We start from the raw sequence: 115,343 nt of genomic DNA, 5'->3' as shown, positions 1-115,343 counted from the left end.
TTTACTCAAAAAGAGCGAATCTTATTTTTACCAGATCAACATTTGGGAAGAAATACGGCCTTTGATTTAGGGGTACCATTAGATCAAATGGCAATATGGAATCCAATAACTGACTCACTAGAATATGAAGGTGATGAAAAGGATATAAAAGTGATCCTTTGGAAAGGACACTGTTCTGTACATGAAAATTTCACAGTTAAAAATATTGAAAATGTCCGTAAAAATCATACGGATATGCAAATCATTGTTCATCCAGAATGTTCAAGAGAAGTAGTTGCTGCAAGTGATGATAACGGTTCAACAAAATATATAATTGATCAAATTGAAGCAGCACCTCCTGGAAGTAAGTGGGCAATAGGAACAGAAATGAATCTTGTTCAGCGAATTATTAAAAATCATCCTGATAAAGAAATTATTTCATTAAATCCTTACATGTGTCCTTGTTTAACAATGAATCGAATTGATTTACCACATTTATTATGGTCACTTGAAAATATAGAAAAAGGAACCATTGATAACATTATTAAGGTTGAAAAATCAATTGCTATTGATGCAATAAAAGCACTTGATAAAATGTTATTACTTGCATAGGAAAATACTGACAGTGTTTTAAAAGTTAGAAGATACTTTTGAAACACTGTTTTCTTTTTTGTCCCGCATTAACGGGCAGTAAGAACTTCACTTCAAGATTGATAGAGAGACGAAGAAGATAGGGGGGATAACTGCCCGTAAAAGCCCGATTGGGCGGGCTAATCATCAATGGGGATAAAGAAAAACCCCACTGATAGAAGTTTCACTTTATTTGCTAATTCTTAAAAGATTGTAGTTTTTTTAAAGGTTATGTTAAAGCACGCTTCAAGTAAAGCAGAAGTTAGTTGGAACGGAAGGTGCGAGACTCCTGGAGGAGCGACGAGGAGGCTCACCGCCCGCCCCACGGAAAGCGAGCATCCTGGAGTGGAAACTAACTAACACATTCTTAAATAGAAACGATGTTAACGATCAGAGCTTTTTTATATTTACTTTCTACTTGAATAATCATATTTAGTGTATGACAAACATACATTATGTTGAGGTACCATTGTACATTTTGACAATGAAGCAATTGGCTAGGAGGGGAAAAAGTGAGAATTCATATTGTGCAAAAGGGAGACACCCTTTGGAAAATTGCTCAAAAATATAATATTAATTTTGATGAATTAGTAAAATTGAATGCCCAATTGAGTAATCCAGAAGCAATACATCCTGGAATGAAAATTAAAGTACCTGAACATGGTGAAAAAGAAAAACAAAAATTTGTTGTAGGATCAAAAAAAGAAGTTCAGTTAACAAAAGAACCAAAACCGAGTATTCATTTAGAAGAAGAACAACCGGCAGCTGTTGCTGAAACACCACAGACAAATATTAATATCAATGTAGAAGTTAAACCTACAAAAGAAACTCAAATTAAGGAGATCCCAAAACCTCCTACAAAGCCACAAGTTTCGCCAGCAGCAATAAAACCAACAAAAGAGGTAGTATCACCAGTAGTAACGAAACCAACAAAAGAGGTAGTATCACCGGTAGTAACAAAACCAACAAAAGGGGCAGTGTCACCGGCAATAACGAAACCAACAAAAGGGGCAGTATCACCAGTAGCAACAAAAGCGAATCAACAAGTATCACCAGCAGCAACAAAAGCTAATCAGCAAGTGTCACCAATAGCAACAAAGCCAAATCAACAAATCGTATCGCCAATAGCAAACATACCTAACGCACAAGTGGTATCACCAATTGCAAATATACCTAATATTCAACCGCAGATGGTTTCTCCAGTTGCAAGTAAATCAAACATGCAACCTTTGCCTATGATGACACCAAGTCCGATGAATATCACCAAAGGGGGGCAAATAATGTCTGAACATCCAAGTTACTTCCCAGGTTCGATCGTCTCTCCTGTACAAACTGGGATGCCGAATCAACAAGTATCTCCATACCAATATCAGCCAAATGTAAATCAACAAGTATCTCCATACCAATATCAGCCGAATGTAAATCAACAAGTATCTCCATATCAATATCAGCCAAATGTAAATCAACAGGTTTCACCAGCAACTATGGCAGGAAAACCGAACGCTCAAGTATCGCCAGCAGCAATGGCAGGAAAACCGAACACCCAAGTATCACCAGCAGCTATGGCAGGAAAACCCAATGCTCAAGTATCGCCAGCAGCTATGGCAGGAAAACCGAACGCTCAAGTATCGCCAGCAGCAATGGCAGGAAAACCGAACGCTCAAGTATCGCCAGCAGCAATGGCAGGAAAACCGAACACTCAAGTATCGCCAGCAGGTATGGCAGGAAAACCGAACGCTCAAGTATCGCCAGCAGCAATGGCAGGAAAACCGAACGCTCAAGTATCGCCAGCAGCAATGGCAGGAAAACCGAACGCTCAAGTATCGCCAGCAGCTACAGCAGGAAAACCGAACGCTCAAGTATCACCAGCTTATTCTCCATATCATCAAATGTTACCAATAGCAAATAATGCACCAGTATCACCAACATTTATGCCGAATGCACCATTTACGCCAAGTGCACAAGTATCACCAGCATATATGCCATATCAACAAGTGTCACCATCATATGCACCAAGTGCACAAGTGTCACCATCATATGCACCAAGTGCACAAGTGTCACCAGCATACATGCCAAATCAACAAGTATCACCAGCATATATGCCAAATCAGCAAGTATCACCAGCGTATATGTCAAATCAACAAGTATCACCAGCGTATATGCCAAATCAACAAGTATCACCAGCGTATATGCCAAATCAACAAGTATCACCAGCGTATATGCCAAATCAGCAAGTATCGCCAGCGTATATGCCAAATCAACAAGTATCACCAGCATATATGCCAAGTCAACAAGTATCCCCAGCCTATATGCCGAATACAGCGGTATCACCAGTGTATTCACCAAATGCAGCGGTATCCCCAGCCTATATGCCAAGTCAAGCTATGTCGCATTATCCAGGTAGTTATCCAGGTTATTATGGTGGTTATGAAAATGCACCATTTGTCCATCCAACTGGTTATCCAGGCGTGTCACCATACTATGATCATGCTCCAATGTATGATAACATGTATCATCCATATCCTGGTGTCTCACCGTACAGTTATGGTCCAAATGCTCCGCTATATAGAGATGATACTTTCCAATATACTGGATATGAAGATTTTTCAACAAACGCACAAGATACATTCATTAATACATCATTCGAATCTTCCACTTTAAATTATCCAAAATTCGATGGGTATACTACAACGGATTATTCTAATGAACAAAATCCTGAAGGATCAAATCATCCATATTTTGATCCGAATACACAGTTATACAAACCTACCAATGAAGTATCAACTCGAAATGAACCGGGTTCATACGGGGTGCCTTACTTTGAGGAAGATGAACAATAATCTAATAAAAAAAGTGGGAAGAGACGATAATCTTATGGATCGTCTTTTTCTACTTTTTACAAAAAATGGATATCATTCTGTAAAAGTTAACAGAATTGCAAAATACGTTTATTCAATTATGCAAAGTGAAGAAAATGTATTTATTGTTAAAGTGTACAAAAATTATTATGAAGCGAAACGAGTAAGTCTAATATACAAGAAACTTTCTACACAAATGTTTCAATACACAATTTATCCGATAACTCTTTCTAATCATGAAGAAATAGTGAATTTGACCAATTACTATGCTATAATTTTTCCTTTTTTTTGCAATGGGAATGTTCCGAACTTTTCGAAGGAATCCTCCCTTAAGATCGCCACAAAAACAGTATTTTTACTTCATAGTGCATTATTGAAATTGCCTTATTTGAGAAGACTTGCATATCCAATCAATATTGAACGAAAATGGAGTAAAAGGATCTCACTATTTTGGAAAATGAGAGAATGTATTCGGTATTATATTGGGAAAGATGTTTATGACGAAATCTTAACTCTTTCAATTTTTATCCTCAATTTAAAACTAGATCAATCAAATGAATGTAATGATTTACTTCATGGTGACTTGGTTCCTCATAATTTTCTTCAGATAGATACAAGGTGCTTTATTATTGATTTGGATAATTTATCTCAAGGTCCAATATCTTATGAGTATTCAGTTCTAGGCCAGCATATACTAAACGAAAATAAGTGGGATAGTAAAGTTTTGTTTAATCTAGAACCCTTTACTCAGCTTAAAAACGACAAATTCTTTTGGTATTGTATGCTTTTTCCCAATGATTTACTTAGAGAATGGGAACATTTTTGGAGAGGGAATAAAGCAACTAATACAGATGCAGTTGAGAAATTAATCAATTACACGATTCAATCATTAAAAGAACGTCATGAATTTGTTGAATATGGAAAAAATATGGTAATATAAGCATTAGTCAATTTAGTCTATTTATTGAAAGGAACGAGATAGATGGAAGAAAAAATTAATAAACTTGTCGAATGGTTAAGAGAACAAGTGAAAAATTCTGGATTAAATGGATTAATTGTTGGGATTAGCGGTGGAATCGATTCTGCTGTTGTTTCGCATTTAATTAAACGTGCTTTTCCTGAAAACTCAATTGGAGTTATTATGCCATGTAAAAGCAACCCAAAAGACCGTGAAGATGCTTTAGCGGTTGCGGAAAGTGCTGGACTAAAACAAATTACAGTCGATTTAACGAATACTCATAATGTCCTTTTTACAGAAATTGAGAACCAATTAAAAGGAATTGGAGAATGGAAAGAGGAAGCTTCAAAATTAGGCGATGCCAATACAAGAGCTAGACTTCGAATGACTACTTTATATACAGTTGCAAATAATTATGGCTATTTAGTTGTAGGAACAGATAATGCTGCTGAATGGCATACAGGCTATTTCACAAAGTATGGAGACGGTGGGGTTGATTTAGTACCTCTTGTTCACTTTACAAAAGGCGAGGTTCGTGAATTAGCGATTACGTTAGGTGTACCAGATCAAGTAGTTAATAAAGCACCAAGTGCAGGCCTATGGGAAGGTCAAACAGATGAAAATGAAATGGGAACAACTTATAATATGATTGATAAATTTTTAAAAGGTGAAGAAATTCCAGAGAAAGATCGTCAAATTATCGATCGACTTCATGAACGTTCTCATCACAAACGTTCGTTAGCAGCTGCACCTCCAAAATTTTAAGTGTATACCATCAATTAACAAACTAAAAACCTCCATCTAGGGTCAAGCTAATGTTGTAATACAATTCGTGTTACAACATAGCTTCTACCTTAAGGGAGGTTTTTGTTTTGAACAAAAAAAGTTTAATTATTACATCTTCTTTAATTGCGGCTTTATCTTTAACTGCATGTAATATGAACACTACAAAAAAACCTGGGGTAACAAATACAAGTTATAAAAATGTTGGATATCAAAACAATCCTGCAAACCCATATCCAAGTAATGTAAGTTATACTGGCAATAATAGGGTTAATTATAGTAACGGGAATGACCGTATTAACGAAGGATTAAGTAGTGAATATATAAATGATGGAATGGTTCGAGATGCTAAAGCAGGAAAAGGGTACGGAAGGTATTATACAAACAATACTTTAAATACTCAAAATGTAACATATCGAACTGCACCTAATACCAACGTAGTTCCAACTGCACCTAATACTAACACTGTTCCAATTGTTCCTTATACAAATATTAGTACAAATCCTAATGCAAATTATGATGGTAAATTATCGAACTTAATCTCAACTAAAGTAAAACAATTGAATAATGTTGCTGATGCAAATACACTAGCTGTTGGAAACCAAATATTAATTGCAGTAGATTTAAAAAATCACAATGTGAATGAAAATGTTGCGAGAGATCAAATTAAGCATCATATTGCACCAAATACTGTTGGAAAAAAAGTATATGTTACATTTGATCCAGATGTCCGTAATAAAGTAAAAGATTTTACAAATCGAGTAAAAAACAATAATGTAGTACCTAACGCAACACAAGATATAAACAACATGATCAATAATGTTAGTAATAAAGCAAAAAACATCGTAAGGTAACTAAATTCACTATTCATTAATAAGGGGAAGCTAAATGCTTCTTCTTATTTTTTGAATTTCTTTTTATTTTTGGCTCTTTTCTAAAAGATTGTTGTTTTTAAAAGGTCTGAAGCGGAAACTCACGTCCTACTTTAAATAAAACAATATCTACGAAAACTGCTTAATTTTTTATATTAAAGTTGAAAAGATAAAAAAGGTATGTTAAATTAAGTATATCAAATTGACCAAAATTCATTTTTGGTCAATTAGTCAAAAGGAGCGTAATACGTTGAGTACTAGTAAAAAGAGAGGAATTTTAGAGGCAGCGACAAGATCCTTTGGAACATTTGGTTATAAAGCTACAACAATGAGTCAAATTGCAAAGCAAGCAAATGTTGGAAAAGGAACCATTTATACTTTTTTCAAAAATAAAGAGGAATTATTTGACGAAATTATCAATAATTTAATTTTAGATATGAAAAATGTAGCAGAAAACTCCATTTGTGATTCAGATTCTTTTATTACGAAAGTTCATAAAGGAATCGAAGCAATAATGGAATTTCAAACAGAACATGATTTAACGATTAAACTTCTTCAAGAACAACGCGAAATTGGAACAATTGCTGTCCATGATGCAATTAAGAGACTTAACAGCGCGGTTATTCAATATCTAAAACGTAAGATTGAAGAAGCAATTGATCGAAATGAAATCGTTCAATGTGATGCAGAAATCACTGCTGTCGTCTTATATAGGTTGTATACAACACTAACGATTGAATGGAGCAGAGATCACGAACCTCTAGATAAACAACGTATTACAGAACTATTTAATTTCTATATTTTAAATGGATTGTCAAAATGATAATCCATTTTTAAATAAATAAATTTGACCAAATGGGTAATTTGGTCAGTTATTCAATATAAGAAGGAGAGAGATAAGTGTTTTCACAATTTGGAAAAGAATTTAGCCATATAGTAAGAGACAAAAAGCTTTTAATTCCAATAATTGCTGTATTGCTTGTACCATTAATGTACAGTGGAATGTTTTTATGGGCTTTTTGGAATCCGTACGATAAGTTAAACGATTTGCCAGTAGCAGTTGTAAATTTAGATGAAGGTGCAACAGTTGATGGAAAGTCGGTAAATGTAGGGAAAGAACTAGTTGATAACCTAAAAAAAGATGACAATTTCAAATGGAAATTTGTTAGTAATGAGAAAGCCATGAAAGGCTTGAAAAAACAAGACTATTACATGGCTGTTCGTATTCCAAAAGACTTTTCAGAAAATGTTACAACTGTTACTGATAAAAGTCCTAAACATTTAACAATGGAGTATATTCCAAACGAAGGATATAACTTTATATCATCTCAAATAGGGAATTCGGCATCTGAAAAAATTAAAGAAGAAGTTGCTCAAAATATTACACGAAACTATGTTAAAACGATCTATGAAAACATCGGTAAAATGACTGATGGAATCGGAAAAGCTAGCGATGGTTCAACTGCAATTGATAATGGTGTAGGTGATGCTAAAGATGGATCACAAAAGCTTACAGATGGACTTAAAACATTAGCTAGTAAGTCAATTGAATTAAAAGAAGGTGTGAGCAAACTAGATGAAGGCTCACAAAAAGAAAAAGATGGTTTAGTAGCATACACAAATGGTGTTGGTCAATTATCTAACGGGATTAATCAACTTTATAGTGGAGTAGGTCCACTTTCAAAAGGGATAAGTGACTTGAATTCCGGAGCATCTCAGTTAAATACTGGTATGAATACTCTATCAAATGGTTTAGGTCAATTATATACAGCTAATGGCCAATTAGTTGATGGATCTAAGCAAGTATTAGGAGGATTGAATTCTTTAAATGGAAACCTTCCTCAATTAAAAGCTGGTACCGTGCAGTTAGCTGATGGAGCAAATAAATTATCAACAAATCTAAATGAATGGCAAAAGAAAGCAAATGATGCCAAAACAGGAGCAGAACAAGTTGCAAATGGATTATCAGAATTTGAAAAAGCAGTAGCTCCTTTACTTTCTTCTTTACCGAAAGATCAACAGGCTGCATATAAAGCTAAGCTTGATGCACTTGTTTCAGGTAGTCAACAAGTCGCATCTGGAGTCGATGGGTTATCATCTGCAGCTGGTCAACTAAGCCAAGGTGGTAATCAAGTCGCAACTGGTGCAACTACTTTAAATGAAAAAAGTGATGAACTTGCAGCAGGAGTAAATAAATTAGTTGATGGGCAAACGAAAGTAACAAATGGATTAACACAATTTGGCCAAAAACTAGGTGAAGCAAATACTGGTGGAAAACAACTAGCTGAAGGTAGCACGGCTTTAGCTAATGGAACGAAAAAACTTTATGATAACACACCAGCATTAGTGTCTGGCATTAATCAACTTAATAGTGGTGCAAATCAATTAAGTAGTAATTCATCAAAATTAGTAGATGGAATGAATCAGCTTTCTGGTGGAGTAGGTCAGTTAAATGCGAATACACCTGCTTTAACAAATGGTGTAGACCAATTAGCAAATGGTTCTACTCAACTGAATGATGGATTAGGCAAAATTAAAGATGGAACACATAAATTAGCAACAAATATGAAAGAAGCAAAAGATGAAACAAAAGATGCAAAAGCAAACAATAAACAACTGGATATGTATTCAAAACCAGTAAACTTGAAAAAGGAAAGTGTAAACAAAGTTCCAAACTATGGAACAGGATTTACGCCATACTTCCTTTCAATGGCATTGTATCTAGGGGGTCTTCTACTTTCAAATGTTTACCCATTCCGTGATCCTTTATCACGTCCTAAAAATGCTTTTAGCTGGTTTGCAAGTAAAACAGGAATATTAATAGGAGTCGGAATAATTCAAGCAGTTTTAGCAAGTATTTTATTATTATTTGCATTTGATTTAGAAGTAAAATCATTACCGTATTACTTTTTAATTAGTTTTGTTTCAGTTCTTACATTTATGGCGCTAGTTCAGTTTTTAGCAACTGTATTTGGGGATGCTGGAAAACTATTAGCTGTTATTGTTTTAGTTCTACAATTGACAACAAGTGCAGGTACGTACCCACTTGAAACACTTCCAACATTCTTACAATATTTTTATGGTAAACTACCAATGACCTATACAATTCAAGCATTTAAAGCAGTAATTTCATCAGGAGATTACAGCTTTATGTGGCAAAATGTGTATATACTATTAGGCTTTTTCGTATTCTTTAGCCTTTTAACATTAGGATATTTTACAATGATTTTCAAAAAGAAATACGGAAGTGGAATGGATCAAAATACTCCAGCGAGTGTAGAAGCATAATTATTAAAACGGCATGTAGCATAAAACGCTATATGTCGTTTTTTTGTTCTAAAGTCAGACGAAATATTAAGGTTACTCCCACTTTTTGTTTGATTTTTTTCAAAGGCTCTGTTTAAGCATATTATTGATTTTCTTATTCAACTAAAGGGCAGTATAGTTTAATAAGTAAAGGAATATTTGAATGACTTATGGAATAAATAGTAAGAGTTTAAATTCATATTATTTTACTTTTTAGGTGGTGAATAAAATGATATTAATACTTTTAATACTTATAATGGCATTTTTAATGTTTCTTATAAATTTTTTGTCTAGCAGTAAAACTTTAAGGAGAGTTTTTATATCCATTTCTTCAATACACTTAATTATTTTATTGTACAGCATTTTTGGTGTGGGTCGTTGGAAAGGACTGGCGATAGGGATTATCACTGTGATATCTTATTCTGTTATTGTTATTGGATTTGTACTAATCGCATTACTTGAAAAAAAAGATATCTTCTCTAAATGAATATAATTTTCATATTTCAAAAGTTATTCAACTAACGCATGCATTAATTACATAAGGTCTAAAGGCTGTCTAATTAGGCAGTCTTTTTTTTAGTTCAAAAATCAACATTTTAATTTAGCAGAGCCTTTTCAAAAAATATGGCTCTTTTCTAAAAGATTGTTGCTTTTAGATTTAACTTTAAAGACAGAAGTTGATTCGGGCGGAAGGTGCGAGACTCCTGTGGGAATAGCGGGAAGGCTGAGACCCCGCAGGAGCGATAGCGACAAGGAGGCTCAGCTCACGCCCCACGGAAAGGGAGCAACCTGGAGTTGTAATCAACTAAAACATTCTAAAATAGTCAAAAAGATTTGTTGTTTTTAAAAAGGTTTAGTTAAAACAAACTAAACTCACTGTTAAACAGTATAAGAAAGCAGCTTAATTTTTATAAAAATGGATAATTGGGTTTTGAATGGTCAGAATAGTACTAGTAAACAACTATTCTCCTTTTGAGGTGATGAGTATGTATATTCGCATAGCGTCTATATTGAGTGTTTTATTAGTACTCTTTTTTGCTAATGATGGAAAAGTTTTTTCTACTACTAAACATACAAAGAATAATGAACAATATTCAGTGTCTACGATACAGAAATTGACAGTAATTCTTCATCGGGTCTATGTTAATGGTGAAGTTTTAGAAGAAATTTATTTAAATCAACATAAAACAAATGCAGATGTAAAAAAACAATTTTCTGATTGGCAAGTTGTTGAAGAAAATAAGAATGAAATTGTATTATTAAAAAAATTTGATGATCTTTCACCAAGTCTAAAATCGCATGGATATATAGGGATTTCAAATGACGGAATGTTAAATTTGTACATTGGATTTCCAAAATCAAATAATATAATTGATTCGTTCTTTCAAATTGATACAACTAAATTAGAGGTTTACAGGCAAAATCAATTAAAGAGAGGAATTCGTGTCAAAACAAAAAAACATTATGAAAAAATTTTACATGACTTAAAACAATATGCTTTAAAAAACTAGAGGACATGTATTTACACGTCCTCTTTCATTTGCCATTCTTCTTTTAAGATTGATAAAACAAAAGTATCATGTGCAGTGTTTCCTTGGACGATATATTTTCTCAATATTCCTTCCTTAGAAAACCCTAAATTTGTTAATAGTGAAATAGATGCGATATTTTCAGGGTAAACAATTGCACCAATACGATTTAAATTAAGCTTTTCAAAACCATAAGTGATAATTGTTGAAATAGCTTCTTTTACATAACCTTTTCGCCAATAATCCGGATGTAGTTCGTAACCAATTTCAGTACGGTTATTTTTAGGGGCGAAGACATTAAATCCACATGTTCCAATTAATTTGCCATTTTCTTTTAAAGCAATTCCCCACCTGAATCCTCTTTGTGCTTGGAAATTTTCCTTAAACAAATTAATTAAATCAAGAACCTGGCTTGAGTTTGTCAAAGCGTCCATTCCATAATATCGAGTCACATCTTCTCGAGACAAAAATTCAAATAAACTATTTAAGTCTGTTGCTGTGATTTCACGTAGAATCAAACGCTCTGTTTCTAAAGTTGGAAATATGTACATAGTAGTTTCTCCTTAATGGATATATTTAGTTGAGAAATTAATGTTTTCGATATGAAGCAGTTTTTTTCCTTCTTATAGTTATGGTAAAATGGTATCTACGGAAAAAGGGGAGAGCGCTGTGTACGAATATATTATTGGACAAGTTGATTGGGTTGGCCCTGAGTATGTTGTTATAAATCATAATGGATTGGGCTATCAAATTTACACCCCAAATCCTTTTGTATTTAGACCATCTCAAGAACAAGTAAAAGTATATACGCATTTGTATGTGCGTGAAGATATAATGATGTTATATGGATTTAAAACGTTTGATGAAAGACTGCTTTTTCAGAAACTACTGAATGTGTCTGGAATTGGTCCAAAAGGTGCTTTAGCAATCGTTGCGACAGGAGAACCAAATAAGGTTGTACGTGCGATTGAAGAAGAAGATGAAGTATTTTTAACCAAATTCCCTGGAGTAGGAAAAAAAACAGCAAGGCAAATGATTTTAGATTTAAAAGGAAAGCTAGAGAAAGTATTTGGAGCTGTGCAAGTTGATTTATTTACAGATCTGGATGCATTAGAACAAAAAGATACATCAAAAGCGTCTTTAGAAGATGCGCTTGAGGCACTGCAAGCACTAGGATATGCAGAGAAAGAAGTAAAGAAAATTATTCCTACTCTACAGGCAGAGCAATTATCTACAGATGAGTATATTAAAAAAGCTCTTCAATTACTTTTGCAGGCTAAGAGGTGAGTAGAATGGATGACCGAATTCTTTCAAGTGAGAGTCATGGGGAAGAATTTGATAGTGAACTATCCCTGCGACCACAATCATTAAGAGAATATATTGGGCAAGATAAAGTTAAAAAGAACTTGCAAGTATTTATTGAAGCTGCAAAAATGCGAAATGAATCATTAGATCATGTTCTTCTTTATGGGCCTCCAGGTTTAGGGAAAACAACTCTTGCTGCGATCATAGCAAATGAGTTAGGGGTTGGCTTTAAAACAACTTCTGGTCCTGCTATTGAAAGACCAGGAGATTTAGCTGCCATCTTAACATCTCTTCAACCGGGTGATGTGCTATTTATTGATGAAATTCATCGTCTTCCAAGAACAATCGAGGAAGTTTTATATCCAGCAATGGAAGATTTCTTTTTTGATATTGTAATTGGAAAAGATGCAACTGCTCGTTCAGTTCGTATTGACCTACCTCCATTTACATTAATCGGAGCTACAACGAGAGCAGGGCTATTATCTGCACCGTTAAGGGATCGTTTTGGAGTATTGAATCGATTAGAGTTTTATACGGTAGAACAGTTAGCTCTAATTGTCACTCGAACAGCTGAACTGTTTGAGATGGGAATTGAAAAGTCAGCAGCATTAGAAATAGCAAGGCGTTCAAGAGGAACACCTCGTATAGCAAACCGCTTACTTCGCCGAGTAAGAGATTTTGCACAAGTTAATGGAAACGGATTTATTGATTTTGAAATTGCACAAAGCTCATTAATTGCAATGCAAGTAGATGAAGTTGGATTAGACCACATAGATCATAAACTTTTATTAGCAATCATTGAACGCTTTCGTGGAGGTCCTGTTGGGATTGATACAATTGCAGCTTCAATTGGGGAAGAATCACAAACAATTGAGGATGTATATGAGCCATATTTATTACAAATAGGGTTTATCCAACGAACACCAAGAGGACGTATTGTAACAGATTTAACATATAAACATTTTAAACTAGAAGTACCAAACACATGATGGATCTTTCTAAGATCCTCATCACATTAGGTGCTATTTTACTTATAATCGGTATTCTATTAAAATTAATAGGAAAATTACCTGGGGACATCCTGATCAAAAAAGGAAACTTCACTTTCTACTTCCCAATCGTAACATGCATCATTATTAGCATTATCCTATCGTTACTATTTTCGTTTTTTGGAAGAGGAAAATAGAAAAGCGGAAACGACTTGCTTGTTGTGAAATGACCGAGGGGATATTCGTTGGAGCTAGACAGTAAAAAAGTAAACTACTTAAAAAAGGCTATTTTCTAAAAGCTCTTTTTAAAAGAATAGTTGCTTTTAGGTATTGTAACTTTTAAGACAGAAGTTGATTGGAATGGAAGGTTGCTCGACTCCTGTGGGAAATGCGGGAAGGCTGAGACCCCACAGGAGCGTATGCGACGAGGAGGCTCAGCTCACGCCCCTAGGAAAGCGAGCATCCTGGAATGGAAATCAACTTACACATACTAAAATAGCAACAATATGTACGAAAACAGCCAAAACAAAAATTGTAAACACAGAAATAGGTGAACAATGTGGATTTAAATTTATTTGATTTTCATTTACCAGAAGAATTGATAGCACAAACACCTCTACTAGACCGTGAAGCATCAAGACTTATGGTATTAAATAAAAAAACTGGAGAAGTAGAGCATAAGCACTTTCCAGACATTCTTGACTACTTACAACCTGGTGATTGTTTAGTTTTAAATGAAACAAAGGTTATGCCAGCGCGTCTTTTTGGAGAAAAAGAAGATACAGGAGCACAAATCGAAGTACTTCTACTGAAACAAGAAGAAAAAGATGAGTGGGAAACGCTTGTTAAACCTGCTAAAAGAGTGAAGATTGGCTCAGTCATCTCTTTTGGAGATGGTCGATTAAAGGCTGAGTGTGTTGGAATTGGCGAACAGGGAGGCAGAAAGCTAAAGTTTCATTATGATGGGATTTTTTATGAAATTCTTGATCAACTTGGTGAAATGCCTTTACCTCCTTATATTAAAGAGAAGCTGGATGATAAGGATCGTTACCAAACTGTCTTTGCGAAAGAAATTGGTTCAGCAGCAGCACCTACAGCAGGCCTTCATTTTACTGAAAAACTATTAGAGAAAGTGAAGCAAAAAGGTGTAAAGCTAGCGTTTATTACATTACATGTTGGACTAGGTACATTCCGTCCAGTAAGTGTAGATAAAATTGAAGAACATGATATGCACTCTGAATATTACTATATGTCTGATGAGACAGCACAGCTGTTAAATACTGTAAAGGCAGCTGGAGGACGTATAATAACAGTTGGGACAACATCTACACGTACGGTGGAAACAATTGCTTCAGCAAATGATGGTAAATTCATAGGGAGCAGTGGTTGGACGTCTATCTTCATCTATCCTGGGTATGAATTTAAAGGGATTGATGGGATGATTACTAACTTCCATTTACCTAAATCAACATTGATCATGTTAATTAGTTCGCTTGCTGGTAGAGAAAATGTTTTAAAAGCATACGAAGAAGCTGTAACAGAAAGATATCGTTTCTTTAGTTTTGGAGATGCGATGCTACTAATTTAGTGAAATGAAAGGACTAAAAGAATGACAGCAATACGCTACGAACACATAAAAACTTGTAAACAAACAGGAGCTCGTTTAGGAATTGTTCATACGCCACACGGCTCATTTGAAACACCTACGTTTATGCCAGTCGGAACACTAGCAACGGTAAAAACGATGTCACCTGAAGACTTAAAAGCAATGGGTGCAGGAATCATTTTAAGTAATACGTATCATTTATGGTTACGTCCTGGTCATGAGATTGTCAAAAAAGCTGGTGGCTTACACAAATTTATGAATTGGGATCGTGCAATCTTAACGGACTCTGGAGGCTTCCAAGTATTTAGTTTAAGTGAATTCCGCAAAATTGAGGAAGAGGGAGTTCATTTCCGAAATCACTTAAATGGAGATAAACTATTCCTTTCACCTGAAAAAGCAATGGAGATTCAAAATGCTCTAGGTTCTGATATTATGATGGCATTTGATGAATGTCCTCCATATCCAGCAGAATACGATTATATGAAACGTTCGGTTGAGCGTACAAGTCGTTGGGCTGAACGTTGTCTAAAAGCTCATCAGCGTCCTGAAGACCAAGGTTTATTTGGGATTGTGCAAGGTGGAGAATATGAGGAGTTACGTAAACAAAGTGCACGTGATTTAGTATCTATGGATTTCCCAGGTTATGCAATTGGGGGATTATCTGTTGGTGAACCAAAAGATGTTATGAACCGAGTACTAGAATTTACAACACCTTTTTTACCAGCTGATAAGCCTCGTTATTTAATGGGTGTTGGTTCGCCGGATTCATTAATTGACGGAGCAATTCGTGGAGTAGATATGTTTGACTGTGTATTACCATCACGTATCGCACGAAATGGTACATGTATGACAAGTGAAGGACGTTTAGTTGTTAAAAATGCAAAATATGCAGATGATTATACTCCGCTTGATCCAAATTGTGATTGCTATACATGTAAAAACTATACTCGAGCATATATACGTCACTTAATTCGTTGTGATGAAACATTCGGAATTCGTTTAACTACTTACCATAACTTGCATTTTCTGTTAAAATTAATGGAAGGTGTTCGTCAAGCAATTCGTGAAGATCGATTAGGTGATTTCCGCGAAGAGTTCTTTGAACAATATGGTTTTAACAAACCGAACGCTAAAAATTTCTAATTTGGAAGGATGTATAAGAAATGTCAGGATTGATGAATTTATTACCATTAGTATTAATGGTTGTGATTTTCTACTTTTTATTAATACGCCCACAACAAAAACGTCAAAAAGCGACTGCATCAATGCAATCTTCGCTTAAAAAGGGTGATCAAGTTGTTACAATTGGTGGTTTCCATGGAATCATTGATTCAGTAAACGAAGAACAAGGAACATTTACTTTAAAATCAACTGATGGTTCAAAACTTGTTTTTGATCGTAATGCAATTCGTGAATCAAAAACAAAAAATGAAGCAGAAGCAAAATAATCGTTTAATTTAATTCATTTTGAATGAAATTAACCTGGATTGTAGACAAGCTTAGCAAGTCTATGATCCAGGTTATTTTGTTTTCTGCATTTTCGATATTATTTAAAAATAGAAAAAATTACCTACTTAATGATTTTTAAATAGTCCGATATAAGGGATGATTAAAAATAATTCTGAAGGTGATTTGGTGCGTAATCAAAAGAAATCAAGCTTATCTGTCAAAATTGTTTTATTTTCTTCACTAATTATGATACTGCTAACAGTCATATCCATCGTTTTTTTGTACGATAACATTTCAAAGTCTAGTCAAGAAACGATGAAAGAAATAAATGTTCAAACAGCTAAAAGAATTGCGTCAAAAATTGATAAAAGCCTGTATCAAAGCTTTTTACAAAATAAAACGGAAAGTGAAGTTTATTGGCAAATTAGAAAACAGCTAAATGACTATCGAATAAAAAATGGTGCCTTATATGTTTACACGATGCAAGGTAGTGACTCAATAAAACCGTCCATATTAATTGATGGACAACCAAAAAATGCAGAGGCATCTCCAATTGGGGAGCTTACAGCTACGCCTATAAACTATATTAAAGATGTTCAAAGTGGGAAATCAGTTAGTTCGGATATTATTCATGATAAAAAGTACGGAGATTATCTTTCATCTTTTGTTCCGATTAAGGATACTGAAGGGAATGTTATTGGCATATTAGGTGTTGATGCAGATGCGAAATATGTAAATGGAGTTTCACATGTTGTTGAGATGAAGACAGGTCCGACACTAATCATAATTTTAATACTTAGTATGTTATGTGGAATTATTGCTCTTTCAATATACATAAGATATAGACTAAAACCATTAAAAATTTTAACCGAAAAGGCTGAATTAATAGCTTCAGGGAATATTAGTCTGGCCGAAGAAAGCCTTAGAACGAATTCAATTAAATCTTCTGATGAAATTGGAATCTTATTCATTCAATTTAAACAAATGGTTTCTACTATGCAAGAAATTTTAGGGAAAGTATCAGAAACGACAAATCTAGTCGTTTCATCATCAGAGAAATTGGCTAATAATGCAGATGAAACAGCTAAAAAGAATTATGAGATAACACAGGCTATTCAGGAAGTAGCAAGCGGATCAGACCAACAAGTCAACTCAGTAGAAAACAGTGCAAGCGCATTAGAGGAAAATACAACTGGAATTGTTAGAGTAGCCGAAACCTCGAACTTAATTGCTGAATTAGCGAATCATACAATCGATAAGGCAAAAGATGGTGGACAGTCAATTGAAAAAACAGTAAGACAAATTAATAAAATTGAAGAAGTAGTAAATACGACCGATGATACTATAAAAAATTTGATTCAACACTCTAAAGGAATAGATAATTTCTTAATATTAATTAAAGAAATATCTGAGCAAACAAACCTGTTATCGTTAAATGCTGCAATTGAAGCTGCGAGAGCAGGAGAACAGGGTAAAGGATTTGCTGTTGTAGCAGGTGAAGTGAGAAAATTAGCCGATCAATCGAAACATGCAGCGGACCAAATTGGAGAATTAGTAAAGGCAATGCAAGTAGAAACTGATTCTTCAGTTAGATCAATCAATCTTGTAAAATCTGAGGTAAAAGAAGGGGTACAAGATGTTCTGAAAACGAGAGAACATTTTGTTGAAATTTTACATGATATGGAAAGAGTTACAGAGCAAATTCATGAAATGTCAGCGACTGCTGAAGAAATGTCTGCTGGTTCTGAAGAAGTAACTGCATCTGTAGCTGAAATAGCAGAGATAGCGAAATTATCAGCAAAAAATACGTATCAAGTAAATGCAGCTATTCAAGAACAATTAGTCTCAATGGAAGAAATTCATGTTTTAACAAACCATTTAGTAGGAATAGCAGACGAACTACAATCACTTATGGGGAAATTTAAATAAGACCCGGTATAGTTGTTATAAATACAAAAAAGGTATTGAGAGCTTAGAATTCTCAATACCTTTTTAATTTAGTTAATGGATCTTTTCTAAAGGCTCTTTTTTAAAAGATTGTTGCTTTAGTTTTTGCAAACTTTATGACAGAAGTTTATTGGAACGGAAGGATGCCCATGCTCCTGTGGGAGATGCGGGAAGGCTGAGACCCCACAGGAGCGTATGCGACGAGGAGGCTCAGCTCACGCCCCAAGGAAAGCGAGCGTCCCTACGTTCCAATCAACTTACACATTCTGTAATAGCAACAATGTAAATGAAAACAGCCTTTCTAAAAGATTGGTTTTAAGGTTTTGTTAAAGCAGGATACTAAGAAAGAAGTTAGTTGGAGACGGAATAATAAGGATTATTTCAATTTATTTTTGTGAGCTAGCGTTAACTCCGAAAATAGAGCCAATAACACAAACTCCAAGGAATATCAGATGATAAAACATTTGATGATTGCTAAATGGTTTAGAATAACCAAGGTACTGAACTAAGAAAACGACAAAGCTATAGAGAACGCTTGTTAACAGTCCTAGTAACCAACCCTTTGTTTTACCTTTTGCACCAGTTATAAATCCACCAATAAACATAACGATAAACGATAAAATTAGTGCAATTAAATCTACACTAGATTCAGTTAGAGATGTTACTTTTAAAAGAAAAGATAGAATGAGACTAAGTGATAAGATTAATAATAATATGGTTAAAACACCATATGAAACTGCAATGGCTGTTTTTTTCATTATGCTCTCCCCCCCTTGTACACTACTAATACAAGCATATTCATTAGAAAAAAATTTAGAATAGTTTATTAGTAAATACAGATACTATTGTTATGTGAATTGAACGATTGGGGGAAGATGAATGGATTATATACATATGACCATTCGAACTGTTACTGTATACATTTCTATTGCTATTTTCTTTCGAATAATGGGAAAAAGGGAAATTGGAGAACTTAGTCTGTTAGATTTAGTTGTTTTTATTTTGTTAACTGAAATTGCTGCGATTGGTATTGAAAATCACAAAATTCCAATACATGAAGTAACTTATCCAATGATCGTGATAGTTTTAATTCAAATTTTATTTTCATTTATATCATTAAAAAGTGTTAGATTTCGAAAAATTTTAGACGGGAAGCCTGTTTTTCTAATTCATAATGGGAAAGTTCTAGATAAAGAAATGAAAAAACAGCGCTACACATTTGATGACTTACTATTACAACTACATGAAAATAATATTGGAGATGTAAGAGATGTCCAATATGCGATATTAGAAACAAATGGTAAGTTATCAATTTTTCAGAAACCTTCACAAAATCAAAATGAACAATCGGACTTAACTTTTCCTTTAATATTAGATGGCATTATTCAAAATGATAATTTAAAGCAATATCAGAAAGATGAAGAATGGTTATTAGCAGAATTGAAAAAACATGGGTATCATGATTCAAAACACATTGCTTATTGTAGTATTAGAAAAGGAAAAATGTTTATAGATGAAAAAGATCAATAAAGAGAGGCATCCAAAAGATTTAATCTTGGATGCCTTTTACGTTTTTGGGAGGCCCTGATTTATATAATTGTTGTTCCTTAGATTGTTTGATTAATGAGAATTTATGACACTCCTATGGGAAAACGGGTTTGACAGTTCGTCCGCCGAAAAAGAACGGACTCTATTGATTATCACCGATTTAGTTTAAAAGCGCTTTTTAAATAAATGCTTTTTTTAAGCCCTGTTAAAGTATAATGTTGATTTTCTTATTAAACTAACTGGCAGTATAGTTCAATAAGCAAAGGACTTATTGGAATTAAATGGAATATAATAAAGGTAATAAAAGGAACATTAGGGGCATTCTTTGTCATTGATATCATAAGGGGTGAGGAAAATGACCAAGAAAAATAATTTTATACAGAACATAATATTTCTTCTTTGTATCATAGTAATTATTGGTACAATATATTATTTTCGCCCTTTAAGTGCAAATAACGTATTTCCTGAATTGGAAAATGTAGAAAAGATAGCTTTCATTGTGCGGTTTGATGAAAAGAAAGATGCTGAGATTAAAAATATTGAAATTAAAGAAAAAGAAGTGGATTATTTCATAAATTTGTTAGAGATGACCAAGTATCAAAGAGTTTTTGGTGAGACGAATATACAAAGTCAAACAAACGCGTTTGATATTGTAATAGTTCATAATTCGAGCAATTATTCAATTGTTATTAATAATAAAGGATATGTAGTCGTAGATGAAATGAATAGTAAGAAAAAATATAAAATTTTAAGTTCCAAAAACGACACTTTGATAAAGTTAATTGATGAGATGCTAAATAGCAAATAGCGATTATAGAAATCTTATGCAACTAACGCATGCGATAGTCGAACAAAAATATGCTGCTTTTGGGAGCCTTTTTTATTGCACTATTAGGCAGTTTGGAGAAATAAGAAAATTCAAAAAATGAATAGTTAGATAAGTCAACATTAATGGTATAATTTATCTGAAAAACTCTGTAAAGATGAACATTATAATAATTTATGGCGTAAGGCTTTATATTATACCAAGAAAGAAGGGGTAATAAAATGATACAATCTGTTGTACATATTGCTTTGGTTGTTAAAGATTATGATGAAGCCATTGAGTTTTACACAAAAAAACTTCATTTTACGTTAATTGAAGATACATATCAACCAGATCAAGATAAACGCTGGGTAGTAATATCACCACCTAACTCGTCTGGAACTACAATATTACTTGCAAGGTCTTCAAAACCAGAACAAATATCTTTTATTGGAAATCAAGCAGGAGGAAGAGTTTTTCTATTCCTTGGTACAGATGACTTTTGGAGAGACTATAATGATATGATAGCAAAAGGAATTGAATTCGTTAGAGAACCAGAAGAACAATCATATGGTATTGTTGCTGTATTCAAAGATTTATATGGAAACTTATGGGATTTACTTCAATTTAAAGAAAGTCATCCGATGTTTCAACGAGTAAAATAGTCAAAATCTATAAAAAACTTACTAAAGTAGGGATAGTTCATTAAACAATGAGTATATGTTACTAAAACAAAAGTTAGTCACTGATGAAGAGATTTCTGCATTTAAGAAAGTGCAAAATGAAACTATAGAAACTGTTATTTATAGAATAATGGAAATGTTCGATGGCTATGGTGATTTGTCATTTGATGTTGAATTAATAAATAAGAATACCAATGAATCTGTAAAAAGTAATATCGAATTACATGATCAATTTATGAATTACATTTACGACCAAGAAAATCAAAAATGAATGTTCCTTATGTAACTAACGCATGCAATAGTTGAATAAGTCTTTGGAGCCGTCATAGGCTCCTGTTTTTCTTTCTAACAGTATAATTAAAACGGAAATGATATAATTTACTCGAAAGACCCAACAGATAGGAGAAATTAAAATTGATAGTTAAAATTGAATTTACTTACGAAGAAGATACAGTTTATATTAGATGTCCTGCAAAAGTTGGAAGAAACATTCGACAATTACAAAGAGATTTTGATACATGGTTATATGATAGAAAAAACAATCACCCTTACTGGACTTCTTTTGGTGTAGAAGAAGACGGTACAGAATGCTGGGGTGTTAGTTTTAATGAAGAAGCATTTATCTATTGGCTTAATAATGTAAGATTTAACAAAGGAAAGAACGTTGCATCTCTAATAAAAGATTCGAAGGTTTTACCAAAAAAGACGATAAATTTTTAATTACATGTTCAACTAACGCATGCGTTAGTTTAACAAGGTTGGGCTACTTTTTTATCCATATTTTATATATGATTTTTCCATTTATTTTTTCTTCACTTAAACAAATACTACCATTCGTTTTATTGTAATTTATCCATTCGGGTAAAAGTTCGGCTAAACATTTTATTACCTTTTCATCAGGTGTAGCGTATCCTACATTTGTATTAGAATATAAATATAGTCCAAAATCAGGATATAATGCATCCGCCCACATTTCTGCTTGTCGATATGTTTCGAAAATATAATTATCTTCTTTGTAGCTACCGTTAATCCATATTATATTTTCCATAGGATCACTCGCCTTCAAAGTTATTAATTCATGTTTATGATTAGATTTATTTATATAGTTCAACTATCGCATGCGATAGTTGAATTGAAGATCGCTTTTTCTTATTCAACATAAGGGCGGGATAGTGAAATAAGAAAAGTTGAACCAGTTACTGTTCAGCCTTAATAATACCAGAGTAATTTAGTTTCCATTTTCTTACCTTTCTTTTGTTTTTTATCTATTACTGCCCATATACCATTTTCTTTCTCAATAATATATACCACATTTGTACCATCGCCTTTTTTAAATAGGATATATCCTTTGCTTCCCTTTAAAAAAGTAATTGGGGCAACCACATTTTTAAAAGGGTGTGTCTTTCTTGCATCTGGTGCAAGTATTGTTTTTTCAATGTTTGTTACAATTTGATTTAGCTGAATATATTCTAAATCTTTAAGTTCGTTAGGGTTATAGTGTGTGTAATCTGTTAATTGTAAATTGAATGATTGTTGTATATCTGAAAGGGTTTCATTGTAAAATGCTTCAATTTCTTTAAAGGTATCATCCCCCTCAATTTTAAAGTTAGTTATTTTGTATTCGGAGTATTGGAAATCCAATGTAATTGTTATTTTGAAATAGGGTGGATTGTGTGCGTGTTCAAATGTACTAATTTCAATTTCTGTTTCATAAGTAAATGGCTCATTAGGATTCTGATTCTTTATACTTAGAATTTCTGTGTCCATTGCACCAAAACTCATACCATAAGTTCCGTATGTTTTAAAATCTTTAAGATATTCACTAATCTTTTCTTTTATATGAGGTAAGAGAGTGATGACCAAAGCACTCCTAATAAGTTGTTCCTCGCTTAGTTTATTTTCTTTTGCTTGTGGATTATCAGGGGATAGGCTAATAAAGAAAACAGATAAAATAAAAATAAAAAAATATTTTCGCACTAAATAATCCTCCTTTATACGTTTATGGATTATTTTTGCCTAACATAAAATTATTATGATTTTTACTAACTGGGATGTTAGTTAAACAGAGATGGACTGATGGGTAGTCATTTATTGTACTAACTGGCAGGATAGTTGAATAAGTATTTTAAAGGAATATTCATAATAGAGAAGAATAATATATTAAGATGAATCTAACTCTGGAGTGACTACTAAATAGGACATGGATGGAGTTCTAATATAAAATTGGAACAATTTATTCCTAAAATGCAAATGACGTATGCGTTAGTTTATTAGAAGTAATAATTAAACAACCAGAGCTATTGTTATCTCCATTAAAAGAGGGTGAAATTGTTGAAAAAATTCTTTATTGCACTATTTTTTTTATTACTACTAACTGGTTGTACCTTAAATTTTGATTTAAAAAGTAATGAGAATGAGACTAAAATGTATGAAACTAAGTTAAATAATGGAAAAATTTCTATTTACCTTAACAAGGAAACAAGAGGATTCAATCTTTCATACTTCAAAAAAAGTGGTAATAAGTGGAAAATAGCTAGTAGTGTTGAGATTGGACCAGCTACATTAAATAAAAATTGGGCAATTTCTTCAGATACTAAACCATACTTATACTTTGGTACAGTTAGTGATCCTCAAGAGAAAATAATTGTTGGCAGTAATGATGCTACACAAGTTAAAGTAAATAATATAAACTTCTGGTATTATGTGGATTTTAAAGCAACTAAAAATCTAAGTATCTACCAAGTAATAAATGGTAAGAAAATATTGATTCAGCCATAAAGTATATCATTTATTTAAATTAATCTACTCATTAATAAAAAAATCAATTTAGAGGATAATCGTTATTCGATCATCCTCAAGTCTTGTTGAACTATCGCATGCGTTAATTGAATAAGGATTTTAAAGAAAAGGTTCTTCTCTGTGAAGTGAACCCAAAAAGTTAGACAAATAGTTTTTATGCAGCTAAAGAGGATTGGACTCTGTATTGAACAGGGGACAATCCTTTTAGTTTTATCTTAATACGCTCATGATTGTAATAGTGAATATATTCATGTAATTTCTCAATAAACTGATCCATACTGCTAAATTCCTCATTATATAGTAATTCAGACTTTAATAAGCCAAAGAAGTTTTCGATGACTGCGTTATCTAAACAATTCCCTTTACGAGACATACTTTGTTTAATGTTATTTTGTTTTAGTATCTCTCGATACTGTCTCATTTGATAGTGCCAGCCTTGATCCGAATGAAGAATTGGCTTATCTCCATCATTTAAGCAGCTCAATCCCTGTTTTAACATTTTGTAAACTAATTGAAAAACAGGACGCTTGTTAATGCTATAAGCTATAATTTCTCCGTTATATAGGTCTAATATCGGAGAAAGATATAGCTTTTCCCCATACATTTGGAATTCTGTAATATCAGTTACCCACTTCTCATTTGGATTGGAAGCTGTAAAATTTCTTTCAAGAATATTAGGTGCAATTTTCCCTACTTTCCCTTGATACGAACGATATTTCTTTGCTCGTACAGTAGCTTTCAAGCCAAGTTCATTCATCAATCGAAGTACTGCTTTATGATTTATTTGATAACCTCTTTTATGTAATTCCAAGGTAATACGACGGTAACCATAACGTCGTTTATGTAAACGATATATCTTAGTAATCATTTCTTTTATTTGACTATATTTGTCTGGTTGTTTCATATTTTTAACCCAGTAGTAGTAAGTAGCACGAGGAATATCAGTTACTTCAAGTAGAACTGATAAACTAAAATTAGACCTTAATTCACTTATGATTTGTGCTTTGATTTGGTTTGTGATTTTTCTTTTTCTTGAATTAAGGCGTGTAACTTTTTTAAATAAGCATTCTCCGCACGTAAACGCTCATTCTCTGCTTGTAATGCCTCTTGAGATCCAGGAATATATGTATTCTTTTTTTGTTTCTTCATTGGTGGACGCCCCTTTTTCTTTGGATAAAGGGCATCTATACCATGTTCTTCAAATTTTTTTCTCCACATTTCAATTGAACTTGGAGATGAAATTCTAAACTTTACAGCTGTTTCTAGAACAGAGGCCCCTGTGTCGTTCATATATTTTAATACGTCCATTTTAAGCTCTATCGGGTACTTTGTATACGTAGAAATTAATCCATCTACGCCATATTCATTATAGAAAGCTACCCAAGTTTGTACGATTTTCTTTCGAACACCAATAGATTTTCCGATTAAAGAATATGAACCTTGGCCATCAAGATATTTTTGAATGGCCGTTAATTTTTGATTCAAAGAAATTTTGGTCACAAAAAATGCACCTCCAATTGTTAGTTGTGTCTAACAATTGGGGTGCATTTCACTGGAAGAACCTTTTTTATGGCAGAAAAACGTATTTATGTATCCTAACAGGACACCTTATAGTAAAAGGCGGTGTCTGAATGAGAAATCGATTGTTCATTGTTCTTATCATTTTTTTCACAGCTTTCTCATGGTCTCATAGGAATGTTCACGCAGTTGAACGTGTGGTCCTTAATAGTATTCAGACTGATAGATGGTATGAGAATGTCTATTTGATGGCGGATAAAATCGATTGGATGACATTTCGAAATTTTACTGTTCAGATTGGTGACAAAGGTGAATTATTATATCATTTTCCGAAATGGGAAAGTGGAAAATATGATACTCATCTTTTCAGAGATGATTTAGACGGTAATAAATTCATGGATGTCATCATTGTATTAGATAACTTTAAAGATCCAATTCATGTCCTGCAGCATGAATTGGACCCATATCAAGTTTATAAAGAGGTACCTGTTGAACCAGTGAATGACGCGATCAAGCGACTTGTGAGGATGGAGAAAAAAGGGGATATTGTGACCATTACCACGAAACAAAAAAAGGTTAAAATTAACGTCAAATCGTTTCACTATACTACCGTAAAACCTTCTTCTACTGAGGTTTTTATAGGTATCGATCAAGTCAATTATTCTGTGTTGAAGCATAAAATCATTGCAGATGCTCCCATTTTAATCACCATTGGAGGTTTAATTGGCAGTTTGAAACTTACTTACGATTGGAATGGCAATGGATATGATGTGAAGTCAGTGAGTTTTAAACGATATGTTCCACATCAATATGATTAATGTAAGAGATTAATAATTTCGATTTATATGAACCTTTATGCAACTAACGCATGCGATAGTTGAATAAACAGCAAAAGGATCTTCCGTAGAGATCCTTTTTTAATGTCTTTAGAATTCCTTATGTAACTTAAAATACTTAACCACTAATACTATTATTTTACTACTTCTTTATGCTCATATTTTAATAACTTCGTTTTTGTAAGACCTTTAGGAAGATTAGTCATGTTTACCCTTGATGGTTCAACAGCTAAAAATAATGTGTCCAAACCACGGATGTTTCCATCTTGATCCACTGGTCGTATTGTAATTTTTAATACATAACTAAATTTGTCTTCTAAACTTTTTAAATTTCTTGTTGCTCGTATAGAAACATACTTTTCATCTTCTGGAGCAGCATAGCCTTGGACTTTTTCATTTTTGTTTTTATAATAATTTTCGATATGGTTCATTATTTCTTTACGATAAAGATCTAGTACAAAGTTTCCGTATAATTGATTATTTACTTTTTCTAACGATGAAAATTCCAGCGATGAAACATCCATTTTTTGACTATTACTTGCGTTTGTTACACCCCAAAAGGCAGATATACTGATGAAAATTGTTAAGATTGAAACTAGAAATATTTTTTTCATTCCTACACCTCCATTAATAACATATGTGAACAAGGAGTTTTTATACAAAAGCATAGTCTTTGAGAGAGTTCTTATTGAACTAACGCATGCGTTAGTTCAATAACACCTGGGAGCCGATCATCGGCACCTATTTAACTATTTGGCTGGTTTGTTGAATAAGCCAATAAAACAATTAATAGTTTATAATAGGATTATTTTGGAATTCGTTTACAGCTGAAGAATTGGGGGGAGTATACTGATGTTTGAAAAATTTAATTTAGTTGACCTAATTTATCGGGAACGGGATAATTTAACCCCTTTAGTAGTAATGATGTGTGGTGTAGCAGGTTCGGGAAAAACTACATTTGCACAACAATTAGAAAAAGAAGGCTTTGTACGTCTTTCAATTGATGAAGAAATTTGGGCTACTAATGGTCGTTTTGGTATTGATTTTCCAGTTGAAAAGTATGAGGAATACAAGCAAGATGCAGAAAGAAAATTGCGGAATCAACTGGTAAAGTTAATTCAGAATAAACAACAGGTGGTTGTTGACTTCAGTTTTTGGCAACGTTCAAGAAGGGAGAAATATAAACAGCTTATTGAAGAGGCTGGTGGTAAGTGGAAACTTATTTATTTGAAAGTTCATACTAATGATTTACGTAAACGACTTGAGATACGAAGTCAACGATTTGATGCAAATGCTGCTTTCACTATAACAGAAGAAATTTTAACATCCTACCTTAATGGTTTTGAAGCACCAACTGGTGAAGGAGAAATTGTTATTGAACATTAGAGAAAATTTCTTTTTAATAAAGCTAAAATGGACCTACTTCAATTGAGGAAAAGCATTGTTTCTAATACAACTAACGCATCCGTTAGTTCAATTAGAAAAAAACAATTTTTTGTATTTTGTTATTTGACTATAAATTAATGATGAATATAAAAAGGATCTCACATTTTTTGAACATGTGAAATCCTTTATTATTAATACTTATATATTCTTATTTTTCTTTTTGTCTTCTAAAATATTTTTTATGGATTTAAGATCTTTCATATTAGCTTTTTTCATCATCAAAGACATGAACGGAGTAATAAATTTGGAAAAACCAGTTGGATTTCCTTTGTTCTCAAGAGTCATAAGTGTAGAATTATTTTGAATAGATTCCCATGTATAAGTGGTTTCCATTGGGAAAGGTCCATTTGCTGTTTTCATGACTAATTTTTGTTTAGGTATTAATTCAACAATTTCGTATACATATCGAAGTTCTTTCCCTAAAAACTTTGCTTTGAATTCAATTTGAGAACCGATTTTTAATGGTTTTTCAGTTTGCCATATTGCTGAATCTATATTTACATACCATTCAGGAGCATTGTCAGGATTAGCTGCATATTCAGCAACAAGCTCTTTCGGACAATCTATTATTATTTCAGTTAAAACGTCTATCATTTGATAACTAAGCCTTGTGCCATACTTCTGGATTTTTACCTTCTACATATTGTTTTAGAATATACATTAGTGAACCCCATGTTGTATTAATCATTGCATAAGGACCTTCCATTGAAGCGAATCCAGAATGATTGAAATTTAAAACGGTTGCCCCGTTTTCATTAACACTTAAATCGAATTGAATTGTTGTTCCTTTCCATGCAGGCATATCATGGAGAGCTAACCATTCTACTAATTTCCCCGGTTCAAACTGAGTTACTTTTAATTGAAAGATAGCCTGACGATTATAAAAAGCAACTTCTGTCGTACTACCTAAATGTGGTTCAGCCTTTGCATCAGTTGACCACCAACCTTTGATTCCTTCTGTAGTTGTAATAGCTTCAAAAACTTTTTGAGGTGTTGCATTAATTGTAATTTGGTGTGGCATATTTGTCATTATTATTTCCTCTTTTCTTTTATTGTTTTATATTGTTGTTTTAATAAATTTAGTGGAAAAAACTTGTCAATTTTTCTTTTAAGAAACTTGTCCAACCATTTGAATGATTTTTAGCCTCTTCTTCATTTGGTAAGTCTTTATGAGTGACAATTACTTCTGTATTGCCATCGTGCTCAATGAATTCTACTGTTACATTTGTAAGTGGAAACTCAGTTTGCTGCTCCCATTGCCAAGTAAATACTAATTTTTCATTCGGTATGATTTCTACATAATGTCCGTAAACTATATGCTCAACGCCATTTGCAGAACGCATATTAAATTTGTAACTTCCGTTTACTTCTAAATTCATCTCAACGATTTTAGTTGTATAACCTTGTGGTCCCCACCATTTTTCTAATAGGTCTGGTTTAGTCCATGCAGCAAAAACTTTTTCACTTTTAACTGGATAAACATGATTTAGTTTTAGAGTAAAATTTTGTGGATTATTCATTGTGATCACTTTTGTTACCTCCATCATCTTCAGATAATAAAAATTTCTCCAAACTCGATAACTGATGCTCCCATAATGACTTTAAGTCATTTAGCCAAATTGTTGCTTCTGATAATGCATTTGAATGTAGATAATAATACTTAAATCTTCCGACTTTCCTAAAAGAAACTAATTCAGCTTTTTCTAAAACCTTTAAGTGCTTTGTAAAAGCAGGTAAAGACATATCAAAAGGTTCTGCTAACCTTTTTACAGTTTTCTCTCCTTTCGATAACTCTTGAATGATGGCTCTACGAGTTGGATCTGATAATACTGAAAATACTTGATCAAGATTATTCTTATTATAGTTAACCATGTGGTTAACTATAAAGTAAAAAAATATAAAAAGCAAGTTCTAATGAATAAGGATTTTTAGTTTACTTAGATAATATCCGTAAATTAATCTCTCCAAATCATAGTTTAAATATGTAAAACAATTATCTATTTTTGAATACTTATCTATTTTTAAACTGTATAGTTCTTAAATTATTCTTGTTCAACAAACGCATGCGATACTTCATTAGAAGATCGCTTTTTCTTATTCAACAAATGGCAGGATAGTTCAACTAGAAAGGATTATTAACCTTTTTAATTGAATAGCTATAAGTAGACAAGTTGTGCTGAATATAAGGATTTTAAATTGAGGGGAGTTATTAAATGAATAAATGGTTAACCTTGACTGTACTTTTTCTCTTTATTAATCTTACGAGTTGTTCTTCAAATGATGGTATGAAAGGGGATAAGCCTCCGAAAACTATGATTCAGATCGGTGGGCAAACTTATGAAACGAAGCTTGGGACTTATTGTTGGAGTTCAAAAGGTAAAGGGGAATGCGTTGATACTGCTGGACCAGTAGAACTATTAAAAGGAAAAAAACCTATTGAAGTAAAACCTGGAGAAGATATAACTGTAATGATGAATTATAATCCTAAACCAAATGAGATCCATTTAACTCAAATTAACAATAATAAGGAAATTAAAGTCGCAATAGAAAAGAATCATTTTAAAGCACCTTCAAATAAAGGGTTATATTATTATGCATATTCAGTACGGTGGATGGATAAAAAGAAAGAACATACTTCAAACGGAGACGCCTTTTATGCCTTTGCCTTAGAGGTAAAATAGCATAAGAAATAATATTTTCTTATTCCAACTCACCTATAAACCAAATCTCACCTTGGTAACTATAATCCTCATCAATAATAATTTCTTTATATCCTTTAACCATTAATCCAGTTGGTAATTCAAGTTTCCATTCCTCAATAATATCTCTATTAATATCTAATGGAATCCATTTTTGACCTACAGTATTTCTGTCAAAAAAACCTTCAAAAAACTTATTATCGGGTATTAAAACAAGTTGAGAATCAAATAAATTAGGAAGATATATTACACTATAAATTCTGAAATCTGATTGATCTTTGGTTTTCAGTTGTATTAAAACGTTAACTCTATCAATTAATAATTGAATTACTTTTCTTCTTATCCAGTTTTGGGTTTTAATAGAGGCTATATATTCCTGTGAAAAAGGTAAGTGTAGATGCCAATATCCAAGAGAATTTCCATTAGGATCGGGCATGGTATTTGTAAGTCATACGATATCTTTCTCAAGAGTATTAAACCTTCTTCTAAGACCTCTTAATTTCTTTTTTGAACCACTATCAAACTTCCATCTATTCATCTTTTTTCTCCATAATAAATGTCTGATGTTGAACTAATGCATGAGTTAGTTACATAAAAAATTCTTAAATGGTAGGAAAATTTTTTCCTTCACCAAGAAGAAATACTTTAAATTTAACTTCATGATCTATTCCATATTCAGTATGTGTAAGGTCTTCAGCTATTTTATATATACACTCAGATATTTGTAAAAAATCATTAAACCCCTCATCAAGCAATTTGTTAAAATCTGTCCATATTAATGCAACTTTTTCCGATGATATCTCTGAAAGACCTCCCCATAAAGAATCATTAAATGCATCGTAATGAACATTTCTTCTTAAAGGTGGTTTAGGGAGTAACAAAAAAACCAAATTTTCTTGATTTTAATAGTAATGGCATAACCCTTTTAGTTCGAGTTAAGCTCTAAAAGCTACTAGTTCTAAAAAGGGTTATTAATGTATGGCCCCTTTATCGCAAGGCGCATTACCTGTGTTGCCATATATTTTGGCGTGTACGGCGTGTCCTCCTCTAACCACCATACAATCACCCCCAGAAAAGCAGCAGCAAAGTACCTCACAGCGATCTCCCGTGGTACGGTAAGCATCTGATCATCCGGCTGCACACTATTCATTCCTTTCGAAATAAAATCAATGATGACATCCATTAAACAGGAAGTGAAGTGGGGCATGTTTTTTTCGGTCAGAAAAACTTTATATAATCTACTATTTTGCGAAATTTGTTCAAAAAGATGAATAAAAACCCCATGCGGTTTATCGCCTGAAAAGTCAAATTCTTCTTTTCCATCAAAAGATGAGTTAATACTCTCGGTTAAGTCATTTAATATTTCTTCTGAACTTTGATATAGAAGGTCAAGTTTGTCACGATAATGTAGGTAGAAGGTGGCGCGATTTAAAGTTGCGTGACTTGTAATATCTTGAACTGTAATTTTCTCATATCCTCGCTCGTGAATTAATTCAACCAGTGCGTCTCTTAACATTTGACGAGTTCGTACAACTCGTGGGTCCATTTTTTTCGACATTTTCAATCTCCTTGTATTACTTTTTCTAATTTATCAACACTTCTTAACCAACTGTCAATTAAACAACTGATCTACGAACCATGTTTATTGTTATTTTTTAGATGACTGTTATAATTATTTTATCAACACAATGTTGATAAAACAACTAGTTGCTTATTTGTTCACGATTACGTAATCATTTCAAATGTTTTTATTAAATTAAATATTTATAGAGAATAGATTTTGGATAGATAACCGGTAAAGTAGCGATTATTACAGATGGGGTATCTGGAAGGATCCATTATAAATAATTCATCGTTAATAGTTGGTAGATGAGAAACGAATGGTTAATCTACACCAAGAGGTGCGGAACGAATTTTTACAAATACGTCCGCTGAATATGAGGGGGAATAAAACATGGAACTAACAAATAAAGTTGCAGTTATTACTGGAGCAGGAAGTGGAATTGGACGAGCTAGCAGCATTAAATTGGCATCTATGGGGGCAAAAGTCGTTTTGGTTGATTTCAATAAAGAAACAGGAGAAGAAACATTAAAACTTGTTATAGAACAAGGTGGAGAAGGAATTTTCATTCAAGCAGATGTATCGAAGAGTGAAGATGTTCAAAACTATGTAAATAAAGCTGTTGAAGCGTATGGACGTATCGACGTATTTTTTAACAATGCGGGTATAATCCAAAAGTTCGCTCCTTTCACCTCGATTGAAGAATCAGAATTTGACCGTATTATGTCCGTTAATGTGAAAGGAATATTCCTTGGATTGAAATATGTATTGAAAGTGATGGACGAACAAGGATTTGGTTCCGTTATAAACACTGCTTCTACTGCAGGAATTCGCGCAGAACATAGCGTAGCTGTATACTCTGCAAGCAAACATGCAGTTATAGGTTTAACCAAGGGTGTTGCATTGGAATATGCAAAAAAAGGTATTCGAATTAACGCACTATGTCCAGGGGGAGTGCAAACCGCATTAACAGCTAGTGTTACTGAGCAGTTTGAAAAAGGTGGTTACATCCCGGAAGAGTTACCGAATATGCGAATTGGCCGTTATGCTGCTCCTGAAGAACTTGCGGAAATGGTCGCTTATTTAGCATCAGAAAAAGCGAGTTATATGAATGGTTCAATTGTTGTTGTCGATGGGGGCTTAACTTTATAAATAATTGTTTACTCAAAGATTTAGAGATAGTTTATATAAATCAGTGTTCATTTATTCTTTTGAAAAAAATTAGAGTAAGTTCCAATACAGTAAGCACAAGAAGCCTGAGTACTAAACTTGTATTTTTTCTGAATTGATAAGGTAAATAGGTATACGGATGAAGTACGCTCCATGAGGTTTATGCCATTATACCTTTGTGGTATTGGCCGTAAAACTAAGGATTGGAAGAAATGTTAAATTTTTATTTAATTCAAAAATGAAAGGGTGTTCATATATGGGACGTTTAAACGGGAAAGTGGCGATCATTACTGGAGCTGCGATGGGAATGGGTGCTTCCGAAGCAAAACTATTCGCAAAAGAAGGAGCTAAAGTGATTGCGACAGATGTTCAATTAGAAGCCTTGAATCAAGTCGTCAAGGACATTAAAGAAAATGGCGGCGAGGCTGTAGCGATTAAACATAATGTTACATCTGAAGAGGAATGGAAATCTGTTATTGAAGAAGCAGTGAAATTATATGGAAAAGTCGATGTCCTTGTTAATAATGCAGGCGTTTCATCACCAAAAACTATTGCAAACATGGAAATGGATGAATGGAATAAAATTTTGGATATTGACTTAAATGGATGTGTAATCGGAATGAAATATGTTATCCCTGAAATGAAAAAAGCAGGCGGAGGTTCAATCATCAATATTTCTTCAATCGGTGGCCTTGTCGGTATGGCTGGTACAAGCCCATATACAGCAGCAAAAGGCGCACTGCGTGTCTTATCAAAATCAGCAGCTGTTGAATATGGAAAGGATAAAATCCGCGTCAATTCTTTACACCCAGGTATCGTAGTCACACCGATGACAGAACCAACGATGAAAGATGCGCTACCTTACTATAAAACATATACACAGCTTCCATACTTCGGTGAACCAGAAGATATTGCCTATGGTGCAATTTTCTTGGCCTCTGATGAATCTCGATTTATGACAGGATCTGAATTAGTCATTGACGGCGGCTGGACTGCTCTTTAATCCCTATTCGAGGGTCATGGTATTATTCGGAAACCCTGAAGTTAATTTCAATGAGTAAGAAAGAAGTATCTGTTGAAAAAGGAATTATGAATGACAAAAACCACTTATAATCTCTTAATGCACCACTATTGTTAGACTCGGCTAACAATGAAGGTGCATTTTTTATTACAAAATTTACTACCGAGATTAATTTAGCGGTAAGCGATAGTTCAATACTTTTGGATCTTCATTAAAATGTAAAGTACAAATAAAGTTGGAATCAAACTAGTTACGTGTTATTTGGATGTTCGGCAACGTTTACTTACTGACTTGGAAGAAATGGAATATTTAGAGTTTAAGCAACAGCCAGTTGATGAATATTTCATATTTGAAATGTTTGGTACAGATTGGAAAACACATAATTTTTGTAGTATTAAACTCAAAGCAAAAAGTTTTAAATTGGAATGGAATAAATTCCCTGACGATGCATGGTATGTTTGATCTTTATGTAACTAAGCTTTAGTTGAACATCACGAACGACTATTTAGTCGGTTTTTTTTATGCACTAAATGGCAGGTTGGTTAAAGAAGGAATTTGTTTATATTTCTTGAATTTCTAATTTAATAGAAAAATTAATGAAAATAGAGAAGTGAGGGAGATAATTATTATGATAAAAGGTTTCGGAGGAATATTTTGGAGGACTAAAAATCTAGATGCTATAAAAAAATGGTACAGTGAAGTGTTGAAGATTGAAATAGAAAATTGGAATGGGACTATTATCAAATCCCAATCAGGAAATGAAACTATCTTTTCTTTCTTTACTGAAGATGACAACTATTTCCCAACAGAACAGCAAGTGATGTTAAATTTCCAAGTTTATAATCTAAACGAGACTATTAAACATCTTGAACAAATTGGTGTACCTCTTGTAAAGGAAAAAGAGATTAGTGAATATGGTAAGTTTATTTGGATTGAAGATCCTGAAGGTAGACTAGTTGAGCTTTGGGAGAAATAACGGGTTGTAATTAGTCAAATTTTGTTGAATAAACGGATGCTTGAGCGAAACAAGGAGTTGTAGTTGCAGCTCCTTTTTCTTGTTCCACTAACTGGCAGGATAGTGTAAATATTCACAAGCTCGATTGTATATTTAAACTCGAACAATCAAATTACATGAAGACGTTTTTCAATAAACGGGCCATTTTGTTATAGAACAAAGAAGTTTATCTAATTTTGTAATTGAATACAGGGATACTATATATGTGGATTTCCTAGTTAAAACGATCTTCAAGTCGAAGTTCGTTTTAACAAAAAAAACTTTAATATTATGCCGAAATTTAGTACACCTACAAGTGCACCTTTTTATAATATTAAAAAGGAGTTCGATGACAAAATGGAAATCATCTCCGTTTATTTAATTATCGGGATATTGATTAGTTCATCAATTTATGCGGTGGCAGATTTTCGACCTTGGTATATTTTTTTTACATTGTGCATTGCCTGGTTACCTCTAATATTCATTGGAGTGATTATAACTTTATTTATGGGTTTAGAAGAAATCTCCAATAAGCTAAACAGATAAAAGCACAAACCCAAGAAATAAATCCAAAAAAAGTGACAATTGTATTTTCGGACCACCCATATTTTAAACGAAAGTGATAGTGAATCGGTGTCATTCTGAAAATACGCTTATGAAATAGTTTAAATGACAAAACTTGTAAAATAACCGAAAGTACTTCAGCAAAATAGATAAAGAACAAAATGGGAATTAAAATTTCAACTTTCTCAAGAACAGCAAGAAATGATAGCGATCCCCCTATAGCTAATGATCCCGTATCCCCCATAAATGCTTTGGCAGGATAGACATTATAAATAAGAAAGCCGAGTAAACATCCAATCATAATTAAACAAAAAATTTGCACCTCTGATCTGTCTGATATCATAAAAAAGAAAAAGTATGTAGGGATAGCAACAACTCCTAAAAGACCGTCTAATCCATCCGTAAAGTTAATGGCATTTGCAGAACCTACGACAAACAATGTGATGACAAAAACATATAATACCATTGGAAGCTCTAAGGAAATATTTTTATAAATAGTAATGCTGGTGTCTATGCCTAATTCGTTGATCACGTAAAAAAGCAAAGAACCTGTAAAAATAAATTGAAAAATAAGTTTTGTCTTACCCGATACCCCTCCTGGATCTTGACGAGAAGCTTTCCAAAAATCGTCCAAAAACCCAACAAAACTAAAAAGAATGTAGGTAATAGACAAGAAATACATTAATGGAGTAGGAGAAAAAAGAATTGATACTATAATTCCTACAAAAAGAATAATTCCAAACATTAACGGAGTGCCTTTTTTTAACTGATGATCTGAAGGAAGTTCTTTTCTTATCGGTTGAATGAGCCTAAGTTGTCTCAAAACAGCAATTAATAGTGGAGATAAAATTGAAACGACTACAAAAGAAATTAACGCTGGGATTATATGGTTAATCACTTTTCATTTACTCCTTTTCCCTTTACTATTTACCCAATCAACTTACACATACTGAAATAGCAACAAAGTTTACGAAAACAGCCTTTAAAATATACGCTTATTAAAAGAAGCGATCCGTTTAATTTCCTCTTTTTTAATAAGATTAAATAATAAAAGTAATAAACAATAAAGAAGGCTTACAATCGAAACACAAGAAAAAGTTTGAATTAATAAAGACTTTGAAAAGAATACTGTATTTTTCATAAACGCTCCGACATAAACACATCCAATGATGATTAACAAGCAGTAAAGATAATCTTTTAAGTAAATCGTAAATTGGATAGCTTTTAAAACAGTAACATAATGTAAAATCGTGATGGTAACAACACTTATGCAAATTCCTAATGCTACTCCAGTAATACCGAATTTAGGGTTAGTAGCAAGAAGTAAAATGCAGCCAATTTTTACGACTGTACCAACAAAGCTATTAATCATTGCTGAATTTGCTAAGTTTAGTGCTTGTAGTACTGCTTGTAATGGACCTTGGAAATAATAAAAAATAAAACAAGGAGCCAGTAATAAAATAAATGGGGTAGCTTGGTCACTTTTATACATTAATTGGAGAATTGGCGAAGCAAATACGTATAAAATAACGACTGACCATCCACCTGCAATCATTGAAAACCGTAATGATTGTTGAAGTCTTCTTTCAACGGTTTTCTTGTCTTTTACTGCCATTGCCTCACTTATTGCGGGAACTAGAGAAGTTGATAAGGCGTAAGTAATAAAAGCTGGTAGGAGAAGTAATGGAAGTGCATATCCTGAAAGTAAACCGTACTGCTTCGTCGCAACTGATGTAGTTAAACCAGCGATAGCTAAACTTTGAGATACGACAATTGGTTCTAAAAACATTGAAATTGATCCAATCAGTTTACTACCAGTTGTTGGTAAAGCGATTTGTAACAAGCTGTTTAACGTTTTTCTTCCACCACTGATGTTCTGTTTAAAACCTTTTATAAATCCTGCCTTTGTTTCTTTTTTGAACATATAGATTACAATTAAGAGTGACGCTAACTCACCAATAACTGATGAAAGAATAGCTCCACTTGCGGCATATTCTACTCCATAAGGAAGAAATGCTTTCGTACATACTGCTACTAATACAATTCGTACAATTTGTTCGATCACTTGTGAATATGAGGATGGACGCATATTCTGTATGCCTTGGAAATACCCACGTAAAACAGATGAAACAGCAATGATTGGTACAATAGGAGCGATTGCTAATAATGGATACATCGTACGTGCATCAGTAAGAAGATGTTTTGCGATAAATGGTGATAAAAACATCATAGCTGCTGTGAAAATAATACTAAGTATGCCTGTAATTGACATGGAAATCGCTAATATTTTTCTTATTTGATCACGACGATTTTGAGCAATTGCTTCTGCCACAAGTTTTGAGATTGCAATCGGTAAGCCCAGCTGAGTTAACGTCATGACTAAAAATAACGTAGGCACAGCCATCATATATAGTCCAACGCCCTCTTCTCCCATTATACGAGCTACAACAATTCGATTAATAAATCCTAATATACGTGTAATAAACCCTGCAACTAACAGGAAAAAAGTCCCGCGCAAAAAGGTTTGCTTAGACATGACGTTACCACCTTCTCAAATAGCTTAGAATGATTTACAATTATATATATGCTAGTCAAGTGGCCAAGCATGACAAGTTCAATAAATAGTTATCTAATCGTTCAAGTTTAGTTTTCTAAAAATACAGAAATTTAAGGAGGGTTAGAAATGTCTATAACCAATCATCATGTAGAGAAATTTCGACCACAATTACAAGTTGTGTTGGTAAGTAAGTTAGAGGAATTTGAATTGTTAGGTTATGATACAGTTTCTATGGATGATTTATGGGATTGTTTAAAAAACTCTATATGGAGAAAAATGGATGATGAACCTAAACTTTTTCAGTTAGTAGAAGACATTTTATCCTTGACGATTAACGATTACATGAACTATGTCAGAATTGAGGCATTTAAATCTCCTAATTGGCAGTTTGGTGATTCAATTTAACATAAATTGACAATAAAAAATCAGCGTTAGTATAATAAAAGAATGATTAAAAATCATTCTGTTCAACTGAGCTGAAGGATTTAGAGGAGGAAACCAACAACATGGTAAAAAGAAACAGAATTGTTGCCTTCTTTTTAATTGTTGCCGTATTAGCAGCAGTGATTGGGACAACTGTAATGAGCACAGCCAAAAGCATTAAGCTTGGCCTTGATTTACAAGGTGGTTTTGAAGTGCTTTATAAGGTTAAGCCGATCGAAAAAGGAGACAAAATTGATCAAAGTGTTTTACTTAGTACCGCAACAGCCCTTGAAAAGCGTGTTAACGTTCTTGGGGTTAGTGAACCAAATATTCAGGTCGAAGGGAAAGATCGAATCCGTGTTCAATTAGCTGGGGTAAAAGATCAAGCAAAAGCTAGAAGTATTTTATCAACAGAAGCTAATTTAACAATTCGTGATGTAAATGATCACGTCCTGATGAGTGGGAAGGATTTAAAACCGGGCGGAGCAAAGTCGTCGTTTGATGAAAATGGTCATCCGGATGTTGTGATTACGTTCAAAGATGCAAGTAAAGTTAAACAAGTGACTCAAAAAGTCTTAAATATGGGTCCTCCTAACAATATGATGGTTATTTGGCTTGATTTCCAAGAAGGAAAAGATTCATTTAAAAAAGAATCAGCTAAGCCACATCCGAAATATTTATCAGCTGCTTCAGTAAACCAAGTATTTACACAGGACTCACTTTCAATTGTTGGCCCAAGCTTTACTGTGAAAAACGCAAAAGAATTAGCAGATTTACTTGATGCAGGTGCATTACCGGTTAATTTAGAAGAAATGTATTCTACATCTATTGGCGCTAAATTCGGACAAGATGCACTTCATGAAACAATTTTTGCAGGCGCAATTGGTATAGCTGTCATCTATTTATTCATGTTGTTCTTTTACAGACTGCCTGGTCTTATTGCATGTATTATGCTTTCAGCTTATCTATATTTAACGTTATTAGTGTTTGATTGGATGAATGCAGTTCTAACCTTACCGGGTATAGCGGCATTAATTTTAGGGGTAGGGATAGCAGTAGATAACAATATTATTACATACGAACGAATAAAAGATGAATTGAAGTTAGGAAAATCAGTCGCAGCAGCATATCGAGCAGGGAACCATCGTTCTTTTGGTACGATTTTTGATGCGAACATCACTACTTTATTAGCTGCAGTAGTATTATTTGCATTTGGTACAAGCTCTGTAAAAGGGTTTGCAACAAGTTTAATGGTTAGTATTTTTGTAAGTTTCGTAACGGCAGTATTCGGTTCTAGACTATTATTATCTTTACTAGTACAAAGCCGATATTTAAATAAGAAAAAATCATGGTTCTCAGTTAAAGAAAGCGAAATTTTAGGTTTAAATCATAATCTAGCTCATCCACCAACAAAATATGACAAAATCGATTTTGTTAGTGTTGGACGAAAGTTTTTATATTTATCAATCGTAACGTTAATTGTCGGAGTGATTATCCTATCAATTTTCAAACTAAATTTAGGAATTGACTTTGCAAGTGGAACACGGGTTACGTTTGAATCAAATACAACGATAACAAAACAAGTTGTTCAACAAGAAATAACAACATTAAAACTTAAGCAGCCTGAAGAAATTTCAATTTCACAAAATGGTGCTAAATCAGGTTCTTTAACGTTTAAAGGTGTTTTATCAAAAGATCAAATTGCACAAGTTAAATCTGATTTTAGTAAAAAATTTGGAAGTGAACCAAACATAAGTACAGTTGATCCAATCGTAGGTAAAGAGCTTGCGATGAATGCACTCAAAGCATTATGTATTGCATCCCTTGGAATTATTTTATACGTTTCGATACGATTCCAATTCTCATATGCAATATCGGCAATTCTTGCGCTTTTACATGATGCATTCTTTATCGTTGTGTTCTTTAGTATCTTTAGATTAGAAGTTGATGTAACATTTATTGCAGCAGTACTGACAATCGTTGGTTACTCAATTAATGACTCGATCGTTACATTTGACCGAGTTCGTGAAAATATGAAGTTAAAGAAGAAAATCCGTACAGTGGACGAATTAAAAGAAGTAGTGAACGAATCAATTCGTCAAACGCTTGGCCGTTCAGTTAAAACTGTATTGACAGTAATCGTTGCCGTATTAGCATTGTTAATATTTGGTAGCTCATCTATAACAAACTTTTCAATTGCCTTATTAGTAGGGTTAGTTGTAGGTACGTATTCTTCTATTTTCGTTGCTTCTCAAATTTGGTTGATGATTAAAACACGTGAATTAAATAAAAATAAAGTGATTGAAACTGTTGAAGAAGCAAAATAAGTTGTAAAGAGCGTAGGTTCATACTTACGCTCTTTTTTTTGTCTTGTCTCTTTTCTAAAGGTTATTTTCATAAACTTAGTTGCTATTTAAGATTGTGATAAGTTGATTTCCATTCCAATAAGACAATTAACTCTTTCATCCAATAGATCAGCTTTAGTATAATAAGACAGTTAGGGGTGATAAAGTTGTTAAAAGCAAAAGCTAGATGGAAACAGAAAGAAGAAAATCTAGAAGTAGAAGAATTATTCAGTAATAAATTAAATATATCCCCTCTTTTAGCTAAATTACTCGTTAATCGAGGTATTACAAAAATTGATGAAGCAGAAAAATTTTTATATGAAGAAAATATGAGCTTTCATGACCCATTTCTACTTGAAGGAATGGATATTGCAGTTGAACGCGTTAGAAAAGCGATTGACCAAAAAGAAAAGATCTTGATTTTTGGTGATTACGATGCAGATGGAGTTAGTAGTACAACAGTTTTATTGCTAACGTTGAAAAAATTAGAAGCAGATGTAGATTTTTATATACCTAACCGTTTTACGGAAGGATATGGACCGAATAAAAAAGCATTTCAGTGGGCAAGTGATCAAGGGTATAAGTTAATTATAACGGTCGATACTGGAATAGCTGCCGTAAGCGAAGTAAATTTTGCAAATGAGTTAGGAATGGACGTCATCATTACTGACCACCATGAAGCACAAGAGGTATTACCTAATACAATTGCTACGATTCATCCAAAGTTAAGTCCGAATTACCCTTTTAAAGAGTTAGCGGGTGTAGGTGTTGTATTTAAATTTGCAACAGCTTTACTAAATCGAATTCCTGAGGAGTTTTTTGAAATCGTATCGATTGGTACCGTTGCTGATTTAGTTCCGTTAGTTGATGAAAACAGATTGATCGTAAAAAAAGGTGTTCGTCAGCTCCGTCAAACAAAATTCGTTGGTCTTCAAGCATTATTAGAAATAAGTGGGATCACTTCTGATTCAATAACAGAAGAAACAATTGGTTTTGCATTAGGACCTCGTATTAATGCAGTTGGCCGTTTAGGAGATGCTAAGCCTGCTGTTGATTTATTGCTTGAGCAAGATAAAAACCAAGCGAAATTACAAGCCCAGCAAATCGATGGATTAAATAGAGAAAGACAAGAATTAGTTAATATGATGACGGAAGAAGCCATTGAACAAGTTAATCAACTTGATGATTCTTGTTCGAATAAAGTGTTCGTCTTAGCTAAAGAAGGATGGAATGCAGGCGTTGTTGGAATTGTTGCATCTAGGTTAGTTGATCGATATTATAAACCAGTCATTGTACTAAGTATTGATCACGAAAAAGGAATCGCTAAAGGTTCTGCAAGAAGTATTGAAGGCTTTTCTCTTTTTGATAATTTGTCTAAATGCAAAGAAATTCTTCCTCATTTTGGTGGACATACACTTGCAGCGGGTATGACACTTGCAATTGATGATGTTGAAGAACTACGTCAAAGACTTAATCAGTATGCAGATGAATTACTAACAGAAGAAGATTTTACACCACTGAAAGAAGTAGACATTAAGTGTACTGTTGAAGACGTCACTATTTCACTTATAAATGAAATAAATTTATTAGCACCATTTGGAATGCATAATCCGAAACCTTTTATTGAAATTAAAGATGTAAACATTGCTGGTTTACGCCAAATTGGTAGTGATGGAAATCACTTGAAATGCCAATTGAAAGATAATGAAGCAATGTTAGATGTTGTTGGTTTTAGTTTTGGACAAGTAGTTAGTGAGATTTCACCGACAGCAAAAGTATCAGTATTAGGAATGTTATCCATTAATGAGTGGAATGGATTACGAAAGCCACAAATGATGTTACAGGATATAAAAGTTGATGACTGGCAATTATTTGATTATAGAGGACAAGATGTTAGTAAAATAAATTTTTCTGTAGAGGAAGATCAGTTAATATTTGTTTCTCATAATGAATATAAGACTGAACAATTGTCTAGAAAATATCCTTTAGCTCATTTTATTTCTTATGACCAAGTTCAAAATGGAATCGATCTATCAAATGCTTATTTAGTACTCTTAAGTCTTCCAAATAATGAAGATGAAATGAAAAGTCTATTTCAAGACAGTTTTCCTAAACGGATTTATCTTATCTTTGAGCAAGAAGATTCACATTTATTTACTCCTATTCCAAGTAGAGAAAACTTTAAAAAATACTATGGAATCCTTGCAAATACGAATCCTTTCGACATAAAGAAATATGAAGAAGCTCTTTGTAAAAAAATGGTTTGGAAAAAAAGTCAGCTAGATTTTATGACACAGGTGTTTTTTGATTTAGAATTTGTTACAATAGAAGATGGGAAAATTCGTTTATTGCCACAAAGTGATAAAAAAGATTTAACTCAATCAAGAACATATGAACAAAAACTTTTAAATATCGAATTAGAACGAATATTTTTATACTCAACATGTGATGAATTAAAGTCGTTTTTCTTAAAACTTCAAATTTCTCATATATAAATCAGGAGGAAGTTAGTTAATGAATTTTAAAGATTATATTACAATTGTCCCAAATTGGCCAAAAGAAGGGGTTCAATTTAAAGATATTTCATCATTAATGATTGATGGAAAAGCGTATAAAGCTGCTACAGATGAAATCGTAAAATATGCGAAAGAAAAAGACATCGATTTAGTCGTTGGTCCTGAAGCTCGCGGATTTATTGTAGGATGTCCAATCTCTTACGCATTAGAAGTTGGATTTGCTCCAGTTCGTAAACCAGGTAAATTACCACGCGAAGTAATTTCATATGATTATGATTTAGAATATGGTAAGAATACACTTACAATGCATAAAGATGCGATTAAACCAGGTCAAAGAGTTTTAATTACAGATGACTTATTAGCAACTGGTGGAACGATTGAAGCAACAATTAAACTTGTTGAAGAATTAGGTGGAATCGTTGTAGGAATCGCATTCCTAATTGAACTATCTTATTTAGATGGTCGTAAAAAATTAGATGGTTATGATGTATTCACTTTAATGACATATTAATAATAAGGGATACGATCTCTATGAGCACTCTATGGAGTGCTCTTTTTTTCTTAAGAAATATATATGGAATAGTGTGGGTTAATTTATAAAATAATGGAATTTATGTTTTGCTTCAGTTGCTAATGACCAAAGCTCACATCTAGTAAAACATAGTTTCCTCATTTGATCCGATCGTGCAAAAAAAGTTGAAATAAGATGAATGATGCTTTACAAATGTAGAATTATTAAAGATAATAAAAGAAATTACTAGATGTAAGGTGAGTTTATGGCGAATGAGCAGGTGTTAACAGCTGAACAAGTTTTTGAACAAGCGTCACACTATTTAAAACAAGAAGATGTGGCGTTTATTAAACGTGCATATGAATATGCAAGAGATGCACATATTGACCAATTCCGTAAATCAGGAGAACCATATATTATCCATCCAGTTCAAGTGGCTGGAATTTTAGTTAGTCTAGAATTAGATGCAACTACAATAAGTGCTGGTTTTCTTCATGATGTTGTAGAAGATACAGATGTAACAAAAGAAGATTTAGAACAACAGTTTGGAAAAGAAGTTTCTATGTTAGTTGATGGTGTGACCAAACTAGGAAAAATTAAATATAAATCAAAAGAAGAGCAGCAAGCAGAAAATCATCGGAAAATGTTCATTGCAATGGCGCAAGATTTGCGTGTTATTTTAATTAAACTAGCCGACCGCCTACACAACATGAGAACGTTAAAACATTTACCTCAAGAAAAAAGAATTCGTATCGCAAACGAAACATTAGAAATTTTCGCTCCACTTGCTCACAGATTAGGGATTAGTAAAGTGAAATGGGAGTTAGAAGATACAGCTTTACGCTATTTAAATCCTCAACAGTATTACCGCATTGTTAATTTAATGAAAAGAAAACGTGCCGAACGTGAGCAATATTTAGAAGAAGTTATATCGGAAATTAAGAATCACTTGAATGAAGTTGATATTGAACCAGAAATTTCGGGTCGTCCAAAGCATATTTATAGCATTTATCATAAAATGTCTAAGCAAAATAAACAATTTAATGAAATTTACGATTTGCTTGCAATTCGTGTAATTGTAAATAGTATAAAAGATTGTTATGCAGTGCTTGGTGTAATCCATACTTGCTGGAAACCGATGCCGGGCCGTTTTAAAGATTATATAGCAATGCCAAAAGCTAATTTATATCAATCTCTTCATACAACCGTTATTGGACCAAAAGGTGATCCATTAGAAGTCCAAATTCGAACAAAAGAAATGCATCAAATTGCAGAATATGGAGTTGCAGCTCACTGGGCTTACAAAGAAGATAAATCAGTAACTTCAAATCAAAAATCACTTGAAAATCGTTTAAGTTGGTTTAGAGAAATTATTGAATGGCAAGATAATTCGTCCAATGCTGAAGAATTCATGGAATCAGTTAAAATGGATTTATTCTCTGATATGGTATTCGTGTTTACACCAAAAGGAGATGTATATGAACTTCCATTAGGTTCCGTACCGATCGATTTTGCCTACCGAATTCATTCGGAAATCGGTAATAAAACAATTGGTGCAAAAGTTAATGGGAAAATGGTGCCACTTGATTACACATTAAAAACAGGTGACATCGTTGAAATTATGACATCAAAACATTCATATGGTCCAAGTCAAGATTGGTTGAAATTAGCTCAATCTTCTCATGCGAAAAATAAAATCCGTCAATATTTTAAAAAGCAAAGACGCGAAGAAAATGTTGAAAAAGGAAAAGAGCTAGTTGAAAAAGAGATAAGAGGATTGGAATGTGATGTAAAGGAAGTTTGTACGAGTGATAATTTAAAACGTGTAGCTGAAAAGTACAACTTCTCTAATGCTGAAGACATGTTTGCTGCTGTTGGATATAACGGAATTACAGCAGCTCAAGTTGCTCATCGTTTAACAGATAAGTTCCGTAAAAAACCAGAGGTGGAACTAACTGAGCGATTAAAGGAACTTTCATCAGACTTTAAAAAATCACCTACTCGAAGAAAAGATGCGGGTATTCGAGTAAAAGGTGTAGATAATCTTCTTATTCGATTATCAAAATGCTGTAGTCCTGTTCCAGGTGATGATATAGTTGGATACATTACAAAAGGTAGAGGCGTATCTGTCCATCGCCGCGATTGTGGAAACATGCTGACTGATAGTGATGAAAATCGATTTGTAGAAGTTGAATGGGCAGAAAGTCCAACATTTGAACGGGAATATAATGTTGATATTGAAATTTTCGGTTTTGACCGCAGAGGCTTATTGAATGAAGTTTTATCAGTTGTTAATGAAACGAAAACAAATATTTCTGCTGTAACAGGTCGTAATGATCGAAACAAAATGGCAACCATTACAATGAGCCTAAGTATACGAAATATTAATCATTTACAAAAAGTAGTAGATAAAGTAAAACAAATTCCAGACATCTATTCGGTTAGACGTATTTTTCACTAGGAGGTCCCTATGCGTGTACTTTTACAACGTACGAAAGAAGCAAAAGTAGTAGTAGATGATAATGTTGTCGGGCAAATTCCAAAAGGATTGCTTCTTCTAGTAGGTATTACCCATAATGACACAATAGAAGATGTAAAATATTGCGCTGAAAAGGCAGCAAATCTTCGAATATTTGAAGATGAACAAGGCAAGATGAATCTATCATTAAAAGATATTGATGGAAAGATTCTGTCCGTTTCACAATTCACATTATATGGTGATGTCAAAAAAGGTAGACGCCCAAGCTTTAGTGAAGCAGCAAAACCAGATATTGCGAATGAATTATATGAACAATTCAATGCAATGCTTCGAGAAATGGGTTTTGAAGTTCAGACTGGAATTTTTGGAGCAGACATGGATGTAACCTTTACAAACTGGGGACCAGTAACCTTATTAATTGAAAGCTAAGAAGAATAGAACACTTTTTCTCGTAACGAGAAGGGTGTTCTTTTTTGTGGATTAATTTTGGAAACAGAAACAGTAGAGTAGAATAAACTATTCTAAAAGAATCGAGGTGGGGTGCTGTATGATACAAATCTTCTTTCTACTGTTAATTGCCATCTTACTTTTTTCACTTGTAAAAAAAACATTAAAATTCGTGTTATTTATTGTTTTAATGCTAATCATATTATTAGGAATAAAATACTATGTTGTAGAAACAATCATAGGATTAAAGCTCATGTCAATTAATGAAACCCTTTGGTAACTGAACGATTTTTTTAGGATATATCGAAATCATCTTTATAGTGTTTTTTCTGTTTATATAAGATAAAAGAATAGATAAAGAGAAGGATCGGTACAATGCAGATTAGTTTCAAAGTGTTATTTTTTATATAAAGATAGTAAGTAAATGGGATAGAAGCAAAACCACTTAATAAGATTAAAACAGGCTTTTTCCTCTTAACTCCTAAATAAAATAGCAATAATGTAAGAATAAGTAAAAACCAAAAGACAAATTCATGTAAAAGATTACTATGCATAGATAGCCCCCTTTTTTACATCACCTCAATGTTGTTTTGTTTTTCTTTTTGGCTCTTTTCTGTTTTTGAGATTTTTAATTTTAAAGACAGAAGTTGATTACAACGGAAGGTGCGAGACTCCTGTGGGAATAGCGGGAAGGCTGAGACCCCGCAGGAGCGTATGCGACGAGGAGGCTCAGCTCCCGCCCCACGGAAAGGGAGCGTCCTGGAGTTGTATTCAACTAACGCAATCTAAAATAGCAACAAAGTATACGTAAGCAGTCCTTCTTTTTTATATAATATGTTTTCTAATTGAGCTAAATAACTCACGTTTCCAATTTAAGAATGAAATGACATGTGATATTTTAATCTAAGGATTTGTACGTTAACATGGGATAAAAAATATTAAAATCCCCTTTTAAAATCTATATTTGGTGGAAATGCTAGATAGTAGATTATAAAGGGGGCTTCAACATGAGAATAAACCATCGAAATAGTTTAGGTGCTTCAAGAAAAGGAGTACTTAATATGGATTTTCATGAATTTCAAGCAAGAGAACAAGAAAATACCTCAATAGAATTAGCGAGCGAATTTGGTTTATCAATGAGAGAAGTAAGAGAATTAAAAAAACAATTAGAGCGTTCATAAATTTTTTATTTTTAATTATTGACAATTTGAATATAGATACGTAAGATATGATATAACATTACATACCGAAAATAATCTGTGATGGAGAAAAGTAAATTAAGTACACTTGTATAGAGAGGAAATGCCGTGGCTGAGAGCATTTCTACAAGAAAATTAATTGAAAGACACTCCTGAGATTTTATTCTGAAAACATTTGTTAGTAAGGATAAGCGTAATCGGCGTTAACGATGAAAGTGGAAGAAATCTTTATTTCTTCAATTAGGGTGGCACCACGGGCTTATAACTCTCGTCCCTACTGTTATTTCAGTAGGTATGAGGGTTTTTTTGTTTCTATTTTTTTAGTTTTTAGGAGGAGTTATTAATGGCTATAAACATTCCAAGAGGTACGCAAGACATCTTACCTGGTACAGTTGAAAAATGGCAATTTATTGAGAAAACAGCAAGAGACTTATGTCAACGATACAATTATAAAGAAATTCGTACACCAATTTTTGAACATACAGAGTTATTTCTTCGTGGAGTAGGAGATACAACTGATATCGTTCAAAAGGAAATGTATAGCTTTACTGATAGAGGAGATCGTAATTTAACACTTCGTCCTGAGGGAACGGCTTCAATCGCACGTTCTTACGTAGAAAACAAAATGTATGGTGATAGCAATCAACCAACAAAATTATACTATTCAGGTCCGATGTTCAGGTACGAGCGTCCACAAGCAGGTCGATATCGTCAATTCGTACAATTTGGCGTAGAAGCTTTAGGAAGTAATGATCCAGCTGTAGATGCTGAAGTAATTGCACTTGCAATGGATTTATATAAAGGTCTAGGACTAAAAAATGTAAAGCTTGTTCTAAATAGTTTAGGCGATTCAGAAAGCCGTAAAGCTCATAGAGATGCTCTTGTAAATCATTTTACACCAGTAGTAGATGAGTTATGTGGTGATTGTAAATCTCGTTTAGAATCAAATCCGTTACGTATTTTAGATTGTAAAAAAGATCATAATCACCCAGCTATGAAAACTGCACCTTCTATCCTAGAATACTTAAACGAAGAATCTCAAATTTTCTTTGCAAATGTACAAAAGTATTTAACAGCAATGAAAATTCCGTTTGTGATTGATGCGAATCTAGTTCGAGGATTAGATTATTATAATCACACAGTATTTGAAATCATGTTAGAGGGAGAAGGCTTTGGTTCAATCACAACGCTGAGCGGTGGTGGTCGTTATAACGGTCTAGTTGAAGATCTTGGTGGACCAAATACACCAGCTATCGGTTTTGCTTTAAGTATTGAGCGTCTGATATTAGCATTAGATTCACAAAATATCACTCTTCCAATTGATAATGAAATTGATTGTTTCTTCATTGCATTAGGTGAAGAGGCAAAAGTAGAAGTAACATCTCTGTTATATCAATTACGTAAAACTGGTTTAAAAGGTGAAAAAGATTACCAAGACCGTAAATTAAAAGCTCAATTCAAAGCAGCTGATCGTCTAAACGCGAGATATGTGGCGGTTTTAGGAGAAGAAGAATTACAACGTCAAGTGATTAACTTGAAAAATCAAGAAACTGGGGAACAAGAAGAAGTCGCAATAGATATCTTCGTAAAATATTTATCATCTAAATAATCTTAGGGGGAACTGAAGATGGAGCAACGTACGCATTTATGTGGTGAATTAAGAGAAAAGCATATTGGTGAAAGTGTTACATTAAAAGGTTGGGTTCAAAAACGTCGTGATTTAGGTGGACTTATTTTTATTGATTTACGTGACCGTTCTGGTTTAGTGCAAGTAGTTTTTAACCCAGAAGTATCACAAGATGCATTAGCGATTGCTGAGACAGTTCGTAACGAATACATCCTTCATGTAGTAGGAACAGTTGTATCTCGCGGGGAAGGGACAGTTAATAAAAATTTAGCAACTGGAGCGATTGAGATTCAAGTTGAAAAGCTAGAGCTAATCAATAAAGCAAAAAACCCTCCATTTGCAATTGAAAATAATACAGAAGTTGCTGAAGAACTTCGTTTAAAATATCGTTATTTAGACTTACGTCGCCCAGTAATGTACGACACATTCAAGCTACGTTCAAAAATAACAAAATCGGTTCGTGACTTTTTAGATGGAGAAGACTTCCTTGAAGTTGAAACGCCAATTTTAACAAAAAGTACGCCTGAAGGGGCACGTGACTATTTAGTACCAAGTCGTGTACACCCTGGTGAATTTTATGCATTACCACAGTCACCACAAATTTTTAAACAGTTATTAATGGTGAGTGGGTTTGAGCGTTATTTCCAAATCGCACGTTGCTTCCGTGATGAAGACCTGCGAGCTGACCGCCAACCAGAATTTACGCAAATAGACATTGAAACGAGCTTCTTATCTCAAGAAGAAATCATGGAAATGACTGAGCGTATGATCGTGAAAATGATGAAAGAAACAAAAGATATTGACGTAACAACGCCTCTTCCACGAATGAGTTATGATGAATCAATGAGTCGTTACGGATCAGACAAACCAGATACTCGTTTTGGCTTAGAATTAATTGATGTTTCATCATTTGCGAAAGAATCTAACTTTAAAGTCTTTACTTCTGCTGTAGAGAACGGTGGACAAGTAAAATGTTTAAATGTAAAAGGGCAAGCAGGAAGCTACTCTCGTAAAGATATTGACGGCTTACAAGAATATGCTGGTCGATATGGTGCAAAAGGTCTTGCATGGTTAAAATTTGAAGAAGATGGCATTAAAGGTCCAATTGCAAAGTTCTTCAGTGAAGAAGAATTAGCAACATTAACAACAGCAGTTGAAGGTGAAGTTGGGGACTTAATTTTATTCGTTGCTTCAGATAAATCTGTTGTAGCAGATAGCTTAGGAGCTCTTCGCTTAAAACTTGGTAAAGATTTAGGATTAATCGACCAATCTAAATTCAACTTCTTATGGGTTACTGACTGGCCACTATTTGAATACGATGCAGAGTTAGGACGTTATTTTGCAGCACATCATCCATTTACATCACCTGTTCGTGAAGATATTCCAAAATTGGATACTGACCCAGGTAGAGTAAAAGCACAAGCATATGACTTAGTATTAAATGGTTATGAGCTTGGTGGCGGATCTGTTCGTATTTATGAGCGTGATGTTCAAGAAAAAATGTTCAAATGTCTTGGGTTCTCAGATGAAGAAGCAAAAGCACAATTTGGCTTCTTAATGGAAGCTTTTGAATATGGAACACCTCCTCATGGTGGTATTGCATTAGGTTTAGACCGAATTGTTATGTTACTAGCAGGACGTACAAATCTGCGTGACACAATTGCATTCCCGAAAACTGCAAGTGCAAGCTGCTTGTTAACAAATGCACCAAGTCCGGTTGCAGAAGCACAGCTTGACGAGCTTTCATTAAAAACAACTGTAGAAGAATAAAAAGGTGGTTAAGGCACTGAGTTGATTGGAAAGACTAAGGTCAATCCGAACTGAAGTGCCTTAGCTTTTTTTATTTTGGCTCGTTTCTAAAAGGTTGTTATTTTTTTAAAATATTTTGTTTAAGAAAACAGCCTTTATATTTCAAATTTCACTTGTAGGAATGACTTTTCGTAAGGTATATTTATATCATTGTAAACTGATTATTTTAGTAGGAGTTGAAGATATGCTACACCAGTTTTCACGTAATGAGCTTGCGTTTGGTAAAGCAGGATTAGAAAGATTACAAAATAGTACGGTTGCTGTACTAGGAATTGGCGGGGTAGGTTCATTTGCCGCAGAAGCATTAGCACGTTCAGGCGTAGGTAGATTAATTTTAGTTGATAAAGATGTAATTGATATTACAAATGTAAATAGACAAATACATGCCCTTCTTTCAACAGTAGGACAACCAAAAGTTGAAATGATGAAACAACGTATCATGGACATTAACCCAGAATGTGAAGTGATCACACACCAAATGTTCTATAATGAAGAAACAAATGAGAAATTTTTTGAAATTCCATTGGATTTTGTAGTAGACGCATCGGACACAATTACATTCAAAATTCAGCTAATTAGAGAATGTCGTAAACGTAAGATTCCATTGATTTCAAGTATGGGTGCTGCAAACAAAATGGATCCAACACGCTTTAAAGTTGCAGACATTTCAAAAACAACTCACGATCCAATTGCAAAGGTTATTCGTACAAAGCTTCGAAAAGAAGGCATTCAAAAAGGTGTTAACGTTGTTTTTTCAGATGAAAGTCCAATTGTCATTCGTGAAGACATTCGTAAGGAAATTGTTCCAGATGAAAACACGAAAATTCGTAAAGCAAAAATGCCACCTTCATCAAATGCATTCGTTCCTTCAGTTGCTGGATTAATTTGTGCTAGTCATGTTGTAAGAGAATTAATTAAAGATATTGAGATTACACGTGTTGGAAATGAAGGTTAAAAAATTACTCTCTCATTTATTGAGAGAGCAATTTTTTTATTATTTTACTTTTCCTCGATCCAATCTCCTATTTTCTTTTCAATCCATCTACTAAAAATTTGGCTTGATTTCCCTTAAACAGATTTATTTTTCGTTATATGTATTCACAAAAGGACCTTCCAAAAATAAATCTTTTGTTTCCTTGATTTTGCTTAAAGCTAATTGATATCGTTCTTTTATTCCTTCATTTTCTTTTTCTAAGCTTGCAAAGAAGCAACGTAATTTATGATTCTTTTGTTCATAATAATCATTTGTTTTATACTTTTTTAAATAAGAAATGACATCTTCCAATGTAAATGATTGGTCATGGCTAGTGGTTGATTGAGGGATTTGTATAGTTTCATTCTTTATTACAGTTTCTTTTGCTTTTAACCTTTCTATTTTTAAATATCTTGCTCGACAAGCAGAGGAAGAACGGTTCAATATATTTGCCACAACATCAAAGGCTTCTTTTTTTGTTTTCTTTTTATGTAAATAGCTCTCTACCATTTCAGTTAGAATATTTTCTTCTTCATTTGTCCATTTTGATTTGCTCATATATACTCCTCCCTATTACATAAGTAATTTTCCTTTTAAATCTAGCGTATCCAATCAATAAAAATAAATGAGGTATATGAAATAATTCGTCAAATCGTATACAATTATGAGTAAATGATCCTTTATTGGAGGGGAAAAAATGAACGGTGAACCATTAGCTTATCGAATGAGACCAAGAACGGTTGATGAAATAATTGGACAGGAACAAATAATAGGGAAAGAAACGGGTTTATACCGATTAATACAAAGCGGCCGTGTACCATCGATGTTACTTCATGGTGAGCCTGGTATTGGGAAAACGTCGTTCGCTTATGCAATAGCTGGAACCGTGGATAAACGATTCGTGACAGTTAATGCAACGACTTCAGGTAAAAAAGAGTTAGAAGACATAGTGCATGAAGCAAAAATGTTCGGTGAAATTATTCTATTTGCTGATGAAATTCATCGTTGGTCCAAGCTACAACAAGACTATTTGTTATCTTATGTAGAAAGTGGTTTTATTACCCTGATTGGGGCAACTACTGAGAATCCGTACCACGATGTAAATTCTGCAATCCGCAGTCGATGTAATCAAATTATCAAACTTCAGCCTTTACAACCAAAAAATATTTATCAGTTATTAGATCGTGCATTGCGTGATGAAGAACGAGGATTGGGAGAATTTCCAATTCAAATTTCAGAAGAACAACTTCTAAAGATTGCTCATGGTGTAAATGGTGATGCAAGGTCCTCCTTAAATTTACTTGAATCGATTGTATTTGGTTCTTCTAAAGATTCGGACGGTACAATTCTTGTTGATGATCAGATTATTGAAGAGTTTCTAAAAAGTAAAGGATTTAATCATGATAAAAACGGTGATTATCATTATGATACACTCTCTGGTTTTCAAAAAAGTATAAGAGGTAGTGATGTAAATGCGGCTCTCTATTATTTGGCCCGTTTAATTGAGGCAGGAGATTTACCGAGTATATGCCGTAGATTAATGGTTATTGCATATGAGGACATTGGGTTAGCAGGAGAACCGTGGAAAACAATTCTAGCATGTGATGCAGCTAAACAAGTTGGATTTCCTGAGGCTAGAATAATACTCTCTCATGCAGTCGTAGAACTGTGTCTCGCTTCAAAATCAAATTCAACTTACTTAGCAATTGACCGAGCATTAGCAGATGTGAGAAGTGGAAATTTCGATGATATTCCAGCTCACTTAAAAGATAGTCATTATATGGGAGCAAAAGAGATGGGGCATGGAATTAACTATAAATATCCTCATGACTATCCACTAGGTAGCTTTGGAGGTTGGGTGAATCAACAATATTTACCAGACCGTTTAGTTGACCGAAAATATTACAAACCAAAAGATGCCGGAAACGAAAAGCGAATAGGGGCTATATACGAAAAGCTTCAAGGTTTTAAAAAAGGGAAATAAGGAAAACAGTTAAATTGTTGAGAGAAATGGTTGTGTAACTGAGGAACGGCCGGAAAAATGACAAAATGGCCGAATAACAGTGAGGACACGGCCTGATAAATGACGAAATGGACAAATAACTGATTTTAATAGAAACTCTTTTTTAAGGAAAAATTAAGAATTCTTTTGTAAAGTAAAATATGAAGAGAATCTTCTTTATAGTATACCTCCTTGTGTTTAAGCAGACCGAGTTCATGTAGATGAATTTCGGTCTGCTTTTTATTTGGAACCAAAAAAATAAAAGGTAAAGATCCTCTATTATTGAATATAAATTATGAGAAATAATAATTATTTTTATGGAGGTGCTATATGAAAATGAATCTTATTGTGTTTTCCCCAATTCTATTAATAATAATTTGGTTAATAATTCATGTATCGATAAAAGGTAGAAGTGGATTGAAACTTTTAATTATGGGTATTCAATTTACCTTATTTGGAATAGGATTGCTCTTACTACATGATTCGGTTAGTAATTCACTTGGATTAAGTTCTATGTTTTTAGGATTGATCGTATCATTAATTGGATTAATAAAGAAAGATTAAATAAAAATGATAGAATTTTATTAGTTGAAACCATGTTAGAAACTTGTAGAAAAAGAAAGATTTTTCGCTATAAAATAGGTAATAATTTCCAACTGGAAATTTCAAATCTAGTACTCAATATTCAATTTTTGTAATAATTATAAGAATTTTTTGATAATTTATTTTTTCGCAATTATAATATAGAAACAGCTCCTTTATTGCTGGTTATCATCTAAACTTATTCATCGTTCATATCCTTCTTGATATAAGGACTGTAATGTTCAAGGAAAGGAGGGCCATATATGGTCAAGCTGTATTTGATTGCAGTTTGTATTGGCGGTGTGACTGGTTTGATTTTTCATATTCTTTTTAATAAGGGTACCATCATGTTACCGGCAAAACGAAAAAAAGGCTTCTTTTTAGGATTTCTTGCCGATATATTATTTGGTTCTACAGGAGCAGCTTTGTTTGTCTCTCTTTTTATTCCTGAAAGTATGATTGGTAATTTGCGTACTGTAATTGGTTATTGCATACTTGCTGGCCTATCCTCACAAAGTTTCCTCTTAAGTCGTGCACTGAGTACTGAACGTGAGCGCGTATCATCACTTCACAACATTTCGAAACAAATTGTCTAATGGACTCCGCCTATATGCGGTAGTAATCTTGAAGGAGGCGTGAATTTGAATACGTTGCTCACAGAGAAGGAAAAAGCAACCTATCTAAGATTGCTTAAAGAGTTAATGGATGCTAGTACAGAATGTGAAATCAAAAAGATTGAAATAGAGATTTTGTGTTTGATTAATACAGCAAAAAATAGGACAAATCCTTTTTGTGATCTAGATGAACAAGCAGCAACAATCTATTACAACGGGGTTGGATTAATATTAAGACCGCAATTATAATGTCTTTCTACTTTAGCACTTATTTCAGTTTATCTAAAAGTTGGACTTGTTCTATCTTATCTGTTTACATGAAACTATCCTTGAATTTTTAGGATAGTTTCTTTTTTTGATATAAATACAATATGAATAAAGAATATCTTGAAACTATTCAAAATGATGGATAAAAGATTGATGAGTTGACCAATTAACTAGTTACAATTTTTTTTTGATTTGTCGACTAGTTCTGTATAAAATAGAAGTATTGCTACTTTGAACGGAGGAAAAGGAATGAAAATTTCAACAAAAGGTCGTTATGGATTAACGGTTATGATTGAACTAGCAAAACGTTATTGTGATAAGCCAATATCGTTAAAGAGTATCGCTAATGCTCAAAATTTATCAGAGCATTATTTAGAACAAATTATATCGTTATTACGTAATGCTGGTCTTGTTAAGAGTATCAGAGGAGCGTATGGTGGATATATTTTAGTTAGAGAACCATCTGAAATTTCAGCGGGAGAAGTCATTCTTGCATTAGAAGGACCGATTACACCAATTGAGAATATAGAAGATGAAAGTAAGGCACAACGTGAGCTTTGGACAAGAGTTCAACAAGCAGTGAATGATGTGTTAGATCACACTTCTTTAGAAGACTTGGCGAAATTAGAAACAGATGATATGGATGGCTATATGTTTTATATTTAATAATAATGTGCTCTTTGTTAAAAGAGCTATGTTAGTAGAAGGGAACTAGGCAGTAATGGAAAGAATTTATGTTGATCACGCGGCTACCTCTCCAATGCATCCTATGGTAATTGACGCAATGATACATGAAATGAATGAAACGTTTGGTAATCCATCAAGCATTCATTTCTTTGGAAGACAAGCCCGTCAAAAGATCGATGAATCACGTAGAATTTGTTCAGAGAGTATTGGTGCAAAGGTAAATGAAATCATCTTTACAAGTGGTGGTACGGAAAGCGATAATTTAGCTTTGCGCGGTGTAGCTTTTTCGAATAAACAAAAAGGAAAGCATATTATTACAACAATGATTGAGCATCATGCTATATTAAATACTTGTAAAGTATTAGAAAAAGAGGGCTTTGAAGTTACGTATCTTCCAGTTGATGAAAGTGGCAGAATCTCAATTGAAGATGTGAAGAAAGCACTTCGTGATGATACGATACTTGTTTCAATTATGATGGTTAATAATGAGGTTGGAACAGTTCAACCAATTAAAGAAATTGGTGATTTATTAAAAGATCATCAAGCTTATTTTCATACAGATGCAGTCCAAGCGTATGGTTTACTTCCAATTAATGTTTATGAAATGGGAATTGACTTAATGTCTGTTTCTTCTCACAAAATTAACGGGCCAAAAGGAGTAGGCTTTTTATTCGCAAAAGAATCAGTTGTTTTCTCTCCTCAAGTTTTTGGTGGTGAACAGGAACGTAAACGCCGTGCAGGAACGGAAAATGTACCTGGTATCGTAGGATTTGCGACTGCAATTCAAATTATTAAGCAAGAACGTGAAGAGCGCTCTACAAGCTATTTAGCATATCGTACTTTACTTATGGATGAGCTTAGTAACGAACAAATTGAATTTGAAATGAATGGAAATAGCACATATTTAGCCCCACATGTGATAAATTTATCATTTAAGGGTATTTCAATTGAGTCCTTTCTGGTTAACTTAGATCTAAGTGGTATAGCAGCGTCAAGTGGATCTGCTTGTACAGCAGGTAGTATTGATCCATCACATGTTCTAGTTGCTATGTTTGGAAAAGGATCTGAAAAATTACGTTCTTCAGTTCGTTTTAGTTTTGGATTAGGGAACACAGAGGAACAGATTAAAGAATTGGCAATACGTGTAGCGACAATTGTACGTCGTTTAAAATAAATCTTAATTTTAATGAGGTGAAACCATGAGCGGAAAATTACCAAAAGATACGCGAGTTGTTGTAGGTATGTCTGGTGGGGTGGATTCATCTGTTGCAGCTTATTTGTTAAAACAACAAGGATATGATGTGATAGGAATCTTCATGAAAAACTGGGACGATACCGATCAATTCGGTGTATGTACTGCTACAGAAGATTATGAGGATGTCATTGCGGTTTGTAATCAAATCGGCATCCCATATTACGCAGTAAATTTTGAAAAACAATATTGGGATAAAGTGTTTACGTACTTTTTAGATGAGTATAAAAAAGGACGTACGCCAAATCCTGATGTAATGTGTAACAAAGAAATTAAATTTAAAGCATTCTTAGAACATGCATTAACACTTGGAGCGGATTACTTAGCAACTGGTCATTATGCAGGTGTAGAATTCCGTGATGGTGATTTTAAAATGCTTCGCGGGATTGACGCGAATAAGGATCAAACTTATTTCTTAAATCAACTTGGACAAGATCAATTATCTAAAGTAATGTTTCCATTAGGTCAATATACAAAACCTGAAATTCGTAAAATCGCAGAAGAAGCAGGTCTTGCAACTGCAAAGAAAAAAGATAGCACTGGAATTTGTTTTATTGGAGAACGCAATTTCAAAGAATTTCTAAGTAATTACTTACCAGCACAGCCTGGAGAAATGCAAACAATGGCTGGTGAAATGAAAGGAAAGCATGATGGATTGATGTATTATACAATCGGTCAACGTCATGGCTTAGGGATTGGTGGAAATGGTGATCCATGGTTTGTTGTAGGGAAAAATCTTGAGAAAAACATTTTATTTGTAGAACAAGGCTTCCACAACGAATTACTGTATAGTAATGAAGTATTTGCTACAGATATTAGCTGGACAACTGCTGAGCCAAAAGAAGGAACTTTTACATGTACAGCTAAATTTAGATACCGTCAAGAAGATAATGAAGTTACTGTTCATGTTTTAGAAGACAATACAGTAAAAATTATGTGCCATGAAAAAATACGTGCAATTACGCCAGGACAAGCCGTAGTATTTTACGATGGTGATGTCTGCTTAGGCGGAGGAACGATTGATCGTGTATATAAAAACGGTGAAGAATTAAATTATTTAAGATAATAAAATGAAAATAGGCTAGGTAAGCCATTCTATCTTCCGTTTGAAAAATGGAGATAGGTTGGCTTACCAGCCTCTTTTTATTCTGTAAAAGACCGATTCGGATTAAATTGCCATTTCATTTTCATTTTCAAAAACATCTAAAAGTATCGAGACAATGATGTCCACGACGTATGGATCTTGAAACATTCTTTGAGCCTTCTTAATTTCTTTTAATTGTGATGAATCATTTTGAAGTAGTAGATTAATCGTTTCTTTTAATTCCACTGGATTTTTACAAACAACACCTAAATTATGCTTTTCTGCAAAAGATGGATTTCCTTCTTCTTGGCCAGGTAATGCACCAGTTATAACAAGAGGTGTATTGCTAGCAACAGATTCCATCATGACATTGGGACTTCCTCGGGTAAAAGCAATATCAGATGAAAACATTAATTCTTGAATGGCATCTGTAAAACCTAATATTGTAACTCGGTCACTATAATTTTTCATTAAGGATTGCTCAAGTTTTTCCTTTAATGTTACATTGCGTCCTGCGACAATTTTTATATGACAATCAAAATTTTGAAGTAAGGTCTGAGCAATTTTTTCCATATTTCCGGCACCTTCTCCACCACCCATAAGTAAACACTCTATTGGACTACTTGGGTCTTTGTTCGTTAGATAAGAGGGATTCTCTGAATCTTTATAAAATCTTGATCGAACAGGAAAGCCAGTTATTTTAATATTGTTTTCTGGTACACCATATTGAATGCAAATTTCTTTTGCTTCTTTAGTTGGACTGATAACATAGTCTGCTCTTGGATCTGCCCAAAGTGGGGATATGCTAACTAAATCAGCGATTAACGTAATAAATGGGATTTTATAACCGTGTTTATCCAGTATGTCTAAAATGCTTCCATTAAAATTTGGATGTACAGTTAAAATAATATCAGGTTTTACTTCATCTAAAAGTTTCACAAAATTAGTTTCTATTTTCCATCGAATTAATGAATTGATAAAAGAAGGTTTTTGAGCAGAGAAATCAAATATCGCTTTCCACAGAAATTCTGAGTGCCTTGTAATAGGGCCATATGATTTACCTATTTTTGCTAGTAATGTTCCTCCTAAAGAAAAACCATCGACAACATGTATACTTAAATTTTCTTCTATTTCTAATTTTTCTTTTAATGCTTCTGTAATACTTTTGTGACCATGACCTGTAAAGTCAGAAGAAATAATTAATAGTTTTTTCGGCACGATGTCCCCTCGCATTTCATCAAAATTATGTGTGAGATTATTTTAATGTTGTTGTTCTTATTGTAGATGAAAGAGGACGAAACAACAAATAATTATTTGAAAATTTAGCGAATTATAATAAATAACTTACAAAAATTTAATATTATTAATGATATGATAGATAAAGTTCAAGGATTTTTACTAAAAGAATGAGATTTGGTAGACTATAAATTAAAAAGTAAGTGAGGGGCTAAGATTTAGTGCAAGTAAAAACAATTTATACGATTTGTGTTTTAGTTTGTTTAGCAGCTTTTGAACATATTGTAGTAGGTCTGTTCCCACCATTATTTTCAATCATTTCGAGTGACTTAAACATAAGTATCTCGCAAATGGGGTTCGTATCAGGAATAACGATAATTGTAACATCCTTTTCTGCTGTTTTATGGGGAGCGATAGGAGGAAAGTTTAATTCAAAGGTTTTATTAATAATAGGTACTGGAATCTGGGTTTTATCAGTTTTTGCAACATCGTATGTACAAAGTTTTTCACAAATGTTACTTTGTCAATTCTTTACGGGTATTGGATTAGGATGTATTTCATCAATCGGATTTAGTGTGTTAACAGATAGTATTTCCGTGGAGCGTAGAGGGATGATTCTGAGCTTTTGGGGAATGTCTCAAGGTTTTGGAGGAATCATCGGGGCAATTGTTGCATCAATTATTGGAACTTCAATCAGTTGGAGAACACCATTCTTTATCTTAGGAGTAATTGGCCTCGTATTGTTGATTTGTTATTTATTTATAGAAGTACCTAGTGTAGGAAAGACAGAGCCTGAATTAAAACCTCTATTAGACAAAGGTGGAATTTACGAGCATAAATTTACATTTTCACAGATTAAAGAGGTTGGTCTTAAAAAGAGTAATGTATTTTTATTTTTACAGGCATTATTCCTCAATATTACAATTGGAAGTTTAATTTGGATACCTACATTGTACATATCAAAAATAGAAGGTTTAGGATTCCCTTCAAAAACTGCAATTATTGCAGCGAGTTTTCTTTATGGTATTTTTCAAATAGGAGGATTAACATCTACTTATTTTGGTTACATAGGTGATAAAATTCAAAGAAAAACATTAAAGGGTAGAGCGATTTTTACAGGCTGTGTACTTTTTCTAATGATTCCTTTTTATTTTTTGTTATTTAGTTTACCGATGAAAAATTTAGAATTACCTGCAAATCATGATTCAATTTTGATTTTATTGATGCTACTGAAACAAATTTTTTTCAATCACTGGATGTTTATATTGCTAGTAATATCATTTGTTGCATCTGCTGTGCAGTCTGCAAATACACCAAATTGGTTAGCGTTAATTACGGATGTGAATTTACCTGAACATCGCGGAGTTGTATTCAGTATAGGTAATTTAATGAGCAGTATAGGTAGAACAATTGGAAATATTGGAGTAGGTTTATTATTACCATTATTTTCAAGTTATTTAAACCAACAACAAAGTTATATCTATACTCTATCTTCGTTACTTTTGTTTATCATCCCGGCTTCATTATGCTATTTATTCATGGCGAAACGAAATGTTGAAGATATTAAGGATGTTAAATACATACTTTCTGAACGTGTAAAAAAACTTAAAGCAAATGAGTGAATGCTGTTTCCTTAAACTGAGAAACAGCTTTTTTGATTGCATTTTATATCTTTTTTAGGCTCTTTTTAAAGATTGTTGCTTTTCGGTTTTATAATTTATAAGACAGAAGTTGATTGGAACGGAAGGGTGCTCGACTCCTGTGGGAGATGCGGGAAGGCTGAGACCCCGCAGGAGCGTATGCGACGAGGAGGCTCAGCTCACGCCCCTAGGAAAGCGAGCATCCTGGAGTGGAAATCTACACATACTGAAATAGCAACAATGTATACGAAAACAGTCTATTTTTATTTCTTAAATTTAATTGATTTGTGTATCGTTTTAAAATAGCTAGGGATAATAAAATTGAAAAGGAGGGTATTTATGAAACCATTAACAGGTAAAGAATTGGAGTACATAGTAGATTCTTTGTCAAATGAAGACTTATTAATTAAACAGTGTATCAATGCTTTTATCCACACAAACAATCCATTAGTTAAACAAGAGGTTAGTAAATTAACGACAAGTTTACAACAACACAATCAAAAATTAATGGGTCTTTTATCGCAGCACTTGGACATTGCGCCAAAAACTTTAGAAGAAGCTCAAGCTTTATCAACTCAACAACAACAACAAATGCAACCACATATCCAGCAGTTTAATCAACAAAACATGCAGCCATATAACCAACAGTTTAATCAACATAGACAATAAAAAGGAGGTAGAACATGGTACAATCTGTTTTGCAAGACGAAGATTTACTATATATTGTTTTGGCGGATTTAAAAAGAGTTGGCCGTGAATATACGACAGCTACAACTGAATCAAATTGTGAAACTGTTAGAAGTGTATTTCAAGATTTAACTATGGATACTTTAAAACTCCAAGGAGAGCTATATCAGTTCATGGCACAGTATGGTATGTATGATACTTCTTCTCCAACAGTGTATCCTGAGATCCAAAGCCAAATAACTACTTGTACAGATACGCAACAAAAGACTAATCAATTACTAAGCCAGAATATGAATATGAATAATACATTCCATTAATCAAAATTGAATGTAAAAAATATGCAACCTTTGTCCGTAACCTTGGGCTAAGGTTGTTTTTATTTTTTATTTTAGTATGCATGAGTTGATTAAAACCCCAGGATGCTCCCTTTCCGTGGGGCGAGAGCTGAGCTTCCTCGGCAAGCTTGCGGGGGATCAGCCTACCCGGTCTTAGTGGTTGGATATTAGCGAGAAATAACGAAATAAGTGAATAAGTAAAATAGTCAGATAAACAGTCCAACACTATATTTGTTTTGAAATTCATATTGAATATAAAGAAGGTCTGTAACAGCAGACCTTCTTTATTGTGCTAAATGGCAGTTGAACAACGATGGGCTGCTTCGGTAGTCCACTTTTTATTTTGCTAACTAGCGGTATAGCTTCTATGCTTCTGTAGTGAAAAATAAAAGCACCACATACTATACACGTTGGACATTAATGGCAGCTTAAAAAGTACATCGATTAAGTTCAGTTAACTACTAGTTAATACAATTTAAACATGATAAAATGTCTAGGAGTTTAGAGTTAGGGGGGGAATTAAATGAATCAGCAGTGGAAAGAGCAATTAGAGAAGCACAGAAATAATCGTAAAGAAGAAATCCTTACTGCAGCTCAGCAATTATTTCTTGAAAAAGGATTAGGAGTTGTAAAGTTAAACGATATCGTAAAGCAGTGTGGGATTAGCAAGGTTACCTTTTATAAATATTATAAATCAATAGATGAAGTCATTTTTGCAGTACAAATGAAAATACTTGAGGAGTTTATTGAAAAGGATAAAAATTGGATGACAAAAGGGAAAAACGGATGGGAAAAAATGGAGTATGTTCTCCGAATTCAAATTGAGACTTTAAAAACTGATAAAGCTTCAATAAGTTTCATTGGTTTATTTGATATGCATTATCGTGACCATTACCCCACTCCTGAATTGGAAAATGCATTTTTAGATTTATTAAAAAAAGGTCGGGCACACTTTAAAAACATACTCTTAGAAGGCATTCAGGATGGATCAATTCGAAATGATATTGAATTGAGGACTCTGCAATTTACAATTAGCAATATAACGAGTGCGACAATTCAACGTATGGCTTTAAGAGGAAAAATTTTAAAATACGATCAAGGTATTGATCCAGACTTGATACTTGAACAGATGGTTAATATGATCTTAACATACATAAAACCAATGAAATAAATAAAAAAGGGTGTTGTCTTTAAAAGAGATGGCATCCTTTTTTTTTGAAAGATTTACAATTCATTAACAAGATAAATACACTTAATTAAAAAAGGGTAACTATAATTTAAATTGTATTTACTAGTGGTAAACACACAATTATACTATGTAAGTGTTTTGGAGGGGACGATCAACCAAAAAGGAAACATTATCAAAATTTAATCAACTGGAGGAGAACTGGGGATGAATATAAAAGATAAGCAAACGTTAGAAAGTCGTACTAATTTTAGACCTATTGCGGGTTATAGAACAAAGGATGGACGAAAAATAATTGAGAACCGACTTTTTCGTTCAGGAGAACTAGCTCAATTGAATAGTGAGGATCTTCATTTTGTCCAATCTATTGGGCTAAGTTACATTATAGATTTTCGTTCTAAACAAGAAATAGAAGCTAAACCGAACCCGATTATTAAAAATACTAAGTACGTCAATATACAAGCTATAGGGGGATCCATGAATCAAGATGAAATGATGGTTGCCCTTAAGAAAATTTTAGAATCTGGTCAATCAGGAGGTTTTTTAGAAAACGTCAACCGTAATTTTATAAGGGATACTACCTCTAAGAAAGCTTTTAGACAATTTATAGATTTGGCAATTGAGGCTGATGGGCGCCCATTTCTTTGGCATTGTACGGCTGGTAAAGATCGAACTGGCTTTGCTGCAGCTGTTTTACTAATAATACTTGAAGTACCAATGGAGCAAATTTTTGAGGACTATTTGCAAAGTAATAACAATCGAATCGAAGAGAACAAAAAAATACTGGAAATAATGAATACGATGTTTCCAAATAAAGATGAATTTGATTATCTCAAGGAATCTATGTCCGTAAAATCATCCTATCTTAAAGCAGCATTGGACGAAGCCGAAAATAGCTATGGCTCAATTGAAACCTATCTAAAAGAAGGACTAGGTGTAACAGCAGATATACGTTCACGTTTACAGCAACTTTACTTGGAAGAGGTGTGAAATCCTGGCCTCAAAGAAACGTATCAAAAAAGTATAAAAAATAAAAAACAGCAGTAGATCAATTGGATTTAGCTAACATCAGTTTAAATACGATTATGAGGTGGCAAAAATGAAGGTTTCTACAAAAACAGTTCTTTCTTACGGGCTAGGGAGTCTTGGGTCGAATTTGATTTGGGGATTAATGCTTGGTTATTTAATGCTTTTTTATACCGATTACTTTGGGATTTCGGCAGCTGCTGTAGGGACATTATTTCTTGTAGCACGAATATGGGATGCTTTAATGGATCCTATTATGGGCGTCATTGTAGATAATACAAAGTCCAGATGGGGAAAGTTTAGACCGTATCTTCTGATTGCCCCGGTTATTATGGCCGGTCTTACGGTTCTTTGCTTTTTACAGCCTAATGTCAGTCCCGAAACCAAGATTATTTACGCATATGTAACGTATATCATGTGGGGAATGAGCTACTCTGTGGTAGATGTTCCGTATTGGTCTATGACAGCTGCTATCACAGACGATCCAAAGGAACGGACAAAAGTGGTGATGGTGCCCCGGGTAATGGCAATTATCGGTGGATTAGTTGTAAGTGTCTTTACCTTACCGCTTGTTAAAGCATCTAACAGTTGGTTCCTTGTCAGCTTGATCTATGCAGTATTATGTGTCGTCTTCTTTTGGACTACATTTTTCAACGTAAAAGAACAAGTAACAATAACACGAAATGAAAAGTTTACGCTTAGAGATGCTTTTCGCGTCATCAAATTGAACCAGCCGCTTCTGATGTTATTGTTGACAATGTTATTGGAAGATACCATTACAAAATTCAAAGGTGCTTTCGGTATCTACTATTTCAAATATTATTTACATGCAGAAAATCTTTTCCCTCTATTTTCTTTGGTTAACATAGTGCCAATATTAATAGGAGCCATGTTTATACCGATGATGTCGAAGCGCTTTGGGAAAAAGAAAACGACTATCATCGGACTTGTTGGTTCCGGTGTGTCGGGAATTGCTTTATTCTTTGTAGGTAATAGTATGGTTCCATTCTTTATTCTATCTATTCTAGGTTCTTTGTTTTTTGGGATAGCGACGATTACGATGAGTGCTATGATTGCCGATTGTGTGGAATACGGCGAATGGAAAACTGGAAAACGGGCAGAGGGAACGGTATTTGCAACTAACACCTTCCGCTCTAAATTCGCAGGGGCGATTGGGGGAGGAATAGGAGCATATATGCTTTCTGGTATTGGTTATATCCCTAATCAAACTCAAGCAGGTTCAACGATGGTGTGGATGCAGCTATTATATACGATTATTCCAGGAATCTTGTTACTAATCTCTGTTGTGCCGCTCATTAAATATCAGTTAACAGAAAAGACTTATGAGAAGATTTTAACTGAAATCAAAATAAAACGGGAAAATAATCTCACTAAAGCTAAGACTTTGACTAATGTTCAGTGAAAATTTTCATTAAATAACAATTTATAAAAGAGATAGGAGAGGAATACAATGATGAATTTAAAAGGAAATCCATTTTATTTAACAGATCAAGATATTGCATGGGTGAACAAAACCTTATCCTCTATGACTACTGAAGAAAAAGTCGGACAACTTTTCTGCCTTCATGGCACGTTTAAGGACAAAGAGCTTTTAAAAGAAACTTTAGATACATATAAGCCCGGTGGATTTATGTTTAGACCGGATAAGGGGGAGACGATTCAGGATATTCATCGTTTCTTGCAAGAGCAATCCGCTATTCCTCTACTTCTTGCGGCAAACCTAGAGGCCGGAGGAAATGGCATTGCATTGGATGGAACAGTATTTGCTAATCCCATGCAGGTAGCAGCAACAGGAAACACAGAAATAGCATATAAGTTAGGGGAGATTGCAGCTAAAGAGGGCAGTGCTGTCGGCTGTAACTGGTCTTTTGCACCTGTAGTAGATATTGATGTAAACTTTCGAAATCCTATTACTAATATTCGTACCTTTGGTTCAGATGTCTCCACAATTATAAAAATGAGCAAAGAGTATGTACAAGCCTTGCAAGAAAACGGACTAGCGGCATCTGTTAAGCATTTTCCAGGAGACGGTGTGGATGAAAGAGATCACCATCTAGTGACTTCAGTTAACTCTCTCACTGTAGAGGAGTGGGATCGTACTTATGGTATTATTTTTAAGGAATTAATTAAGGCAGGTACAAAAACGATTATGCCTGGACATATTATGCTCCCTCATTATTCCAGAAAGCTTCGTCCTGATATTAAGGAAGAAGAAATCATGCCGGCTACTCTATCTAAAGAACTGCTACAGGATTTACTAAGAGAACAACTGCAATTTAATGGTGTTATTGTCTCTGACTCTACCATGATGGCTGGGTTCGCAATGGCTAAAAGTAGAGAAGAAGCAGTTCCTTTAACAATCGAAGCGGGCTGTGATGTTTTCCTCTTTAACCGAGATATACAAGAGGACTTTGAATTCATGATGAAGGGCCTTGAAAACGGACTGTTGACGATGGAAAGAGTAGAGGAAGCAGCAACGAGAGTGTTGGCCTTAAAAGCATCTCTTGGTCTTAATAAAAAAGAAGCCGCTGCGCTAATTCCGAGAGAAGAAGAGCTTAAGGTACTCGGCTGTCAAGAACATAAGCAGTGGGCATCCATTGCAGCAGATGAATCCATTACCCTGGTAAAAGATACAAAACAATTACTGCCTATATCCACTAATCAATATAGAAGAGTTTTGTTAATTCCTATAGAAAACATAAATTCTCAGTTAAAAGCAGAAGGTTTCTACTCAAATTCCTACACTGAGAGCTTTGCAGATAAGTTACGAAAAAATGGGTTTGAGGTGGTTCTCTTTGATCCAAATCAAAACTTTGGAGCATCATTTATGGCTCCTACTTACACAATAAAAGAACAATATGACCTTGTTATTTATTTGGCGAACATTTCTTCCGGTATGCTAAAGCCTAATTTGCGGCTGCATTGGTCGCCGATGCTTGCGGGTGACTTACCATGGTTCATTCAGGAAGTTCCTACTATTTTTATTTCTTTGGGCAACCCATATCATTTATTCGATATCCCGAGAGTCCCAGTTATGATTAACTGTTATCACGCAAACGAAAACATTATTGATTATCTTTATAAGAAGTTAACGGGGGAATCCGAATTTAAAGGAAAGAGCCCGATAGATCCGTTTTGTGGATGTTGGGATACACGGTTTTAACTAATAATGTATTATTTGTAATGTTAGTTATTTCACCTGAGTATGTGTCTTTCCGCGAAATATGTACGCTACTCCTAGTTATAAATGCTATTGCAACACATGATTTAGTTACATTGCTTCTTAGCCACCAAATCTACCCGCCTGTACAACTTGTAACAGGCGGATTTAATTTCAGTTGTAAAAATAGGCTGAAAAGCAGGTGATTAAGAGTCCACTATAACAATAGAATCACAGTAGGAGGAATTTTATGACTATTACATTATTAGGAGTGATTGCTGGCATACTTACCAGCTGTTCTTTTATACCTCAAGCATACAAAGTCATTAAAACAAAAAGGACTCATGATATATCGATACCCATGTATTGTTTGTGTACGTTAGGGGTATTTTTCTGGATTATTTATGGACTGATGATTAAAGATATTGCCGTACTTCTAACGAATATTGTGACATTTGTACCGACTGTTATCATCCTGATACTGACATTAAAATTTCGTGTTCACAAAAATTCTTGATATCTGAAATATGTATTCATTACCCACGAAAAAATTTCTTTGGTTTGTATGGAACTATTCTTAATTTCTAATACTTCCCTAAAAAGCTTAAATTACCTATAGATACATTAAGTTATAATCCATTAAATCTTGTCTTATCATTGTGTTTTATAACGATTATTACTGGATTAATAGGATTTGTAGGAGCTTTTACCTTGAGAAGTAAAATAAGAAGCGTATTTACTTTAATAATATCAGTAGGTTTATCGATATTATCGCAATAGTACTTACTTTAGGAAATTTATTTCAGTTCACTTAAATAATTCATGATATTCTTATTGAACTAAACGCATACGATAGTTCTACAACAAAGAGAGGATGATCATTAATTGATCATCCTCTCTTTTAATAAATGGCAGGTTAGAGCAATAATCCAAAAAAGCATCTGTGCAATGAGCTAAGGAGCTCAAACACGGAGAAAATGGTTTAGTGCATTTAGTAGACCCTGTGGGTCCTCCTCCGGTATGAGGTGACCGCACGGTAGCGAGTATCCCGCATTATTAGCTGCATACTTTCTCCATAGATTAAGAACGTCAAATAATTGTCCGACAGTTCCCTTTTGTCCCCATAGGACGAGTAGAGGTTGTTTCGCCTTTAGTCCGTTTTGCCCTTTTACCGCTGCGAAAAAGCTGCCCGAATCATCTGGGGGAATAAATGAGGAGGTCATATTGTCATCACCTTTCTTGATGGCGACGAAACCATTTTGTATTGAATAAAAGGAGTTTCCAATGTATAAGATTCTTCCCATGTTGATCATTTCTTATCAACATTCTATTCCTTTACATTTTCTGCAGAAACCAAGAATGGGTTAGAGACAACTGCCTGATCATTCTATAAATTCGTTATTAGGCTACAATTGGTACGTTAGCTCAATAAACCCGCTTTTCGCTAAGGAGGGTTTATTATGGTTAAATATCAACATTTTACTTTAATATAAATACAGAAGTTGATTACAATGTAAGGTGCGCGACTCCTGTGGGAATAGCGGGAAGAGTGATACCCCGAAGGCTTGCCGAGGAGGCTAGCTCACGCCACGCGGAAAGGGAGCAACCTGGAGTTGTAATCAACTAACGCATTCTAAAATAGCAACAAATTTTACGAAAACAACCTAAAAAAATTTAGATAAACTTTTACTAAATACATTCTTAAAGAAAGTTAAATCATGGATTTTCACCTTCCTTAATTGTTTATCTTTTGTTACATTTATATAAGGAAAAATGTACGAGGTGAAAAGATGAACAACTTTGAATTAGGCGTGAAAGCATTACAAGAAGGAAATTTAGAAGAAGCAGCAAGTCATTTAACAAAAGAGATTGAAGAAAATCCAACAAATGCACTTGCCTATCTTAATTTTGGACAGCTGTTATTAGAGATTCAAGATGTAGAACGTGCTTGTCGTTTTTTTGAAAAGGCACTTGAGTTAGATGCTGAGCTAGCTCCAGCCCATTACATGGTAGGAAATGTATATTTTGAAGATGGGAAATATGAATTAGCAAAGAAACATTTTCAACATTGTGTGAAATTAGGAATGGATGAAAGTGATGTTCATTTCATGATTGGACTTTGCTGTGTGAATAATGGAGAAGATCGATTCGCTCTGCCTTTCTTCCAAAGAGCAATTGAACTAAATCCAGAAGACATTGAAGCTGTTTTTCAATATGGCTTATGTTTAGCAAAATTAGAAGTATTAGATCAAGCTGAAGAAAAATTATTGCAAGTTTTATCGATGGATGATACACATGCAGATGCACACTATAATTTAGGAATAATTAAAATGTATCAAGATGATTTAGAGGGTGCAAAAAACCATTTTAAGAAGGCGATTGAATCGCAAGAAAATCATATGTTAGCAATGCATGCTCTAAATGTAATTGAACAAGGAGACTAATTTTGAAGTAAAAAGGGGTGAGTGGAATGCAAAGTGAACTTAATTTATTTGAGGATGATATACCTTATGTAAAAGGTCACGTGACGACCATCATCTTTTATAATGCTGAAAATTTCTATACGGTGGCAAAAGTAAATGTCGCTGATACAAATTTAGGGAATATTGAAAAGGAATTGACGGTTACAGGAAACATCCCAAGAATGAATGAAGATGAAACCTATCTATTCAAAGGGATGTTAAAGGACCATCCAAGGTACGGAAAGCAATTTCAAGTTACTTCTTATGAAAAAGAGCTGCCTTCAACAAAAAAAGGGGTTATCCAATATTTATCGAGTGATTTGTTTAAAGGTATCGGTAAAAAAACTGCTGAACGAATTGTTGAACATCTTGGAGAAGGAGCCATTAATAAAATTCTAGATGATCAAACAAGTTTAGAAGGAGTACCGCAGCTTCCAAAAGCAAAAGCAAAAGACATATATGAAACAATTTTATCTCATCAAGGTCTAGAAAAAGTTATGAGCTTTTTAAGTAGCTACGGAATTGGACCGGCATTATCAATCAAAATATATAAAACTTATCAAGAATCAACGTTAGATGTTATTCGAAAGAATCCATTTAAAATGATTGAAGATGTTGATGGAATTGGCTTTGGACGAGCAGATGAAATTGGTCGTGCAATTGGTCTTACTGGAAATCATCCTGACCGAATTCGTGCGGCATGTATTTACATACTAGAGCACTTGTCATTACAAGATGGCCATGTATATGTTTTTCAAGATCAATTAATTGATGAGACAAGACGTATTTTGATGAAATCAGATTCAGAACTTGTTGAAAATGTAGACGTGATAAAGGAAATGAATCGCCTAGTATCAGATGGGAAGCTTGTTTCAGAAGATGAAAGAATTTACTTAGCTGCCCTTTATTATGCAGAAAAGGGGATTGTTTCATCAATTCATAAATTGTTAAGTGAAGCACCAGATATTGGAGAGATGACAGATTCTCGTTTTGAAAAGGAACGAAAAGAACTTGAAGAGAAAATGAAGGTTACTTATGCACCTTCACAGGCGGAAGCAATTAAGAAAGCCATGGAATCACCAATCATGATGTTAACTGGGGGACCTGGTACAGGAAAAACTACTGTTATTAAAGGGATTGTAAATCTATTTTCCACAATCAACGACATTTCATTAGATCCACATTCCTATCCAAAGGACGAACCATTTCCGTTTTTATTAGCAGCTCCAACAGGACGAGCAGCAAAGCGAATGAGTGAAGCAACTGGACTACCTGCAAGCACGCTTCACAGATTGCTCGGATGGACCAGGGAAGGTGAATTTACACATCATGAAGATAATCCATTAAATGGTAAGTTATTGATTATTGATGAGTTTTCGATGGTAGATGTATGGCTTGCAAATCAACTACTTAAATCGATTCCTACTAGTTGTCAAATTATTTTCGTTGGTGATGAAGATCAATTGCCATCAGTTGGACCAGGACAAGTTTTAAAGGACTTACTGAACTCAGGAACAGTACCAACTGTAAAATTAAAAGATATTTACAGGCAATCTGAGGATTCTTCAATCATTACATTAGCTCATTATATAAAGGATGGGGTTATATCGGATGATTTGTTTGAACAACGAAAAGACCGTTCATTTATTGGATGTAACAGCGGGCAGGTTGTTGAAGTTGTCAATAAAGTCTGTGCGAATGCGAACCAAAAAGGATTTCCAGTTCGAGATATACAAGTTTTAGCACCAATGTATAAAGGCCCTGCAGGTATTGATGCACTGAATAAATCACTACAAGAAGTGTTTAATCCGAAAAAAGAAAAGCAACGTGAAATGTTATTCGGTGAGACGAGTTTTCGTGTGGGGGATAAGGTTTTACAGCTTGTTAATGTTCCTGAAAACAACGTGTTTAATGGTGACATGGGTGAAATCATAAACATCTTTTATGCAAAAGAAAATGTTGAACAACAGGATATTATTATCGTTTCGTTTGAAGGAAATGAAGTGACGTATACTAGACCTGACTTTTCTCAATTAACGTTAGCTTACTGTTGCTCAATCCATAAATCACAAGGAAGTGAATTTGATATTATTGTGCTTCCGATTGTGAAAGGCTATTACAGAATGCTACGTAGAAATCTAATTTACACGGCAGTTACACGTAGTAAAAAGTTTTTAATTTTATGCGGTGAGCCAGATGCTTTTGTTCAAGGGATCAAACGAACAGAAGATGGCCAACGCCAAACCACATTGCAAATGAAGTTACAAGGAATAACTAGTGAGGAATTCAATTTAGAAAATGACTTACCGTTTCCTTTACATGATGACTTACCAAATCTTACTCCTTATGATTTTATGGATTAAACTCATACTATAAATGCAAGACGGTCCATCGCAACAGTATGAATGTTCCACAATTTGGGCAAAATGCTTTAATAATATTCTTTTTAAGAATAAAAGGAGCGATTTGCTTGAGATGTCCAAATTGTCAAAGTAAAGACTTGGGGAAAATTGGTGTAAATCAGTATTATTGCTGGGGATGTTATATCGAGCTAACCATCAATAAAGGACTAATTTACACCCACCAAGTTGAAGAAGATGGAACACTCAGTTCATTAGATGATTTATTTAATGAAGAGGACCGCAAACTCATATTATAGGGGGTGCGATTCGTGGGGAGAACTTTACTTGGGTTTAGCATTGGAGCTGGAATGCTTGCATATAAAATTGCAAAGGACAACGATCTACTTTCACGTAGAAATAGACGTAAGATGAGAAGAGCAATCAATAATTTGTTCTAAGGGCTCAAATAAAGTGAATCTTCCATCAATGGGGGTTCATTCCCCACTGATGGTTAGTTGAACCAATCGGGCTTTTACGGGCAGTTATCGCCCACCTATTTTCTTCGTTTCACTTTGAATCTTGAGATAGGAGTCTTACTGCCCGTTAATGCGGGGTAAAACTGAAATAAGCACATGTCCTAATACTGGACATGTGCTTTGTCATGTTACGTAACTTTACCTGAAAATCTTTTATTACATAAAAATTGGAAAAACCCTTCATACTAAAACTGTATGGAGGGTTTATGATGGAGAACCTAAAAATAAAGTGGATTTACCGGCTTTGTTTGTTATTATTAATCGGATTAGTTTGTATTGTATTTTATTATTTAAAACCCGTTTATTTACCGATTATAAACGGAATATGTAAAGCAATTATTCCGTTTGTCATTGCATTTGTCATATCTTATTTATTGCATCCTTTAATCCAATTTATCCATAAAAAAGGGATGAAACGTGGATATGCTATTTTGTTAATCTATTTTCTTTTTTTTGGAGGAATTGCTTTAGGTATATATTTACTACTTCCAGTATTAAGAGAGCAATGGAATGAAATATTAAAATCATTTCCAAGGATTATGGCACTTTATGATTTGTTTATCAATAAAATCAATGTGAATACTTCTCGAATGCCACATTTTTTACATCAGCGAATTGATTTAATGATTAATGGTGCAGAGAAATGGGCTATAAGCACAGTGGACAAATCAGGGGAAATGGCAAAGCATCTTATAAATAATTTTCTTTTTATTGTTCTCATTCCAGTCATTGTGTTTTATTTTTTGAAAGATTATAAATTTTTATCTCGCCTATTATTAAAACTTGTACCAAGAAAATGGAGAAATGAAACAGTAGAATTAACTCATCAATTAGATTTAACGTTTGGAAAGTATATAAGAGGACAGGTACTCGTTTGTTTTCTTTTGTTTATTTTTGCAACCATTTTCTTTTGGATTTTTCGAATGAAATTTGCGCTAGTTTTAGGATTATTTATTGGGATAACCGATTTAATTCCATATTTCGGGCCGATTATTGGTGCGATTCCTGCTTTATTTTTAGCTCTTTCAATAAGCTATAGCATGGTAGTAAGGGTAGCGATTATCATAATCGTTTTACAAATTATTGAAAGTAACGTATTATCACCATTTATCATTGGAAAGTCAGTTCACATTCATCCAATTATCATTATGTTTACGTTATTAGTCGGCGGCGAAATTGGTGGGATTCTAGGATTGTTAATTTCGGTACCTACATTAGTAATTGGGATTTCATTTATTCGGTATTTGAAACAGAGAAAAGGTCATATGCCTTCTTGACGTAGTAGGCCCTTGAATGATAGAATTTCGGCATACAAGTAAAATTCGTAAATTAATGATGGAACAAGTATGTTACAGACCATTTAAGCAAATGCGTAGAGAGAAGTTTCCTTGGCTGAAAGAAACTTTAAATGAAGGGTAACAGAAAGCTAATCCAGAATGCAGCTAATTACTGACGTTAGACCACGTTACGGTCACTTGAGGTGACAAATAGAAATTGGATTTAAGTGAGTATTCCAAGTTTTTATTTGTAATCAGGGTGGTATCGCGAGTTAATCTCGTCCCTGTTTTTGGGGACGGGATTTTTTTATTTTCTTTGGATTAGAAAATATTTACTTAATCTACTAATAAATGGAGGTATTCAAGATGAAAAAGCTAACTGCATCAGAAATTCGTCAAATGTATTTAGATTTCTTTAAGCAAAAAGGTCACACAATTGAACCAAGTGCGTCATTAGTTCCAGTAAATGATCCAACATTATTATGGATTAATGCTGGAGTAGCGGCATTAAAAAAATATTTTGATGGGACTGTAGTTCCTGAGTATCCAAGAATTACAAATGCTCAAAAATCAATTCGTACAAACGATATTGAAAATGTAGGGAAAACAGCACGCCATCATACATTCTTTGAAATGTTAGGAAACTTTTCAATTGGGGATTATTTCCGTGAAGAAGCAGTGACTTGGGGATATGAGTTACTAACTTCATCAGAATGGTTTGGCTTTGAAAAAGAAAAACTTTATTTCACATATTACCCAGAAGACAAAGAAACTCATGATTTATGGGTTAAACTAGGGGTAGATCCTACACATTTAATTCCTTTAGAAGGTAACTTCTGGGAAATCGGTGAAGGGCCTTGTGGACCATGTACTGAAATTTTCTATGATCGCGGTATAAAATATGATCCTGAAAATATTGGGATTAAATTATTAGTAGACGACATCGAAAATGATCGTTACTTAGAGGTTTGGAACATTGTATTCTCACAATTCAACTCAAAAGAAGGCTTAGACCGTAGCGAATACCCTGAATTGCCAAATAAAAACATTGATACAGGAATGGGCCTTGAGCGTATGGCAAGTGTCCTTCAAGAAGTAGAAACAAACTTTGACACTGATTTATTCATGCCAATTATTAATGCGACAGAAAGCATTTCTGGAACAAAATATAGAGCAGGTAATCTTGATCAAGATACAGCTTTTAAAGTAATTGCTGATCATATTCGTACAGTTTCATTTGCAGTTGCAGATGGTGCACTTCCTTCAAATGAAGGACGCGGTTACGTATTACGTCGACTAATACGTCGTGCTGTACGTTTTGCGAAAAAATTAGGCATTGAACGTCCATTTATGTTCGAATTAGTACCAGTTGTAGCAGAAGTAATGGAAAGCTATTACCCATATGTAATAGATAAAGTACCTTTCATTCAAAAAGTAATGAAAAATGAAGAAGAACGTTTCCATGAAACTTTACATGAAGGTCTTGCTCTTTTAACTGAGGTAATGAAATCAGCAAAATCAGAAGGAAGTACTGTTATCAAAGGGGCAGACGTATTCCGTTTATATGACACATATGGATTCCCAATTGAACTGACAGAAGAATATGCAGAAGAAGAAGGTCTAACTGTTGACCATGATGGCTTTGAAGCTGAAATGGAAAAACAACGTGAACGTGCTCGTGCAGCTCGACAAGATGTTGATTCAATGCATGTACAAAGTGAAGTTTTACGTGAGTTGAAAGAACAATCTACATTTGTAGGATATGGAAATTCTTCAATCGAAACGAAAGTCTTAGTGCTTGTTAAAGATGGTGAGCGTGTAGAAGATGTTGCTAATGGTGAAGAAGCACATATTATTTTAGAACAAACGCCATTTTATGCTGAGAGCGGCGGTCAAATTGCAGACAGAGGTACTCTTACAGCTTCAGGATTAAAGGTAGAAGTATTAGATGTACAAAAAGCACCAAACGGTCAAAACTTACACCGTATAAGAGTAGTTGAGGGTGTATTATCTCTTAATGCTAACGTAATTGCGGCAATTAATAGAGCAAATCGTTCAAGTATCGTGAAAAACCATACGGCAACACATTTATTACATCAAGCGCTAAAAGATACTTTAGGAACGCACGTAAATCAAGCTGGTTCATTAGTAAATCCAGAGCGTCTTCGTTTTGACTTTTCTCATTTTGGTCAAGTTCAACCAGAAGAGCTTGAAGCAATCGAGAAAATTGTTAATGAAAAAATCTGGGAAAGCATTCCTGTTGATATTTCAGAAAAAGCAATTGATGAAGCAAAAGCAATGGGTGCAATGGCACTATTTGGTGAAAAATATGGAGATGTTGTACGTGTTGTTCAAGTTGGAGACTATAGCTTAGAACTATGTGGTGGTTGCCATGTAGACAATACGTCTTCAATCGGTATCTTTAAAATTGTTTCTGAATCTGGTATTGGAGCAGGAACACGTCGTATCGAAGCAGTTACTGGAAAAGCTGCTTATGAATATATGCAAGAGCAAATTGGTCAATTAAAAGATGCTGCAGGATTATTAAAAACATCTACAAAAGATGTTGTGTCTCGTGTAGAAGTTTTACAAGGTGAAATGAAGCAACTTCAAAAAGAAAATGAATCATTATCAGCTAAATTAAGTAACATTGAAGCAGGAAATATTAGTAATAGTGTAAAAGAAGTTAATGGAGTTAAATTTATTGCAACCAAAGTGAATGGAGCTGATATGAACAGCTTACGTACAATGGTTGATGATTTGAAAAATAAAATTGGTTCTGTTGTAGTATTGCTTGGTTCTGCAAATGATGACAAAGTAAACTTAATTGCAGGTGTAACAAAAGATCTTGTTGGTCAAGGATACCATGCAGGTAACTTAATTAAAGAAGCAGCAACGATCTGTGGCGGCGGCGGCGGTGGTCGTCCTGATATGGCCCAAGCAGGTGGAAAAGATGCTTCAAAATTAGATGAAGCAATTAATTTTGTTGAACAATGGATGTCTACTATTTCTAAATAATAGACAAATTGTGTACAATAAGGTTAGAACAAAAAATAAACTGACTTAATTCAAAAACCATCAGCAGATTGAAGACCATTTGATTCTTTAATCTGTAATGGTTTGTAGAATAAGGAATATTTTGTTTATTAGATAATTGAAAAAGCGGAAGAAAATACTGACGCTAGACTCTAAAAAGGGATAAAGTGAGGTGCCTTTTAATGGATTCTTTAGATAGAACGATGAAATTTAGTTTGCAAGACGAAGGGCAAGATGTAAGGGTTAACGAGGTATTGTTAAAGGTTTATGATGCTCTTCAAGAAAAAGGATATAATCCGATTAACCAAATTGTTGGCTATTTATTATCTGGAGACCCTGCTTATATTCCTCGTCATAATGATGCACGAAGCATCATGAAAAAACTAGAGCGTGACGAAATAATAGAAGAGCTAGTTAAATCGTATTTACAGCATAATCGTGGAGAATAAGAATGAGAACTTTAGGCCTTGATGTAGGAACAAAAACAATAGGGGTAGCTGTAAGCGACGCATTTGGGTGGACTGCTCAAGGTGTTGAAACAATTAAAATTGACGAAGAAAAACAAAAATTTGGTCTAAGTCGTTTAAAAGAATTAATTGATCAACATGAAATTAGTAAAATTGTAGTCGGGCTACCTAAAAATATGAATGGTACAATTGGAGAAAGAGGAGAAGCTTGTCAACGTTTTGCAAATTTAGTTGAAGAAGAATTCTCCCTTCCGGTTATACTATGGGATGAAAGACTATCTACAATGGCAGCAGAACGTTTGCTAATCTCTGCTGATGTAAGTCGAAAGAAAAGAAAACAGGTAATTGATAAAATGGCAGCTGTTGTTATTTTACAAAATTATCTAGATAGTATAAAGTGATGTAGAGATGCGTAATGCATTTTACTTACTTAAATTCTAAACTAAATAGAATTGAACATGAAAGTACATAACATCAAAATTTATAGAGGTGACAAAAATGGAACACGGCGAAGAAAGACAAATTACAATTGTTGACGAAGAGGGCAATGAGCATCTTTGTAACATCCTTTTCACATTTGAATCAGATGATTACGGTAAATCTTACGTAATCTATACTCCAGTTGGAGAAGAATTTGATGAAGATGGAGACCCAGTCTACCACGCATCTAGCTTCATGCCTGCTGAAGATGGAGAAGACGGAGAATTATTCCCAATTGAATCTGACGAAGAATGGGCAATGGTTGAAGAAGTTTTAAATACATTCCTTGATGATGAAGACGAAGAATAATAATGAAGACTCTAGTGAATGCACTAGGGTCTTTTTTATTTGGAAATTCAATACTTGTCGAAAAATTCTGTCGATTACTACTAAAATTGGTGTGATAGTTGAGAAAAGAGAAGAAATGTTTTGGGGTGGAACGTTTGGAAGAAAATCATCGCTTTACAAGATTTTGGTTTTTCATAAAGTGGCTTTTAGTTTTCTGGATCCTGTTTGGAATTATAGATTTTTTATATAATCTACTAGTATACAAAAAAATTTCCATGCAACCTGTTTATTTAATAATAGGGATGATTGCCTTATTCTTCAAATTTAGATTGAATATTAAAAAAAATAATATGAGTGCTATGGGAGATGAAGGGGGAAAAAGTATGAAAAAAAATCATATTTATATACGAATTTGGTTGTTCATAATATGGTTGATAGTTCCCTTTATAGTTTATGGGATTTATAAGTTTTCTTTTAATTTAATAGAAAACAAAAAATTTGATTTACGGACTATCTTGTTTGTAGTAGGCATGACTTTACTTTTATTTAGATCAAGAGATGAATATAAAAAAGTAAAAAATGAGTGTTAGAATTTAAAGGCACTTTTCTAAATTATTATTGTTTTAAAAAGATTTTGTTATTGGAAACTTTGATAATAAGTTGATTGGAGCAACCTGGAGTTGTATCAACTAACGCATTCTAAAATAGCAACAATGTATACGAAAACAGCCAGTATTAAAAAAACAATTGCTTAAAGCATAAATTCCTTAAAAATCTCTTAAGAAAAAACAATGTCGAAAAATAACATGTATGTAGTATACTAATACTTGTTAAAAGTAGGAGGTTTATTGATACATGTTTAATAATAAAAATAGTTATATGTTTCCAGAAAAAAAGTCGAAATGGAAACTAATTGTAGGAATTATTGTAGCAATTCTATTAGTAGCCGTTGTTTCTGTTTTCGGAGCATACAAATACATGATCTCTCCAGTGAACAAACATCATACTAAAAATGTCTTAGTGCGAATTCCGCAAGGTAGTTCAACTGTTAAAATAGCAAATATTTTTAAAGAAAAGAATTTAATCAGAAATCCTCAAATTTTTGCCATCTATGTAAAGCTACACCATGAAAATTTAAAAGCAGGTTTCTATAAGTTTAACCAATCACAAAGTATACCAACAATTATAGACCATCTATCTAAAGGTGGGAAATATCAAGTAGCTGCTAAAAGTGTTATGATTCCAGAAGGATCACAATTAAAAGAAATTGCTTCAATAATCGCTAAAGATTTTAATATGAATTCAGTAGACATTCTGAAGCAATTAAATGATCCAACATTTATTAAAGGCTTACAGAAGAAATACCCAACATTGTTAACGAATGATATTTTTAAACCAGGAATTCGCTATCCGTTAGAGGGATACTTATATCCATCAACTTATTTCTATAGTCATGATCATCCAAGTTTAGAAGAAATTGTTACACCGATGTTAACAGAGACGCAAAAAGAATTAACTGAATACGAAGCTGTTATGAAAGAGAAAAAAATAACTCCACATACGGTTCTAACGATGGGTTCTTTAATTGAAGAAGAGGCAACAGCGTTTTCAGATAGAGCATTAATATCCAGCGTCTTTTATAATCGATTAAAGGCTGGTATGCCATTGCAAACTGATCCGACAGTTTTATATGCACTTGGACAACATAAATCTAAAGTTCTTTATCAAGATTTAAAAGTAAAGTCACCATATAACACTTATCTAAATAAAGGGATGCCAATTGGACCAATTGCAAGTCCTGGGAAAGAATCAGTTAAAGCAGCTCTTTATCCAGCTAAATCAGATTATCTTTATTTCTTAGCGAATAAAGAAGGTAAGGTTATTTTTACGAAAACATTACAACAGCATAATACTGAAAAAGCAAAGTTTATTAAATAAACTTTTGAGCATAATGTTTACTAAAAGATTGAGGAGAATTAAATTCTCCTCTTCTTTATAGAGATAAATTGTCATTTATACTTTATTGAACAAGTTAATTGTACGATTAACCAATTCTTTGCACTAGCCAAAGGTCTTTTTTTTATGTTAGAATATTACGGGTCTAAAATTGAGGAACTGTGTAAAAATGTTACTCAAAATAACTGTTAGTACATACACCTATTGCTATACTTAGGTGTATCTGTATTTTTATTGGAGGCATTTTAATAGTGGATCAAAGTGCTATTCGTCACTATTTGGCGAATTTTTATAAACATCGTGAACCATTTATTGAAGAAATGGAACAATATGCAGATGAATTTCATGTTCCAATAATGGATCGAGCTGGTATGGAATTCATGCTCGGGCTTTTATATTTAATCCAACCAAATACAATACTAGAAATAGGAAGTGCGATAGGCTACTCAAGTATTCGTATGGCAAAGGCCTTTCCTAACTTGAAAATTGTAACGATGGAGCGAAATGCTGAAAGAATTATAAAAGCAAAACACTATATTGGCGAAAGTGGTTATAGTGACAGAATTCGTTTACTTGAAGGGGATGCGCTACAATTAGTAGATCAACTACCCGAAGACCTAAAATTTGATGTCATCTTTATTGATGCAGCAAAAGGCCAATATAAACGCTTTTTTGAATTATACGAACCATTCTTAGCAGAAAAAGGTGTCATTATTTCAGATAATGTACTATTTAAAGGATTAGTTGCAGAAAATGCTGATCTTGTAGACGATCGTCGAAAGCGTGCATTAATAAAGAAAATACAAAATTACAATGAGTGGCTAATGAATCATCCAGGCTATGATTCAACCATTATCCCAATTGGAGATGGAGTTGCGATTAGTAAGAAGAAGGGGGAACAGTAAATGAAAAAACCAGAATTACTTGTTACACCAACTTGTGTAGAAGATATTGAACGTTTAGCACAAGCTGGAGCTGATGCTGTACTAATTGGTGAACAACGCTTTGGATTACGCTTGGCTGGCGAATTTAACCGTGAAGACCTTAAAAAGGCTGTTGAAATCGGTCATCAAAAAGGAATAAAAGTATATGTTGCAATGAATGCCGTTTTCCATAATGAAATAATTGATGAATTAGATGATTACATTACATTTTTACGTGATGCGAACGTAGATGCAATTGTGTTTGGGGACCCGGCAGTCCTTATGACAGCTCGAAAAATCGCTCCTGAAATGAAATTACACTGGAATACTGAAACGACTGCAACAAACTGGTTTACTTGTAATTATTGGGGTAAACGCGGAGCAAAACGTGCGGTATTAGCAAGAGAACTAAGCTTTGAAGCAGTAACTGAAATAAAAGAAAACGCAGAAGTTGAAATTGAAGTACAAGTTCATGGAATGACGTGTATGTTCCAATCGAAACGTTCTCTTGTAGGAAATTATTTTGAGTATCAAGGAAAAGATTTAGAAGTCATCGGACAGTCAAAATATGATCCAAATTTATTCCTAGTTGACCACGAACGAAACAATAAATATCCAATCTTCGAAGATAAAAATGGAACACACATCATGAGCCCTAACGATATCTGTATTGTTAACGAGCTTGAAGAACTAATCGACGCAGGAATCGATTGCTTTAAAATCGACGGAGTATTAAAATCAAGTGATTACCTTGAAACTGTCACAAAATACTACAGACAAGCAATCGACACTTGTGTTGAAGATCGTGACACATACGAAGACATCAAAGATGAATTACACGACAAAATCGAATCAATCCAACCAGTAAATCGCCCACTTGATACAGGGTTCTTCTTTAAAGAGACTGTTTATTAATAGAAAAGCGGAAGCAACCTGTTTATCTCCGAAAGGCGTTGGAGCAAATACCAAGAGAAGGGTGGTTTTTCCCTTCACTTGATATTTGTGAAACGACCGAGGAGATGGTTGCTGTAGCTAGACAAAATAGAAAAGCGGAAACGCCCCGGTTAGCCCTTATAGGCACTTGGAACTTGAACGAAAGCAATACCACATTATTAATCTCATCAAATCAACAACACAAACAAAGTTTGTTTAAAAGATATACTAAATTATGAAATGGGAGGAAGAAACGATGGCAATTGGACAAATTGATAAAATTGAAAATGGCAAACGTGTCATTATTAAAAAGCCTGAGTTACTAGCACCTGCCGGAAACTTAGAAAAGCTAAAAATTGCAGTTCGCTATGGTGCGGATGCAGTTTTTATCGGTGGTAGAGAATTTGGTCTTCGCTCAAATGCAGACAATTTCTCAATTGAGGACATGGCTGAAGGCGTGGAGTTTGCAAATCGATTTGGTGCGAAAATTTATGTAACAACTAATATTTTTGCACACAATGAAAATATGGACGGACTTACTGAATATTTACAAGGTATAGAAGAAGCTGGCGTAACAGGTATTATTGTAGCGGATCCTTATATCATTGAAACTTGTAAACAAGCTGCTCCAAAATTAGAAGTTCATTTAAGTACACAACAATCTTTAACAAACTATCGTGCAGCTGAGTACTGGAAAGAAGAAGGCTTACACAGATTAGTACTTGCACGTGAAACTAGCTATGAAGAAATCAAAGAAATTAAAGAAAAAGTAGATATTGAAATTGAAACATTTATTCATGGTGCAATGTGTATCGCTTATTCTGGTCGTTGTACTTTAAGTAATCACATGACCGCACGTGATTCAAACCGTGGTGGTTGTTGTCAATCATGTCGTTGGAACTATGATTTAGTACAAACAGACTCTCAAGAAGCGAATGCAAATGAAACAGCACTATTTTCTGAAGAAGATGCACCATTTGCAATGAGTCCGAAAGATTTAAACTTATTAAATTCAATTCCTAAATTTATTGAAACGGGAGTAGATAGTTTAAAAATTGAAGGACGCATGAAATCAATACACTATGTAGCAACGGTTGTTAGTGTATATCGAAAAATTATTGATGCATATTGTGCGGATCCAGATAATTATGAGTTTAAAGAAGAATGGATGGAAGAGTTAGATAAATGTGCTAACCGTGATACAGCTTCATCATTCTTTGAAGGCGTACCAGGCATGAAAGAGCAAATGTTTGGAAATCATAGCAAAAAAACGACTTATGATTTTGCTGGACTTGTTTTAGACTATGATGAGCAAACACAAATTGCAACAATCCAACAACGTAACCACTTTAAACCAGGTGACCAAATTGAGTTCTTTGGACCTGAAATTGAAAACTTTAAACAAACAGTAGGGACAATTCTTGATGAAGATGGTCAAACAGAATTAGATGCAGCTAGACATCCTCTTCAAATCATTAAAATGAAAGTTAATGGTAAAGTATATCCTTACAACATGATGAGAAAGAAGCTAGTTTAATGAGAAAGAGGGATTAATCTATGGGCAGAAAACCCATTGTTATTGGGATTGCTGGCGGGACAGGCTCGGGCAAAACTTCAGTTACAAAATCAATCTATGACCAATTCAAGGGTCATTCAATTTTAATGATTCAACAAGATTCTTATTATAAGGATCAAACACATCTTCCAATGGAAGAACGTTTAAAAACCAACTATGATCATCCATTGGCATTTGATAATGATTTGTTTATTGAACATATTAACGATTTGTTGCAATATAAACCTATCGAGAAACCAGTTTATGACTATACGATTCATACCCGTTCAGAAGAAACAGTTATGGTAGACCCAAAAGAGGTTATCATCCTTGAAGGAATTTTAGTACTAGAAGATGAGCGACTAAGAGATTTAATGGATATTAAAATTTTTGTTGATACAGACGCTGATATTCGTATTTTACGTCGTATGCAACGTGACATTAAAGAACGTGGTCGCACGATCGATTCTGTTATTGATCAATATATTAGTGTTGTAAGACCAATGCATAATCAATTTTGTGAGCCTACAAAGAAATATGCGGATATCATTATTCCTGAAGGTGGACAGAATTTTGTAGCGATCGATTTAATGGCTACCAAAATTCAGACTATACTTGAACAAGTAAGTGTATTATAATAGCTAGATACGAGAGAATAAATATACAATAAAAAACAGCTGATGGAGAAGTGAAGATATTTAACTTCTTCATCTTTCTATATGAAAAGAAGGCGTTTTCAAAAAAATATAAATATTTTTTATTTATTCTCATACACTGAATGTACAAAATATCTTTTAATCTTTGTATGTTGAAGTGAACGAAAATAACTTACATAAGAAACGGTGGATATTAAAAGGAGTGTACAAAATGGCAAATGAAAAAAAATTCCCTATGACACAAGCTGGGAAAGAAAAATTAGAACAAGAACTTGAAATGTTAAAAACGGTAAAACGTGCTGAAGTTGTTGAACGTATCAAAATCGCACGTAGTTTTGGTGACTTATCTGAGAACTCAGAATATGATGCTGCAAAAGATGAGCAAGCATTCGTTGAAGGCCGCATTACAACTTTAGAAAACATGATTCGTAATGCTGAAATCATTACTGAAAGTAGCGAAGCTTCAAATGTAGTAACATTAGGAAAATCAGTTACTTTCTTAGAGTTACCAGAAGGTGATGAAGAAACTTACACAATTGTTGGTAGTGCAGAAGCAGATCCATTTGAAGGTAAAATTTCAAATGATTCTCCAATCGCAAGAAGCTTATTAGGTAAGCAAATTGGAGATGAAGTGACTGTAAGTACTCCAGGTGGAGATATGCAAGTTAAAATTATTGCAGTTAAATAATTTTCAAAATATTGTATGATATGAAAACACCCCGTCTACACTGTGGATGAGGTGTTTTTTTTATGCAAAAAAGAATGTTAGGCGTATTAACAATATTCTCTATTAGTTTTTTCATACTTGCCTATCGACTTTTTGATATAAGTATTCTTAATCAAAAACATTTTGGGAGCAAGCAAGTAAATCTAATTGAGAGAAGTGTTGCACAACGATCAAAGCAATTTCGAATTGATAATGGAAGAGGCAAGATTGTCGATGTAAATAATCAAATATTAAGTGCAGAATATTCACCAAAAGTCATTTTATTTCCAATTTTAAATGAAGTAAATTGGCCAATTGATAAATTATCAACTATTACTGGTGTAGCACAATCAGATATACAAAGGCAACTAAAAGAAAATAAAGAAAGCTTTGTTCTTCAAAATATTAAGAACGAATTAACACCAGATAAAATAGACGAAATTAATCTACTTCATGTACCAGGATTAATTTCTATGGTGTCAGAAGATAATATTCAGTCACCAAAAGTAGTTTTGTTCCCGTTTCTAAAAAATACAAAATGGCCAATTGATAAATTATCAACGATAACAGGGGTTGCAAAAGCTGATATTGAAAATCAACTTGTAGAACATAAACAATCCTTTACTCTTCAAAATATAAAAACCAATTTAACGCCAAGTATAGTACAGGAAATTAATTCACTTGGAGTACCAGGATTAATTTCGATAAATAATAACCAAATTGCTGAGCATTTAATTGGTACAACTGGGGAGAATGAAGAGCTATTTAAAGAGATCCATCCAAATGAAAAATATGATCGTAAGGTGGAAATAGGGGTATCAGGACTTCAGAAAAAATTTGAAGGCTTTTTATTTTCAGATCGTGCATCCAATTTAATACTTCATGTAGATAATCTAGGAAAGCCTATGTTTGGAAATGAGGTTAAGTATGCAAAGGCAAGTAATCCTTTTTATCCAGTGACCTTACAAACTACCATCAATAAAGACATTCAAATTTTGTTAGAACAAGCTGCAGATCAGGCAAAACTTCAAAAAGGAGCGATTGTATTACTAGATGTTAAAACAAACAAGCTTGTTGGAATGGTTAGTAGACCTCTAATGAATCAAACAGATTTGTATCATCAAGGTGATATAAGTGCAAACAATTATGCTTTGGAATCGGCAACACCGGGCTCTGTTTTTAAAACAGTTATAGCTGCGGCAGCAATCGATCAAAAAGTTGTTACTCAAAATGAAAAATTCAACTGTAATTTAACCGTTAGAGGTAATAATCAAACAGATCCAAAAAAGCGGTTTGGTTCGTTATCTTTTGAACAAAGCTTGGACCAAAGCTGTAACTTTACGTTTGGAGAATTAGGTCAGCGACTAATTAGTAAAAATGATGATATGTATGATGTTTATGCTAAGAAATTAGGATTATATGGTCCAGTAGGATGGGATGGGCCAGTTTATCATGACAGTGCATTTAAACAATTTCAAAATGAATACCCGGCAGTGATTTGGAAAGATATTCAAAAAGGTACACGGCTACGCGAAAGTAGAGCCAGGAATACAGCAATTGGGCAACTCAATGTTAAAGTTTCCCCTATGGCAGTTGCCAATATGATGTCAACAATTGCAAGAGGTGGCAGTCCAAAACAAGTAAAAGTAGTGAATTCAGTGAAATACAAGAATGGGACGGATATGTATACTTTCAACGATAATACTCTTTCTGAAGACTACTTGAATCCTGAAACAATGGACAAACTTAGAGAGATGTTAAGAGGTGTTGTGACTGATCCTAAGGGAACAGGACATGATTATAATACTTTACCTTATGAAATAGCAGGTAAATCTGGGACAGCCCAATTAGATGAAGTAAAGGCAAAATACAATAAATGGTTTGCAGGCTTCTTTCCATATTCAAATCCGAAATATGCATTTGCAGTGGTAGGTCTTGATGTAAATTCAGATTTTGCCGTAGTTAAAGATACAGTTAAAAAAATGGTTAATAATTTATACTTATATGAAACAAAAAATCACTAAAATATTCTACAAAATTCGCCTTATTTTATGGTAAAATAATGGAAAAAGTTGTATTCTCAGGAGGATTTTGTTAATGAAAAATGATAATTCTAATGGAAGGACAAAAATGCACCGAAAGAAAAGGAATATACAGTATTTATTTGTCTCAATTTTAGTCCCTTTAATTTTTGGAATTGTCATCTTATCAATCGAAATCATTAGTCCTCTTGTAATTGAAAAAGAGTACAAGCCTAAAATAGCAAAAGCAAAAGAAGAAAGTGTGTCACAAATACAATCAGCTTCTGCAACAACTAGTAAAAATGAATACAAAGCGAAATATCAACAAATAGTCGATTCGATCAAACAAAAGGATCATAACAATCCAAATGTTATAGCATCTTTCGTAAATGATTGGCAACCAATTGGAACAACTCAAACAGAGCCACATACAGTTAAGTATAGCCATCATTCAAATGATTTTTATGAAATGGAAGATGCAGCAGCCTACGCAACCGAATTAACAAAACAAGATTTTTCAATTCGGCACTTAAGCAAAGGGTTTGACGATGAAAGTGTGAAGGTGTATATTGCCACAAATGACAAACAATATCATTATGTTGTTTACCTTCATTGGGAAATCAATAAAGGATGGCTACCTTTCTTAGTACAGCAAGTAAAAGAATTAAAAGTTTCATGAAAACAACCACTAATCCTACATTAAGAATTGTGTAGGATTTAATTTTTTTTGATATAATACTATGGATTGATATAGAAAGTAGGGAACTGTTTATGAAAATAGCGATTATTGGTGCAATGGAAGAAGAAGTTCAAGTTTTACGCGATAAATTAACAGATGTAAAAGTAGAAGTGATTGCTGGTTCTGAATTCAATTCAGGTAAATACGAAGGAAAAGAAGTTGTCTTATTAAAATCAGGTATCGGTAAAGTAAATGCAGCAATGGCGACTGCAATTCTTTTAGAAAAATATCAACCAGATGTAGTCATTAACACAGGTTCAGCTGGTGGTTTACATACTGATTTAAACGTTGGTGATGTTGTCATTTCAACAGAAGTACGCCATCATGATGTAGATGTTACAGCTTTTAACTATGAATATGGACAAGTACCAGGCATGCCAGCTGGTTTCACATCTGACGAAAAACTAGTTGGAATTGCAAAACAATGTGCAAAAAACATTAACGGCATCCAAGTAGTTGAAGGATTAATCGTGACAGGAGATTCATTTATGAACGATCCTGCACGTGTTGACTTTGTAAAAAGTAAATTTGGCACACTTCATGCAGTAGAAATGGAAGCAGCAGCAATTGCTCAAGTATGTTACGCATTTAAAGTACCTTTCGTTGTAACGCGTGCGTTATCTGATATCGCAGGAAAAGAATCAAATATCTCATTTGATCAATTCTTAAAAACTGCAGCTGTGAATTCTACTCAAATGGTAGAGGAAATGATTAAAGCACTTTAATATAAACAAAAAAGTCTTATCACGATCACGTGATAAGACTTTTTCTATGCAATTCGTTTATCCCGCTATTCGCTGGCAGTAAGACCCCAACCTCAAGATTAAGAGAGATGCGAAGAAGATAGGTGGGGGATAACTGACCGTAAAAGCCCGATTGGGCAGGCTAACCATCAGTGGGGGATAAAGAAAACCCCGACAGATGGAAGTTTCACTTTATTCATCAATTTCTGGTTTTACTACTTGTAAATTCGAATTACTCTCATTTTCAACAAAGTGTTTCAGCATCGAAAGTTTATTACTCCAAAATTGTTCATAATAACTAATCCATTGCTTCACTTCTGTTAATGGTTCAGGATGTAGACGATATCGTTTTTCCCTACCAATCTTATATCCAGAGACAAGATTAGCTTCTGTTAGAACAAGAAGATGTTTTACAATGGCAGTGCGACTCATTGAAAAATGTGAAGTAATCTCCGAAATGGGTAGCTCTTTTTCAGAAAGTAATCGAAGGACTTCCCTACGAGTTGGATCAGCAATTGCTTGAAATACATCATGCTTTTGTGCTGATGAAGAAGACATTACATTTCAACAACCTTTCTAAGCTTCTCACAAATTCCAGCCCAACCTTGTGCCATATTGTCTCGAACCATTGAACTTTTCATATTAGGTTTTGGAAGAATATAATCTGACTCTTTCCATCCGCCATGAATTAACGTAAATTCAGTTTTTCCTTCAACCTCTTTTAAAATAAACGATACGAACCAACCATCTTCATCCCATGCAAAAGAAAGTTTATTAGGAGGATCAATCTCTAAAACTTTACAAGGACTTGGCCCAAATGGTGACTGAATAAGAAACTCATGTCCTACAACTGCTTGAAAATCATTTGGCATAAACCATGTTCCAATTGCTTCTGCAGTTGACACTGCATCCCATACTTTTTGAATTGGTGCATTAATTACTAGTGTTTGTTTAATATCTTGTAATGTACTTTCCATCTTATAATTCTCCTTTTTCAATACACTTTATATAACACCTTTTGGTTTCGTATTTAAGGATATAACACCTTTTGGTTTTGTGTCAACTAGAATTATTCATTTTAGTATGCTTCAATTCAATGTAAAACTATCAGATTTTGAAATGGCTCATAAATTTAGGGAAATGGCCCAAAAAAAAGGTGGGTGACCGATAAAAATGTGGAAAATGACTGATATAATTGGTGGAGTGATTGATAAATCAGAAAGTAGCCGAAAAACATGCAAACTGGCCGAATATATCAAAAATACGGCCGAATAATACCTTCGCACAACAAAAAGTGAGTACTCACTCAAATTTCAGTTGACGTTCCCCTCTCTCCAGTCATATAATAAGTGAGTACTCACTCATTCTAATAAACGGAGGAGACTATAATGGAAAACGTTATTAACATTCAAAATGTAGATCGAAGTTTTGGGAAGAAGTCTGTTTTAAAAAATATTAGTATGACGATTGGAGAAGGTGAGATTTTTGGGATTTTGGGTCCATCTGGTTCTGGTAAAACAACATTAATTAAATTAATTGCGGGAATTGACCAGTCATCTAAAGGAAATGTAACTGTTTTTCAGCAATCAATGCCTAATTTTACAGTTTTACCTCAAGTAGGGTATATGGGGCAATCAGATGCGCTATATATTGATTTATCAGGCTATGATAATTTAGCTTTCTTTGGAGCTTTATATGGATTAAAAGGTAAAAATTTAAAAAATCGTATTCAAGAAGTAGCATCAATTGTAGGTCTAGATGATGCTCTGAAAAAAGAAGTCAATCAATATTCCGGTGGGATGAAAAAGAGACTTTCCCTTGCGATTGCTATATTGCATAAGCCATCACTGTTAATTCTTGATGAACCAACAGTAGGAATTGATCCGGTATTACGAAAACAAATTTGGAAACAGTTTACAGAAATGAAGGAGCAAGGAACAACAATTATTATTACAACACACATTATGGAAGAGGCAGAAAAGTGCGAACGAGTTGGATTAATTCGTGAAGGTGAATTAATTGCGCTTGATACAATTGAAAATTTAAAAGCGAAAACAACATCTGGAAAAATCGAAGAGTTGTATTTTGAGAATGAGGTGATCGTATGAGAGTCTTTGCGATTGCAAAACGTATAATCAAACAGTTTTTAAAAGATAAGCGTTCATTAGCGATGATATTTGTAGCACCAATTGTCTTGTTATTTTTATTTTCGTATATTTTACAACAAGATGATTCAAAACCAACAGTAGCATTATTTAACGTACCTTCAGTAATTGAAAATGGGATAAAAGATTATGCTAAAATAGTAGATATAAAACAATCAGCTATTAACAAAGAGTTAAAGGATAAAAAAATTGATGGTGCAATTTCATTCTCTCAAAATCAATTTACTGTAAAAGTAGAGGGGACAGATGGAAAAGTTACAGCCTCAATAATGAAATCTTTACAAGATGGGATGAAAAAAGTTACACCATCCCCGGTTAATATAAATATTGATCCATTATACGGAAAAAAGGATATGTCATCATTTGATACAATCGGTCCTGTTTTCATAGGCTTTTTTTCATTTTTATTTGTCTTTATTCTTGCCGGAATCTCGTTTGTTCGTGAGCGTTTAACAACAACACTAGAAAGACTTCTCGTGACACCGGTGAAACGATGGGAAATTGTTTTTGGTTATATACTAGGATTTGGCTTTTTTGCATTGATCCAATCATTACTAATTACAATTTTTTCAATTAATGTGTTAAATATGTATAATGTTGGAGCGGCGTGGCAAGTATGCGTTGTGAACATCTTATTGTCGTTAACTGCATTAACATTAGGAATGTTATTATCAGCATATGCACATAATGAATTTCAAGTTGTTCAGTTTATTCCCGTAATTGTCGTACCACAATTACTGTTCTCTGGAATTTTTTCAACTGCTTTTTTACCAAACTGGTTTCAGTATGTCGGTAAAGTACTTCCTTTAACATATGGAGCAGAAGCGTTAAGAGGGATCATGATAAAAGGTCAATCGTTAACTGAAAACATTCAACCATTAGGAGTTTTACTCATATTTTCACTTTGTTTTGTGACATTAAATATTTTTGTATTAAAGAAACAACGTTCTATTTAAGGGGTGTTAGCCATTAAATTAAGTAATTTATTACCTTCTGAAATAATTGAGGAAATGAATGAGAAGGAAAGAAAAATATTAGAAGCTGCGATTGAAATTTTTGCTGAAAAAGGCTTTTTTAATTCATCAACAAGTGAAATAGCGAAAAAGGCAAGTGTAGCTGAAGGAACAATATTTCGGTATTTCAAAACAAAAAAAGATTTATTACTTAGCATTTTAAAGCCTACAATATTAAAAGTTATTGCACCATTTGAAATGGATCAATTTGCAAAAGCTGTATTCCATTTAGAACATAAGACTTTTGAAGATTTTTTACATGTAATCATTAAAAATCGTTTAGAAATGGTAAAACATATATCTCCAGTTTTTAAAATTGTTGTCCAAGAATTACCTTTTCAAGAAGATGTAAGAGAACAGTTTAAGGAATTATTCATAGAGAAATTACATCCGAAAATCTCTGCTGTCATTGAGCATTTTCAAGAAAAAGGACAAATTTGTGATTTACCGACAAATACAATTATCCGACTAGTCATTACGAACGTGATTGGATTGGTCATCTCTTGTTTAGTGATTGGAAATTCTTCTTCAAACTGGAATGAAGAGGAAGAGATAAAACATACTGTAACTTTTATAATGAGTGGGTTATCTCCAAAATAATTAGCAAAGTTGTAGAGCCTAGGCAATTGTCTAGGTTTTTTTGTTATATAAATTTAACTGAATGGAAGTTGAACAAGGTTTTTTGAATTTAAGTATAGAAATAGTTACTATCGTAAAATAAAAAACTTGGAGAAAAAAATGACGCAAAATGGAATTGTTTTAGTTGTGAGTGTTTCAATAATCAAAGATAATGAAGTCTTGATAATAAAAGAAAACAAGCCTTCTGCTATTAACAAGTGGAATATGCCATCTGGACGTGTTGAACAAGGGGAAGATATTCTAAATGCTGCTTGTAGGGAAGTGAAGGAAGAAACAGGATATGACGTAAATCTTTTAAAGACAACGGGGGTATATAATTTTTTCAGTGATACAAATCATCATGTTATTTTATTTCATTTTGTAGGTGAAATTATTGGCGGCTCATTGCAGATAGTAGAGAATGAGATTATAGACAGTAAATGGATTTCCATACATGAGCTTCTGCAATTTGAGAAAAACGAACTTCGTAACGCTAATGTTTTAAGACAAATAACTGAAGCAATATTACATCAAAAATTTTTTTCTACAACATGTTTTAATAAACAATTAACTATTTAAATAATTTATTCAAAACTTGTAGTTCAAATTAGAAGGAATATTCTGGTTTATCCTAAATAGTTATTAATGTATAAATTCTATTTGAGGAGATACATAACATGATCAATCAAACTGGTATTAACCCAGAGCGCTTTATTCAAGATCCGTATTCTTTTTTTGCAATGGCTAGAAAACAAAGTCCTGTTTTGAAGACGAAATTTTTTCAAGCAGAAGGGTGGCTAATCACAGGTTTTAAAGAAGCAGAAGCGGCATTAAAAGACCCTCGGTTTATTCGCGAGGAAGGAAATCTGCCATTAGAACAGTTAGTTGTTGTTCCAGAAAGCGTGAAGCCAGCAATTGAAATAAACCAGAGTATGATGCTTTTCAAAGATGCACCGGATCATACTCGATTAAGAAATCTTGTAAACAAAGCATTCACGCCAAGAATGATTGAAAAATTAAGACCTACTATTAATGAATTAGTGGATTATTTAATCGTGCAAATGAAAGGTAAAATCGAGCATGAGCTCATACGTGAGTTTTCCTATCTGCTTCCTGTTTTTGTCATCACCGAGTTTATAGGTGTACCAAAAGAGGATCGTGAGCTGTTCCGCAAATGGTCTGATGCTTTTGTGAAATTTATTGATTTTAATACAACCATGAGTGATTTAGAAAAGATAGCTGGGGATATTGAAGAGGCATCTAATTATTTCAGAAGTCTCATAGCCAAAAGAAGAAATGAACCAAAAGAAGATTTGATTAGTGGATTGATTGCAGCCGAAGAGTCTAGTGACCAATTAAGTGAAATGGAAATGGTAGCGACTTGCCTTTTACTTTTAATTGCAGGTCATGAAACAACTGTAAATTTAATTACGAACTGCTTCTATTTATTATTAAAAAATCCAAAACAATATGAAATGCTAACCAAAGATTTATCCCTTATACCTTCAGCTATTGAAGAAACTTTAAGATTTGAATCGCCTGTAATCCTTACTTCTAGGTTGGCAAAAGAAGATTTTGAGTTTGGCGGTCAACAAATTAAAAAGGCAGATTTTATCATAGTCGCCCTAGGTGGAGCAAATTACGATCCAGAGGTTACGGAGAATCCAGAGCAATTTGATATTACACGGCAAAACATCAAACACTTGTCTTTTTCTTCAGGTCCACATTTTTGCTTAGGGGCACCTCTTGCAAGATTAGAAGGACAAATTGCCTTAGAAAAGTTAGTGACACATTTACAAAATCCTATATTAGTTGAAGAACCAACTCTTAGAGGAAATATTGCGTTCCGTGGATTTGAAAGTCTTAAGATTCAGGCGGAAATCAAATAATATAAGAAAGGACAAATATAAAAATATTTGTCCTTTTTCCTTCGATTAACTATCAATACTTATTTAACAGGAATCTTTCCTTACCTCTTACCCCTTAATCCTAATTCTTATGAAGTTGGTTGTTCTTGTTGTTTCATTTTTAATCTTTGTTCTAACATTGAAATCATATATAGAAAATGGTTGGCTTCCCTAACCACGTGATCAGCTAATAATGGATCGATAACACTTTTAATTTGACAGGTTTTGATGAAATCTAACCCTGCTTGTTTAAAGTTTCGAAGCTCTTCAGTTGCAGTTTCACTATCCTTATTCATTTTACCGATAATCGGATAAGTAGGTTGTTTCTTTAATAACATTGATTCAACATCTCTAGCCTGATTAAGAAGAACTTCAAAATCATCCCCAAATTTCAATGCACTTTTTACTAAATTTCTTTCTGACTGATCTAATAGCGAAGCAATAAATCGAGAATGTTCCATCATAATTTTAAGCCAAAAAACATTTTCTTTAATGATGGCATCTTGAATTGGATCTAATATGCCATCATTAAATTTTTTCAACGTGCGCATAAAATATTCAGCTTCACGAGCAATATGATCGACAAGAAGAGGGAAGTTAAATCCCATGACTTTGCAGTTGATAATCATGATTAAAAGATTTCGTTTGAAATTCCGTAGTCCTAAAACAAGTTGGATGGAATCCTCATTTAACTTTCGGACCGCAGCTACATTATTTGGTGTTTGATAAGCTCTTTTTTCTTGCTCCTCGAAATAATGATAAAATCGATCAGCTTGTTGAATAAGATTTGTATCCTTCTTATTAAATCCTTCACTTAAAAAATAGGAGTGTTCCTTCATAATTCGTAGCCAAAATTTATTTTCGGTTAATGACCGTTCAATGAAAAGTTGTTCTGTTAAAAATTCTGGTTGTGCCGCGTGTGATTCTGGGGAAGTCAACATTGAAGCAATGTCATCCCTACTATTGAATATGTGAATAGTCATATGTATTTCGCCTCCAGTTTATAATCTACAATTAATGTTTATTCGGAATATATTTATAAATGCATTCAAACTGGGCGAATAAAAAAAGGAAGCTATCATGTTTAAAATTCCTACCTATTTTGGAGAAAATTACAAGCACTTTCCATGTATAAAATATGTTATATTCAATAGGACGTTATTGAAAGGAAGGTGCAAAATATGAAATTAAAAAAATTAAAAGCTAAAGTACGTGATTTTAAAACTTATGGTGCGATTTTAACTGCATTATCATCTTTTTTCTATATTGGTACGCTCCTTCCAAAAGACGGAGTGACTTCTCAAAAAGTTGAAATGATGGAGATTATTGTATTTGCGTTGTTAATTGCTGCGTTCGGTTTTTTCATGTTATCGAATCATTTTAATCGTAAGCTACAAAATGAAGAACAATTTTAAACAAACAATTTCAGGTTTATTAATCATTTAATCAATAAATAGCTAGGGCCTTCTATAATTTGAAGGCTCTTTTTGTTATTTAAATTCCTTTACGTAACAGAATCACTTTGCAACAAGAAATATTACAAACCATTATGGTTGGAATAATTAAAAAAGACTGTTAAAAAAAACAAAAATAGTAAGTGTGCTTATTATTAAATTAATAAGTGTGCATACTATTTTATGTATGGTGGTTAACCCGTTGGCAAATCTTGATATTTAGTCAAAAGGAGAAGTGCTATGAGCAATAAATTTTGGATTGGAGTTGTCTCTGAAGAACATGTTAAGTTAGGTGTAAAAGGGGGTTATGCTCAGCTTTGTCATGGGAAATGCGCTCCGTTAAAAAAGATGAAAGAAGAAGATTGGTTAATTTACTATTCACCTAAAACAGCATACCCAGAAGGAAAACCACTTCAATCCTTTACAGCAATTGGTAAAGTGAAAAATGGAATAGCTTATCAATTTGAGATGAGTCCGAATTTCATACCTTACCGAATCGATATTGAATATTATGATTGTCAAAATACAAGTCTGGCATCTGTAAAATCTAAACTGTTGTTTACGAAAAATAATCCAAATATTGGCTTGTTATTTCGAAGAGGTCATTTCGAAATTCAGAAGGAAGATTTTATTACAATAGTGAATGATATGGGTGTGGATATAAATGGAATGGAATTCAAAATTTAATGAACCAAATGAAAGTTTGGGTTTTTTACTATGGAGAGTTACTCAAACATGGCAAAGAATGATTACAAAGGAACTGAATAAAATTAGTTTAACTCATGCACAATTCGTCTTATTAGCTGCTAGTGATTTTCTTAATAGCTGTGGGGAAAAAGTTACACAAAAAAAACTGTCAGAGTTTACCCACTCAAACTGTATGATGGTTTCTGACGTTGTAAGAACTCTTGAAACAAAAGGGTTAATTATTAGAACAAAAAACCCTTCTGATAAACGTGAGATAATACTTTCACCTACTGAGGAAGGATTAAATAGAGTAAAAATTGCACTTCCGATTGTTGAGGCTGTAGACGTAGGATTTTTTGGAAACATTATGGAAAAGGAAGCTCGATTAAACCAGATTCTTATTCGGTTACTTTCTTTAAATACATTTGATGAAAAATAAATGTTATCTTACATTTAGAGTTTAAATTCTGAATAAAAAGGGCTATTAGTCAAAAGTAGATAGCCCACCTATTCTTACTATCGAAATGTTATTAGTAAAATTTATCCCGGATTAACGGGTAGTAAGACCCTCACTTCAAGATTAAGAGAGATGCGAGAAGATAGGTGGGGGATAACTGCCCGTAAAAGCCCGATTGGGTGGGCTAACCATCAGTGGGGGATAAAGAAAACCCCACTGATGGAAGTTTCACTTTATTAATTCCGCTTCTTTTTCTTTTCCTTCTCTTTTTCTTCTCTTGCAAATTCGTGGAACATTTTCATCAAAGCTCGTTTTTCAATACGAGAAACATAACTTCTTGATATATTTAATTTTTTTGCGATTTCACGTTGGGTTAATTCTTTATCCATATCAATTCCAAAGCGCTGAACAATTACTTCCTTTTCTCGATCATCCAAAATTTTGATATAGTGTTTAATTTTTTCAAGCTCCATACTTAACTGGATTTGATCAACTACATCATCAGACTCAGCTTTTAAAATATCCAGTAAGGAAATTTCATTGCCTTCTTTATCCTGTCCGATTGGATCGTGTAATGAAACATCTTTTTTTGTCTTTTTGAGAGCTCGTAAATGCATTAAGATTTCATTTTCGATACATCTTGCAGCATACGTTGCTAATTTCGTACCTTTTCCTTGAACGAAGCTTTCAATGGCTTTAATGAGGCCAATTGTTCCAATTGAAATCAAATCCTCTGCGTCTTCACCAGTATTTTCGAATTTTTTTACAATGTGTGCAACTAATCGTAAATTATGCTCAATTAATAAATTCCGCGCTTCTTTATCCCCTTTTGCCATACGCTCTAGGTACAAGGTTTCTTGTGCGGAGGATAGGGGCTGTGGAAATGCGTTATTTTTCACATACGAAACAAACACAAACACTTCTTTTAAGAAATAGCTCAAAGCTGTCAGTAATCCAGGCATATGATCACTCCTATTGAAGGTAGGGTAATGTGTTATCTATTTTATGAGAAAAAGTGCCTGTGTGTGTCTGTACTATATGAAAAAAAGATAAAAGAGAAGATAATAAAATTCACATAAAAATAATGATACAAAAATTAAAAAAGAAGGTGTATAATTGGGGGGATTTTAGGTAGTAAAGGTCCTCAAGTTATTAAAAACAAAGCCAGATTGTAAATATATAAGAATTTTTTGTTAATTTGGATCAAATATGTTGACATTAAAAAAATCCAAGCATATAATTCTAATAATAAAACAACCCTTATAAGTTTTGGAAGATAATAAAATTAAATAGTTATGCAATGAAAGGAACAAAGTAGTGAAGGTCTCCCTGTTTTAGAGAGCTGACGGAAGGTGCAAGTCAGTACATAGTCCTTAATGAATTTCACTCCTGGAGCATTTTCTTCAAAGTAGATGGTAGATCAAACAGTATATTAATAAACTGTTTTGAACTAGTCTATTAGGGGGAAACGGTCTATTCTGATCGTTAACAAAATGAAGTGGTAGATGATTAATCTACAATTAGGGTGGTACCGCGAATAAATTCGTCCCTACTGGTTTATCCAGTAGGGCTTTTAATTTTATATAAAAAAATGCAGTGAAGGGACAACAGTAGTGCCAACAAATTTTGTTACAGAGAGCTGACGGTAGGTGGAAGTCAGTACAAAAGGTTAGCATGAATTTCACTCCTGGAGCTTCTTTCTAAATTTTACTTTAGGAAGACGGTCTTCTTTGATCGTTAACAATGTAAGTGGTGAACAATTCAGTTCACAATTAGGGTGGTACCGCGGTAAACATCGTCCCTGTCATTAATAGACAGGGGCGTTTTTTATTTTAGTTGCTTTCAGCTTTTTAACATGAAGAATTTGGAAAGGAGTCTCCTTGAAATCACAACCGTAAGCTTTTTCTAAGCATCTTACGTGTTTGTGATTTATAATCAATTAGAAACTCTATTAGAATAACAACACTATTCATTATGAAATACCAAAAAAGAAGTTTTTGTGATGATTACAAAACAATTAAACCAAAATAATAAAAATAAAGTGAAGAGGAAGAGAAAACATGAGTGAACAAAAATTAGATCAATTACGTCAAAAGGTTGATGAAATTAACTTACAATTAATCGAATTATTAAATGAACGTGGTAAAGTAGTTCAAGAAATTGGGAAAGAAAAAATTAAACATGGCATTAATCGATTTGATCCAGAGCGCGAGCGTGAAGTATTAAATATGGTTGCTGATTACAATAAAGGTCCTTTTGAAACATCTACAATGCAACATATGTTTAAAACAATTTTCCAAGCGAGCTTAGAGCTTCAAGAAGATGATCATCGAAAAGCATTGCTTGTATCTAGAAAAATGAAGGCTGAAAATACAATTGTTAATGTAAATGGTGAGGCACTAGGAAGTGGTAAACAAACTTTCATTATGGGACCTTGTGCTGTTGAGAGCGTAGATCAAGTTCGCGCAGTTGCAAAAGCAATGAAAGAACAAGGATTAAAGTTAATGCGAGGTGGAGCATTTAAGCCACGTACTTCACCATATGATTTCCAAGGATTAGGATTAGAAGGACTGCAAATTTTACGTAAAGTAGCGGATGAGTATGGCCTTGGTGTAATTAGTGAAATTTTAAATCCAAATGATGTAGAAATGGCATTAGAATACGTTGATGTGATTCAAATTGGTGCTCGTAATATGCAAAACTTTGATCTTTTAAGAACAGTTGGTAAAGTGAATAAACCAGTTTTATTAAAAAGAGGGTTAGCTGCAACAATTGAAGAATTCATTAATGCAGCAGAATATATTATCACACAAGGAAACGATCAAATAATTTTATGTGAGCGTGGTATACGCACATATGAAAAAGCAACACGTAATACGTTAGATATATCAGCGGTTCCAATTTTAAAGAAAGAAACACATTTACCAGTTATCGTGGATGTTACACATAGTACAGGACGTAGAGATTTATTACTTCCTACTGCAAAAGCTGCGATCGCAATTGGTGCAGATGCAGTTATGGCAGAAGTTCACCCAGATCCTGCTGTAGCGCTTTCAGATGCAGCACAGCAAATGAACATTCCACAATTTAATGAATTTATGAATGAAATGAAAAGCTTTACTGCAAAACTTTCATAATTCTGTATAAAAGGGGAAAGGGTACTAACTGATTATATCGAGGAAACTCAACATCAACTGAGTGGTACTGCGATAACTTTCGTCCCTGCTGATCGGTTCAGTAGGGGCTTTTTATACTAATTCTGACCTACTAAGGAGATAAACGATATGAGGTATTTAACTGCAGGTGAATCACACGGACCACAGCTGACAGTAATTATTGAAGGCGTTCCAGCTGGTTTAACAATAACTGCTGAAGAGATAAATGGTGAATTAAAACGAAGACAAGGTGGTCACGGCCGAGGAAGAAGAATGCAGATCGAAACAGATACTGTGGAAATTTTAAGTGGTGTTCGTCACGGGAAAACATTAGGTTCACCAATTACACTTGTAGTCGTTAACGATGATTTTAAACATTGGACAAAAATTATGGGATCAGAGCCAATCTCAAATGAGGAAGAGGAAGAAGTAAAAAGAAAATTAACAAGACCAAGACCAGGGCATGCAGACTTAAATGGGGCAATAAAATATGGTCACAAGGATTTGAGAAATGTATTAGAACGTTCATCAGCTAGAGAAACAGCTGCCAGAGTTGCGGTTGGTGCAGTTGCGAAAAAAATATTAAAAGAGTTAGGTGTTGAAGTAGCTGGTCATGTTATTGAAATTGGTGGAGTGAAAGCTACGATCGAACATCATGTGACAATTAAAGAAATTAAGGAAAAAGCAGAAATTTCTCCAGTGCGATGTGTGGATTCTCAAGTTGAACAAGAAATGAAAGATTGTATTGATGAGGCGAAAAAGCAAGGTGATTCAGTTGGTGGCGTTGTAGAAATTATTGCTGAAGGCATGCCAATTGGAGTTGGAAGTTATGTTCATTATGATCGAAAATTAGATGCAAAACTAGCAGCTGCAATTATGGGGATCAATGCATTTAAGGGTGTTGAAATCGGAATTGGTTTTGAAGCAGCATCATTGCCAGGTAGCCAAGTTCATGATGAAATTATTTGGGATGCCGAAAATGGATATAGAAGAAGTACAAATAACGCTGGCGGTTTTGAAGGTGGGATGACAACTGGAATGCCGATTGTTGTAAAAGGTGTTATGAAGCCGATTCCTACATTATATAAACCATTAAAAAGCGTAGATATTATGACAAAAGAAGTTTATGAAGCAAGTGTTGAACGATCAGATAGCTGTGCAGTACCAGCGGCATGTGTAGTAGCAGAATCAGTCGTTGCGTGGGAACTAGCAAATGAATTAATTGAACAATTTGGTAAAGACCAAATGAAACAAATTCAAGAAAATCTAGAGGAGTTTAGAGCTTATTCGAAACAATTCTAAAGCAGACTTTTCAAATGCTAGAGGAGGGAATCAACGATGAAATTGAGCGAAGAAAAAAAGAAATCTGTGAAACTAGAAGGAAGAATTAATATTCCAGGTGATAAATCAATCTCACATCGTTCAGTTATGTTTGGTTCGATGGCAACAGGTACAACAAAAATAACAAATTTTTTAGCTGGTGAGGATTGCCTTAGTACGATTTCATGTTTTCGTGAATTAGGTGTTTCTATTAAGCAAGAAGGTTCTTCAGTAGAGATACAAGGAAATGGACTCTCTAAATTAAATGAGCCGACAAGAGTATTAGATGTAGGTAACTCTGGAACCACGATTCGTTTAATGCTTGGAATTTTAGCAGGTTTACCGTTTCATGTTAGCCTACAAGGGGACGACTCAATTGCAAAACGACCAATGAAACGTGTGACAGGACCATTAAGCCAAATGGGAGCTAAAATTGATGGTCGTCAAAATGGAACGTATTGTCCACTTTCGATTCGTGGTGGTAATCTTGAAGCAATGGATTATCAATCACCAGTAGCAAGCGCTCAAGTAAAATCTGCTATTCTTTTGGCAGGTCTTCAAGCAAATGGAACGACAAGTGTAACAGAACCTAGTAAGTCAAGAGATCATACTGAGCGTATGCTTCAAGCTTTCGGAGTATATGTAATTGAAGAAGGGAACAAAGTTTCAATTACTGGTGGCCAAACATTAAAAGCAACAACAATTGAAGTTCCAGGAGACATTTCTTCGGCAGCATTTTTCTTAGTTGCAGGCGCGATTACTCCAAATAGCAGAATTGTGTTAAAGAATGTAGGGATTAATCAAACTAGAACCGGAATCATTGATATTTTAGTAAAAATGGGTGCATTAATAAGCATTCAAAATGAACGTGTCCAATCTTTTGAACGTGTTGCCGATTTAATCATCGAAACATCAGACTTAAAAGGAACGATCATAAGCGGAGATGTCATTCCAAGAGCTATCGATGAAATCCCAATCATTGCTTTAGCTGCAACACAAGCAACTGGTACAACCATCATTAAGGATGCACAGGAATTAAAGGTTAAAGAAACAAACCGTATTGATACAGTAGTAAATGAATTAAGAAAACTTGGTGCGAATATTGAGCCGACTGATGATGGAATGATTATACATGGTAAAACTAGCTTGCACGGTGGAGAAGTAGACAGTCACGGAGATCATCGAATTGGTATGATGCTAGCCATTGCAAATTTAATTACTGATAGCGAAGTTAGTTTAAAAAGAAAAGAAGCAATCAACGTTTCATATCCTACATTTTTTGAGGATTTACAGTCATTATGCAAATAATGTCAGAATTAATAGTAATATTTTATGCGATTTATTATTAAAATTCTGAAAATTAATATATAATGATTATTGGTATGAAAACCACATAAATGGAGGGGAAAATATGAGTCACTTTGATCAATTACTAGAAAAGTATGCTGAACTAGCAGTAAAAATAGGAGTCAATGTTGAAGAAGGCCAAACGCTTCATATCAATGCACCAATCGTTACAGCTCCATATGTACGTAAAGTTGTAAAATATGCTTATCAAGCAGGAGCTAAACATGTTTATATCGATTGGAATGACGATGAAATTACTCGTACAAAATTCGAATTAGCTCCAGAAGAAGCTTTTTCTGAATTCCCTGAATGGAAAGCAAAAGGAATGGAAGACTTAGCAAAAAATGGTGGGGCAGTCCTTAATATTCTTGCACCAAATCCTGATCTTTTAAAAGGAATTGATCCTAAACGTATTGCAACAGCAAATAAAACAGGTGCAACAGCACTTCATGCTTATCGTGAATATATGATGGCTGATAAAATTCGTTGGTCAATTGTTGCAATTCCATGTGTTGAATGGGTAGCAAAAGTGTATCCAAACGAAACAGAAGAAAAAGGAATGGAATTACTTTGGGAATCAGTATTTAAAATCTGTCGTGTAGACAAAGATAATCCAATTGAGGCTTGGAATGTACATAATGATACGTTACAAGAAAAAGTAACGCAATTAAATGATAAACAATATAAAACATTGCTATTTAAAGCACCAGGCACTGATTTATCTTTAGATTTAGTAGACAATCATGTTTGGAAAGGCGGAGGAGCTTACAGTGAGGATGGAAAATGGTTTAATCCAAACATCCCTACTGAAGAAGTATTCTCAATGCCTCACAGCCACGGAGTTAATGGAAAAGTAACAAGTACTTATCCATTAAATTACGGTGGAAATGTCATTGAGAGATTCTCATTAACATTTGAAAATGGTTCAGTTGTAGATTATTCAGCAGAAGTTGGATATGACACATTGAAGCATTTACTAGAAACAGATGAAGGTGCTCGTCGTTTAGGTGAAGTTGCACTTGTACCTCATGACTCACCAATCTCAAACTCTGGTTTAATTTTCTATAACACATTATTTGACGAAAATGCTTCTTGTCATTTAGCTTTAGGTAAAGCTTATCCAAACAATATGAAAGATGGAGAAAAATTACCTTCTGAAGAACAAGCTAAACTTGGTATTAACCAAAGCTTAACTCACGTTGACTTCATGATTGGTTCTCCTGAATTGAACATTGATGGAGTAAAAGCAGACGGCACAACTGAACCAATTATGCGTAATGGTAATTGGGCATACTAATTAACAAATAAAAAGAGCTTGTAGCCTTTGTTACGTTGTAATGAGGCTACAAGCTCTTTATTTGTTTTGATAGTTCAATTCAATAGGATGAATAGTCCCTTCAGTTAAAGATAACGTTTCATTTTCAAAATAGATTCCGGAGTTTTCACTAATACCGTAACCAATTGCACTATTCGTTTCTATTAATGCTGATTTTAAACTTTCTTCGTCAGTAGAAGAAAAATGAACTTGAATAAGGCAATCATTGAGTAAGCCCAAACCCTCTAAGAATAGTGGATCATTTTTAGATTGAACCACACAATTTTTCAAACTGACTAAAGCACCTGCTGAGAAACCTGCAACTGGGATTCCTTCGTTATATACCGTTTTTATGTGATGACCGATTGATGATTCCATTAAATAATTTTGATAAAGCTCAGTATTTCCACCACCAATGACAATTCCTGAACAAGTACGTAATTCTTCAAGGAATGTTGCTGAAGGTGTTAAAGAAAGTGGGAGAAATACAAAATTGTTTAGTCCTTGTTGTTTCAAAACACTTGTGTAAATTGGTAAATATTTTTCTGAATCCGATGTTTCGATAAATAAAATGGCAATTTTATGTTCTTTAGTAGAGGAGAGTTCTGCAAACTTATTGCCTAGTATTGAGGTGAAGGGGGGACCACCTCCAAATAAGAATAGATGTCTATTTTTCATCTTGTTCTTTCCTCCTGAAATTAGTACTAATAAATAATGCGTATTGTCCTACAACAATCACTTCTTCATCATTTTTAATACGCCCCAAACACAAAAAAATACTAAGAGAATGATAATAATTAAAATCAATCCAGGAAAACCAATATTACCAAGCATATTAACACCTTCTTTCTTAAGTGTTTTGTATCCGTATTGATATAAATTTGATAGAGTGACTGGAAACTCCTTCTTGGCAGAATAGGAAGGAGATTATTCCTTTTATGAAGAATTCTAAATAAATGTAGTTTCGACAAGAAGTGAATTTGATGAATGGAGAGAAAAAATGAATAAATACAAAGTATATAATTTGATTTTAATTATAATTTTTTTAGCTATTTACGCATGGAATAATTATTCAAGGGATAAAACGATAACCTTTCCTGTATTAGTTTTAGCGGGGGTTGTTTTCTCACTGTTATCCATAATTAATAAAAGAAAGAACTTTCCTAGAAATAATAAGGAAGAAATTAATAATAGATAAGGTTAGTTAATCAAAAAAATAAAAGATTAATTGAAAACTTTCTTATGGAGGTTTCTAATGGATATAAGAACACGTAACGAAATTTCTTCGTTGCGTTTTTTATATGTTCATTTTGGAGAGCAAACGATCTATTCGATGTCCTAATAAAAAATAGTATCTCTGCCCAAACCCTCCAATACTTTCTTGCATAGGCTATGGAAAATGACTTAAAAGGAGATGTATCGAATGGATTATTTTAGAGTTCAGCAATTCCCAACAAGTCCGCATCCAAGTCAACCATCAGTACCACCAACAGGATTCCCACCAAGCCAACCAATACCACAATTCCCAGGTGGCTCGCCACAGCATCCACCAACTGCTGCACCAACTGCTGCTCCACCTCACTTTATTCCTCAGCAGCCAGTGCCTTCTCTTTACGCTGTAGATCCGGGAGCTATTTCAAGATGTTTGTATCGAAATACTTATGTTTGGTTGCGTAATGGTGAGCATTTCTGGTTTTATCCAACATTTGTAGGACGTAATTCGGTTTCAGGTTTTAGATGGTTTGGTAGATTCTGGGCGTATTATGGAATAGATCTCAGAAGAATTAGTACGTTTACTTGTTTTTAAAAGGAATTTAATAGAATAATACACTTAATGAAGGCTGTTAAATGGAAAATGGCCCATATAATTGGAAAAATGACTCAATGTTTTCTTTTATTAGGGATTAATACGAGAAAGAAATAATAAAAAATGGTTAAAAAACAATGGATATAAGAACACGTAACAATATTTCTTTGTTGGGTTTTTTTGTTATCATCTATTCGATGTCCTAATTAAAAATAGAATTCTCGCCCAACCCCTCCAATACTTTCTTGCATAGGCTATTGAAATGACTAAAAAAGGAGATGGATTGAATGTATTATTATAGAGTAGGCCCACAGTTTCCCCAATTCCCAACAACTCCACCACCAAGCCTACCATCATTCCCATCAACAGGATTCCCGCCGAGCCAACCATCATTACCACCAACAGGATTCCCGCCAAGTCAACCATTGCCTCCAACTAGCTCACCACAGCAAGCACCAACTGCTCCACCACCATCATTTGTTCCTCAACAAGCCAGTGTGACACCATTTGCAGTAGATCCAGGAGCAATTTCAGGTTGTTTACGTCGAAATACTTATGTTTGGCTACGAGATGATGAACAATTCTGGTTTTTTCCTACATTTGTAGGACGAAACTCAGTTGCAGGTTTTAGATGGAATGGTAGATTTTGGATGTTTTTTGGGATAGACCTCAGAAGAATTAGTTCATTTACTTGTTTTTAAAAGGATCTTAAAAGCAGAACTCTATTAATGAAGGCCGTTAAATTTAAAATGGCCGATATAATTGATGGAATGGCCGATATAAATTTAAAATGGCCGATATAATTGATGGAATGGCCGATATAAATTTAAAATGGCCGATATAATTGATGGAATGGCCGATATAATTGAAAAACGGCCCATATAACTGGAAAAACAGCTCATATAATTATGAGAGTTGCTCGTAAAAAGTGAGAATGGCTGAATTATTGGTTAAAACGGTTGAATTATTGTCCAAAACGGTTGAAATATCCGAAAAACGGTTGAATTAACCGATAAAATGGTCGAATTATCATGTGAAACGGCCGAATAATCGAAATACTTCTAAATATTGAAACTAAACAAATTTCTTTCTATAAAAATAGCCTTGTGATCTCCATATCACAAGGCAATAAATATTATATTGGTAAGTGAAAGCCAACCTCGGCAAAAAGTATGCCAAATGCTGCTGATAGAAGGACATAAATAACAGCTGTCATGATTTTCTTTTGAATCAGTAAATTGATGGTTTCATATCCAAACGTAGAAAAAGTTGTATATGCACCTAAAAAGCCAACACCAAACAATAACCACAATGATTGATTAATAGAATGACTTAGAAATAAGCGATTAATCATGCCTAATAGAAAAGAGCCACTCACATTTATAAGAAAAGTTCCAAGTGGAAGTGGTGTATTATTTTTTCTAGAAATGAGATTCCCTAAAGCATAACGAGTGATTGCCCCAAATCCACCCCCGAGTATGACAAAGATCAAGAGATTGATTCTCCTTTCCGTTTAAGAATTTGTACAGCTAATAAATATCCTAAATAAGATAGGCATATTCCGATTCCTAAGCTGATGAATACATACAGAAAACTAGTAATCAATTGTCCGTCCTCAATTAATTTTACGTTCTCAAGTGAAAAAGTAGAGAAGGTAGTGAATGCACCAGTAAATCCAGTGCCAATTAGTAAGATCAGTTCTTTACTGAACTTCTTTTTTGTGTAAGTAAGGAAAAATCCTAAAAATAAACAGCCGATCATATTGATGATAAAGGTATTCATTGGGAAATCTCCTGGTGAGTAAGAAATAAAATTACCTAAGGTATACCGGCAGATTGCACCAATGGCCCCTCCTATAAAAATAACTATGTAATTCATAAAAACACCTCAAAAATATGTTTGTTTATAGAAAAAAACGTACCACAAAGGGTACGATTATTTCAAACTAAAATAAAAAATACAAATCGAAATGAAATTGTTTAAAAAATGAGCAGCAATTGAAACTTCTATTTTTTTAGTTCGTACATAAAGAATCCCAAATAATAAGCCAGCAAGTGAATATTGCAGTAGTCCAAAAATTGAAAAGCCTGCAATCATGTGAAGTAATCCAAAGCATAATGAGCTAACAATGACACCGATCACAGGATGATTTTTAAATATGGACCCAATGATTAGTTTTCGTGTTAACCATTCTTCCTTTAAAGGTGCTAAAAAAACGGCAGAAATAATCATAGGAAGTGGACTAATCTTTAAATAATCTTCTACAACAGTTTGGTTATTTGGCGTTTGGACTGAAGCGTTAAATAAATCAAAGACCGTTGTGATTCCATAAGAAAAAAGTGTGATGGCAATAAATGAACCGATGATTAATAGAATGTCTTTCCAAGTGAGATTGATTTTTCGTAAAGTCAAAATACCGTGCTTTTTAGTATAGTAGTAAAGCCAATATAGACTTAGAGCATCAGATATTAAATCTGCATAAACTCCAAAGTTGTCAATAAAACTATTTATTTGTAGATCTGAAAGATTAAAATCAAATAAACGATGAAAAATAACTAACCAAATCATACTAAATATGACTAATAGATTTGTACCTATTATAAAGAAAAGTATATAGTATCCTAATGTTTTTAAGGCAGATTTTCGCTCGTTAGGTAGTAGAATATTCTTTAGACTGTTTGTTTGAAGTTCACTATTCATGTATTTCCCCCATTCAGAGTATCTTGGATCTAATTATTACTAATTATACCTTGTTTTGCTTCATTTAAAAGCTTAAATAATTCGAGTAATACGGCGTAATAAAAAAGAAGCTGTACCAATTTTGGACAGCTTAATTATCTATATTATCAAAGGATTTATGCTGATTAAAAGCTAAGAGTCAAATTTTTTACGAATGCTATTGGAAATTACAAACTCTTAAAAGTCCCAATACCAAACATTGGTTTAGCTTACAATTTTTTAAATTGACCTTAACCTGTATAATGAGTATATCATCAGGATTGTTATCGTTCATTAAATGGTTGTTAAATCTTAATAAAGAAATTTGAGAAGGGTTTAAAAAAGATGGGAAAGTTATTAGGGCGTAGTCTCTAAACTATTTACAAATTAGTTTAGAAATAATGTATCTGTTGAAGTACAATACTAAAGAATAGAACATTTTAATCGGAAATAAAAGATAGGAGTTAATAAATGAAACAGTCTTTTTATCGAATGTTTATCGAACTAACAAATAACCGTTTGTCGTCAGGTTTTCTTAGATGGTTTTCTAATTCTAGAATTAGTAAATTAATGATTAAACCATATGTGAAAGCTTTTAATTTAAATATGGATGAAAGTCTAAATGATTTAAAAAATTTTCCAACTCTTCATTCATTATTTACTCGAGAGTTGAAAAAAGATGCAAGGACAATCACAACGATTGAAAATGAAATTGCTTGTCCAGTAGATGGTGTATTAGAATCGCATGGTTTAATCGACGAAGATATTCAATTTATTGTGAAAGGCAAAACATATAGTATTATCGATATGTTAGGTTCAAAAGGGGTAGCAGATAAGTATAATCAAGGCTATTATATGGTATTGTACTTAAGCCCAAGTCATTATCATCGAATTCATTTTCCGGTAGATGGTGAAGTAACATCTCATTTTGAACTTGGTAGTAAATCTTATCCAGTTAATCAAGCAGGACTTAAATACGGAAAAGATCCTCTTTCAAAAAATTATCGAGTTATATCTGAAATAAAAAATATGGTAAATAATAAATACATAGCGATGATAAAAGTAGGAGCAATGTTTGTTAATACGATTGTTGTTACAAATAAAGAGAAAGAAATCATTAAGGGTAATGAAGCAGGATATTTTTCTTTTGGTTCGACAGTAGTGTTACTTTTTGAAAAAGATAGCTTTGAACCTGATAATTCCTTAAAATCTGGGCAAGCCATAATTGTGGGACAACCTTTAGGTAAATTACATTAATCGTACAATAAACCTTGATTTTACTATTCATTGTAGAAAGATATTGCTTTTTCTGTTATTGTAAAGAGTGCTTGTATTTTAAAGGAGTAAAATTTTTTATCTTTTGATCGGATAGAGCATACATTAAGAGGAAATTTTTATATAACAATCAAGTCCTCTACGGGAAAGTTCATTTTCAACTAAAAGAATAAATTCATGATCGAGTTGAAGTTTAACAGCTTTTACATAAGACTCTAATAATAGCTCGTCACTTAATCTGAACATTGTATTTACCATTTAATTACACCTCCAAAAAATTTGTGGTTGAATGGAAATATGTTTTGTGAAATTAATGTATCAAATTTTTATTTATGGTACAACTGTTCAAATATCCACAGGGGATAGTGGATAAGTTGTGTGTAAACTGTTTGTAATTTCTGAATTTGTAGAAACACGACAGGTGTAAAGTGTGAATGAAGTTATCCACAATTTGCTCGTTGTTGGAATTTGTCGAACAATTTTTAGAATATTTTATGAGGTGCATGATGTTAAAAAAGTTTTTGCCGAATGAATTTTATCACTCTGTATTAGATATTTCGCCTGATCATTTAAAAAAGATGGGCATTAAGGGCATTATTACAGATTTAGATAATACGTTAGTTGAATGGGATCGTCCTGAGGCGACACCAGTATTAACAGAATGGTTTAAAAAAATGGATGATGCTGGGATTAAAATAGCGGTTGTTTCAAATAACAATGAAACAAGAGTTGGTAAATTCTGTGATCCATTAGGAATACCATTTATTCCTAGAGCTAGAAAACCATTGTCTATTGCCTATAAACGTGCATTTAAGCTTTTAAATTTAAAAGCAGATGAAGTTGTTATGATTGGAGATCAGTTATTAACTGATATACTTGGTGGAAATAGACAAGGAATCCATACAATTTTAGTTGTGCCTGTCGCGAGTACAGATGGACTTTATACAAGATTTAATCGTATGATTGAACGAAAAATATTAGCTTCCTTTAGAAGAAAAGGATTATTATATTGGGAGGACAAGAAGTGAGTACACAAGAAATAAGATGCATAGGCTGTGGAGCAGAAATTCAGTCAGAGGATCCTAAGAAATTAGGCTATGCGCCACCTTCATCTGTACAAAAAGATGAAGTAATTTGTAAACGATGCTTTCGTTTAAAAAACTATAATGAAATCCAAGATGTAGAATTAACAGATGATGACTTCATTCGTATTTTAAATGGAATTGGAAGTACTGATGCACTTGTTGTGAAAGTTGTAGACATCTTTGATTTTTCAGGTAGTTGGTTAAATGGTTTACACCGCTTTGTTGGAAATAATAAAGTATTATTAGTAGGAAATAAAGCGGACTTAATTCCTAAATCAGTGAAAAAGAATAAACTAATCCAATGGATGCGTTCAATGGCTAATGATTGGGGGCTTCATGCTGTTGATGTTCATCTAATTAGTGCGTCAAATGGTTTAGGGCTTGATGTACTAGCTGCAAGTATTGAACATCATCGCGAGGGCAAAGATGTTTATGTTGTGGGTTGTACAAATGTTGGTAAGTCTACATTTATTAATGCAATGATAAAAAAATATAGTGAAGAAAATAAAAATGTCATTACGACATCTCACTTCCCAGGAACAACTTTGGATTTAATTCAAATTCCATTAGATGATCACAGTGATTTAATTGATACACCGGGAATCATTAACCATCATCAAATGGCTCATTTTGTGGACGGAAAAGGACTTAAAATGATTACGCCAAAAAAAGAAATTAAACCAATGGTCTTCCAATTAAATGAAGGGCAAACTTTATTTTTTGGTGGGTTAGGCCGTTTTGATTATGTTTCTGGCGGTAGAAGAGCATTTACATGTCATTTTTCAAATGAACTGAACATTCACCGTACGAAGTTAGAGAATGCGGATAGTTTATATGAACGCCAAGCTGGAGAAATATTAGTTCCACCTTTTGGAGAACAAGCAAAAGAATTACCAGCATTAGTAAAACATGAATATACAATCAAAGAGCCTAAAATAGATGTTGTATTTTCTGGATTAGGATGGGTTACAGTGAATGAGCCAGGAGCGAAAATTGTGGCACATGTTCCAAAAGGTGTAGGAGTAACAATACGTAAATCACTCATCTAATTAGAACGAGGGAGAGGATGAATGATGAAGCAATTTTATGTGATTGGTCAACCAATCGAGCACTCAATGTCGCCTGCAATGCACAATGAGTGGTTTAAGCAACATCAGATTCCAGCAACGTATCTTGCAAAAAACGTATCCCCTGCTGATTTAAAGGAGACGGTGGAACAGTTTCGTAAAGATGTAAATGGCTTTAATGTCACTGCACCGTTAAAAGTAGATGTGATGTCTTATTTAGATGAAATTGATCCTTTAGCCAAAGAAATTGGGGCTGTTAATACCGTCATTAATCAAAATGGGAGACTTATTGGTAAAAATACAGATGGGATCGGATTTGTTAAAAGTCTAGAACCACTATTGAATAAGCCAATAACGGAAGAGAGTATTCTTATTATTGGAGCTGGCGGGGCTGCTAGAGCAATTCTATATTCTTTATTTCATTTAGGTGCAACAAACTTAACGATTGCAAATCGAAGTTTAGAGAGAGCGACTTCCTTATTGAATGATCAAATGGCCCGGAAAGTACAAATTCAATCATTAGCGGATGCTGAAATGAATTTACATAAGTACTCCGTTATCATTCAAACCACGTCAATTGGTATGCATCCAAATGAGGGGTTAGTACCATTATCACCAATGAAGATAAAAAAAGGTACAGTAGTATCTGATTTAATATATAATCCATATAAAACAGCGTTCTTGATTGAAGCAGAAAAAAATGATGCTATTATTCAAAATGGCATTGGTATGTTTGTCAATCAAGGGGCATTAGCTTTTGAAGAATGGACTGGAATTTTTCCGAACATAGAGAAAGCAATAAAACAACTAGAAATAAATCTTGGAGGTCACACATGTTAACTGGTAAACAAAAACGTTTCTTACGTTCAAAAGCACATCATCTAAACCCAATCTTTCAGGTTGGTAAAGGTGGCGTGAACGAAAATATGATTAAACAAATTGGTGAAGCTTTAGAGGTTAGAGAACTTTTAAAAGTTAGTATCTTACAAAATTGTGACGAAGATCGTTATGATGTTGCTGATAGCCTAGTAAAAGGTACTCGTGCAGAGCTTGTTCAAGTTATTGGACATACAATTGTTCTATATAAAGAGTCAAAAGAAAATAAGGTTATCGTATTACCTTAAATTAGAGGATGACATGAAAATGAAAAGAAGGATTGGGATTATTGGAGGGACCTTTGATCCACCACATAATGGTCATTTATTGATGGCAAATGAGGTATACCATACTTTCTCATTAGATGAAGTTTGGTTTATGCCAAATAATATTCCACCACATAAACAAAATAATCCATTTCAATCGTCTATACATCGAAAAAACATGGTTAAGCTAGCAATTGAAGGATTAGATTACTTCAAATTGTGTGAGTATGAAATAGAGCATAATGGTCCTTCATATACTTACAAAACGATGCTTGATTTAACAACGAAATTTCCTGATGTAGATTTTTATTTTATCATTGGTGGAGACATGGTTGAGTACTTACCTAAATGGCGTGAAATTGACGAACTTGTCAAGCTTGTAAAGTTTATTGGTTGTACAAGACCAGGATATACATTAGAAACACCGTACGATATTGAAAAATTAACAATTCCTGAATTTGCTGTTTCTTCAACTCTTATTCGCGAGCGTTTAAAAAGTGGAGGAACAACTCGGTTTTTACTACCTGATTCAGTAAGAAGATATCTAGAGGAGAATCATTTGTATGAATAGAGAAGATGCTTTAAAGGCTGTTCAATCGAAGCTTACAAACCAGCGATATACTCATACGATCGGTGTAATGGAAACAGCAATAAAGTTAGCAAAACAATATGGTGCAGACGAGAAAAAGGCAGAGTTAGCTGCTATTTTTCATGATGTTGCAAAATGTATGCCAATCGGGGAATTAAGAGATATTATGATTAATGAACAATTAGCACCTGAATTATTAGCATATAATAAAGAGCTATGGCATGCGTCAGTCGGTGCTTTTTTAACAGAGAAAGAATTTGGTATTGAAGATAAAGAAATTCTACAGGCAATTACGTATCACACTAGTGGTCATGAGAAGATGACACTTTTAGATAAAGTAATCTATGTAGCAGATTACATTGAACCAAATCGAAGTTTTCCTGGAGTAGAGGAAGCAAGAAAATTAGCAGAAGAAGATTTAGATCAAGCTCTTCTTAATGCACTAAAGAATACAATTACGTTTCTTATTCAAAAAGAGCAAACAGTTTATCCATTAACGGTTAAAACATATAATACGATAGTAAAGAAACAACATGCTTAGGGGGCACTATTTATGCAAGAAAAAGAATTAATGACATTAGC

General features: G+C 33.7%; 122 protein-coding genes and 3 other annotated features (2 of these 125 running past the window's edge). Of the genes, 95 read left to right on the top strand and 27 right to left on the bottom strand.

All coding sequences use genetic code 11. The features are described 5' to 3' along the window. The 8 genes from nadA to J5Y03_RS01545 form a co-directional block, all read left to right on the top strand. Positions 1-591: the 3' portion of a quinolinate synthase NadA gene (gene nadA / locus J5Y03_RS01585; protein WP_209401728.1), read on the top strand. 519 nt of this gene lie to the left of the window's left edge; 591 of the gene's 1,110 nt are visible here — the last part of the coding sequence; the start codon falls outside the window, past its left edge; its stop codon occupies positions 589-591. A gap of 530 nt (positions 592-1,121) precedes the next feature. Next, positions 1,122-3,449: a SafA/ExsA family spore coat assembly protein gene (gene safA, locus J5Y03_RS01580; protein ID WP_209401726.1), complete on the top strand. Its 2,328-nt coding sequence runs from the start codon at positions 1,122-1,124 to the stop codon at positions 3,447-3,449. Continuing rightward, a complete protein-coding gene (locus J5Y03_RS01575; protein ID WP_209401717.1) occupies positions 3,430-4,407 on the top strand; it encodes a hypothetical protein in 978 nt (325 codons plus the stop codon). Before safA ends, J5Y03_RS01575 begins: the two co-directional genes overlap by 20 nt. A gap of 42 nt (positions 4,408-4,449) precedes the next feature. Then, a complete protein-coding gene (gene nadE / locus J5Y03_RS01570) occupies positions 4,450-5,190 on the top strand; it encodes an NAD(+) synthase (RefSeq protein ID WP_209401715.1) in 741 nt (246 codons plus the stop codon). Between the two features lie 107 nt (positions 5,191-5,297). Further along, the gene (locus J5Y03_RS01565; protein ID WP_209401713.1) at positions 5,298-6,062 is read left to right on the top strand and encodes a YhcN/YlaJ family sporulation lipoprotein; all 765 of its coding nucleotides are present in this window, start codon (positions 5,298-5,300) and stop codon (positions 6,060-6,062) included. A 268-nt stretch (positions 6,063-6,330) separates the two neighbouring features. Further along, positions 6,331-6,903, top strand: a complete 573-nt coding sequence (locus tag J5Y03_RS01560) for a TetR/AcrR family transcriptional regulator (RefSeq protein ID WP_209401711.1) — start codon at positions 6,331-6,333, stop codon at positions 6,901-6,903. Positions 6,904-6,980: 77 nt separating this feature from the next. Next, positions 6,981-9,368 carry a YhgE/Pip family protein gene (locus J5Y03_RS01555; RefSeq protein WP_209401709.1) on the top strand — a complete coding sequence of 796 codons (2,388 nt, stop codon included), beginning with the start codon at positions 6,981-6,983 and terminating at the stop codon, positions 9,366-9,368. Between the two features lie 1,004 nt (positions 9,369-10,372). Beyond that, positions 10,373-10,897 carry a BofC C-terminal domain-containing protein gene (locus tag J5Y03_RS01545; RefSeq protein WP_209401699.1) on the top strand — a complete coding sequence of 175 codons (525 nt, stop codon included), beginning with the start codon at positions 10,373-10,375 and terminating at the stop codon, positions 10,895-10,897. Positions 10,898-10,908: 11 nt separating this feature from the next. Here the strand turns inward: J5Y03_RS01545 and J5Y03_RS01540 are convergent, their stop codons facing one another. After that, the gene (locus J5Y03_RS01540; RefSeq protein ID WP_245208685.1) at positions 10,909-11,466 is read right to left on the bottom strand and encodes a GNAT family N-acetyltransferase; all 558 of its coding nucleotides are present in this window, start codon (positions 11,464-11,466) and stop codon (positions 10,909-10,911) included. A 118-nt stretch (positions 11,467-11,584) separates the two neighbouring features. Between J5Y03_RS01540 and ruvA the strand changes: the two genes are divergently transcribed. The 7 genes from ruvA to J5Y03_RS20065 all read left to right on the top strand — a co-directional run bounded on the left by ruvA (position 11,585) and on the right by J5Y03_RS20065 (position 18,193). Continuing rightward, positions 11,585-12,202 (top strand): Holliday junction branch migration protein RuvA, encoded by a 618-nt coding sequence (gene ruvA, locus J5Y03_RS01535; RefSeq protein WP_209401697.1) that lies wholly within the window; start codon positions 11,585-11,587, stop codon positions 12,200-12,202. A 5-nt stretch (positions 12,203-12,207) separates the two neighbouring features. After that, complete coding sequence (gene ruvB, locus J5Y03_RS01530; RefSeq protein ID WP_209401695.1) at positions 12,208-13,209, top strand: Holliday junction branch migration DNA helicase RuvB; 1,002 nt, start codon at positions 12,208-12,210, stop codon at positions 13,207-13,209. Beyond that, positions 13,206-13,406, top strand: a complete 201-nt coding sequence (locus tag J5Y03_RS01525) for a DUF2905 domain-containing protein (protein WP_209401693.1) — start codon at positions 13,206-13,208, stop codon at positions 13,404-13,406. Before ruvB ends, J5Y03_RS01525 begins: the two co-directional genes overlap by 4 nt. A gap of 362 nt (positions 13,407-13,768) precedes the next feature. Further along, positions 13,769-14,797, top strand: coding sequence for a tRNA preQ1(34) S-adenosylmethionine ribosyltransferase-isomerase QueA (queA, locus tag J5Y03_RS01520; RefSeq protein ID WP_209401691.1), 1,029 nt, complete (start codon positions 13,769-13,771; stop codon positions 14,795-14,797). 21 nt (positions 14,798-14,818) lie between these two features. Next, positions 14,819-15,958: a tRNA guanosine(34) transglycosylase Tgt gene (gene tgt / locus J5Y03_RS01515; protein ID WP_209401689.1), complete on the top strand. Its 1,140-nt coding sequence runs from the start codon at positions 14,819-14,821 to the stop codon at positions 15,956-15,958. 20 nt (positions 15,959-15,978) lie between these two features. Then, positions 15,979-16,263: a preprotein translocase subunit YajC gene (gene yajC, locus J5Y03_RS01510; protein WP_209401687.1), complete on the top strand. Its 285-nt coding sequence runs from the start codon at positions 15,979-15,981 to the stop codon at positions 16,261-16,263. A 187-nt stretch (positions 16,264-16,450) separates the two neighbouring features. Next, positions 16,451-18,193 carry a methyl-accepting chemotaxis protein gene (locus J5Y03_RS20065; RefSeq protein WP_209401685.1) on the top strand — a complete coding sequence of 581 codons (1,743 nt, stop codon included), beginning with the start codon at positions 16,451-16,453 and terminating at the stop codon, positions 18,191-18,193. 404 nt (positions 18,194-18,597) lie between these two features. Here J5Y03_RS20065 and J5Y03_RS01500 read toward each other — a convergent pair whose 3' ends face one another. Continuing rightward, entirely contained in the window at positions 18,598-18,969 is a 372-nt protein-coding gene (locus J5Y03_RS01500; protein WP_209401683.1) for a TIGR04086 family membrane protein, read from the bottom strand. Positions 18,970-19,090: 121 nt separating this feature from the next. On the opposite strand from J5Y03_RS01500, the gene J5Y03_RS01495 reads away from it, so the two are divergent. The 5 genes from J5Y03_RS01495 (at position 19,091) to J5Y03_RS01475 (ending at position 21,967) form a co-directional block, all read left to right on the top strand. Continuing rightward, positions 19,091-19,741: a DUF421 domain-containing protein gene (locus J5Y03_RS01495; RefSeq protein ID WP_209401681.1), complete on the top strand. Its 651-nt coding sequence runs from the start codon at positions 19,091-19,093 to the stop codon at positions 19,739-19,741. A 373-nt stretch (positions 19,742-20,114) separates the two neighbouring features. Further along, a complete protein-coding gene (locus J5Y03_RS01490; protein ID WP_209401679.1) occupies positions 20,115-20,567 on the top strand; it encodes a hypothetical protein in 453 nt (150 codons plus the stop codon). A 239-nt stretch (positions 20,568-20,806) separates the two neighbouring features. Continuing rightward, entirely contained in the window at positions 20,807-21,229 is a 423-nt protein-coding gene (locus J5Y03_RS01485; protein WP_209401677.1) for a VOC family protein, read from the top strand. Between the two features lie 55 nt (positions 21,230-21,284). Next, positions 21,285-21,518: a hypothetical protein gene (locus J5Y03_RS01480; RefSeq protein ID WP_209401675.1), complete on the top strand. Its 234-nt coding sequence runs from the start codon at positions 21,285-21,287 to the stop codon at positions 21,516-21,518. A 143-nt stretch (positions 21,519-21,661) separates the two neighbouring features. Then, positions 21,662-21,967 (top strand): hypothetical protein, encoded by a 306-nt coding sequence (locus tag J5Y03_RS01475; RefSeq protein ID WP_209401673.1) that lies wholly within the window; start codon positions 21,662-21,664, stop codon positions 21,965-21,967. A 43-nt stretch (positions 21,968-22,010) separates the two neighbouring features. Here J5Y03_RS01475 and J5Y03_RS01470 read toward each other — a convergent pair whose 3' ends face one another. Next, the gene (locus tag J5Y03_RS01470) at positions 22,011-22,295 is read right to left on the bottom strand and encodes a hypothetical protein (RefSeq protein ID WP_209401671.1); all 285 of its coding nucleotides are present in this window, start codon (positions 22,293-22,295) and stop codon (positions 22,011-22,013) included. Between the two features lie 161 nt (positions 22,296-22,456). Then, a complete protein-coding gene (locus tag J5Y03_RS01465) occupies positions 22,457-23,224 on the bottom strand; it encodes a DUF3888 domain-containing protein (RefSeq protein ID WP_209401669.1) in 768 nt (255 codons plus the stop codon). Positions 23,225-23,578: 354 nt separating this feature from the next. Here J5Y03_RS01465 and J5Y03_RS01460 point away from each other — a divergent pair, with 354 nt between their 5' ends. Next, complete coding sequence (locus tag J5Y03_RS01460) at positions 23,579-24,025, top strand: lipoprotein (protein ID WP_209401667.1); 447 nt, start codon at positions 23,579-23,581, stop codon at positions 24,023-24,025. A gap of 175 nt (positions 24,026-24,200) precedes the next feature. On the opposite strand, the gene J5Y03_RS01455 is transcribed toward J5Y03_RS01460, so the two are convergent. After that, positions 24,201-25,546, bottom strand: a protein-coding gene (locus J5Y03_RS01455; protein WP_209401661.1) for an IS3 family transposase whose coding sequence is annotated in 2 segments (ribosomal slippage) — positions 24,201-25,090 and positions 25,090-25,546 — 1,347 coding nt in all. Because the reading frame shifts where the segments join, the coding sequence is not laid out codon by codon here. Positions 25,547-25,677: 131 nt separating this feature from the next. Here J5Y03_RS01455 and J5Y03_RS01450 point away from each other — a divergent pair. Then, complete coding sequence (locus tag J5Y03_RS01450) at positions 25,678-26,382, top strand: hypothetical protein (protein ID WP_209401660.1); 705 nt, start codon at positions 25,678-25,680, stop codon at positions 26,380-26,382. 152 nt (positions 26,383-26,534) lie between these two features. On the opposite strand, the gene J5Y03_RS01445 is transcribed toward J5Y03_RS01450, so the two are convergent. Further along, positions 26,535-27,014, bottom strand: coding sequence for a hypothetical protein (locus J5Y03_RS01445; protein WP_209401659.1), 480 nt, complete (start codon positions 27,012-27,014; stop codon positions 26,535-26,537). Positions 27,015-27,252: 238 nt separating this feature from the next. Between J5Y03_RS01445 and J5Y03_RS01440 the strand changes: the two genes are divergently transcribed. Continuing rightward, positions 27,253-27,786, top strand: a complete 534-nt coding sequence (locus tag J5Y03_RS01440) for an AAA family ATPase (protein ID WP_209401658.1) — start codon at positions 27,253-27,255, stop codon at positions 27,784-27,786. 198 nt (positions 27,787-27,984) lie between these two features. Here J5Y03_RS01440 and J5Y03_RS01435 read toward each other — a convergent pair whose 3' ends face one another. Genes J5Y03_RS01435 through J5Y03_RS01420 form a run of 4 tightly spaced genes read right to left on the bottom strand, consistent with a single transcriptional unit; the run spans position 27,985 to position 29,718 of the window. Beyond that, complete coding sequence (locus J5Y03_RS01435) at positions 27,985-28,440, bottom strand: SRPBCC family protein (protein WP_209401657.1); 456 nt, start codon at positions 28,438-28,440, stop codon at positions 27,985-27,987. A 7-nt stretch (positions 28,441-28,447) separates the two neighbouring features. Beyond that, on the bottom strand, positions 28,448-28,876 hold the full coding sequence (locus J5Y03_RS01430; RefSeq protein WP_209401656.1) for an SRPBCC family protein: 429 nt from the start codon (positions 28,874-28,876) through the stop codon (positions 28,448-28,450). Between the two features lie 49 nt (positions 28,877-28,925). Continuing rightward, entirely contained in the window at positions 28,926-29,366 is a 441-nt protein-coding gene (locus tag J5Y03_RS01425; protein WP_245208701.1) for an SRPBCC family protein, read from the bottom strand. After that, positions 29,359-29,718 (bottom strand): ArsR/SmtB family transcription factor, encoded by a 360-nt coding sequence (locus J5Y03_RS01420; RefSeq protein WP_209401654.1) that lies wholly within the window; start codon positions 29,716-29,718, stop codon positions 29,359-29,361. Before J5Y03_RS01420 ends, J5Y03_RS01425 begins: the two co-directional genes overlap by 8 nt. A gap of 341 nt (positions 29,719-30,059) precedes the next feature. On the opposite strand from J5Y03_RS01420, the gene J5Y03_RS01415 reads away from it, so the two are divergent. Beyond that, the gene (locus tag J5Y03_RS01415) at positions 30,060-30,527 is read left to right on the top strand and encodes a hypothetical protein (protein ID WP_209401653.1); all 468 of its coding nucleotides are present in this window, start codon (positions 30,060-30,062) and stop codon (positions 30,525-30,527) included. A 19-nt stretch (positions 30,528-30,546) separates the two neighbouring features. On the opposite strand, the gene J5Y03_RS01410 is transcribed toward J5Y03_RS01415, so the two are convergent. From J5Y03_RS01410 to J5Y03_RS01400, 3 genes are all read right to left on the bottom strand, one after another. Continuing rightward, the gene (locus J5Y03_RS01410; RefSeq protein WP_209401652.1) at positions 30,547-30,981 is read right to left on the bottom strand and encodes a DUF3916 domain-containing protein; all 435 of its coding nucleotides are present in this window, start codon (positions 30,979-30,981) and stop codon (positions 30,547-30,549) included. Positions 30,982-31,147: 166 nt separating this feature from the next. Next, positions 31,148-31,426, bottom strand: a complete 279-nt coding sequence (locus tag J5Y03_RS01405; protein WP_209401651.1) for a barstar family protein — start codon at positions 31,424-31,426, stop codon at positions 31,148-31,150. Positions 31,427-31,503: 77 nt separating this feature from the next. Further along, positions 31,504-32,103 (bottom strand): TetR/AcrR family transcriptional regulator, encoded by a 600-nt coding sequence (locus J5Y03_RS01400; RefSeq protein WP_209401650.1) that lies wholly within the window; start codon positions 32,101-32,103, stop codon positions 31,504-31,506. Positions 32,104-32,499: 396 nt separating this feature from the next. Between J5Y03_RS01400 and J5Y03_RS01395 the strand changes: the two genes are divergently transcribed. The 3 genes from J5Y03_RS01395 (at position 32,500) to J5Y03_RS01385 (ending at position 35,273) form a co-directional block, all read left to right on the top strand. Next, positions 32,500-33,258, top strand: a complete 759-nt coding sequence (locus tag J5Y03_RS01395) for an SDR family NAD(P)-dependent oxidoreductase (RefSeq protein ID WP_209401649.1) — start codon at positions 32,500-32,502, stop codon at positions 33,256-33,258. A 274-nt stretch (positions 33,259-33,532) separates the two neighbouring features. Further along, positions 33,533-34,279 (top strand): SDR family NAD(P)-dependent oxidoreductase, encoded by a 747-nt coding sequence (locus J5Y03_RS01390; protein ID WP_209401647.1) that lies wholly within the window; start codon positions 33,533-33,535, stop codon positions 34,277-34,279. Between the two features lie 646 nt (positions 34,280-34,925). Beyond that, positions 34,926-35,273 carry a VOC family protein gene (locus J5Y03_RS01385; RefSeq protein WP_209401645.1) on the top strand — a complete coding sequence of 116 codons (348 nt, stop codon included), beginning with the start codon at positions 34,926-34,928 and terminating at the stop codon, positions 35,271-35,273. Positions 35,274-35,796: 523 nt separating this feature from the next. On the opposite strand, the gene mraY is transcribed toward J5Y03_RS01385, so the two are convergent. Both mraY and spoVB read right to left on the bottom strand, forming a co-directional pair. Next, a complete protein-coding gene (gene mraY / locus J5Y03_RS01380) occupies positions 35,797-36,753 on the bottom strand; it encodes a phospho-N-acetylmuramoyl-pentapeptide-transferase (RefSeq protein ID WP_209401643.1) in 957 nt (318 codons plus the stop codon). Positions 36,754-36,837: 84 nt separating this feature from the next. Further along, on the bottom strand, positions 36,838-38,391 hold the full coding sequence (gene spoVB, locus J5Y03_RS01375; RefSeq protein ID WP_209401641.1) for a stage V sporulation protein B: 1,554 nt from the start codon (positions 38,389-38,391) through the stop codon (positions 36,838-36,840). Positions 38,392-38,538: 147 nt separating this feature from the next. Here spoVB and J5Y03_RS01370 point away from each other — a divergent pair, with 147 nt between their 5' ends. From J5Y03_RS01370 to J5Y03_RS01340, 7 genes are all read left to right on the top strand, one after another. Next, entirely contained in the window at positions 38,539-38,817 is a 279-nt protein-coding gene (locus tag J5Y03_RS01370; protein WP_209401639.1) for a post-transcriptional regulator, read from the top strand. 101 nt (positions 38,818-38,918) lie between these two features. Beyond that, complete coding sequence (gene secDF / locus J5Y03_RS01365; RefSeq protein ID WP_209401637.1) at positions 38,919-41,162, top strand: protein translocase subunit SecDF; 2,244 nt, start codon at positions 38,919-38,921, stop codon at positions 41,160-41,162. A 185-nt stretch (positions 41,163-41,347) separates the two neighbouring features. Then, complete coding sequence (gene recJ / locus J5Y03_RS01360) at positions 41,348-43,675, top strand: single-stranded-DNA-specific exonuclease RecJ (protein ID WP_209401635.1); 2,328 nt, start codon at positions 41,348-41,350, stop codon at positions 43,673-43,675. Between the two features lie 19 nt (positions 43,676-43,694). After that, entirely contained in the window at positions 43,695-44,207 is a 513-nt protein-coding gene (locus J5Y03_RS01355) for an adenine phosphoribosyltransferase (protein ID WP_209401633.1), read from the top strand. Positions 44,208-44,472: 265 nt separating this feature from the next. Beyond that, positions 44,473-46,668, top strand: coding sequence for a RelA/SpoT family protein (locus tag J5Y03_RS01350; protein ID WP_209401631.1), 2,196 nt, complete (start codon positions 44,473-44,475; stop codon positions 46,666-46,668). A 9-nt stretch (positions 46,669-46,677) separates the two neighbouring features. Further along, complete coding sequence (gene dtd, locus J5Y03_RS01345; protein ID WP_209401628.1) at positions 46,678-47,115, top strand: D-aminoacyl-tRNA deacylase; 438 nt, start codon at positions 46,678-46,680, stop codon at positions 47,113-47,115. A 118-nt stretch (positions 47,116-47,233) separates the two neighbouring features. Continuing rightward, on the top strand, positions 47,234-47,413 hold the full coding sequence (locus J5Y03_RS01340; RefSeq protein ID WP_209401619.1) for a hypothetical protein: 180 nt from the start codon (positions 47,234-47,236) through the stop codon (positions 47,411-47,413). Positions 47,414-47,426: 13 nt separating this feature from the next. Here the strand turns inward: J5Y03_RS01340 and J5Y03_RS01335 are convergent, their stop codons facing one another. Next, positions 47,427-47,687: a hypothetical protein gene (locus tag J5Y03_RS01335; RefSeq protein WP_209401617.1), complete on the bottom strand. Its 261-nt coding sequence runs from the start codon at positions 47,685-47,687 to the stop codon at positions 47,427-47,429. A 453-nt stretch (positions 47,688-48,140) separates the two neighbouring features. Here J5Y03_RS01335 and J5Y03_RS01330 point away from each other — a divergent pair, with 453 nt between their 5' ends. The 4 genes from J5Y03_RS01330 (at position 48,141) to J5Y03_RS01315 (ending at position 52,723) form a co-directional block, all read left to right on the top strand. After that, complete coding sequence (locus J5Y03_RS01330; RefSeq protein ID WP_209401615.1) at positions 48,141-48,314, top strand: hypothetical protein; 174 nt, start codon at positions 48,141-48,143, stop codon at positions 48,312-48,314. Between the two features lie 69 nt (positions 48,315-48,383). After that, positions 48,384-48,611, top strand: a binding site (T-box leader). 64 nt (positions 48,612-48,675) lie between these two features. Further along, the gene (gene hisS / locus J5Y03_RS01325; RefSeq protein ID WP_209401607.1) at positions 48,676-49,941 is read left to right on the top strand and encodes a histidine--tRNA ligase; all 1,266 of its coding nucleotides are present in this window, start codon (positions 48,676-48,678) and stop codon (positions 49,939-49,941) included. 18 nt (positions 49,942-49,959) lie between these two features. Beyond that, complete coding sequence (gene aspS / locus J5Y03_RS01320; RefSeq protein WP_209401605.1) at positions 49,960-51,729, top strand: aspartate--tRNA ligase; 1,770 nt, start codon at positions 49,960-49,962, stop codon at positions 51,727-51,729. 223 nt (positions 51,730-51,952) lie between these two features. Further along, positions 51,953-52,723 (top strand): tRNA threonylcarbamoyladenosine dehydratase, encoded by a 771-nt coding sequence (locus tag J5Y03_RS01315; RefSeq protein ID WP_209401603.1) that lies wholly within the window; start codon positions 51,953-51,955, stop codon positions 52,721-52,723. 123 nt (positions 52,724-52,846) lie between these two features. Here J5Y03_RS01315 and J5Y03_RS01310 read toward each other — a convergent pair whose 3' ends face one another. Further along, positions 52,847-53,299 (bottom strand): Myb-like DNA-binding domain-containing protein, encoded by a 453-nt coding sequence (locus tag J5Y03_RS01310; RefSeq protein WP_209401601.1) that lies wholly within the window; start codon positions 53,297-53,299, stop codon positions 52,847-52,849. Between the two features lie 139 nt (positions 53,300-53,438). On the opposite strand from J5Y03_RS01310, the gene J5Y03_RS01305 reads away from it, so the two are divergent. The 7 genes from J5Y03_RS01305 (at position 53,439) to mnmA (ending at position 59,211) form a co-directional block, all read left to right on the top strand. Further along, a complete protein-coding gene (locus tag J5Y03_RS01305) occupies positions 53,439-54,725 on the top strand; it encodes a replication-associated recombination protein A (protein ID WP_209401598.1) in 1,287 nt (428 codons plus the stop codon). A 348-nt stretch (positions 54,726-55,073) separates the two neighbouring features. Continuing rightward, positions 55,074-55,307, top strand: coding sequence for a hypothetical protein (locus tag J5Y03_RS01300; protein ID WP_209401596.1), 234 nt, complete (start codon positions 55,074-55,076; stop codon positions 55,305-55,307). Between the two features lie 281 nt (positions 55,308-55,588). Next, the gene (locus tag J5Y03_RS01295; RefSeq protein ID WP_209401594.1) at positions 55,589-55,921 is read left to right on the top strand and encodes a DUF4257 domain-containing protein; all 333 of its coding nucleotides are present in this window, start codon (positions 55,589-55,591) and stop codon (positions 55,919-55,921) included. A gap of 45 nt (positions 55,922-55,966) precedes the next feature. Next, positions 55,967-56,188, top strand: a complete 222-nt coding sequence (locus tag J5Y03_RS01290) for a hypothetical protein (protein ID WP_209401592.1) — start codon at positions 55,967-55,969, stop codon at positions 56,186-56,188. 267 nt (positions 56,189-56,455) lie between these two features. Next, positions 56,456-56,872: a cysteine metabolism transcriptional regulator CymR gene (cymR, locus tag J5Y03_RS01285; protein ID WP_209401590.1), complete on the top strand. Its 417-nt coding sequence runs from the start codon at positions 56,456-56,458 to the stop codon at positions 56,870-56,872. A gap of 55 nt (positions 56,873-56,927) precedes the next feature. Continuing rightward, positions 56,928-58,067 carry a cysteine desulfurase family protein gene (locus J5Y03_RS01280; RefSeq protein WP_209401588.1) on the top strand — a complete coding sequence of 380 codons (1,140 nt, stop codon included), beginning with the start codon at positions 56,928-56,930 and terminating at the stop codon, positions 58,065-58,067. A 25-nt stretch (positions 58,068-58,092) separates the two neighbouring features. Further along, positions 58,093-59,211 (top strand): tRNA 2-thiouridine(34) synthase MnmA, encoded by a 1,119-nt coding sequence (gene mnmA / locus J5Y03_RS01275; protein WP_209401586.1) that lies wholly within the window; start codon positions 58,093-58,095, stop codon positions 59,209-59,211. Positions 59,212-59,313: 102 nt separating this feature from the next. Here mnmA and J5Y03_RS01270 read toward each other — a convergent pair whose 3' ends face one another. After that, entirely contained in the window at positions 59,314-60,447 is a 1,134-nt protein-coding gene (locus J5Y03_RS01270; RefSeq protein WP_209401584.1) for an MGDG synthase family glycosyltransferase, read from the bottom strand. A 239-nt stretch (positions 60,448-60,686) separates the two neighbouring features. Here J5Y03_RS01270 and J5Y03_RS01265 point away from each other — a divergent pair, with 239 nt between their 5' ends. The 28 genes from J5Y03_RS01265 to mtnN all read left to right on the top strand — a co-directional run bounded on the left by J5Y03_RS01265 (position 60,687) and on the right by mtnN (position 89,622). Next, positions 60,687-62,087, top strand: a complete 1,401-nt coding sequence (locus J5Y03_RS01265; protein ID WP_209401583.1) for an MFS transporter — start codon at positions 60,687-60,689, stop codon at positions 62,085-62,087. Between the two features lie 357 nt (positions 62,088-62,444). Next, positions 62,445-62,774: a hypothetical protein gene (locus J5Y03_RS01260; protein WP_209402222.1), complete on the top strand. Its 330-nt coding sequence runs from the start codon at positions 62,445-62,447 to the stop codon at positions 62,772-62,774. 14 nt (positions 62,775-62,788) lie between these two features. Continuing rightward, a complete protein-coding gene (locus J5Y03_RS01255; RefSeq protein ID WP_209401581.1) occupies positions 62,789-63,109 on the top strand; it encodes a spore coat protein in 321 nt (106 codons plus the stop codon). Positions 63,110-63,650: 541 nt separating this feature from the next. Beyond that, positions 63,651-64,298, top strand: coding sequence for a TetR/AcrR family transcriptional regulator (locus tag J5Y03_RS01250; protein ID WP_209401573.1), 648 nt, complete (start codon positions 63,651-63,653; stop codon positions 64,296-64,298). Positions 64,299-64,520: 222 nt separating this feature from the next. Beyond that, a complete protein-coding gene (locus J5Y03_RS01245; protein ID WP_209401571.1) occupies positions 64,521-65,303 on the top strand; it encodes a tyrosine-protein phosphatase in 783 nt (260 codons plus the stop codon). A gap of 109 nt (positions 65,304-65,412) precedes the next feature. After that, entirely contained in the window at positions 65,413-66,762 is a 1,350-nt protein-coding gene (locus J5Y03_RS01240) for a glycoside-pentoside-hexuronide (GPH):cation symporter (RefSeq protein WP_209401569.1), read from the top strand. Between the two features lie 48 nt (positions 66,763-66,810). Then, positions 66,811-68,523 (top strand): glycoside hydrolase family 3 protein, encoded by a 1,713-nt coding sequence (locus J5Y03_RS01235; protein ID WP_209401567.1) that lies wholly within the window; start codon positions 66,811-66,813, stop codon positions 68,521-68,523. A gap of 247 nt (positions 68,524-68,770) precedes the next feature. Next, a complete protein-coding gene (locus J5Y03_RS20165; protein WP_209401564.1) occupies positions 68,771-69,037 on the top strand; it encodes a SemiSWEET family sugar transporter in 267 nt (88 codons plus the stop codon). A gap of 1,273 nt (positions 69,038-70,310) precedes the next feature. Then, on the top strand, positions 70,311-70,964 hold the full coding sequence (locus J5Y03_RS01225) for a tetratricopeptide repeat protein (protein WP_209401562.1): 654 nt from the start codon (positions 70,311-70,313) through the stop codon (positions 70,962-70,964). A gap of 26 nt (positions 70,965-70,990) precedes the next feature. Next, entirely contained in the window at positions 70,991-73,345 is a 2,355-nt protein-coding gene (gene recD2 / locus J5Y03_RS01220) for an SF1B family DNA helicase RecD2 (RefSeq protein WP_209401560.1), read from the top strand. 107 nt (positions 73,346-73,452) lie between these two features. Beyond that, positions 73,453-73,641 (top strand): hypothetical protein, encoded by a 189-nt coding sequence (locus J5Y03_RS01215; protein ID WP_209401557.1) that lies wholly within the window; start codon positions 73,453-73,455, stop codon positions 73,639-73,641. A 12-nt stretch (positions 73,642-73,653) separates the two neighbouring features. Continuing rightward, entirely contained in the window at positions 73,654-73,782 is a 129-nt protein-coding gene (locus J5Y03_RS01210; RefSeq protein ID WP_322099531.1) for a DUF3918 family protein, read from the top strand. Positions 73,783-74,069: 287 nt separating this feature from the next. Continuing rightward, entirely contained in the window at positions 74,070-75,137 is a 1,068-nt protein-coding gene (locus tag J5Y03_RS01205; protein ID WP_209401555.1) for an AI-2E family transporter, read from the top strand. Positions 75,138-75,153: 16 nt separating this feature from the next. After that, on the top strand, positions 75,154-75,279 hold the full coding sequence (locus tag J5Y03_RS19955) for a hypothetical protein (protein ID WP_280849123.1): 126 nt from the start codon (positions 75,154-75,156) through the stop codon (positions 75,277-75,279). Positions 75,280-75,503: 224 nt separating this feature from the next. Then, on the top strand, positions 75,504-78,155 hold the full coding sequence (gene alaS / locus J5Y03_RS01200; RefSeq protein WP_209401553.1) for an alanine--tRNA ligase: 2,652 nt from the start codon (positions 75,504-75,506) through the stop codon (positions 78,153-78,155). A 200-nt stretch (positions 78,156-78,355) separates the two neighbouring features. Then, positions 78,356-78,622: an IreB family regulatory phosphoprotein gene (locus J5Y03_RS01195; RefSeq protein WP_209401551.1), complete on the top strand. Its 267-nt coding sequence runs from the start codon at positions 78,356-78,358 to the stop codon at positions 78,620-78,622. A 2-nt stretch (positions 78,623-78,624) separates the two neighbouring features. Further along, positions 78,625-79,041, top strand: a complete 417-nt coding sequence (gene ruvX / locus J5Y03_RS01190; protein WP_209401542.1) for a Holliday junction resolvase RuvX — start codon at positions 78,625-78,627, stop codon at positions 79,039-79,041. Between the two features lie 97 nt (positions 79,042-79,138). After that, positions 79,139-79,429, top strand: coding sequence for a DUF1292 domain-containing protein (locus J5Y03_RS01185; RefSeq protein WP_209401540.1), 291 nt, complete (start codon positions 79,139-79,141; stop codon positions 79,427-79,429). A gap of 134 nt (positions 79,430-79,563) precedes the next feature. After that, positions 79,564-79,998, top strand: coding sequence for a hypothetical protein (locus J5Y03_RS01180; protein ID WP_209401538.1), 435 nt, complete (start codon positions 79,564-79,566; stop codon positions 79,996-79,998). 265 nt (positions 79,999-80,263) lie between these two features. Continuing rightward, positions 80,264-81,346, top strand: a complete 1,083-nt coding sequence (gene mltG / locus J5Y03_RS01175) for an endolytic transglycosylase MltG (protein WP_245208683.1) — start codon at positions 80,264-80,266, stop codon at positions 81,344-81,346. Positions 81,347-81,612: 266 nt separating this feature from the next. Next, positions 81,613-82,269: an O-methyltransferase gene (locus J5Y03_RS01170; protein WP_407648390.1), complete on the top strand. Its 657-nt coding sequence runs from the start codon at positions 81,613-81,615 to the stop codon at positions 82,267-82,269. Further along, positions 82,270-83,202, top strand: coding sequence for a peptidase U32 family protein (locus J5Y03_RS01165; RefSeq protein WP_209401536.1), 933 nt, complete (start codon positions 82,270-82,272; stop codon positions 83,200-83,202). Positions 83,203-83,476: 274 nt separating this feature from the next. Further along, entirely contained in the window at positions 83,477-84,757 is a 1,281-nt protein-coding gene (locus J5Y03_RS01160; protein WP_209401534.1) for a peptidase U32 family protein, read from the top strand. Positions 84,758-84,777: 20 nt separating this feature from the next. Next, entirely contained in the window at positions 84,778-85,413 is a 636-nt protein-coding gene (udk, locus tag J5Y03_RS01155; RefSeq protein WP_209401532.1) for a uridine kinase, read from the top strand. 229 nt (positions 85,414-85,642) lie between these two features. Beyond that, positions 85,643-86,119, top strand: coding sequence for a transcription elongation factor GreA (gene greA, locus J5Y03_RS01150; RefSeq protein ID WP_209401530.1), 477 nt, complete (start codon positions 85,643-85,645; stop codon positions 86,117-86,119). 62 nt (positions 86,120-86,181) lie between these two features. Further along, positions 86,182-88,161 (top strand): peptidoglycan D,D-transpeptidase FtsI family protein, encoded by a 1,980-nt coding sequence (locus J5Y03_RS01145; RefSeq protein WP_209401528.1) that lies wholly within the window; start codon positions 86,182-86,184, stop codon positions 88,159-88,161. A gap of 73 nt (positions 88,162-88,234) precedes the next feature. Beyond that, complete coding sequence (locus J5Y03_RS01140) at positions 88,235-88,837, top strand: YrrS family protein (RefSeq protein ID WP_209401526.1); 603 nt, start codon at positions 88,235-88,237, stop codon at positions 88,835-88,837. A gap of 92 nt (positions 88,838-88,929) precedes the next feature. Beyond that, positions 88,930-89,622, top strand: a complete 693-nt coding sequence (mtnN, locus tag J5Y03_RS01135) for a 5'-methylthioadenosine/S-adenosylhomocysteine nucleosidase (RefSeq protein WP_209401524.1) — start codon at positions 88,930-88,932, stop codon at positions 89,620-89,622. A gap of 210 nt (positions 89,623-89,832) precedes the next feature. Here the strand turns inward: mtnN and J5Y03_RS01130 are convergent, their stop codons facing one another. Next, positions 89,833-90,198, bottom strand: coding sequence for an ArsR/SmtB family transcription factor (locus tag J5Y03_RS01130; protein WP_209401514.1), 366 nt, complete (start codon positions 90,196-90,198; stop codon positions 89,833-89,835). Continuing rightward, a complete protein-coding gene (locus J5Y03_RS01125; RefSeq protein WP_209401512.1) occupies positions 90,198-90,617 on the bottom strand; it encodes an SRPBCC family protein in 420 nt (139 codons plus the stop codon). The genes J5Y03_RS01130 and J5Y03_RS01125 overlap by 1 nt, the downstream gene beginning before the upstream one ends. 408 nt (positions 90,618-91,025) lie before the next feature. Here J5Y03_RS01125 and J5Y03_RS01120 point away from each other — a divergent pair, with 408 nt between their 5' ends. The 5 genes from J5Y03_RS01120 to J5Y03_RS01100 all read left to right on the top strand — a co-directional run bounded on the left by J5Y03_RS01120 (position 91,026) and on the right by J5Y03_RS01100 (position 95,325). Beyond that, entirely contained in the window at positions 91,026-91,748 is a 723-nt protein-coding gene (locus J5Y03_RS01120) for an ABC transporter ATP-binding protein (RefSeq protein WP_209402190.1), read from the top strand. Continuing rightward, entirely contained in the window at positions 91,745-92,761 is a 1,017-nt protein-coding gene (locus J5Y03_RS01115; protein ID WP_209401510.1) for an ABC transporter permease, read from the top strand. Before J5Y03_RS01120 ends, J5Y03_RS01115 begins: the two co-directional genes overlap by 4 nt. 54 nt (positions 92,762-92,815) lie before the next feature. Beyond that, the gene (locus tag J5Y03_RS01110; RefSeq protein WP_209401508.1) at positions 92,816-93,418 is read left to right on the top strand and encodes a TetR/AcrR family transcriptional regulator; all 603 of its coding nucleotides are present in this window, start codon (positions 92,816-92,818) and stop codon (positions 93,416-93,418) included. A gap of 138 nt (positions 93,419-93,556) precedes the next feature. Further along, positions 93,557-94,015, top strand: coding sequence for an NUDIX hydrolase (locus J5Y03_RS01105; protein ID WP_209401506.1), 459 nt, complete (start codon positions 93,557-93,559; stop codon positions 94,013-94,015). Positions 94,016-94,113: 98 nt separating this feature from the next. Next, positions 94,114-95,325 carry a cytochrome P450 gene (locus tag J5Y03_RS01100; protein ID WP_209401504.1) on the top strand — a complete coding sequence of 404 codons (1,212 nt, stop codon included), beginning with the start codon at positions 94,114-94,116 and terminating at the stop codon, positions 95,323-95,325. A 107-nt stretch (positions 95,326-95,432) separates the two neighbouring features. Here J5Y03_RS01100 and J5Y03_RS01095 read toward each other — a convergent pair whose 3' ends face one another. Continuing rightward, entirely contained in the window at positions 95,433-96,326 is an 894-nt protein-coding gene (locus tag J5Y03_RS01095; RefSeq protein WP_209401502.1) for a DUF2935 domain-containing protein, read from the bottom strand. Positions 96,327-96,524: 198 nt separating this feature from the next. Between J5Y03_RS01095 and J5Y03_RS01090 the strand changes: the two genes are divergently transcribed. The 3 genes from J5Y03_RS01090 (at position 96,525) to J5Y03_RS01080 (ending at position 97,923) form a co-directional block, all read left to right on the top strand. Further along, positions 96,525-96,758, top strand: coding sequence for a YrhC family protein (locus tag J5Y03_RS01090; protein ID WP_209401500.1), 234 nt, complete (start codon positions 96,525-96,527; stop codon positions 96,756-96,758). 279 nt (positions 96,759-97,037) lie between these two features. Further along, complete coding sequence (locus tag J5Y03_RS01085) at positions 97,038-97,484, top strand: EVE domain-containing protein (RefSeq protein ID WP_209401492.1); 447 nt, start codon at positions 97,038-97,040, stop codon at positions 97,482-97,484. Then, entirely contained in the window at positions 97,462-97,923 is a 462-nt protein-coding gene (locus tag J5Y03_RS01080; RefSeq protein ID WP_209401490.1) for a MarR family winged helix-turn-helix transcriptional regulator, read from the top strand. Before J5Y03_RS01085 ends, J5Y03_RS01080 begins: the two co-directional genes overlap by 23 nt. Positions 97,924-98,177: 254 nt before the next feature. Here the strand turns inward: J5Y03_RS01080 and sigK are convergent, their stop codons facing one another. Further along, the gene (gene sigK, locus J5Y03_RS01075; protein ID WP_209401488.1) at positions 98,178-98,903 is read right to left on the bottom strand and encodes an RNA polymerase sporulation sigma factor SigK; all 726 of its coding nucleotides are present in this window, start codon (positions 98,901-98,903) and stop codon (positions 98,178-98,180) included. Between the two features lie 329 nt (positions 98,904-99,232). Beyond that, positions 99,233-99,495, top strand: a binding site (T-box leader). A gap of 33 nt (positions 99,496-99,528) precedes the next feature. Further along, positions 99,529-99,747: a binding site (T-box leader), on the top strand. Between the two features lie 254 nt (positions 99,748-100,001). Here sigK and J5Y03_RS01070 point away from each other — a divergent pair. From J5Y03_RS01070 to J5Y03_RS01055, 4 genes are all read left to right on the top strand, one after another. After that, on the top strand, positions 100,002-101,078 hold the full coding sequence (locus J5Y03_RS01070) for a bifunctional 3-deoxy-7-phosphoheptulonate synthase/chorismate mutase (RefSeq protein ID WP_209401486.1): 1,077 nt from the start codon (positions 100,002-100,004) through the stop codon (positions 101,076-101,078). 147 nt (positions 101,079-101,225) lie between these two features. Next, on the top strand, positions 101,226-102,398 hold the full coding sequence (gene aroC, locus J5Y03_RS01065; RefSeq protein WP_209401484.1) for a chorismate synthase: 1,173 nt from the start codon (positions 101,226-101,228) through the stop codon (positions 102,396-102,398). 36 nt (positions 102,399-102,434) lie between these two features. Further along, entirely contained in the window at positions 102,435-103,724 is a 1,290-nt protein-coding gene (aroA, locus tag J5Y03_RS01060) for a 3-phosphoshikimate 1-carboxyvinyltransferase (RefSeq protein WP_209401482.1), read from the top strand. Between the two features lie 103 nt (positions 103,725-103,827). Next, positions 103,828-105,060, top strand: a complete 1,233-nt coding sequence (locus J5Y03_RS01055) for an aminopeptidase (RefSeq protein ID WP_209401480.1) — start codon at positions 103,828-103,830, stop codon at positions 105,058-105,060. 57 nt (positions 105,061-105,117) lie between these two features. Here the strand turns inward: J5Y03_RS01055 and J5Y03_RS01050 are convergent, their stop codons facing one another. Next, a complete protein-coding gene (locus tag J5Y03_RS01050) occupies positions 105,118-105,756 on the bottom strand; it encodes a Type 1 glutamine amidotransferase-like domain-containing protein (protein ID WP_209401478.1) in 639 nt (212 codons plus the stop codon). Positions 105,757-106,501: 745 nt separating this feature from the next. Here J5Y03_RS01050 and J5Y03_RS01045 point away from each other — a divergent pair. After that, a complete protein-coding gene (locus J5Y03_RS01045) occupies positions 106,502-106,885 on the top strand; it encodes a hypothetical protein (RefSeq protein WP_209401476.1) in 384 nt (127 codons plus the stop codon). A gap of 287 nt (positions 106,886-107,172) precedes the next feature. After that, the gene (locus J5Y03_RS01040; RefSeq protein ID WP_245208681.1) at positions 107,173-107,586 is read left to right on the top strand and encodes a collagen-like protein; all 414 of its coding nucleotides are present in this window, start codon (positions 107,173-107,175) and stop codon (positions 107,584-107,586) included. 434 nt (positions 107,587-108,020) lie between these two features. Here J5Y03_RS01040 and crcB (J5Y03_RS01035) read toward each other — a convergent pair whose 3' ends face one another. The 3 genes from crcB (J5Y03_RS01035) to J5Y03_RS01025 are packed head-to-tail and all read right to left on the bottom strand — an operon-like array spanning position 108,021 to position 109,585. Next, entirely contained in the window at positions 108,021-108,377 is a 357-nt protein-coding gene (gene crcB / locus J5Y03_RS01035) for a fluoride efflux transporter CrcB (RefSeq protein WP_209401474.1), read from the bottom strand. Beyond that, a complete protein-coding gene (gene crcB, locus J5Y03_RS01030) occupies positions 108,374-108,763 on the bottom strand; it encodes a fluoride efflux transporter CrcB (protein WP_209401472.1) in 390 nt (129 codons plus the stop codon). Before crcB (J5Y03_RS01030) ends, crcB (J5Y03_RS01035) begins: the two co-directional genes overlap by 4 nt. Before the next feature lie 57 nt (positions 108,764-108,820). Then, positions 108,821-109,585: a CPBP family intramembrane glutamic endopeptidase gene (locus tag J5Y03_RS01025; RefSeq protein ID WP_209401470.1), complete on the bottom strand. Its 765-nt coding sequence runs from the start codon at positions 109,583-109,585 to the stop codon at positions 108,821-108,823. A gap of 489 nt (positions 109,586-110,074) precedes the next feature. On the opposite strand from J5Y03_RS01025, the gene J5Y03_RS01020 reads away from it, so the two are divergent. Continuing rightward, positions 110,075-110,860, top strand: coding sequence for a phosphatidylserine decarboxylase (locus tag J5Y03_RS01020; RefSeq protein ID WP_209401468.1), 786 nt, complete (start codon positions 110,075-110,077; stop codon positions 110,858-110,860). A 123-nt stretch (positions 110,861-110,983) separates the two neighbouring features. On the opposite strand, the gene sda is transcribed toward J5Y03_RS01020, so the two are convergent. Then, entirely contained in the window at positions 110,984-111,124 is a 141-nt protein-coding gene (gene sda, locus J5Y03_RS01015; RefSeq protein WP_209402185.1) for a sporulation histidine kinase inhibitor Sda, read from the bottom strand. Positions 111,125-111,384: 260 nt separating this feature from the next. Between sda and J5Y03_RS01010 the strand changes: the two genes are divergently transcribed. The 7 genes in view from J5Y03_RS01010 to rsfS are tightly spaced (at most 24 nt apart) and all read left to right on the top strand, a layout consistent with a single transcriptional unit that may run on beyond the window. Then, positions 111,385-111,906, top strand: a complete 522-nt coding sequence (locus J5Y03_RS01010) for a YqeG family HAD IIIA-type phosphatase (RefSeq protein ID WP_209401466.1) — start codon at positions 111,385-111,387, stop codon at positions 111,904-111,906. Continuing rightward, positions 111,903-113,012, top strand: a complete 1,110-nt coding sequence (gene yqeH, locus J5Y03_RS01005) for a ribosome biogenesis GTPase YqeH (protein WP_209401464.1) — start codon at positions 111,903-111,905, stop codon at positions 113,010-113,012. The genes J5Y03_RS01010 and yqeH overlap by 4 nt, the downstream gene beginning before the upstream one ends. A gap of 24 nt (positions 113,013-113,036) precedes the next feature. After that, a complete protein-coding gene (gene aroE, locus J5Y03_RS01000; protein WP_209402183.1) occupies positions 113,037-113,870 on the top strand; it encodes a shikimate dehydrogenase in 834 nt (277 codons plus the stop codon). Further along, positions 113,864-114,154, top strand: a complete 291-nt coding sequence (gene yhbY / locus J5Y03_RS00995) for a ribosome assembly RNA-binding protein YhbY (RefSeq protein ID WP_209401462.1) — start codon at positions 113,864-113,866, stop codon at positions 114,152-114,154. The genes aroE and yhbY overlap by 7 nt, the downstream gene beginning before the upstream one ends. A 19-nt stretch (positions 114,155-114,173) precedes the next feature. Further along, positions 114,174-114,743 carry a nicotinate-nucleotide adenylyltransferase gene (locus tag J5Y03_RS00990; protein ID WP_245208680.1) on the top strand — a complete coding sequence of 190 codons (570 nt, stop codon included), beginning with the start codon at positions 114,174-114,176 and terminating at the stop codon, positions 114,741-114,743. Then, positions 114,736-115,302 (top strand): bis(5'-nucleosyl)-tetraphosphatase (symmetrical) YqeK, encoded by a 567-nt coding sequence (gene yqeK, locus J5Y03_RS00985; RefSeq protein ID WP_209401458.1) that lies wholly within the window; start codon positions 114,736-114,738, stop codon positions 115,300-115,302. The genes J5Y03_RS00990 and yqeK overlap by 8 nt, the downstream gene beginning before the upstream one ends. Before the next feature lie 12 nt (positions 115,303-115,314). Next, on the top strand, positions 115,315-115,343 hold the 5' portion of the coding sequence (gene rsfS / locus J5Y03_RS00980) for a ribosome silencing factor (RefSeq protein ID WP_209401456.1). Its footprint extends 328 nt past the window's final position; the window shows 29 of its 357 coding nt (coding positions 1-29); it begins with the start codon at positions 115,315-115,317; its stop codon lies beyond the right edge, outside the window.

This window comes from Gottfriedia endophytica (assembly GCF_017814275.1).
GTDB lineage: Bacteria > Bacillota > Bacilli > Bacillales > Bacillaceae_G > Gottfriedia > Gottfriedia endophytica.
Note: the sequence above shows the minus strand (reverse complement) of the source record. Positions and strands in the feature narration are given on the sequence as shown.

Coding starts and splice junctions, on each gene's coding strand:
- nadE (WP_209401715.1), top strand. CDS start 4,450: ATGGAAGAAAAAATTAATAAACTTGTCGAATGGTTAAGAGAACAAGTG.
- J5Y03_RS01545 (WP_209401699.1), top strand. CDS start 10,373: ATGTATATTCGCATAGCGTCTATATTGAGTGTTTTATTAGTACTCTTT.
- J5Y03_RS01540 (WP_245208685.1), bottom strand. CDS start 11,466: ATGTACATATTTCCAACTTTAGAAACAGAGCGTTTGATTCTACGTGAA.
- ruvB (WP_209401695.1), top strand. CDS start 12,208: ATGGATGACCGAATTCTTTCAAGTGAGAGTCATGGGGAAGAATTTGAT.
- J5Y03_RS01525 (WP_209401693.1), top strand. CDS start 13,206: ATGATGGATCTTTCTAAGATCCTCATCACATTAGGTGCTATTTTACTT.
- tgt (WP_209401689.1), top strand. CDS start 14,819: ATGACAGCAATACGCTACGAACACATAAAAACTTGTAAACAAACAGGA.
- yajC (WP_209401687.1), top strand. CDS start 15,979: ATGTCAGGATTGATGAATTTATTACCATTAGTATTAATGGTTGTGATT.
- J5Y03_RS01500 (WP_209401683.1), bottom strand. CDS start 18,969: ATGAAAAAAACAGCCATTGCAGTTTCATATGGTGTTTTAACCATATTA.
- J5Y03_RS01495 (WP_209401681.1), top strand. CDS start 19,091: ATGGATTATATACATATGACCATTCGAACTGTTACTGTATACATTTCT.
- J5Y03_RS01490 (WP_209401679.1), top strand. CDS start 20,115: ATGACCAAGAAAAATAATTTTATACAGAACATAATATTTCTTCTTTGT.
- J5Y03_RS01485 (WP_209401677.1), top strand. CDS start 20,807: ATGATACAATCTGTTGTACATATTGCTTTGGTTGTTAAAGATTATGAT.
- J5Y03_RS01480 (WP_209401675.1), top strand. CDS start 21,285: ATGTTACTAAAACAAAAGTTAGTCACTGATGAAGAGATTTCTGCATTT.
- J5Y03_RS01470 (WP_209401671.1), bottom strand. CDS start 22,295: ATGGAAAATATAATATGGATTAACGGTAGCTACAAAGAAGATAATTAT.
- J5Y03_RS01450 (WP_209401660.1), top strand. CDS start 25,678: ATGAGAAATCGATTGTTCATTGTTCTTATCATTTTTTTCACAGCTTTC.
- J5Y03_RS01445 (WP_209401659.1), bottom strand. CDS start 27,014: ATGAAAAAAATATTTCTAGTTTCAATCTTAACAATTTTCATCAGTATA.
- J5Y03_RS01440 (WP_209401658.1), top strand. CDS start 27,253: ATGTTTGAAAAATTTAATTTAGTTGACCTAATTTATCGGGAACGGGAT.
- J5Y03_RS01435 (WP_209401657.1), bottom strand. CDS start 28,440: ATGATAGACGTTTTAACTGAAATAATAATAGATTGTCCGAAAGAGCTT.
- J5Y03_RS01430 (WP_209401656.1), bottom strand. CDS start 28,876: ATGACAAATATGCCACACCAAATTACAATTAATGCAACACCTCAAAAA.
- J5Y03_RS01425 (WP_245208701.1), bottom strand. CDS start 29,366: ATGAATAATCCACAAAATTTTACTCTAAAACTAAATCATGTTTATCCA.
- J5Y03_RS01420 (WP_209401654.1), bottom strand. CDS start 29,718: ATGGTTAACTATAATAAGAATAATCTTGATCAAGTATTTTCAGTATTA.
- J5Y03_RS01415 (WP_209401653.1), top strand. CDS start 30,060: ATGAATAAATGGTTAACCTTGACTGTACTTTTTCTCTTTATTAATCTT.
- J5Y03_RS01410 (WP_209401652.1), bottom strand. CDS start 30,981: ATGCCCGATCCTAATGGAAATTCTCTTGGATATTGGCATCTACACTTA.
- J5Y03_RS01400 (WP_209401650.1), bottom strand. CDS start 32,103: ATGTCGAAAAAAATGGACCCACGAGTTGTACGAACTCGTCAAATGTTA.
- J5Y03_RS01395 (WP_209401649.1), top strand. CDS start 32,500: ATGGAACTAACAAATAAAGTTGCAGTTATTACTGGAGCAGGAAGTGGA.
- J5Y03_RS01390 (WP_209401647.1), top strand. CDS start 33,533: ATGGGACGTTTAAACGGGAAAGTGGCGATCATTACTGGAGCTGCGATG.
- J5Y03_RS01385 (WP_209401645.1), top strand. CDS start 34,926: ATGATAAAAGGTTTCGGAGGAATATTTTGGAGGACTAAAAATCTAGAT.
- spoVB (WP_209401641.1), bottom strand. CDS start 38,391: ATGTCTAAGCAAACCTTTTTGCGCGGGACTTTTTTCCTGTTAGTTGCA.
- J5Y03_RS01370 (WP_209401639.1), top strand. CDS start 38,539: ATGTCTATAACCAATCATCATGTAGAGAAATTTCGACCACAATTACAA.
- secDF (WP_209401637.1), top strand. CDS start 38,919: ATGGTAAAAAGAAACAGAATTGTTGCCTTCTTTTTAATTGTTGCCGTA.
- J5Y03_RS01355 (WP_209401633.1), top strand. CDS start 43,695: ATGAATTTTAAAGATTATATTACAATTGTCCCAAATTGGCCAAAAGAA.
- J5Y03_RS01350 (WP_209401631.1), top strand. CDS start 44,473: ATGGCGAATGAGCAGGTGTTAACAGCTGAACAAGTTTTTGAACAAGCG.
- dtd (WP_209401628.1), top strand. CDS start 46,678: ATGCGTGTACTTTTACAACGTACGAAAGAAGCAAAAGTAGTAGTAGAT.
- J5Y03_RS01340 (WP_209401619.1), top strand. CDS start 47,234: ATGATACAAATCTTCTTTCTACTGTTAATTGCCATCTTACTTTTTTCA.
- J5Y03_RS01335 (WP_209401617.1), bottom strand. CDS start 47,687: ATGCATAGTAATCTTTTACATGAATTTGTCTTTTGGTTTTTACTTATT.
- J5Y03_RS01330 (WP_209401615.1), top strand. CDS start 48,141: ATGAGAATAAACCATCGAAATAGTTTAGGTGCTTCAAGAAAAGGAGTA.
- hisS (WP_209401607.1), top strand. CDS start 48,676: ATGGCTATAAACATTCCAAGAGGTACGCAAGACATCTTACCTGGTACA.
- aspS (WP_209401605.1), top strand. CDS start 49,960: ATGGAGCAACGTACGCATTTATGTGGTGAATTAAGAGAAAAGCATATT.
- J5Y03_RS01315 (WP_209401603.1), top strand. CDS start 51,953: ATGCTACACCAGTTTTCACGTAATGAGCTTGCGTTTGGTAAAGCAGGA.
- J5Y03_RS01310 (WP_209401601.1), bottom strand. CDS start 53,299: ATGAGCAAATCAAAATGGACAAATGAAGAAGAAAATATTCTAACTGAA.
- J5Y03_RS01305 (WP_209401598.1), top strand. CDS start 53,439: ATGAACGGTGAACCATTAGCTTATCGAATGAGACCAAGAACGGTTGAT.
- J5Y03_RS01300 (WP_209401596.1), top strand. CDS start 55,074: ATGAAAATGAATCTTATTGTGTTTTCCCCAATTCTATTAATAATAATT.
- J5Y03_RS01295 (WP_209401594.1), top strand. CDS start 55,589: ATGGTCAAGCTGTATTTGATTGCAGTTTGTATTGGCGGTGTGACTGGT.
- cymR (WP_209401590.1), top strand. CDS start 56,456: ATGAAAATTTCAACAAAAGGTCGTTATGGATTAACGGTTATGATTGAA.
- J5Y03_RS01280 (WP_209401588.1), top strand. CDS start 56,928: ATGGAAAGAATTTATGTTGATCACGCGGCTACCTCTCCAATGCATCCT.
- mnmA (WP_209401586.1), top strand. CDS start 58,093: ATGAGCGGAAAATTACCAAAAGATACGCGAGTTGTTGTAGGTATGTCT.
- J5Y03_RS01260 (WP_209402222.1), top strand. CDS start 62,445: ATGAAACCATTAACAGGTAAAGAATTGGAGTACATAGTAGATTCTTTG.
- J5Y03_RS01255 (WP_209401581.1), top strand. CDS start 62,789: ATGGTACAATCTGTTTTGCAAGACGAAGATTTACTATATATTGTTTTG.
- J5Y03_RS01250 (WP_209401573.1), top strand. CDS start 63,651: ATGAATCAGCAGTGGAAAGAGCAATTAGAGAAGCACAGAAATAATCGT.
- J5Y03_RS01245 (WP_209401571.1), top strand. CDS start 64,521: ATGAATATAAAAGATAAGCAAACGTTAGAAAGTCGTACTAATTTTAGA.
- J5Y03_RS01240 (WP_209401569.1), top strand. CDS start 65,413: ATGAAGGTTTCTACAAAAACAGTTCTTTCTTACGGGCTAGGGAGTCTT.
- J5Y03_RS01235 (WP_209401567.1), top strand. CDS start 66,811: ATGATGAATTTAAAAGGAAATCCATTTTATTTAACAGATCAAGATATT.
- J5Y03_RS20165 (WP_209401564.1), top strand. CDS start 68,771: ATGACTATTACATTATTAGGAGTGATTGCTGGCATACTTACCAGCTGT.
- J5Y03_RS01225 (WP_209401562.1), top strand. CDS start 70,311: ATGAACAACTTTGAATTAGGCGTGAAAGCATTACAAGAAGGAAATTTA.
- recD2 (WP_209401560.1), top strand. CDS start 70,991: ATGCAAAGTGAACTTAATTTATTTGAGGATGATATACCTTATGTAAAA.
- J5Y03_RS01205 (WP_209401555.1), top strand. CDS start 74,070: ATGGAGAACCTAAAAATAAAGTGGATTTACCGGCTTTGTTTGTTATTA.
- J5Y03_RS19955 (WP_280849123.1), top strand. CDS start 75,154: ATGATAGAATTTCGGCATACAAGTAAAATTCGTAAATTAATGATGGAA.
- alaS (WP_209401553.1), top strand. CDS start 75,504: ATGAAAAAGCTAACTGCATCAGAAATTCGTCAAATGTATTTAGATTTC.
- J5Y03_RS01195 (WP_209401551.1), top strand. CDS start 78,356: ATGGATTCTTTAGATAGAACGATGAAATTTAGTTTGCAAGACGAAGGG.
- ruvX (WP_209401542.1), top strand. CDS start 78,625: ATGAGAACTTTAGGCCTTGATGTAGGAACAAAAACAATAGGGGTAGCT.
- J5Y03_RS01185 (WP_209401540.1), top strand. CDS start 79,139: ATGGAACACGGCGAAGAAAGACAAATTACAATTGTTGACGAAGAGGGC.
- mltG (WP_245208683.1), top strand. CDS start 80,264: ATGTTTAATAATAAAAATAGTTATATGTTTCCAGAAAAAAAGTCGAAA.
- J5Y03_RS01165 (WP_209401536.1), top strand. CDS start 82,270: ATGAAAAAACCAGAATTACTTGTTACACCAACTTGTGTAGAAGATATT.
- J5Y03_RS01160 (WP_209401534.1), top strand. CDS start 83,477: ATGGCAATTGGACAAATTGATAAAATTGAAAATGGCAAACGTGTCATT.
- udk (WP_209401532.1), top strand. CDS start 84,778: ATGGGCAGAAAACCCATTGTTATTGGGATTGCTGGCGGGACAGGCTCG.
- greA (WP_209401530.1), top strand. CDS start 85,643: ATGGCAAATGAAAAAAAATTCCCTATGACACAAGCTGGGAAAGAAAAA.
- J5Y03_RS01145 (WP_209401528.1), top strand. CDS start 86,182: ATGCAAAAAAGAATGTTAGGCGTATTAACAATATTCTCTATTAGTTTT.
- J5Y03_RS01140 (WP_209401526.1), top strand. CDS start 88,235: ATGAAAAATGATAATTCTAATGGAAGGACAAAAATGCACCGAAAGAAA.
- mtnN (WP_209401524.1), top strand. CDS start 88,930: ATGAAAATAGCGATTATTGGTGCAATGGAAGAAGAAGTTCAAGTTTTA.
- J5Y03_RS01130 (WP_209401514.1), bottom strand. CDS start 90,198: ATGTCTTCTTCATCAGCACAAAAGCATGATGTATTTCAAGCAATTGCT.
- J5Y03_RS01125 (WP_209401512.1), bottom strand. CDS start 90,617: ATGGAAAGTACATTACAAGATATTAAACAAACACTAGTAATTAATGCA.
- J5Y03_RS01115 (WP_209401510.1), top strand. CDS start 91,745: ATGAGAGTCTTTGCGATTGCAAAACGTATAATCAAACAGTTTTTAAAA.
- J5Y03_RS01110 (WP_209401508.1), top strand. CDS start 92,816: ATGAATGAGAAGGAAAGAAAAATATTAGAAGCTGCGATTGAAATTTTT.
- J5Y03_RS01105 (WP_209401506.1), top strand. CDS start 93,557: ATGACGCAAAATGGAATTGTTTTAGTTGTGAGTGTTTCAATAATCAAA.
- J5Y03_RS01100 (WP_209401504.1), top strand. CDS start 94,114: ATGATCAATCAAACTGGTATTAACCCAGAGCGCTTTATTCAAGATCCG.
- J5Y03_RS01095 (WP_209401502.1), bottom strand. CDS start 96,326: ATGACTATTCACATATTCAATAGTAGGGATGACATTGCTTCAATGTTG.
- J5Y03_RS01090 (WP_209401500.1), top strand. CDS start 96,525: ATGAAATTAAAAAAATTAAAAGCTAAAGTACGTGATTTTAAAACTTAT.
- J5Y03_RS01085 (WP_209401492.1), top strand. CDS start 97,038: ATGAGCAATAAATTTTGGATTGGAGTTGTCTCTGAAGAACATGTTAAG.
- J5Y03_RS01080 (WP_209401490.1), top strand. CDS start 97,462: ATGGAATGGAATTCAAAATTTAATGAACCAAATGAAAGTTTGGGTTTT.
- sigK (WP_209401488.1), bottom strand. CDS start 98,903: ATGCCTGGATTACTGACAGCTTTGAGCTATTTCTTAAAAGAAGTGTTT.
- J5Y03_RS01070 (WP_209401486.1), top strand. CDS start 100,002: ATGAGTGAACAAAAATTAGATCAATTACGTCAAAAGGTTGATGAAATT.
- aroC (WP_209401484.1), top strand. CDS start 101,226: ATGAGGTATTTAACTGCAGGTGAATCACACGGACCACAGCTGACAGTA.
- aroA (WP_209401482.1), top strand. CDS start 102,435: ATGAAATTGAGCGAAGAAAAAAAGAAATCTGTGAAACTAGAAGGAAGA.
- J5Y03_RS01055 (WP_209401480.1), top strand. CDS start 103,828: ATGAGTCACTTTGATCAATTACTAGAAAAGTATGCTGAACTAGCAGTA.
- J5Y03_RS01050 (WP_209401478.1), bottom strand. CDS start 105,756: ATGAAAAATAGACATCTATTCTTATTTGGAGGTGGTCCCCCCTTCACC.
- J5Y03_RS01045 (WP_209401476.1), top strand. CDS start 106,502: ATGGATTATTTTAGAGTTCAGCAATTCCCAACAAGTCCGCATCCAAGT.
- J5Y03_RS01040 (WP_245208681.1), top strand. CDS start 107,173: ATGTATTATTATAGAGTAGGCCCACAGTTTCCCCAATTCCCAACAACT.
- crcB (WP_209401472.1), bottom strand. CDS start 108,763: ATGAATTACATAGTTATTTTTATAGGAGGGGCCATTGGTGCAATCTGC.
- J5Y03_RS01025 (WP_209401470.1), bottom strand. CDS start 109,585: ATGAATAGTGAACTTCAAACAAACAGTCTAAAGAATATTCTACTACCT.
- J5Y03_RS01020 (WP_209401468.1), top strand. CDS start 110,075: ATGAAACAGTCTTTTTATCGAATGTTTATCGAACTAACAAATAACCGT.
- sda (WP_209402185.1), bottom strand. CDS start 111,124: ATGTTCAGATTAAGTGACGAGCTATTATTAGAGTCTTATGTAAAAGCT.
- J5Y03_RS01010 (WP_209401466.1), top strand. CDS start 111,385: ATGTTAAAAAAGTTTTTGCCGAATGAATTTTATCACTCTGTATTAGAT.
- aroE (WP_209402183.1), top strand. CDS start 113,037: ATGAAGCAATTTTATGTGATTGGTCAACCAATCGAGCACTCAATGTCG.
- yhbY (WP_209401462.1), top strand. CDS start 113,864: ATGTTAACTGGTAAACAAAAACGTTTCTTACGTTCAAAAGCACATCAT.
- J5Y03_RS00990 (WP_245208680.1), top strand. CDS start 114,174: ATGAAAAGAAGGATTGGGATTATTGGAGGGACCTTTGATCCACCACAT.
- yqeK (WP_209401458.1), top strand. CDS start 114,736: ATGAATAGAGAAGATGCTTTAAAGGCTGTTCAATCGAAGCTTACAAAC.